At 67.4% G+C, this 113,897-nt stretch carries 100 protein-coding genes, 1 pseudogene and 1 riboswitch (2 of these 102 cut by a window edge); of the genes and pseudogenes, 44 read left to right on the plus strand and 57 right to left on the minus strand.

Going from position 1 to position 113,897, the window contains the following annotated elements; translation table 11 throughout:
- The 3 genes in view from G539_RS0109930 to G539_RS0109940 are tightly spaced (each overlapping or abutting the next) and all read right to left on the minus strand, a layout consistent with a single transcriptional unit that may run on beyond the window.
- Positions 1-413, minus strand: partial view of an ABC transporter ATP-binding protein gene (locus G539_RS0109930; RefSeq protein WP_029075066.1) — the 5' portion only. 586 nt of this gene lie to the left of the window's left edge; only the first 413 of its 999 coding nucleotides appear in the window; the start codon lies at positions 411-413; the stop codon falls past the left edge of the window.
- Positions 410-1,348, minus strand: coding sequence for an ABC transporter permease (locus G539_RS0109935; RefSeq protein WP_035830927.1), 939 nt, complete (start codon positions 1,346-1,348; stop codon positions 410-412). Before G539_RS0109935 ends, G539_RS0109930 begins: the two co-directional genes overlap by 4 nt.
- Complete coding sequence (locus G539_RS0109940; protein WP_029075067.1) at positions 1,348-2,265, minus strand: ABC transporter permease; 918 nt, start codon at positions 2,263-2,265, stop codon at positions 1,348-1,350. The genes G539_RS0109935 and G539_RS0109940 overlap by 1 nt, the downstream gene beginning before the upstream one ends.
- A gap of 306 nt (positions 2,266-2,571) precedes the next feature.
- Between G539_RS0109940 and G539_RS0109945 the strand changes: the two genes are divergently transcribed.
- Positions 2,572-4,083, plus strand: coding sequence for an ABC transporter substrate-binding protein (locus tag G539_RS0109945; RefSeq protein WP_051231263.1), 1,512 nt, complete (start codon positions 2,572-2,574; stop codon positions 4,081-4,083).
- Between the two features lie 84 nt (positions 4,084-4,167).
- Here the strand turns inward: G539_RS0109945 and G539_RS0109950 are convergent, their stop codons facing one another.
- The gene (locus tag G539_RS0109950; protein ID WP_029075069.1) at positions 4,168-4,842 is read right to left on the minus strand and encodes a GntR family transcriptional regulator; all 675 of its coding nucleotides are present in this window, start codon (positions 4,840-4,842) and stop codon (positions 4,168-4,170) included.
- A 438-nt stretch (positions 4,843-5,280) separates the two neighbouring features.
- Here G539_RS0109950 and G539_RS0109955 point away from each other — a divergent pair, with 438 nt between their 5' ends.
- The 4 genes from G539_RS0109955 (at position 5,281) to G539_RS0109970 (ending at position 9,630) form a co-directional block, all read left to right on the plus strand.
- Entirely contained in the window at positions 5,281-6,600 is a 1,320-nt protein-coding gene (locus G539_RS0109955) for an aminotransferase family protein (protein WP_029075070.1), read from the plus strand.
- A 199-nt stretch (positions 6,601-6,799) separates the two neighbouring features.
- Complete coding sequence (locus G539_RS0109960) at positions 6,800-7,753, plus strand: TRAP transporter substrate-binding protein (RefSeq protein ID WP_029075071.1); 954 nt, start codon at positions 6,800-6,802, stop codon at positions 7,751-7,753.
- A gap of 51 nt (positions 7,754-7,804) precedes the next feature.
- Positions 7,805-8,353, plus strand: a complete 549-nt coding sequence (locus tag G539_RS0109965) for a TRAP transporter small permease (RefSeq protein ID WP_029075072.1) — start codon at positions 7,805-7,807, stop codon at positions 8,351-8,353.
- A complete protein-coding gene (locus G539_RS0109970) occupies positions 8,350-9,630 on the plus strand; it encodes a TRAP transporter large permease (protein WP_029075073.1) in 1,281 nt (426 codons plus the stop codon). Before G539_RS0109965 ends, G539_RS0109970 begins: the two co-directional genes overlap by 4 nt.
- A gap of 109 nt (positions 9,631-9,739) precedes the next feature.
- On the opposite strand, the gene G539_RS0109975 is transcribed toward G539_RS0109970, so the two are convergent.
- The 7 genes from G539_RS0109975 to G539_RS0110005 form a co-directional block, all read right to left on the minus strand.
- Entirely contained in the window at positions 9,740-9,985 is a 246-nt protein-coding gene (locus tag G539_RS0109975; RefSeq protein WP_084639951.1) for a DUF2160 family membrane protein, read from the minus strand.
- Positions 9,986-9,990: 5 nt separating this feature from the next.
- Complete coding sequence (locus G539_RS0109980; RefSeq protein WP_029075075.1) at positions 9,991-10,827, minus strand: carbohydrate ABC transporter permease; 837 nt, start codon at positions 10,825-10,827, stop codon at positions 9,991-9,993.
- Complete coding sequence (locus G539_RS0109985; RefSeq protein ID WP_029075076.1) at positions 10,824-11,705, minus strand: carbohydrate ABC transporter permease; 882 nt, start codon at positions 11,703-11,705, stop codon at positions 10,824-10,826. The genes G539_RS0109980 and G539_RS0109985 overlap by 4 nt, the downstream gene beginning before the upstream one ends.
- A gap of 174 nt (positions 11,706-11,879) precedes the next feature.
- Complete coding sequence (locus G539_RS0109990) at positions 11,880-13,313, minus strand: extracellular solute-binding protein (protein WP_029075077.1); 1,434 nt, start codon at positions 13,311-13,313, stop codon at positions 11,880-11,882.
- Between the two features lie 284 nt (positions 13,314-13,597).
- Positions 13,598-14,521 (minus strand): AraC family transcriptional regulator, encoded by a 924-nt coding sequence (locus G539_RS0109995; protein WP_029075078.1) that lies wholly within the window; start codon positions 14,519-14,521, stop codon positions 13,598-13,600.
- A gap of 217 nt (positions 14,522-14,738) precedes the next feature.
- A complete protein-coding gene (locus tag G539_RS0110000; protein WP_029075079.1) occupies positions 14,739-15,677 on the minus strand; it encodes a threonine ammonia-lyase in 939 nt (312 codons plus the stop codon).
- On the minus strand, positions 15,677-16,696 hold the full coding sequence (locus G539_RS0110005; RefSeq protein WP_029075080.1) for a succinylglutamate desuccinylase/aspartoacylase family protein: 1,020 nt from the start codon (positions 16,694-16,696) through the stop codon (positions 15,677-15,679). Before G539_RS0110005 ends, G539_RS0110000 begins: the two co-directional genes overlap by 1 nt.
- Positions 16,697-16,882: 186 nt before the next feature.
- Here G539_RS0110005 and G539_RS24315 point away from each other — a divergent pair, with 186 nt between their 5' ends.
- Positions 16,883-17,875: an IclR family transcriptional regulator gene (locus tag G539_RS24315; protein ID WP_051231264.1), complete on the plus strand. Its 993-nt coding sequence runs from the start codon at positions 16,883-16,885 to the stop codon at positions 17,873-17,875.
- A 53-nt stretch (positions 17,876-17,928) separates the two neighbouring features.
- Here G539_RS24315 and G539_RS0110015 read toward each other — a convergent pair whose 3' ends face one another.
- The 4 genes from G539_RS0110015 to G539_RS0110030 form a co-directional block, all read right to left on the minus strand.
- On the minus strand, positions 17,929-18,786 hold the full coding sequence (locus G539_RS0110015) for a carbohydrate ABC transporter permease (RefSeq protein ID WP_029075081.1): 858 nt from the start codon (positions 18,784-18,786) through the stop codon (positions 17,929-17,931).
- Entirely contained in the window at positions 18,783-19,721 is a 939-nt protein-coding gene (locus tag G539_RS0110020) for a carbohydrate ABC transporter permease (RefSeq protein ID WP_029075082.1), read from the minus strand. Before G539_RS0110020 ends, G539_RS0110015 begins: the two co-directional genes overlap by 4 nt.
- Positions 19,722-19,790: 69 nt before the next feature.
- Entirely contained in the window at positions 19,791-21,098 is a 1,308-nt protein-coding gene (locus G539_RS0110025) for an ABC transporter substrate-binding protein (protein WP_029075083.1), read from the minus strand.
- A gap of 529 nt (positions 21,099-21,627) precedes the next feature.
- Entirely contained in the window at positions 21,628-22,686 is a 1,059-nt protein-coding gene (locus G539_RS0110030; RefSeq protein ID WP_210162805.1) for a Gfo/Idh/MocA family protein, read from the minus strand.
- Positions 22,687-22,851: 165 nt separating this feature from the next.
- Between G539_RS0110030 and G539_RS0110035 the strand changes: the two genes are divergently transcribed.
- On the plus strand, positions 22,852-24,522 hold the full coding sequence (locus G539_RS0110035; protein WP_156911924.1) for a hypothetical protein: 1,671 nt from the start codon (positions 22,852-22,854) through the stop codon (positions 24,520-24,522).
- A 107-nt stretch (positions 24,523-24,629) separates the two neighbouring features.
- Here G539_RS0110035 and melA (G539_RS0110040) read toward each other — a convergent pair whose 3' ends face one another.
- From melA (G539_RS0110040) to melA (G539_RS0110065), 6 genes are all read right to left on the minus strand, one after another.
- Positions 24,630-26,000 (minus strand): alpha-glucosidase/alpha-galactosidase, encoded by a 1,371-nt coding sequence (gene melA / locus G539_RS0110040; RefSeq protein ID WP_029075086.1) that lies wholly within the window; start codon positions 25,998-26,000, stop codon positions 24,630-24,632.
- 25 nt (positions 26,001-26,025) lie between these two features.
- Positions 26,026-27,696 carry an ABC transporter ATP-binding protein gene (locus G539_RS0110045; protein WP_156911925.1) on the minus strand — a complete coding sequence of 557 codons (1,671 nt, stop codon included), beginning with the start codon at positions 27,694-27,696 and terminating at the stop codon, positions 26,026-26,028.
- A gap of 16 nt (positions 27,697-27,712) precedes the next feature.
- Positions 27,713-28,867 (minus strand): ABC transporter permease, encoded by a 1,155-nt coding sequence (locus G539_RS0110050; protein WP_051231265.1) that lies wholly within the window; start codon positions 28,865-28,867, stop codon positions 27,713-27,715.
- On the minus strand, positions 28,864-29,874 hold the full coding sequence (locus G539_RS0110055) for an ABC transporter permease (protein WP_029075089.1): 1,011 nt from the start codon (positions 29,872-29,874) through the stop codon (positions 28,864-28,866). The genes G539_RS0110050 and G539_RS0110055 overlap by 4 nt, the downstream gene beginning before the upstream one ends.
- A gap of 162 nt (positions 29,875-30,036) precedes the next feature.
- Positions 30,037-32,127, minus strand: coding sequence for an ABC transporter substrate-binding protein (locus G539_RS0110060; protein ID WP_029075090.1), 2,091 nt, complete (start codon positions 32,125-32,127; stop codon positions 30,037-30,039).
- A 160-nt stretch (positions 32,128-32,287) separates the two neighbouring features.
- Entirely contained in the window at positions 32,288-33,757 is a 1,470-nt protein-coding gene (melA, locus tag G539_RS0110065) for an alpha-glucosidase/alpha-galactosidase (RefSeq protein ID WP_029075091.1), read from the minus strand.
- A 228-nt stretch (positions 33,758-33,985) separates the two neighbouring features.
- Here melA (G539_RS0110065) and G539_RS0110070 point away from each other — a divergent pair, with 228 nt between their 5' ends.
- The 3 genes from G539_RS0110070 (at position 33,986) to G539_RS0110080 (ending at position 39,838) form a co-directional block, all read left to right on the plus strand.
- Complete coding sequence (locus tag G539_RS0110070) at positions 33,986-34,867, plus strand: AraC family transcriptional regulator (protein WP_029075092.1); 882 nt, start codon at positions 33,986-33,988, stop codon at positions 34,865-34,867.
- Positions 34,868-34,980: 113 nt separating this feature from the next.
- Positions 34,981-35,192, plus strand: a riboswitch (cobalamin riboswitch).
- 113 nt (positions 35,193-35,305) lie between these two features.
- Positions 35,306-38,236, plus strand: coding sequence for a ribonucleoside-diphosphate reductase subunit alpha (locus G539_RS0110075; RefSeq protein WP_029075093.1), 2,931 nt, complete (start codon positions 35,306-35,308; stop codon positions 38,234-38,236).
- A gap of 471 nt (positions 38,237-38,707) precedes the next feature.
- The gene (locus G539_RS0110080) at positions 38,708-39,838 is read left to right on the plus strand and encodes a ribonucleotide-diphosphate reductase subunit beta (protein ID WP_051231266.1); all 1,131 of its coding nucleotides are present in this window, start codon (positions 38,708-38,710) and stop codon (positions 39,836-39,838) included.
- A gap of 65 nt (positions 39,839-39,903) precedes the next feature.
- Here G539_RS0110080 and G539_RS24320 read toward each other — a convergent pair whose 3' ends face one another.
- A complete protein-coding gene (locus G539_RS24320; protein ID WP_051231267.1) occupies positions 39,904-40,722 on the minus strand; it encodes a FadR/GntR family transcriptional regulator in 819 nt (272 codons plus the stop codon).
- Positions 40,723-40,916: 194 nt separating this feature from the next.
- Between G539_RS24320 and G539_RS0110090 the strand changes: the two genes are divergently transcribed.
- The 5 genes from G539_RS0110090 (at position 40,917) to G539_RS0110110 (ending at position 46,414) form a co-directional block, all read left to right on the plus strand.
- Positions 40,917-41,900: an arabinose ABC transporter substrate-binding protein gene (locus tag G539_RS0110090; RefSeq protein WP_029075095.1), complete on the plus strand. Its 984-nt coding sequence runs from the start codon at positions 40,917-40,919 to the stop codon at positions 41,898-41,900.
- Between the two features lie 72 nt (positions 41,901-41,972).
- Positions 41,973-43,493 (plus strand): L-arabinose ABC transporter ATP-binding protein AraG, encoded by a 1,521-nt coding sequence (araG, locus tag G539_RS0110095; protein WP_029075096.1) that lies wholly within the window; start codon positions 41,973-41,975, stop codon positions 43,491-43,493.
- Complete coding sequence (gene araH / locus G539_RS0110100; RefSeq protein WP_029075097.1) at positions 43,493-44,443, plus strand: L-arabinose ABC transporter permease AraH; 951 nt, start codon at positions 43,493-43,495, stop codon at positions 44,441-44,443. Before araG ends, araH begins: the two co-directional genes overlap by 1 nt.
- Before the next feature lie 11 nt (positions 44,444-44,454).
- Positions 44,455-45,630, plus strand: coding sequence for an enolase C-terminal domain-like protein (locus G539_RS0110105; RefSeq protein ID WP_029075098.1), 1,176 nt, complete (start codon positions 44,455-44,457; stop codon positions 45,628-45,630).
- Positions 45,631-45,637: 7 nt separating this feature from the next.
- Positions 45,638-46,414: an SDR family oxidoreductase gene (locus G539_RS0110110; protein ID WP_029075099.1), complete on the plus strand. Its 777-nt coding sequence runs from the start codon at positions 45,638-45,640 to the stop codon at positions 46,412-46,414.
- Between the two features lie 93 nt (positions 46,415-46,507).
- Here the strand turns inward: G539_RS0110110 and G539_RS0110115 are convergent, their stop codons facing one another.
- Together G539_RS0110115 and G539_RS0110120 are read right to left on the minus strand one after the other, a co-directional pair.
- Entirely contained in the window at positions 46,508-47,125 is a 618-nt protein-coding gene (locus G539_RS0110115; protein ID WP_029075100.1) for a hypothetical protein, read from the minus strand.
- A gap of 155 nt (positions 47,126-47,280) precedes the next feature.
- Positions 47,281-48,759, minus strand: coding sequence for a sensor domain-containing diguanylate cyclase (locus tag G539_RS0110120; RefSeq protein ID WP_029075101.1), 1,479 nt, complete (start codon positions 48,757-48,759; stop codon positions 47,281-47,283).
- A gap of 250 nt (positions 48,760-49,009) precedes the next feature.
- Between G539_RS0110120 and G539_RS0110125 the strand changes: the two genes are divergently transcribed.
- The 6 genes from G539_RS0110125 (at position 49,010) to G539_RS0110150 (ending at position 54,805) form a co-directional block, all read left to right on the plus strand.
- A complete protein-coding gene (locus tag G539_RS0110125) occupies positions 49,010-49,426 on the plus strand; it encodes a DUF3830 family protein (RefSeq protein WP_029075102.1) in 417 nt (138 codons plus the stop codon).
- 283 nt (positions 49,427-49,709) lie between these two features.
- Complete coding sequence (locus G539_RS0110130; protein WP_029075103.1) at positions 49,710-50,942, plus strand: ROK family transcriptional regulator; 1,233 nt, start codon at positions 49,710-49,712, stop codon at positions 50,940-50,942.
- Entirely contained in the window at positions 50,939-51,742 is an 804-nt protein-coding gene (locus G539_RS24325; protein WP_035830937.1) for an ATP-binding cassette domain-containing protein, read from the plus strand. Before G539_RS0110130 ends, G539_RS24325 begins: the two co-directional genes overlap by 4 nt.
- A gap of 62 nt (positions 51,743-51,804) precedes the next feature.
- Positions 51,805-52,851, plus strand: a complete 1,047-nt coding sequence (locus G539_RS0110140; protein ID WP_029075104.1) for a sugar ABC transporter substrate-binding protein — start codon at positions 51,805-51,807, stop codon at positions 52,849-52,851.
- Between the two features lie 164 nt (positions 52,852-53,015).
- On the plus strand, positions 53,016-54,014 hold the full coding sequence (locus tag G539_RS0110145) for an ABC transporter permease (protein WP_029075105.1): 999 nt from the start codon (positions 53,016-53,018) through the stop codon (positions 54,012-54,014).
- The gene (locus G539_RS0110150; protein WP_029075106.1) at positions 54,014-54,805 is read left to right on the plus strand and encodes an SDR family oxidoreductase; all 792 of its coding nucleotides are present in this window, start codon (positions 54,014-54,016) and stop codon (positions 54,803-54,805) included. Before G539_RS0110145 ends, G539_RS0110150 begins: the two co-directional genes overlap by 1 nt.
- 61 nt (positions 54,806-54,866) lie before the next feature.
- Here G539_RS0110150 and G539_RS0110155 read toward each other — a convergent pair whose 3' ends face one another.
- Entirely contained in the window at positions 54,867-55,532 is a 666-nt protein-coding gene (locus G539_RS0110155; protein ID WP_035830941.1) for an alpha/beta hydrolase, read from the minus strand.
- 19 nt (positions 55,533-55,551) lie between these two features.
- Entirely contained in the window at positions 55,552-56,502 is a 951-nt protein-coding gene (locus G539_RS0110160; RefSeq protein ID WP_029075108.1) for a ring-cleaving dioxygenase, read from the minus strand.
- 397 nt (positions 56,503-56,899) lie between these two features.
- Here G539_RS0110160 and G539_RS0110165 point away from each other — a divergent pair, with 397 nt between their 5' ends.
- From G539_RS0110165 to G539_RS0110190, 6 genes are all read left to right on the plus strand, one after another.
- Positions 56,900-58,027: a sugar ABC transporter substrate-binding protein gene (locus tag G539_RS0110165; protein WP_035830944.1), complete on the plus strand. Its 1,128-nt coding sequence runs from the start codon at positions 56,900-56,902 to the stop codon at positions 58,025-58,027.
- Between the two features lie 72 nt (positions 58,028-58,099).
- On the plus strand, positions 58,100-59,626 hold the full coding sequence (locus G539_RS0110170; RefSeq protein ID WP_029075110.1) for a sugar ABC transporter ATP-binding protein: 1,527 nt from the start codon (positions 58,100-58,102) through the stop codon (positions 59,624-59,626).
- 11 nt (positions 59,627-59,637) lie between these two features.
- Positions 59,638-60,618, plus strand: a complete 981-nt coding sequence (locus G539_RS0110175) for an ABC transporter permease (protein WP_029075111.1) — start codon at positions 59,638-59,640, stop codon at positions 60,616-60,618.
- Complete coding sequence (locus tag G539_RS0110180) at positions 60,615-61,607, plus strand: ABC transporter permease (RefSeq protein ID WP_029075112.1); 993 nt, start codon at positions 60,615-60,617, stop codon at positions 61,605-61,607. The genes G539_RS0110175 and G539_RS0110180 overlap by 4 nt, the downstream gene beginning before the upstream one ends.
- Before the next feature lie 122 nt (positions 61,608-61,729).
- Positions 61,730-63,130, plus strand: coding sequence for a glycoside hydrolase family 1 protein (locus G539_RS0110185; protein WP_035830949.1), 1,401 nt, complete (start codon positions 61,730-61,732; stop codon positions 63,128-63,130).
- 190 nt (positions 63,131-63,320) lie between these two features.
- Positions 63,321-65,204 carry an ABC transporter ATP-binding protein gene (locus tag G539_RS0110190; protein WP_029075114.1) on the plus strand — a complete coding sequence of 628 codons (1,884 nt, stop codon included), beginning with the start codon at positions 63,321-63,323 and terminating at the stop codon, positions 65,202-65,204.
- Positions 65,205-65,291: 87 nt separating this feature from the next.
- On the opposite strand, the gene G539_RS0110195 is transcribed toward G539_RS0110190, so the two are convergent.
- The 3 genes from G539_RS0110195 to G539_RS0110205 all read right to left on the minus strand — a co-directional run bounded on the left by G539_RS0110195 (position 65,292) and on the right by G539_RS0110205 (position 68,227).
- Positions 65,292-66,470 carry a fumarylacetoacetate hydrolase family protein gene (locus tag G539_RS0110195; RefSeq protein ID WP_029075115.1) on the minus strand — a complete coding sequence of 393 codons (1,179 nt, stop codon included), beginning with the start codon at positions 66,468-66,470 and terminating at the stop codon, positions 65,292-65,294.
- Positions 66,471-66,593: 123 nt separating this feature from the next.
- Positions 66,594-67,295: a monofunctional biosynthetic peptidoglycan transglycosylase gene (mtgA, locus tag G539_RS0110200; RefSeq protein ID WP_029075116.1), complete on the minus strand. Its 702-nt coding sequence runs from the start codon at positions 67,293-67,295 to the stop codon at positions 66,594-66,596.
- Positions 67,292-68,227 (minus strand): hydrogen peroxide-inducible genes activator, encoded by a 936-nt coding sequence (locus G539_RS0110205; protein ID WP_029075117.1) that lies wholly within the window; start codon positions 68,225-68,227, stop codon positions 67,292-67,294. The genes mtgA and G539_RS0110205 overlap by 4 nt, the downstream gene beginning before the upstream one ends.
- 167 nt (positions 68,228-68,394) lie before the next feature.
- On the opposite strand from G539_RS0110205, the gene G539_RS0110210 reads away from it, so the two are divergent.
- Positions 68,395-68,946, plus strand: a complete 552-nt coding sequence (locus G539_RS0110210; protein WP_029075118.1) for a peroxiredoxin — start codon at positions 68,395-68,397, stop codon at positions 68,944-68,946.
- 147 nt (positions 68,947-69,093) lie between these two features.
- Positions 69,094-69,630, plus strand: a complete 537-nt coding sequence (gene ahpD, locus G539_RS0110215; protein WP_029075119.1) for an alkylhydroperoxidase, AhpD family — start codon at positions 69,094-69,096, stop codon at positions 69,628-69,630.
- A 91-nt stretch (positions 69,631-69,721) separates the two neighbouring features.
- On the opposite strand, the gene G539_RS26160 is transcribed toward ahpD, so the two are convergent.
- Positions 69,722-71,764, minus strand: coding sequence for an acyltransferase family protein (locus G539_RS26160; protein ID WP_051231268.1), 2,043 nt, complete (start codon positions 71,762-71,764; stop codon positions 69,722-69,724).
- Positions 71,765-71,951: 187 nt separating this feature from the next.
- Between G539_RS26160 and G539_RS0110225 the strand changes: the two genes are divergently transcribed.
- On the plus strand, positions 71,952-72,866 hold the full coding sequence (locus G539_RS0110225; RefSeq protein WP_156911926.1) for a polyprenyl synthetase family protein: 915 nt from the start codon (positions 71,952-71,954) through the stop codon (positions 72,864-72,866).
- Between the two features lie 6 nt (positions 72,867-72,872).
- On the opposite strand, the gene G539_RS24335 is transcribed toward G539_RS0110225, so the two are convergent.
- The 3 genes from G539_RS24335 to G539_RS0110240 all read right to left on the minus strand — a co-directional run bounded on the left by G539_RS24335 (position 72,873) and on the right by G539_RS0110240 (position 75,698).
- A complete protein-coding gene (locus G539_RS24335; RefSeq protein WP_051231269.1) occupies positions 72,873-73,652 on the minus strand; it encodes an META domain-containing protein in 780 nt (259 codons plus the stop codon).
- Positions 73,653-73,787: 135 nt separating this feature from the next.
- Positions 73,788-75,080, minus strand: a complete 1,293-nt coding sequence (gene ispG, locus G539_RS0110235; RefSeq protein ID WP_051231270.1) for a flavodoxin-dependent (E)-4-hydroxy-3-methylbut-2-enyl-diphosphate synthase — start codon at positions 75,078-75,080, stop codon at positions 73,788-73,790.
- A gap of 105 nt (positions 75,081-75,185) precedes the next feature.
- On the minus strand, positions 75,186-75,698 hold the full coding sequence (locus tag G539_RS0110240; protein ID WP_051231271.1) for a transcriptional repressor: 513 nt from the start codon (positions 75,696-75,698) through the stop codon (positions 75,186-75,188).
- Positions 75,699-75,889: 191 nt separating this feature from the next.
- Here G539_RS0110240 and G539_RS0110245 point away from each other — a divergent pair, with 191 nt between their 5' ends.
- The 6 genes from G539_RS0110245 to G539_RS0110270 all read left to right on the plus strand — a co-directional run bounded on the left by G539_RS0110245 (position 75,890) and on the right by G539_RS0110270 (position 81,359).
- Positions 75,890-76,687 (plus strand): 3-hydroxybutyrate dehydrogenase, encoded by a 798-nt coding sequence (locus G539_RS0110245; RefSeq protein WP_029075123.1) that lies wholly within the window; start codon positions 75,890-75,892, stop codon positions 76,685-76,687.
- Positions 76,684-77,712, plus strand: coding sequence for a patatin-like phospholipase family protein (locus G539_RS0110250; protein WP_029075124.1), 1,029 nt, complete (start codon positions 76,684-76,686; stop codon positions 77,710-77,712). Before G539_RS0110245 ends, G539_RS0110250 begins: the two co-directional genes overlap by 4 nt.
- Entirely contained in the window at positions 77,709-78,185 is a 477-nt protein-coding gene (locus tag G539_RS0110255; RefSeq protein ID WP_029075125.1) for a GNAT family N-acetyltransferase, read from the plus strand. The genes G539_RS0110250 and G539_RS0110255 overlap by 4 nt, the downstream gene beginning before the upstream one ends.
- 84 nt (positions 78,186-78,269) lie before the next feature.
- On the plus strand, positions 78,270-79,208 hold the full coding sequence (locus G539_RS0110260) for a Gfo/Idh/MocA family protein (RefSeq protein WP_029075126.1): 939 nt from the start codon (positions 78,270-78,272) through the stop codon (positions 79,206-79,208).
- A gap of 138 nt (positions 79,209-79,346) precedes the next feature.
- Positions 79,347-80,648 carry an extensin-like domain-containing protein gene (locus G539_RS26165; protein WP_051231272.1) on the plus strand — a complete coding sequence of 434 codons (1,302 nt, stop codon included), beginning with the start codon at positions 79,347-79,349 and terminating at the stop codon, positions 80,646-80,648.
- Between the two features lie 411 nt (positions 80,649-81,059).
- On the plus strand, positions 81,060-81,359 hold the full coding sequence (locus tag G539_RS0110270) for a GIY-YIG nuclease family protein (protein ID WP_029075127.1): 300 nt from the start codon (positions 81,060-81,062) through the stop codon (positions 81,357-81,359).
- 242 nt (positions 81,360-81,601) lie between these two features.
- Here the strand turns inward: G539_RS0110270 and pyc are convergent, their stop codons facing one another.
- From pyc to G539_RS0110285, 3 genes are all read right to left on the minus strand, one after another.
- On the minus strand, positions 81,602-85,042 hold the full coding sequence (gene pyc, locus G539_RS0110275) for a pyruvate carboxylase (RefSeq protein WP_029075128.1): 3,441 nt from the start codon (positions 85,040-85,042) through the stop codon (positions 81,602-81,604).
- Positions 85,043-85,168: 126 nt separating this feature from the next.
- Positions 85,169-87,370 carry a glucans biosynthesis glucosyltransferase MdoH gene (mdoH, locus tag G539_RS0110280; RefSeq protein ID WP_084639926.1) on the minus strand — a complete coding sequence of 734 codons (2,202 nt, stop codon included), beginning with the start codon at positions 87,368-87,370 and terminating at the stop codon, positions 85,169-85,171.
- Positions 87,358-88,944, minus strand: coding sequence for an OpgD/OpgG family glucan biosynthesis protein (locus tag G539_RS0110285; protein ID WP_029075130.1), 1,587 nt, complete (start codon positions 88,942-88,944; stop codon positions 87,358-87,360). The genes mdoH and G539_RS0110285 overlap by 13 nt, the downstream gene beginning before the upstream one ends.
- A 465-nt stretch (positions 88,945-89,409) precedes the next feature.
- Between G539_RS0110285 and G539_RS0110290 the strand changes: the two genes are divergently transcribed.
- Together G539_RS0110290 and G539_RS0110295 are read left to right on the plus strand one after the other, a co-directional pair.
- Positions 89,410-90,327: a ribokinase gene (locus tag G539_RS0110290; RefSeq protein ID WP_029075131.1), complete on the plus strand. Its 918-nt coding sequence runs from the start codon at positions 89,410-89,412 to the stop codon at positions 90,325-90,327.
- A gap of 158 nt (positions 90,328-90,485) precedes the next feature.
- Positions 90,486-92,018, plus strand: a complete 1,533-nt coding sequence (locus tag G539_RS0110295) for a UxaA family hydrolase (RefSeq protein ID WP_029075132.1) — start codon at positions 90,486-90,488, stop codon at positions 92,016-92,018.
- Between the two features lie 139 nt (positions 92,019-92,157).
- Here the strand turns inward: G539_RS0110295 and G539_RS0110300 are convergent, their stop codons facing one another.
- Complete coding sequence (locus tag G539_RS0110300) at positions 92,158-93,507, minus strand: Nramp family divalent metal transporter (protein WP_029075133.1); 1,350 nt, start codon at positions 93,505-93,507, stop codon at positions 92,158-92,160.
- Between the two features lie 114 nt (positions 93,508-93,621).
- Positions 93,622-94,086, minus strand: coding sequence for a hypothetical protein (locus G539_RS26170; RefSeq protein WP_051231273.1), 465 nt, complete (start codon positions 94,084-94,086; stop codon positions 93,622-93,624).
- A gap of 312 nt (positions 94,087-94,398) precedes the next feature.
- Between G539_RS26170 and G539_RS0110315 the strand changes: the two genes are divergently transcribed.
- Positions 94,399-95,433 (plus strand): aspartate-semialdehyde dehydrogenase, encoded by a 1,035-nt coding sequence (locus G539_RS0110315; protein WP_029075134.1) that lies wholly within the window; start codon positions 94,399-94,401, stop codon positions 95,431-95,433.
- Positions 95,434-95,751: 318 nt separating this feature from the next.
- Here G539_RS0110315 and G539_RS0110320 read toward each other — a convergent pair whose 3' ends face one another.
- The 3 genes from G539_RS0110320 to pdxY form a co-directional block, all read right to left on the minus strand.
- Positions 95,752-96,417, minus strand: a complete 666-nt coding sequence (locus tag G539_RS0110320; RefSeq protein WP_029075135.1) for a carbonic anhydrase — start codon at positions 96,415-96,417, stop codon at positions 95,752-95,754.
- A gap of 140 nt (positions 96,418-96,557) precedes the next feature.
- Positions 96,558-97,274, minus strand: coding sequence for a DUF429 domain-containing protein (locus tag G539_RS27405; RefSeq protein WP_029075136.1), 717 nt, complete (start codon positions 97,272-97,274; stop codon positions 96,558-96,560).
- Positions 97,275-98,141: a pyridoxal kinase gene (pdxY, locus tag G539_RS27410; RefSeq protein ID WP_029075137.1), complete on the minus strand. Its 867-nt coding sequence runs from the start codon at positions 98,139-98,141 to the stop codon at positions 97,275-97,277.
- A gap of 396 nt (positions 98,142-98,537) precedes the next feature.
- On the opposite strand from pdxY, the gene G539_RS0110335 reads away from it, so the two are divergent.
- Complete coding sequence (locus tag G539_RS0110335) at positions 98,538-99,413, plus strand: HpcH/HpaI aldolase/citrate lyase family protein (RefSeq protein WP_029075138.1); 876 nt, start codon at positions 98,538-98,540, stop codon at positions 99,411-99,413.
- A gap of 310 nt (positions 99,414-99,723) precedes the next feature.
- On the opposite strand, the gene leuD is transcribed toward G539_RS0110335, so the two are convergent.
- The 3 genes from leuD to G539_RS24350 all read right to left on the minus strand — a co-directional run bounded on the left by leuD (position 99,724) and on the right by G539_RS24350 (position 101,344).
- Positions 99,724-100,329 (minus strand): 3-isopropylmalate dehydratase small subunit, encoded by a 606-nt coding sequence (leuD, locus tag G539_RS0110340; RefSeq protein WP_029075139.1) that lies wholly within the window; start codon positions 100,327-100,329, stop codon positions 99,724-99,726.
- Positions 100,330-100,440: 111 nt separating this feature from the next.
- On the minus strand, positions 100,441-100,854 hold the full coding sequence (locus tag G539_RS0110345; protein WP_029075140.1) for a metallopeptidase family protein: 414 nt from the start codon (positions 100,852-100,854) through the stop codon (positions 100,441-100,443).
- Between the two features lie 10 nt (positions 100,855-100,864).
- The gene (locus G539_RS24350) at positions 100,865-101,344 is read right to left on the minus strand and encodes a GNAT family N-acetyltransferase (RefSeq protein ID WP_051231275.1); all 480 of its coding nucleotides are present in this window, start codon (positions 101,342-101,344) and stop codon (positions 100,865-100,867) included.
- A 232-nt stretch (positions 101,345-101,576) separates the two neighbouring features.
- Here G539_RS24350 and G539_RS26640 point away from each other — a divergent pair, with 232 nt between their 5' ends.
- Both G539_RS26640 and G539_RS0110360 read left to right on the plus strand, forming a co-directional pair.
- Positions 101,577-102,041: a hypothetical protein gene (locus tag G539_RS26640; RefSeq protein ID WP_156911928.1), complete on the plus strand. Its 465-nt coding sequence runs from the start codon at positions 101,577-101,579 to the stop codon at positions 102,039-102,041.
- Between the two features lie 147 nt (positions 102,042-102,188).
- Complete coding sequence (locus G539_RS0110360) at positions 102,189-102,488, plus strand: hypothetical protein (RefSeq protein WP_029075141.1); 300 nt, start codon at positions 102,189-102,191, stop codon at positions 102,486-102,488.
- A gap of 76 nt (positions 102,489-102,564) precedes the next feature.
- Here G539_RS0110360 and leuC read toward each other — a convergent pair whose 3' ends face one another.
- The 6 genes and pseudogenes from leuC to G539_RS0110390 form a co-directional block, all read right to left on the minus strand.
- The gene (gene leuC / locus G539_RS0110365) at positions 102,565-103,983 is read right to left on the minus strand and encodes a 3-isopropylmalate dehydratase large subunit (protein WP_029075142.1); all 1,419 of its coding nucleotides are present in this window, start codon (positions 103,981-103,983) and stop codon (positions 102,565-102,567) included.
- A gap of 62 nt (positions 103,984-104,045) precedes the next feature.
- Positions 104,046-104,180 carry a hypothetical protein gene (locus tag G539_RS27660; RefSeq protein ID WP_281173892.1) on the minus strand — a complete coding sequence of 45 codons (135 nt, stop codon included), beginning with the start codon at positions 104,178-104,180 and terminating at the stop codon, positions 104,046-104,048.
- Between the two features lie 69 nt (positions 104,181-104,249).
- Positions 104,250-105,062: a class I SAM-dependent methyltransferase gene (locus tag G539_RS0110375; protein WP_029075143.1), complete on the minus strand. Its 813-nt coding sequence runs from the start codon at positions 105,060-105,062 to the stop codon at positions 104,250-104,252.
- An 82-nt stretch (positions 105,063-105,144) separates the two neighbouring features.
- Positions 105,145-105,519: pseudogene (gene rplS, locus G539_RS24360) on the minus strand (50S ribosomal protein L19); the annotation flags it as partial.
- 184 nt (positions 105,520-105,703) lie between these two features.
- Positions 105,704-106,195 carry a cupin domain-containing protein gene (locus G539_RS0110385; RefSeq protein ID WP_051231276.1) on the minus strand — a complete coding sequence of 164 codons (492 nt, stop codon included), beginning with the start codon at positions 106,193-106,195 and terminating at the stop codon, positions 105,704-105,706.
- A 23-nt stretch (positions 106,196-106,218) separates the two neighbouring features.
- On the minus strand, positions 106,219-106,683 hold the full coding sequence (locus G539_RS0110390) for an MAPEG family protein (protein WP_029075145.1): 465 nt from the start codon (positions 106,681-106,683) through the stop codon (positions 106,219-106,221).
- A gap of 154 nt (positions 106,684-106,837) precedes the next feature.
- Here G539_RS0110390 and G539_RS0110395 point away from each other — a divergent pair, with 154 nt between their 5' ends.
- On the plus strand, positions 106,838-107,539 hold the full coding sequence (locus G539_RS0110395) for a TetR/AcrR family transcriptional regulator (RefSeq protein ID WP_084639927.1): 702 nt from the start codon (positions 106,838-106,840) through the stop codon (positions 107,537-107,539).
- A gap of 22 nt (positions 107,540-107,561) precedes the next feature.
- Here the strand turns inward: G539_RS0110395 and trmD are convergent, their stop codons facing one another.
- The 4 genes from trmD to ffh form a co-directional block, all read right to left on the minus strand.
- Complete coding sequence (gene trmD / locus G539_RS0110400) at positions 107,562-108,299, minus strand: tRNA (guanosine(37)-N1)-methyltransferase TrmD (RefSeq protein WP_281173893.1); 738 nt, start codon at positions 108,297-108,299, stop codon at positions 107,562-107,564.
- Positions 108,296-108,847 (minus strand): ribosome maturation factor RimM, encoded by a 552-nt coding sequence (gene rimM / locus G539_RS0110405; RefSeq protein ID WP_029075148.1) that lies wholly within the window; start codon positions 108,845-108,847, stop codon positions 108,296-108,298. The genes trmD and rimM overlap by 4 nt, the downstream gene beginning before the upstream one ends.
- A 150-nt stretch (positions 108,848-108,997) precedes the next feature.
- Entirely contained in the window at positions 108,998-109,360 is a 363-nt protein-coding gene (gene rpsP / locus G539_RS0110410) for a 30S ribosomal protein S16 (protein ID WP_029075149.1), read from the minus strand.
- A gap of 75 nt (positions 109,361-109,435) precedes the next feature.
- Positions 109,436-110,959: a signal recognition particle protein gene (gene ffh, locus G539_RS0110415; RefSeq protein ID WP_029075150.1), complete on the minus strand. Its 1,524-nt coding sequence runs from the start codon at positions 110,957-110,959 to the stop codon at positions 109,436-109,438.
- A gap of 270 nt (positions 110,960-111,229) precedes the next feature.
- Here ffh and G539_RS24365 point away from each other — a divergent pair, with 270 nt between their 5' ends.
- Positions 111,230-112,291 (plus strand): hypothetical protein, encoded by a 1,062-nt coding sequence (locus tag G539_RS24365; RefSeq protein WP_051231278.1) that lies wholly within the window; start codon positions 111,230-111,232, stop codon positions 112,289-112,291.
- Here the strand turns inward: G539_RS24365 and G539_RS0110425 are convergent.
- The 3 genes from G539_RS0110425 to phaR all read right to left on the minus strand — a co-directional run.
- Complete coding sequence (locus G539_RS0110425; protein WP_029075151.1) at positions 112,288-112,770, minus strand: invasion associated locus B family protein; 483 nt, start codon at positions 112,768-112,770, stop codon at positions 112,288-112,290. The genes G539_RS24365 and G539_RS0110425 overlap by 4 nt on opposite strands.
- 248 nt (positions 112,771-113,018) lie before the next feature.
- Positions 113,019-113,399, minus strand: a complete 381-nt coding sequence (locus G539_RS0110430) for a YkvA family protein (protein WP_029075152.1) — start codon at positions 113,397-113,399, stop codon at positions 113,019-113,021.
- A 148-nt stretch (positions 113,400-113,547) separates the two neighbouring features.
- Positions 113,548-113,897, minus strand: partial view of a polyhydroxyalkanoate synthesis repressor PhaR gene (gene phaR, locus G539_RS0110435; RefSeq protein ID WP_029075153.1) — the 3' portion only. 256 nt of this gene lie beyond the right edge of the window; 350 of the gene's 606 nt are visible here — the last part of the coding sequence; its start codon lies beyond the right edge, outside the window — the gene reads right to left on this strand; its stop codon occupies positions 113,548-113,550.

Below are 113,897 nucleotides of genomic sequence, written 5' to 3' on the forward strand. Positions count from 1 at the left end.
AGCTCGAGCAACTCGATCGTGCGGGCGCGCGCGGCGGCGCCGGTCACGCCGCGATGGCGCGCCAGAACCTCGCCGATCTGGGTGCCGATCGAAAACAGCGGGTCGAGCGAGGTCATCGCGTCCTGGAACACCATGGCGATGTCGCGGCCGCGAATGTCGGCGGCCTCACCCTCACGCGCCAGCAGCGAGCGGCCGCGCCAGCTGATGTCGCCATGCTCGACCGCGCCGGGCGAGTCGACCACGCCCATCACGGCCTGCATGGTGACGCTCTTGCCGGAGCCGCTCTCGCCGACGATGCCGAGCGTTTCGCCGGGCCGGACCGCAAGCGACACGCCGCGCACGGCCTCGATCCGGCCGCGCCGGGTCGTGAAGGTGACGACGAGATCGTCGAGTTCGAGCAGCGGCGCTGTCATGCTTCGACCCTGCGCGCGGCGCGCATCTGCCGGCCGGCGGCCGAGCGGGCGAAGCGCTTCTCGCGTTCCTGCGGATCGGCCGTCGTCCGCACCCAGGCGGCGAGGAGGTTGGCCGAGAGGATGGTCAGCGCGATCGCCGCGCCGGGGAAGGTCACCAGCCACCAGGCGCCGAAGATGTGATCCTTGCCGACGGCGATATCGAGGCCCCAGGAGGTTGCCGGCGGCTGGATGCCCATTCCGAGGAAGGAGAGCGCCGCCTCGGCCAGCACGATGCGGGCGAATTCGAGGATCAGCAGCGTCGAGAGCGGCGCGGCGAGGTTCGGCAGGATATGGACGAAGATGATGCGCGGGATCGAGCAGCCGACCAGTTCGGCGGCTTCGACATAGCCCTCGTTGCGGGTCGACTTGACGATGCCGCGGGTCATGCGCGCGAACACCATCCAGCCGCCGATCGAGAGGATGACGACGACCGTCGTCGGCGACGAGCCGAGCACGGTCAGCACGGTCAGCGCCAGCAGCAGATCGGGGAAGGAAAGCTGGGTGTCGACCCAGCTCATGACGAAGCTGTCGACGCGGCCGCCGACATAGGCCGCGACGAGGCCGATGGTGACGCCGAACGTGCCGGCGATGGCGACGACGCTCAGGCCGACCGTGAGCGAGGTGCGCGCGCCATAGATGATGCGCGAGAGCACGTCGCGGCCGAGATTGTCGGTGCCGAGGATGTGGTCGAGGCTGCCGCCGGCGAGCCAGAAGGGCGGCTCGAGCCGGGCGCGCAGCGCCTGTGTGGCGGGATCGTGCGGCGCGACGAAGGGCGCGAGGATCGCGGCGAAGACGAGCAGCAGCAGGAAGAGCGTGGAGAGCGTCGCCGGCCGGTCGCGCAGCAGCTCGCGCAGCAACTGGCCCGGCGAGTTTCCGGTGGAGGCGGGCGTCGGCATCAGGCGTTTACTCGCGGATCGATGGCGCGGTGCGCGATGTCGATGAGGATGTTGATGCAGACGGCCATGACGGCGACGGTGAACACCACGGCCTGCAGCAGGATCAGGTCCTGCCGCTCGATCGACTGCATCACGGTGAGGCCGAGCCCGGGCCAGGCGAAGATCGATTCCACGACGACGACATTGCCGGCCAGCGCGCCGATGATCTCCCAGCCGGAGAGCGTCAGGATCGGCACCGAGGCGTTGCGCAGCGCATGCACGCCGATGACTCGAGCCCGTTTCAGTCCCTTGGCGCGCACGACCTTGATGTACTGGCGGTTCATCTCGTCGATCATCGCCGTGCGCACCACCATGGCGAGGCGGGCGAGCGAGGGCAGGGCGAGCGTGATCGCTGGCAGGATGATGTGGGCCGGCGAGCGGGCGCCCGAGGTCGGCAGCCAGCCGAGCTTGACGCCGAACAGGATGATCAGCAGCAGGCCGAGCCAGAACTGCGGCATGGAGAGGCCGGCGAGGCTCGCGACGACGGTGGTGCGGTCGACGATGCCGTCGGGGCGGAGCGCCGCGACGATACCGAGCGGGATCGACAGCAGGATGGCGGCGCCGATGCCGGCGGCGGTCAGGAGCGCCGTCATCGGCAGGCGCTGCAGCACGATGTCCATCGCCGGCCGCCGCTGCCACAGGCTGTCGCCGAAATTGAAGGTCAGCGTATTGCCGGCGAATTGCAGGAACTGTTCGAGGATGGGGCGGTCGAGGCCGAGCTGGTTGCGCAGCAGCGCGCGTTCCGCTTCGGTTGCCTCGACGGGCAGCATGACCTGGACCGGATCGCCGATGATGCGCGTCACGAAGAAGACGATGGTCATCACGCCGAGGACGACGATAACGCCGTGCAGCAGGCGTCGGAGGATGAGGTTAGCCACGCGGTCCATCCGTCTGCGACGGGCCGGCGGATAGGCCCTGGGTCTGTTTGTCCGGTCTGGTCACGCGCTCTCTCCGAATTATCGTCCGTTCTAGGGCGTCTCCGGCAGTGGGTCATGATACGGCATTCCACTGTGATGCTAACGCGAGAACTATCGTTCCAAGAATAGTCAGTCCCTAAGAAATAACTGTCTGGTTGAATTTTCTAAGTCCGATCGTTTTATTAGGACGATTAGACTTCACGCATCCTGCGATCCAAGTGCACCATCCGGCCTGTGTCAGACTTCTCGCTTGCTGGGTGAAAATAAATGAACGTGTTGTTGGACTTCAGGTCGTCTCTCCGGCGCGCCGCGCTGGCTTCGGTCTCGGCGGCCGGCCTGCTCGTGGCGGCGGCCGGCGGCGTGCTGGCGGCGGATCTCGTCGTCGCGATCGGCTCCGAGCCGACGACGCTCGATCCGCAGGCGCAGGACGATGGCCCGGAGCGGCTGGTCAACGACAATATCTATGAGACGCTCTACATCCGTGACGCCGCGGGCAACCTCCAGCCGGGTCTCGCCACCGCGCTGCCGAAGCAGATCGACCCGCTGACCTGGGAGATCGTCGTCCGCGACGGCGTCAAGTTCCACAATGGCGAGCCGCTCGACGCCAAGGCCGTCGCCTTCAGCCTGAAGCGGATCGTCGATCCGGCGCTGAAGTCGGGCCAGTTCTCCTATGTCTCGACGATCAAGGACGCCGTCGCGGTCGACGACCGCACGGTCCGCGTCACCACCGAGAAGCCCGATCCGGCGCTCACCGCGCGGCTCTACTGGCTGAAGATCGTGCCGCCCGCCTATGCGTCGGACCCGAATTTTGCGGCCCATCCGATCGGCTCCGGCCCGTACAAGTTCGAGCGCTGGGATCGCGGCGAGGAGGTCGTGCTCTCGGCCAATGCCGACTATTGGGGCGAGAAGCCCAAGGTCGACGAAGTGACGTTCCGCTTCATCCCCGACGCCAGCACGCGTCTGGCCGGCCTGCTGTCGGGCGAGGTCGACCTGATCAACAACGTGGCGCCGGAATTCGAGAAGCAGCTGCCGAAGGTCGCCAAGGTTGAGGGCCTCGAGCTGCCCTTCATCGTGCTCAATGCCAAGTCCGGTTCGCCGCTCGCCGATGCGCGCGTGCGCCAGGCGCTGCTCTACGCCATCAACCGCGAGGAACTGGCCGAGGGCCTGTTCGAGGGCAATGCCAGCGTGGCCTCGGGCCAGCTCGCCGTGCCGACCGCGTTCGGCTTCAACGACGCCGTGAAGCCCTATCCGTATGACCCGGAGAAGGCGAAGGCGCTGCTCAAGGAGGCCGGCGCCGAGGGGATCACGATCAACGTCGTCGGGCCCGGCGGCCGCTTCCTCAAGGATCGCGACGCCGTCGAGGCGGTCGCTGCCTACTGGACCGCGCTCGGTCTGGACGTGAAGGTCCGCATTCCCGAGTGGAGCGACTATCTGGCGACGATCTTCAACAAGGATGTCCGCCCCGACGTGTTCTACTCGTCGAGCGCGAACGAGCTGTTCGACGCCGATCGCGCTATCACCGCCTATTATCACCAGGAGAGCCCCGGCGCCTCGAATGGCGATGCCGAACTCGCGCAGTGGATCGACGCCGCCCGCTTCGAGACGGATGTCGACAAGCGCAAGGCGCTCTACGCGCAGATCAGCCAGCGCTCCTTCGACCAGGCCTATGTGAATTCGATCCTGCGCGTGCAGGACATCTACGGCCTCAGCGAGCGGACCGACTGGACGCCTCGCGTCGACGGCAAGGTGTTCGTCAAGGACATCGTCGTCGCCGAGTAATCCGGTCCTTCGCCGTATCGGATGGAACGGTCGGGGCGGTCATCGCCCCGGTCGTTTCGCATTGAGGCCAGCGCCGGCGCCGCGCTAGCGCATGCTCTCGATCAGCTCCTCGGCGTCGGCGTCGGCATGGCGGTTGGCCAACTGGAAGGCAGCCTCGGCGTCGCCGCTGCAGATGGCGCTGACGAGCGGTTCATGCAGCTCGATGATGTCGTTCGGGTCGCTGTAGAATCGGTCGGTCAACCGCAGGAACATCCGCGTCTGGCCCTCGAGGCGCTTGTAGATTTCCATCAGCCGACGATGGCCGGAGATCGCGATCACCGTGTGGTGGAACTCGAAGTCGAGCTCGATCAGCTTGGCCCGGTTGCCGGCCGCCGCCGCGGTGCGCATCGATTGCAGCAGCGCTTCCAGCGCATTGCGGCCGGCGTCATCGATGCGCTTGGCGGCGAGGCGGGCGCCGAGTGATTCCAGCGCCTCGCGCAGCATCGAGATCTCGTAGACGTCGGCCTTCTCGACGGTGATGACGAAATTGCCGCGGCGCGGGCGATATTCGACCAGGCCCTCGGCCTGCAGGAATTTCAGCGCGGCGCGGATGGTGCCCTGGCTGACATTGAAGCGGTTGGCGAGGTCCAGTTCGATCAGGCGGGAGCCGGGGCTGAGTTCGCCATCGAGGATGGCCGCCCGCAACGCCTCGCCGATCTCGGATTCGAGGCTCGCATGCGTGTCGCCGGAAACGATCTTTCGGCTCGGTCGGCGTGTCATCGGATCTCACCATCGGGTTGCAGCGCGCCGTCGGGCCGCGCCATGCGACAGGGACGGTCCGATCGCGGGACCCGCCGCTCCGGCTGCATGGGACCCGATCGACCGTTCCGTCGCTTCGATATCGTCTCATGCGCTTCGGCCAGCTTCCGCAATCATTCGGGCGCCCGCGAAGCCCTCAAAATAACAATAAACGATATTCGGGGCACGACTAGGCCGTGATCGCCCACATTGCAGGGCATCCACCGATGTCACCCGCGGGTTGTGCCGGCCGGGACCCGTCGCGGGAAACATCCTGTCTTCTGTCCGGTCATTTTATCAATAATCGATATTGACAGGGCGACGCTCCCGCAGGATGTTGCGCGCCGCCCAGAGGCGGCCCCCGAGGCCGCCCTTCCAGCCGCCAGGAAACCGGCGGCGACCGCCCAGCAGGAGAGCCAGGTGTCGTCGATTTTTTCCAGGGATTATGCCTCCGAGCTCCCGACCGCCGTCCGCGGCAGCGGCGTCTATCTCTATGACGCCGACGGCAAGGCCTATCTCGACGGCATGGGCAGCGCCGGCGTCGTCGGCATCGGCCATGGCCGCACCGAGATCTACCAGAAACTCGCTGCGGCGGGCGACGCGGTCACCTTCGCCTATTCGGCCCAGTTCACCACGCCCTGGCAGGAGGAATTCGGCCGCTCGATCCTCTCGGTCGCGCCGAAGGGGATCGAATCCGTCTATTTCGTCTCCGGCGGTTCCGAGGCCAACGAGACGGCGCTGAAGCTCGCGCGTCAGTATCACCTGGAGCGCGGCGACACGCAGCGCCAGAAGATCATCTCGCGCTGGCAGAGCTATCACGGCGTGACGATCGCGACGCTGTCGCTGTCCGGCCGCACCAGCTGGCGCGCGCCCTATACGCCCTACATGCTGCCGGTGATCCACATCGCGCCGCCCTACGAATATCGCTGCGCCTATTGCAAGGATAAGGGCGGCTGCACGCTCGACTGCGCCGACGAGCTGGAGCGGGCGATCAATCTCGAGGGGCCGGAGACGATCTCGGCCTTTTTCGCCGAGACCATCGTCGGCACGACGGCGTCGGGTCTCGTGCCGCGGCCCGACTACTACAAGCGCATCCGCGAAATCTGTGACCGCTACGGCATCCTGTTCGTCGCCGACGAAGTCCTGGCCGGCTATGGCCGCACCGGGCGTCCCTTCGCCATCCAGGACTGGGACGTGGTGCCGGACATGATCACCTGCGGCAAGGCGATCGGCAGCGGCTACGCGCCGCTCGGCGCGGTGCTGATCAACGACAAGATCACCAATTTCTTCCGCGACAGCCGCAAGCGCTTCGTGCACGGCTTCACCTATAGCGGCCATCCGACCTCGTGCTTCATCGGCCAGCAGGTGTTCGACATCATGTCGAAGGAGGGGCTGTTCACCCGGGCCGGCACGATCGGCCAGTATCTGCATGATCGCCTCGACGCCCTGCAGCAGCGCCATGCCTGCATCGGCGAGGTGCGCGGCCGCGGCCTCTATGCCGGCGTCGAGTTCGTCGCCGACCGCGCGACGCGCCAGCCTTACCCGGCCGAGAAGAACTTCACCTCGCGGCTCGTCGCCGGCATGAAGGATCGCGGCGTCATCGTCGGCGGCGGCGTGCCGGGCGCGAATTTCGGCCAGGGCGGCGACCATATCCAGATCACGCCGCCCTTCATCGTCAGCGAGGCCGAGATCGACGTGATCGTCGACGCGCTGGACGAGACCATCGGGGCGATCGCCTGAGACAGGACGCGCGCGGGCGTCACGCCGCGCCTGCGCCCCGAATGCGGCACCGGCGTGCCGAGGAGAGTGGCTTGCGGACTATCAATTATCGAGTATCGTTTCTCGACAAGCCGCAAGCCTGTGACGGAACGACTGCGCTGCCGCGCGCGGGGTGATTGCCCTGTGCCGGAACCATAAGAACCACAGAGGGACGACAATGTTGAAGACGCTTCTTGCCGCCGCCTGCGTCGCGGCGCTCACCACGGTCTCGGCGCATGCCGGCGTCACCGTCCGCATCGGCGGCGCGGGCTCCGACGACAGCCCGGACACCAAGGCCATGCAGGTCTTCAAGGAGAAGATCGAGGCCGATCTCGGCGGCGACGTCGCGATCGAACTGTTCCCCGGCTCGCATCTCGGCACGGTCGACGAGATGGTCGAGCAGGTGAAGGGCGGCGTGCTCGAATGCATGTATGAGAGCGTCGGCGTGCTCGGTTCGTTCCATCCGGCCGCGAATGTCGAGGGCGTCGCCTATATCTACCGCGACGAGGACCATTTCTTCCGCATCTGGCGCGGCCCGGTCGGCCAGGAGATCCTGGATTCGATCGCCAAGGACGCCGGCTTCCGCGTCGTCGGCCCGGCCTATCACGGCTTCCGCCAGTTCCTGGTGACCAAGCCGGCCGACAGCCTCGACGACCTGCAGGGCCGCAAGATCCGTGCGCCCGGCATCCCGGCCTATATCGAGTCGATCCGCGCGCTCGGCGCCAATCCGGCCACCGTCGCCTTCGAGGAAGTCTACACGGCCGTCCAGCAGGGCGTCGTCGACGGTGTCGAGCAGCCGCTCTTCGCCATCCAGGACAAGCGCTTCTACGAAGTCGCCAAGCATCTCGTGATGACCAACCACATGGCCGAGACGATGGGCTTCATGTGCAACGCCGACTGGTACCAGGGCCAGGACGAGCGCCTGCGCAACGCGTTCCAGGCCGCGGCGGACGCCAGCGCTGACTGGTACAAGGGCTACACCGCCGACGCCCAGGCCAAGGTTCTGGACAAGCTGGTGGCCGAGGGTGTCGTCGTGCACAAGCCCGATCTCGCGCCCTTCATGGAGAAGGCCAAGGAGGCGAAGTACGATCCGGCGATCGAGCCGATCATCGCCAAGATCCGCGCGGTCCAGTAATACCGGGCCCGCCGCCTTCTGACGGCGGGCTTCTCTCCCCTGGGGGTATTCATGACAGGCATCCTCGTCCGGACCGGCGATCTCCTGCGCCGGCTGCTCAGCTTTCTGGTCGGGGCCCTGCTGCTCGCGATCGTTCTTCTCGTCTGCGTGCAGGTCTTCTCGCGCTACTTCATCGGCGCGGCGACGCCGGGAATGGCGGAAATCTCCCGCCTTCTCTTCATCTGGCTCACCTTTCTCGGCGCCGCCCTGCTGATCAGCCGCCGCGAGCTGATCGTCATCGACTTCCTGCATGACAAGCTGAACGCGGACCTGTTCCGGCGGCTCGGCATTCTGATCGATCTTGCCACGGCCGTGTTCCTCGTCATGCTCACCGTCTATGCGCGGCATCTGATGTCGGTCGTCGGCCAGAAGATCGCGCCTGCGACCGGGCTGCCGTTCTCACTGTTCTACGGTTCGATCGTCGCCTTCACGATCCTCGGTCTCTTCTTCATCGCCGAGCGCATTCTGGCGCCGTCCGCCGCCGCCGCGCGCGAGGCGCAGGCCAAGGCGAAGGCGCTCTCCGAAGGCCATGCTGCTCCGACCGAAAGTCTTCCGTCATGATGATGCTTGGCGTTCTTGCCGCCGTATTCTTCGCGCTGACGCTGCTCGCCGTGCCGATCGCCATCGCGCTCGGCGTCGCGGCACTGACGGTCGTCGCCATCTGGGGCATGCCCGGCTTCATCCTCGCCCAGAAGATGGTCAACGGCATCGATTCCTTCCCGCTGCTCGCCGTGCCGTTCTTCATTCTGGCGGCGCTGGTGATGAACAGCGGCGGCATCACCACGCGGGTGGTCGACCTGTTCTCCTCGGCGCTCGGCCGGGTGCGCGGCTCGTCCGGCGTCGTCAATGTCGGCACCAACGTCTTCCTCGCCGGCATCTCCGGCTCCTCCGTCGCCGACGCGTCGGCGAGCGGCGCATTGCTGATCCCGGAGATGCGCAAGCAGGGCTACACGGGCGGCTTCGCGGCGGCGCTTACCGCCGGCGCGGCGGTCATCGGCCCGATCATCCCGCCCAGCATTCCGCTGGTGATCTACGGCGTCATCGCCCAGGTCTCGATCACCAAGCTGTTCGTCGGCGCCTATATTCCCGGCGCGATGATCGCGCTGGCCCTGATCGCCTATGTGATCCTGCATGCGCGCAAGAGGAACCTGCCGGCGCGCGGTCGCCAGCCCTGGGGCGTGATCGGCCGGCAGTTCCGGGGCAGCGCCTGGGCGCTCTCCATGCCGCTCCTGCTGATCATCGGCGCCAAGGGCGGCCTGTTCACGGTGACCGAGCTCGGCGCCGTGCTGGTGCTCTACGCGATCTTCATCGGCTGGATCATCCACCGCGAGTTCCAGTGGCGGCAGTTCCCCGGCATGCTGACCGACGCCGGCCTGCAGACGGCCAACATCATGCTGGTCGTCGCGGTCAGCTCGTTCATCGCCTATCTGGTCGTCGTGCACGGCATCCCGCGCGACATCCAGAACCTGCTGCATGGCGCCGAGCTGTCGCCGTGGGAATTCCTGCTCATCGTCAACCTGGTGTTCCTGCTCGCGGGCATGTTCCTCGATTCGACGCCGGCGACGATCATCCTGGTGCCGATCTTCCTGCCGGCGGCGACCAGCTTCGGCATCGACCCGACGCATTTCGGGCTGGTGATCGTGCTCAACCTGATGGTCGGCCTGATCCATCCGCCGCTCGGCCTCAACCTCTTGATCACGCAGTCGATCGCCAAGGTGCCGATGCGCGACGTCATCTGGGCCAGCCTGCCGATCGTCGGCATCGTGCTCGCGGTGCTCCTGATCATCACCTTCGTGCCGCAGACCGTGCTGTGGCTGCCCGGCGTGATGGGCCTCTAGGAGCGCGCATCGTCGCGACAGGAAAAGGGCCGCTCCCGGAGCGGCCCTTTTCTCTTGCATCGCGGCCCGGCCTCCACGAACCGGGTGGTATCCTGGGTCCGGGAGCGTCCTAGCCGCGCTTGATGATGATCGCCCCGACGACGATCGAGATCGCCGTCGCCACGTAGATCGACAGCGCCGGTTCGACGAAGCGCAGCCAGAACAGGTGGATCGCTACGAAGACGACCACGGCGATGAAGATCCGGTCGAACAGGTTGGTGTCGATCGGCAGGAAGCCGTCGGGCCGCGCGGCGCGCTTCGGCGCGCCGTTGCCATTGGCCAGGGGGACGGGGTTCTCGATGAAGTCGCTGGCCATTTCGCTCATCCCTTGACCGCGCCGAAGGTGAGACCGGCGACGATGTGCTTCTGCACGAGGGCGAGGAAGGCCACGGCCGGGATCAGGGTCAGCATGGCGGTGGCGGCCATCTGGCCCCAGTTCGTGCCGGTGACGGTGACGAACTCGGCGAGGCCCGTCGTGATCGTCCGCGCGTTGACGCTGGTGAGGGTCGCGGCGAACAGATATTCGTTCCAGGCGAACACCCAGCACAGGATCGCCGTGACCGCGAGGCCCGGCCGCGCCAGCGGCAGAATCACGTGGATCAGCACCTGCCAGGTGCTGGCGCCGTCGACGAAGGCGGCCTCGTCGAGCTCGCGCGGGATCGCGTCGATGACGCCGCGCAGCGTCCAGATCGCAAAGGGAAGGTTGAACACGCAGTAGAGCAGGATCAGGCCGATCCGCGTGTCGAACATCTTCCAGTCGCCGACGACGAAGACCTGCGTGTAGAGCAGGAACAGCGGCAGCAGGAAGGCGGCCGGCGGCGCCATGCGGTTGGTGATCGTCCAGAAGAAGATGTTCTCCTTGCCCGAAAGTTTGTAGCGCGACAGCGCGTAGCAGGCGAGCAGGGCCAGCACCGTCACCAGCAACGCGTTCGATGTCGCGATGACGATCGAGTTCAGCATGTACTTCTGGTAGGTCGGGTCGTGGATCGTGTTCAGGTAGTTCTCCGAGAAGAACGACTTGATCAGGAAACTCGGTGCGCTGAACAGCTCGACGCGGCTGCGCGCCGAGACGACGAACATCCAGTAGATCGGGAACAGCGTGACCAGGCTGGCGACCAGCCAGAACAGCAGCGACAGGCCGGGGCGGTTGCGGGTCATTCGGGCTTCCTCAGATCGCGACGGGCGACCAGGCCGGCATAGAGCAGCCAGCACAGGACGATGGTGAGATAGAGCGTGATCAGCGACATGGCCGAGCCATAGCCGTAGTCCGTCTTGGGGAAGACGATGCGCCAGATGTAGAGGCCGATGAAGCGGGTGGCGGAGCCGGGGCCGCCGCCGGTCAGCATCCAGATCTCGTCGACGGTGCGCATGGCGTCCATCAGGCGGATGAAGAGCGCGGACAGGATCGCTGGCTTCAGCATCGGCAGCGTCACGTACCAGAAGGTCTGGTAGCGGTTGGCGCCGTCGATCTGCGCCTGCTCGAACGGCTCTTTCGGCATCGAGGACAGTGCGGCGAGCAGGGTCAGCGTCACCAGCGGCGTCCAGTGCCAGATATCCATGATGACGGCGGTCATGAAAGCCTGGCCGGCGAAGCGGCTGATCAGGAACTCGTAGCCGAACCACTGGTTCAGATAATAGGGGATCGGGCCGAGGCCCGGCACCGTCATCAGGCGCCAGGTGGCGCCGACGGCGACCGGGGCGATCATCAGCGGCAGGGTATGGATGGTGCGGAAGAAGCCCTTCAGGGGAAAGTCCTTCATGAAGAGCTGGGCCAGGAAGTAGCCGAGAACGATCTGGCTCACCACGGCGAAGACGCCGAACTTGAACGTGTTCCAGAGCGCCATCAGGAAGCCCTTGTCGAACACCAGGTGGCGGTAGTTCGACAGGCCGCTGAAGCGCATGGTCGGGTCGGCGGCGAAGCTGTTCCAGTCGAAGAAGCTCACCACCAGCACGTAGAGGAACGGGGTGAGGCCGAACACGGCCAGGATCAGCAGGGTCGGTGCGAGCAGCAACCAGCCGAGTGTTTGGGATTGCATGAAGCCGTTCCTCGTTGAAACGCGCAGATCGCTGAATCAACCGCTTCCGCCGGCGCCATCCGGCGGCGGCATGGCGGGCAGGGGAGGGCAACGCCCTCGGTCGCGGAAGGGGCGGGCCTCCGGAGAGGCCCGCCTGCGCCGCGCCTTTCGGGCACGGCGCCTTCGCGTGACGGCTTACTTGCGATAGCCGAGCTTGGTCAGTTCCGCTTCCGCGGTCGTCGCCATCTGGTCGAGGGCGTCCGAGGCGGACAGCTCGCCCGAGATCGCCTGCCAGAAGATGGGGGCGACCGCTTCGCGCAGCTGGTTATGGAACGGATAGGCCGGGGCGCCGGCGAACAGCTTGCCCTGGTCGCGCATCAGCGTGTAGTAGCCGTCCGTCTTGGCGTCCTGGGCCTTCACCTTCGGATCGTCATAGGTCGACTGCAGGGTGATGCGGGAGCCCGCGACCGCCCAGTCCGCCTGCACCGACGGCTGCGCGATGTATTCCAGGAACAGCGCCGCGGCGCCCTTGTTCTTGGACGAGTGCGGGATGCCGAAGGCGCCGCCGTCATAGTAACCGATATAGCCGGTGCCGGCCTCGGCGGCTTCCATCACGCCCGGCTCGACCGGCGGCAGGGCGACGCCGACCTTACCGACCACCTTCGACTTCGAATCGTCGGTCGCGATCCAGGCGGCGTTCTCGCCATAGACGAGACCCTGGGCGGCGCGGCCGGCGGCGAAGGTCGCGGCGACTTCGTCCCAGGTCGACGCGGTCGACTCCGGCGGCGCGTTCTTCAGCAGGTCCAGCCAGAACTGCAGCGCAGCCTTGGCCTCGGGGCTGTTCATCTTGCCGCCGTGCTCGACGGTCGCGGCGAAGTTGTTGGCCGGGTCGATGCCCCAGTTGTAGACGCCGAAGGTCGGGGCGACGCTCTCGACATATTCATACCAGGACGCCGGGTGGCCGGTATTGGCCTGCACGGTCGAACCCCAGAGCTCGATGCCCTTGTCCTTGCCCCACTGGGTGAAGAAGTCGGCGATCTCGGTGTATTCGGCGTGGTTCTTGGCCGGCGCCAGGTCGCGATTGTACTTGGCCTTGAATGCCGCCTTGACCGCGGGATCCTCGAACAGGTCCTTGCGGTACAGGTAGACCTTGATGAAGGCCTCCATCGGCACGCCGAACAGGTCGCCGTCCTTGCCCTTGAAGTAGTTGGCGAAGGTGGTGAAGTTGGCCGGATCGTAGTCGGGCGCCTTCAGCTTCGGGTTCTCGGCGATGAACTTGGTCAGGTCGACCAGGAAGTCGCGCGAGAGATATCCATAGACGGCGTCCTGCTCGATGTAGACGAAGTCATAGATGCCGGTATTGGCCTCCATGTCCTTGATCGCCTTGTCGTACATCTGGTCCCAGGACGTCGCCTCGAACTCGACGTTGATGCCGGTGGCCTTGGTGAAGGCCGGGCCCAGCACGTTCTTGACGTAGTTCGACGGCGGCGTGCTCTCGGAGATGCCGCGGATGGTCACCCCGGAGAATTCCTTGCCGGCATCGGCCCAGAAGTCCGCCTTGGCCGGCGTCACGCCCGCCATCAGGCCCGCCGCCAGCGCGCCGAGCATCATTCGCTTCAAACCAGACATTCCTCGTCCTCCCTCGGATTGTCGACGGCGCTCCCGGCCTCCGTCGCGGACCGCCGGCGCGGATGCGCCAGCTTCCCGGGCCGGGGATGCGCTTCAGCATGTCGATGAAGCGCGCCGTATGCCTAAGCTCCACGAAGCGGGCGGAGCCTCCTCCAGGCTCTGGCTTGATCGGCCAGCCCGCACGCTTCCCGACGGACTCTAGAAGAGCGCCCAGCGGCTCACTACGCGTGTTTGCGGCGGCATCTGTACAATTTTGTCGGCAGCGACCGTGCCGGGTCGTGGCCTCAGATTCGCGCTTCCACGACTGGCTCCCAGCGCGCGATCGTGCCGATCCGGCGGGAATCGCGCCGGTAGGCGGATGGCGAGCGGCCGCAGATCTTCACGAACTGGCGGTTGAAGTTGGCGATGTTATTGAAGCCGACGTCGAAGCAGATGTCGGTGATCGGCCTGTCGCTGCCGCTGAGCAGGTGGCAGGCCGCGTGCACCCGCGAGCAGTTGACGTAGCGGGCGAAGGTGTGGCCGGTCTGCTTCTTGAAGAAGCGCGAGAAGGCGCTCGCCTCCATGCCGCAGAGGCTTGCCACCTGCGATAGCCGGATCGGGCGGGCGAAGTTTTCCAGGATGTGGTTGATCGCGATCTCCAGCTTGCCCGAGGCGCGGCTGGGCGCGGTGGCGCCGGCCGCCGCGCGCGACAGCATGCGGCGTTCCTCCGGCTTCTGCGCCAGCGCGGTCATCAGCTCGAGGAACAGGACGAGCCGCTGCGGTCCGCTGGCGGCGCCGATCTCGCGCAGCAGCCGGCGTCCGGTCTCGGCGGTGGCGCCGGAGAACTCGACGCCGCGCGCCGCGTCGGCGAACAGCGCGCCGAGGCCGTGGAATTCCGGGCAGAGGCCGACGACCTTGTCGGCGAAGGCGGCGCTGAACTGGATTAGCATGTCGCGATCGGCGACGCGCTCGCCGGGCAGGATGGCGCTCACCCAATTGTGCGGCAGGTCCGGCCCGGTGAGGACCAGGCAACCGGCCTGGAAGTCGCCGACATAGTCGCCGACCATCATCTCGCCGGAACTCGCCTGGATCAGGTGCAGCTCATATTCGGGATGATGGTGCCATTTGGCCAGATGGTGCGGATAGTCGTGAACGTTCCAGCGGAACGATTCCGACGGCGCACAGACGATGACCTCGAAGTCCGGCGCGAATTTGCGCTCGAAGCCCATGGCGGTTCTTCCCTGTCCCTGGATCGTCGTCGGCGTTGTTTGCCACGCCTTGTCCGAACGATCCCGTTGTCACACACGGATGATGGACCCCTCATTCTTGAGCCAATCGGGGAGAAAAGAAAGGGTGCGTCGCGGCAGGTCGCGCGCGGGCGGCCGGAACGGCAACGGGCCGGCCCCGAGGGCCGGCCCGTTCGATCGGATGGAGCGGAGGGGAGGTCTAGACCAGGGCGTCCGGTCCGGCGCCGCAGACCAGCGCGGCGACCGAATGACCGGCCGGGAAGTCGAGCACGCCAGTCCGGAGCGCCGCGATCGCGGCGGCGCCGGAGAGGTCGGCGGCGATGCCCATCTCGAACCAGAGCCAGCGGCTCGCCTCCAGCATGGCCTCGTCGGAGACGAGGACGATGTCGTCGACATGGTCGCGCACGAGCTCGAACACGCCCTGATCCGTCTCGGCGCAGGACATGGTGGCGACGCGGCTCGTCACGGCGGGGAGGCGGACGACACGGCCGGCGTCGAGGCATGCCTTCAGCGTCGGCGAGCCTTCCGGCTCGATGCCGATGATCCGGACCGAAGGCTTCAGCGCCTTGATGGCGACGCCCATGCCGGAGATCAGGCCGCCGCCGCCGATCGCCACCAGCACGGTGTCGACGTCGGGGACTTCCTCGAGCAATTCGAGCACCGTCGTGCCCTGGCCGGCGATGACATTGGCGTCGGCGAAGGGGTGGAAATAGGCCGCGCCGTTCTCCTTGGCGAAGGCGAGCGCGTGCAGGTTGGTCTCGTTCCAGATGTCGCCGATGATCTCGACGGTGGCGCCCCAGCGCTTCAGCTTCTCGACCTTGGCCGGCGTGATGCTCTTCGGCACGAAGATCGTCGCCGGCACGCCGGCGAGCTTTGCCGCGCGGGCCGTCGCCAGGCCGTGATTGCCGCCGGACGCGGTGACGACGCCGCCGGCCAGCGCCTCCTTCGGCGTGGTCAGCAGCTTGTTGGTGGCGCCGCGTGCCTTGAACGAGCCCGTCGGCTGCAGGCATTCGAGCTTCAGCGACAGCGTCGCCTCGGTCACCGGCTCGGCCAGCGCCGTGGCGCGGATGTTAGGCGTACGGCGGATATGCGGGGCGATGCGCCCGGCGGCGGCCTGGATATCGGCGAGCGTGATCATCAGAGCGTACCTGTGTAGGGCGAGGCGACGACGAGACAGCAATTGCCGGGGCGGACACGGCCCGGCTGGCGGCGACCATAGAGGATGCCGTCGGCCGCGTAGAACAGTTCGGCCGGCTTGCGACTCGGATTGGCGAGGAAATGCACCCGTCCGGCCGGCTGGCCGCGCGAGACCATCGTGCCGTTCCTGTGGAAGGGCTCGAACACGCCGTCGTCGTCCGAGATGACATAGGCTTCGGAGCCCGGCAGTTCGAACAGGCGCTGCGGATGGCGCGCGGGCGAGGCCAGTTCCGGCGGCAGCACGCCAAGATGGGCCAGCACGTTGCGGACGCCGCGGCGGCAGATGTCGAGCGCATCAAGGGAGACCGTGCCGCCGCCTGCCATCTCGGTGCCGACGACGGTGAGCCCGGCGCGGGCGGCAGAGGCGGTCGCCGTGCGCGTATCGCCGCGATTGTCGATCACGACCACCAGAGGCGCGTCGAACGCGGTGACGGCGGCGACGTTCTTCGCGTGCTGGACCGGATTGGCGACCGGTTCGATCACCGAGCTCGGCATCAGGTCGAGCGAGGAGCCGCCGGAATGCAGGTCGAGGAAGGCGTCGCCCATCGGGAACAGAGCGTCGTTGACGAAGGCCGAGATCTGCTGCGTCGTCGTGCCGTTGGCGTTGCCCGGGAAGGTCCGGTTCATGTTGAGGTCGTCGATCGGCGAGGTCCGGCGCGCGGCGTTGACCGCCGGCAGGTTGATCGCCGGGATGAAGATCAGCCGACCGGAGACGAGGCCGGGATCGAGGTCGCGGATCATCTCGCCGAGGGTGATCGGTCCCTCATATTCGTCGCCGTGGTTGCCGCCCTCGAGGATGACGGTCGGGCCGCTGCCGTTCTTGATCACGGCGAGCGGCACGCGCACCACGCCCCAGGCGTCGTCATGGACGGAGAGCGGCAGGTTGAAGAAGCCGGTCTGCTTGCCGTCCTTGTCGAAGTCGACGGTGCATTGCGCCAGTTGCTTAGCGTTCAGGCCCATTTTCTACTCTGTGCGGGACGACGAGGGGAGGGATGAGGATGGAAGAAGCATGGTGGTCAGCCTATTTTCTATCACTGATGATATCAAGAGTTGATATGTGATATCATCCGCGTGCATGCTTGTCGCAAATGCCGCGTTGCGCGGTCGCGCCGGTCCGGCAATGACAGGCAGCAAAGGAGTGACGTGATGACCACAGCCAAGCGGCCATCCGGCGAAACGGGCGCCGACGAAGCCAAGCCGGCGCGCGCCGCCGGGAAGCGCGCGAGCCAACCGGCGCCCAAGCCGGTCGCCAAGTCCGCTGCCAAGGCGGCCAAGCCGGCCTCGGCCAAGGCCCCGACCGCGCGCGCCGGCAAGGCGGCGAACGGCGACAAGCCAGCCTACAGCGCGCCGGCGCTGGAGAAGGGACTGGACGTGCTGGAACTGCTGGCGACGCTGTCCGAGGGCGTCACGCCCAGCCAGATCGCCCAGCAGCTGGGCCGGTCCCTGCAGGAAGTCTACCGCGTCGTCGTGGCACTCGAACGGCGCGGCTACATCCAGCGGCCGCCGGGCGAGGAGAGCCTGGTGCTGTCGAGCAAGATGCACGATCTCGCCTATCGCTATCCCCCCATGCGCCGCCTCGTCGACGCCGCGCGTCCCGTGCTGAACCGCGTGGCGATCAACGCCTACCAGGCCTTCCATCTGGCGGTGCTCGACGGCCTGTCGATCCGCGTCGTGGCGCAGGTCGATAGCCCCGCGCCGCTCGGCTTCCGGTTGCGCGTCGGCACGCAGAACCCGGCGATCCGCACCGCCTCCGGCCGCCTGCTCATCGCCTACCAGCCGCCGGCCGTGCAGGAATGGCTGTTCGAGGCGATCGGCCAGACCGCGCCGAAGAGCGAGATCGACTGGCTCAAGAAGCGGATCGAGGTGGTGCGCTCGGTTGGCTATGAGATGATCGCCGGCGAGGCGCTGAAGGGCATCACCGACGTCAGCTTCCCGATCCTGAACGCGGAAGGCTTCGCGCCGGCGGTGATCACCATGCCGTTCCTCGCCTCCTCGACCGAGAAGGTGCCGTTCGACGACGCCAACAAGCTGCTGTTCGAGGCGGCGCAGACAATCACCGGCCTGCTCGGTGGCGAGCTGGCGACACCGAACTTCCCGCTCGCCCATACCGGCGGCCCGGTCGGCAGCAGCGATCGCTGAGCGTTGTCCGGGGCGCCGCCCGCGCGGCCTTGCCGTCATGCCGTGGGTGCCGCTCATCGCACGGCGCCGGCGATCGCGCCCGACAGGATCTGGCGCTGGAACAGCATGTAGACGATGATCACCGGCAGCAGCGCCACGATCAGGCCGGCGCTGATCAGCGGGATCGAGACGTCGTACTGGCCGGAGAGCAGCGCGACGCCGACCATCAGGGTCTTCTTGTCGGAGCCGCCGAGGATGACCAGCGGCAGCAGGAGGTCGTTCCACATCCAGACGAAGTTCAGGATCGAGAGCGCCGCGATCGCCGGGATCGAGATCGGCAGCAGCACCGAGAACAGGATGCGGATGTCGCCGGCCCCGTCGAGGCGGGCCGCCTCGATGAGCTCATCTGGAATCGCGCGGAAATAGGCCGACAGCAGATAGGTGCCGAGCGGCAGGCCGAAGGCGGCATAGGCGAAGATCAGGCCCTGATAGGTGCCGCCGAAGCCGAGGTCGAGGATCGTCTCGTAGAGCGGGTAGATGATCACCTGGCTCGGGATGACGAGCATGGCGATGATGAACAGGAAGATGTAGTTGCCGCCCTTGATCTTCAGCTTGGTGACGGCATAGGCGATGAACAGCGCCGCGACGGTCGAGAGGATCAGGCCGCCGGCGGTGGTGATGATGCTGTTCAGCAGCAGCCTGCCGACCTGCATACGCTCGAAGGTCTCGAGGTAGTTCTCGAAAGTGATGTCGGTGACGAAGCCGAGCGGGTCGGCGGAATAGTCGGCGCGCGTCTTGAACGAGTTGATGATCGTGAAGATCAGCGGATAGAGCGTCACCACGGCGAGGATGACCAGGACGATGGTCACCAGCCAGCGTGTCAGCGCCATGCGGACCGAGGAGACGGTCAGGTGCGGGGCAGCGGTCTTCATTTCGGCTTGGCCCCCTCAACATACATGCGGCGGACGACGAAGGCGGAGACGAGCGCGACGAAGACGAACAGGGCCATGCCGATGGCCGCGCCGAGGCCGCGGTCGAGGAACTGGAAGGTGGTCGTGAAGACGAGGAATTCCGGCAGCACGGTCGCCGTGCCGGGGCCGCCCTTGGTGAGCGCGTAGATCAGCGGGAACATCCAGATCAGGATGCCGGAGGTGCAGAGCACGGCCCAGTAGCCGATCACCGGCTTCAGGAGCGGCATGATGATGTGGAAGAGCAGCCGCCAGAAGCCGGCGCCGTCGAGCTTCGCCGCCTCGACCACTTCCTCCGAGACGGTCGAGAGGCCCGAGAGATAGGTGAGCACGCCGAGGCCGAAGAAGCTCCAGAGCGCCACGGCGGTGAGCGAGAGCAGGGCGCTGGTCGGGCCGTTCAGCCATTCGATGGCGAGCGGCGCCAGGCCGATGGTCCTAAGCAGCGCGTTGAGCGGGCCGTCGGGCGCGAGGATCTGGCGGAACATGATGCCGACGACGATCGGCGCGATCATGTAGGGCAGGAAGAAAGCGGCACGGAAGAACTTCCAGCCCGGCGTCTTCTGGAACAAGAGGAAGGCCAGCACCAGCGGCAGGATGATCCAGACGGGCAGCGTCGCGAAGGCGATCAGCGCGTTGCGGAAGGAATCATGCACCGCCGGATCGTCCAGCATGGTGCGGTAGTTGGCGAGGCCGGCAAAGGCCGGATCCTCGAAGCCGCGCGTCTCCTGCAGGCTGAGCCAGACGGTGCGGACGAGCGGCACCAGCTTGAACAGGATGGCGAGCGCGAGGCCCGGCAGGACGAACAGGGCGGCGACCAGCATGTCGCGCCGGATCCAGGGGCGTTTCGCCCCGGCGTGCGTCCGCGCGGCACCGGTTGCCGGATGGGCCAGTTCAGCCATCGAAGATCCCGTTTCTTGGAAGGGGCGGGGAGGCGACCTGCCTCCCCGCGATCAGGCGTTGCGATGCGCCTACTGGCGCTTGCTCGGGCTCTGCTCGAGCGCCTTCTGCATCCGCGCGGTCCAGTCCTCGATGGTGAGGCGGCCGAGCGCGACTTCCTGCCAGCCGCGGGCGAGCGCATCGGCTTCCTGGCCGGAGAGCAGGACGCCGGCATGCAGCGTCGGCTTCTTGATGATCTCGAGGATCTGGCCAAGCGCTTCCGACTTCGGCAGCGCGGACGGATCGACGTTCTTGTTGAGCGAGATGCCGCCGGCGACCTTGCTCAGAAGCTCAGCATTCTCCTTGCCGGCCATGAACTTCACGAACTGGAAGGCGGCGTCCTTCTTGTCGCTCCATTCCGTGACGCCGAACACCGAGCTCTCGATGCCCGAGAAGCTGTTGGCGAGCGGTGCGTCGGCGACGATGGTCGGCCAGCGCATGGCGCCGAGATTCTCGTCGCCGAGGATCTTGCCGAAGGCGGCCCAGTTGACGGCGTCGGAGATGATGGTGCCAGCGAAGGCGGCGTTGCCGCTCTGGAAGATGTCGGCGCCGTCCGGCAGCATGGTGATCGAGGGCGCGCTGGAATTGGTCCAGCCGGCCTCGGTGATCGAGGCGAGGCCCTTCAGGACGTTGACCATCTTCGGGTCGGTCCAGGGCATCTTGCCGGCGAGCATGGCGCGCATGTCGTCTTCGGTCAGGTAGTTGCGCGCGATCTCGGGGAAGTTCCAGTAGGCCGGGAAGATGCCGGACAGGCCGATGGCGACACAGGTCTTGCCGATCGCCTTCACCTTGTCGCAGGCAACCTTCATCTCGTCCCAGGTCTTGGGCGGGTTGACGGCGTCGAGGCCGGCCTCGGTCAGAACCTTCTTGTTGTAGTACATGACGTTGCCCTGATAGCCGAAGGGCAGGCCGTAGCAGGACTGGGTGGTGTCGAAGTTCAGGCAGCCGCCGCTATAGGTGATCAGGTCCTTGCCGGCTTCCAGAACTTCCGGCGGCAGCTCGGCATAGGCGCGGCGGCGGTCAAACAGCTCGAGGCCGGCATTGTTCTCCATCACGTCGGGACCGCTCTTGGTCGTGATGTAGGGGCCCTGGACCTCCGGATAGCGGTCGAACGGCACCGTCTCGAGTTCGACCTTGATGGTCGGGTTCTGCTTCTCGAATTCGGCGACCAGCGCCTTCCAGTAGTCGGCGCCGCCCGGCTCCCAGTTGAGCACGCGGATGGTGGTGACGTCCTGCGCCTGCGCGGCCTGGCCGCCGAGCGCGGTCACCGAGGCGAGCGCGAGGCCGGCGAGCATGCCGCGGACGGCGCGCCGGCCGGTCCGAAATGGTGTTGGATTCATCATGGGTTCCCTTCTCCGTCTGGTTCTGGTCGCGCGTGCTGTCGAAAGAATCCGGCCCGTCGGGGCGGATGACCGTCGGCCCGCGACCGCCCTCGCCGGCGCATGGCCGGAAGGCGTTCCCGATGGCGCGAATGAAGCGGTCGGCATCCCTGTCACCCCGCGATGGCCGCCGCCCGTGGGATGGGTCTTGTTGGCGGCCATGCGGCAACGCTAGCACATGGATTTTTCTATTGAAATAGGAATTTCTTATAAGAAACACGATGCTGATTGGGGTGAAAACGGACGGCCGGAAGCAGCCCGTCGCGCAGCGCGTTTCCGGGTAACCTATTAAGAATGCGTGATAATTTATCTCGTCTCGTTGCGACCCTCTGCCGTCATCCCGGCGAAGGCCGGGATCCATCGACACCGGCCGGTGACGAACGGCGGAGTCATGGCTTCACAGGACGGTGGTTATGGGCCCCGGCCTTCGCCGGGGGCGACGAAGCCTGGGCTCATGGGCAGGTGCCAAAGGGCCCCTTGGGGCAGCGCCCTACACCGCCTTCGGCACCACGCCGCCGAGGCGGCTGGAGGCGAGGCAGGCGTCGACCAGCGCCATGGTGCGGATCGAGTCGTGCACGTCGGTGTCGAGCACGGCATCCTCGCCGGCGGCGTAGCGCTGCAGATTGGACATCACCGCGCCGAAGGCGTCCGGCACGCGCTCGCCGGCGAGCGGGATCTCGGTCCATGGACCGCCTTCGACGATCACCTCGAGCTTTTCCGGCGTCGGGTCGAGATAGTCGCGCAGATAGCCTAGCTCGAGATGGGCGCAGCCCTTGGTGCCCTCGACGCGGATCGTCGCGTCGATGTGCTTGGGGCCGTAATTGTAGGTGTGGTTCAGCGACAGGCAGCAGCGCGCGCGCGGGCCGTAGTCGAGGATGATGCTGGAGCGCGCGTCCTTCAGGTCGGGATAGCGCGGATGCGGCACGGTCTTGGCGTAGACGCTGTCCGGCTCGCCCAGGATCGAGCGAATCCAGTCAAGATAATGGATCGAATGCAGCGGGATCTCGACCGCGTCGAGATGCGGGATGAAGGACCACATTTCCCAAGGCATGTAGATGGCGAGGCGCACCTCCAGCTCGACGACGTCGCCGAAGAGGCCGCGCCGGACCGCGTCGCGGATCGCCAGCATGGACGGGGTGAAGCGGAGCTGGAAATTGGTCGCCGCCGTGATCCTTCGCGCATCGATCGCGTCGACGATCTGGCGCGCGGCGGAGAGATTGGCGCCGAGCGGCTTCTGGATCAGCGCGACGCTGCCGGTCGGCAGCTGTTCGACCGCGCCGAGGATCGCGGTCGGCGGCAGGGCAAGGTCGAACACGGTGTCGTCGGTGCGGGCGGCGATCGCCGCTGCCATGCTCTCATGCACGACCGGAATGTCGAACTCAGCGGCGACGGCCCGCGCCTTGTCGTTGTCGAGGTCGAAGATGCCGGCAACCGGCAGGCCGATCTTGCGATAGGCCGGCAGGTGGGCGCTGCTGACGATGTCGCCGGCGCCGATGATGGTGATCGGCCGCGGGCGGCTTGGCATCGGCCAGGTCTGTTCGAGTTCCAAGCCAGCCATCCTGTCGCCTCCCAGCGTCGCCGCGCGGGCACGGCGATCGAAATGCAATATCACTGACGATAGTCAGCGTTGATATTTGATATCAGATGGGCAATCCTGTCAACAACGCCGGGCGCTTCCGGCGTCGCAGACGCATGGCATGAGGAGGATGACGGAATGGCTGCAGCGGGTGAAGTGAGGATCGCGGGACGGGTCGCGCTGGAAGGTGGCGACCGGCATGTCCATGCGGCGCGGCGGTTGCGTCAGGCGTTCCCAATGCTCGAATTCGTGCCGCGCGCGGCCGCTTCCACGGCGCTGCCGCTGGTCCGTCTTGTCGAGGACAAGTCGCTGGCCGAAGGCGCCTTCGTGCTGACGGTGCGTCCGGGTGACAATGCCGAGATCACCATCGCCGGTGGTCCGTTCTCCGGCGTGATCTATGGCGCCGAGGAGTTGATCGCGCGCGCCCGCGTCGCGGATGGCGCCGTGCTGGTCCCGGCCGGCGAGCGGCGGGCGGCGCCGGGGCTCGCCTATCGCACCTTCTGGACCTGGGACCACTCGACCAACTGGGAATTGTCGCAGGTCGGCCATCAGGAAATCGGCGTCTTCAATCCCTATGGCAAGCCGCCGTCCGGCTTCCTCGGCGACTATACGCGCCTGGTCGATTTCGCCAGCCGCAACCGCATCCCGTCGGTCGTCATCTACGGCTTCCTCAGGGATACGCATGGCGGCATCGACGCGGCCAAGGAGCTCTGCCGCTATGCGACCGAGCGCGGCGTGCGCATTGTCCCCGGCATCGCCATCGGTTCCTATGGCGGCGTCTACTGGGAAGGCGACCACCCCTACAACCTCTCGACCTGGCTGAAGAAGAACCCGCAGCACGCGGCGACGATGGAGAAGGGCGTCGGCTTCCAGATCGCCGACCTCGACTTCCCGCTCAACTTCCCGCGCTCCGACTACACCATGACCGCGTGCCCGAGCGCGCCGGAGACGATGGACTGGATGGAGGAGGCGGTGAGCTGGCTCGCCGAGACCTTCGAGATCGGCGGCGTCAACATCGAGAGCGGCGACTACGGCGTCTGCGGCTGCGCGCGCTGCGTCGCCCGCCGCAACAACGAGGCGGAGGCCGCCCGTCGCGTCGACGACCATGGCGACAGCTGGTCGCATACCGACATGGCGGCGAACTTCCCGCGCCTCTACCGGGCGGCCAAGGCCAAGCGCCCGGATGCCTGGATCTACAGCGAGATGCAGTGGGACAATCTGTTTGATCCGGTCGCGCATGAGGCGCAGCGCCAGCTGCCGCAGGGCGCGCTCTACCAGCACACGACCAACCGGACCTTCTGGAAGCGCCTGCAGAACGAGCTGACCCGGGCCGATGTCGAAAGACTGCCGACGCAGCCCAACGTGCTGCGCTGCCAGTTCGCGTGCCAGTGGAACGGCGACCGGCGCACCGAGCGCTACGCCTTCAACGGCCGCGTCTTCGCCGACATGAACAAGTTCTGCGCCGATGTCGGCATGCAGGGCCTGACGGTCTGGGGCGAGCCGTCGCCCTATCACGCGACGGTCGAGCTCTCTTATCTCGCCTTCGCCCGCTTCGGCTACGAGCCGACGCTGACCTGGGACCGCTTCATGGCCGAGGATGCGGCGCCGCTTCTCGGCGGCCAGGCAGCGGCGGAGCGCTTCGTCGCCGTCGCCGAGGAGCTTGACGCCAATATCGAGCTGCCGGTCGAGCGCCTGCGTACGCTGCAGGGCGAGGCCCGCGAGGCGTCGCGTCAGAACGACGACGAGGCATCGCGCCGCTGGCTGAGCCTCGAGGACCAGATCGCCCGCCGCGCCTATATGGGCCGGTAGGGCTAGGTTTCGAAACGAAATGGGCCCCGGCGATGATATTTCGCCGGGGCCCGCGCGTAGCTCAGTGCCGGGGGAGGGAACGGTTCAAGCCACGCGCCGTCCCTGTCTCACGCGACGCGCTTCTTGGCGGTGCCACGCGCCCATTCCGGCAGCCACTCGCCATGCGCGGCGAGGAGGTCGTCGACCAGGTTCCAGATCTGGTCCAGGTCGAGCTCGGCCGCCGTGTGCGGGTCCATCATCGCGGCATGGTAGATGTGGTCGCGGTTCTCGGTCAGAAGCGCCTTCACCGTCAGTTCCTGCACGTTGATGTTGGTGCGCATCAGCGCGGTCAGCTGCGGCGGCAGTTCGCCGATATAGGTCGGCTGGATGCCCGAGGCGTCGACCAGGCAGGGCACTTCCGCCGCGCAATCGGCCGGCAGCGAGGTGATGCAGCCATTGTTGCGGACGTTGCCGTAGATCACCGAGGGCTCGCCGGTCCAGATCGAGTTGATGATCTCGGAGGCGTATTCCTTGCTCTGCGACACCTCGATCCGCTCGGCCGTGCGGTATTCCTCGGCCTGGTTCTTCCAGCGGGCGATCTGCTCGATGCAGCGCTTCGGATATTCGTCGAGCGGGATGCCGAACTTCGCGATCAGGTCCTCGCGGCCTTCCTTGATGAAGTAGGGCGTGTATTCGGCGAAGTGCTCCGAACTCTCGGTGACGAAATAGCCGAGCCGGGTCAGCATCTCGTAGCGCACCTTGTTCGGGCAGCGCGGGTTCCAGCCGGGCTTCGGCGCCCGGCCTTCGCGGTAGCCGCGGACGAGGTCGGGATAGAGATCGCGGTAGGAGCCGTCGGCCTGGCGATGCTCGAACTTCAGGTAGAACGCCATGTGGTTGATGCCGGCGGCGCGGTAGCGGATTTCCTCGTAGGGAATGTCGAGGTCATGCGCCAGCTCCATCGCCGTGCCCTGCACCGAGTGGCAGAGGCCGACCTGCTTGATTGCCGGATACTTGGCCGTGATCGCCCAGGTGTTGATCGCCATCGGGTTGACGTATTGCAGCATCACCGCGTTCGGGCAGATGGCGAGGATGTCCTCGCAGATCTTCCAGAGATGCGGCACGGTCCGGAGCCCGCGCATGATTCCGCCGACGCCGAGCGTGTCGGCGATGGTCTGGCGCAGGCCGTAGCGCTTCGGCACCTCGAAATCGGTGATCGTGCAGGGGTCGTAGCCGCCGATCTGGAAGGCGACGACGACGAAGTCGGCGCCGGAAAGCGCCTTCTTCTGGTCGGTGTAGGTCTCGACCTTGGCCGGCACGCCGAGCGTCGAGGCGATCTTGCGGACGACGACGGCGCTCTCCTCGAGGCGCTGCGGGTTGATGTCCATCAGCGCGATGGTGGCGCCGGCAAGCGCCGGGCGCTGCAGGACGTCGCCGACGATGTTCTTCATGAACACGGTCGATCCGGCGCCGATGAAGGTGATCCTGGGATTGGCAGTCATAAGAGAGCTCCGGTAGGCAGATTCTTTAGGCGGCTATCTGGAACGCGGCGCGCACCAGGCGGGCCGTGTATTCGTTCTGCGGGTTGGTCAGCACCTCGCTGACCGGCCCCTGTTCGACAATCTGGCCATGCTGCATGACGATGACGCGATGGCACAGCGCTCGCACGACCTTCAGGTCGTGCGAGATGAAGAGGTAGGAGAGGCCCTTCTCGTCCTGCAGCTTGCGCAGCAATTCGATGATCTGCGCCTGCACGGAGAGATCGAGCGCCGAGGTCGGCTCGTCGAGCAGGATGAATTCCGGCTCCAGCGCGATGGCGCGGGCGATGGCGATGCGCTGGCGCTGGCCGCCGGAGAATTCGTGCGGGAAGCGCGACAGGATGTTGTCCGGCATGCCGGCGTCGGCAAGCGCCTGGCGAACCCGCCGCAACCGGTCCTGCCGGTCGGTGCCGATGCCGTTGACGATCAAGCCTTCCTCGATGATCTGCCCGATCGACATGCGCGGGTTCAAGGACGAGAACGGGTCCTGGAAGACGATCTGCATGCGCGAGCGGAGCGGCCGCATCGCCTGGCGGTCCTTGCCGTGGATCGCCTCGCCGTCGAAGAAGATCTCGCCATGCGAGGCGTGGATCAGCCGGATCAGCGCCTGGCCGAAGGTGGTCTTGCCGGAGCCGCTCTCGCCGACGAGGCCGAGCGTCTCGTGCCGGCGCAGCTCCAGTCCCAGATTGTTGCAGGCGACCAGCTCGAAATAGTCGGGCTTGAAGAGGCCGCCGCGCTTCAGCGTGTAGGAGACGCGCACGTCGCGGCCCTCCAGGATCACCGGCGTCGCCTCGGGCAGAGGGTTGGCGGTGCCCTTGGGCTCGGAGGCGAGCAGGTGCCGCGTATAGGCGTGGCGCGGGTTCTGGAACAGCGCCTCGGTGACGTTGTGCTCCTTCACCGCGCCGTGCTGCATCACATAGACGTAGTCGGAGAACTGCCGGACGATCGTCAGGTCGTGCGTGATCAGGATCACCGCCATGCCGTAGCGCTTCTGCAGCTCGCGGATCAGGTTCAGGATCTGCGCCTGCACGGTGACGTCGAGCGCCGTGGTTGGCTCGTCGGCGATCAGGATGTCGGGCCGGTTGGCGAGCGCCATGGCGATCATCACGCGCTGGCGCTGGCCGCCGGAGAGCTGGTGCGGATACTGCTTGATGCGCGCCTCGGGGTCGGGGATGCGCACTTCCTTCAGCAGTTCCAGCACCCGCGCCTTCGCCTCGGCGCGGGTCATCTTGCGGTTGTGCAGGTGCAGCACCTCGGCGATCTGCTGGCCGATCGTGTAGACCGGGTTCAGCGAGCTCATCGGCTCCTGGAAGATCATGGCGAAGCGGTTGCCGCGGAGGCGCCGGCGCTGGTTCTCGCTGAAGCCGAGGATGTTCTTGCCCTCGAACAGGATGCGGGCGCCCTTGGCGACGGTCGCCCGCTTCGACAGCAGCCCCATGATCGTGCGCGCCGTCACCGACTTGCCGGAGCCGCTCTCGCCGACCACGGCGATGGTCTCGCCCTTGTGCAATTGGAACGAGACGTCGCGCACGGCGTCGACCGTGCCGCCCTCGACCTTGAAGGTGACGGCGACGCCGCGTGCGTCGAGGATCAGCTCGCGGCCATGGGCGTTCAGGTCGGTGCGTTCGGCGGGGGCGAATTCGCTTGTCGTGTCGGCCATCATGAACTCCGCCGCATCAATAGGGGTCGATCGCGTCGCGCAGGCCGTCGCCGAGCGCGTTGAACGCGAAGACGGTGATCAGCACGAAGACGACGGGGGAGAGGATCCACGGATAGGAGCCGATCACCGAAAAGGCGCTGGTGTCCTGCAGCATCAGGCCCCAGGAGATCAGCGGCGGCTTCACGGCGAAGCCGAGGAATCCGAGGAAGGATTCGAGCAGCACGATGGTCGGGATGGCGAGCGTCACGCCGACGATCACATGGCTCATGACGTTGGGCAGGATGTGGCGGAAGATGATCCGCCCGTCGCCGGCGCCGATCGCCATGGCGGCGCGGACATATTCGATCCGCGCCAGCGCCAGCGTCTTGCCGCGCACCTCGCGGGCGAGCTGGGCCCAGCCGAGCGCCGCCATCACGCCGATGACGAAGGCGATGAAGACGTTCGAAGGCGCCGTGATCGGGATCAGCGAGGTCAGCGCCAGGTAGAGCGGCAGTTGCGGGAAGGCGAGGACGAGGTCGACGAAGCGCTGCAGCCAGGCATCGAGCCGTCCGCCGATATAGCCGGACGAGATGCCGACCGTCGTGCCGACGGCGGTGGTGATCAGCACGACGATCAGCGCGATGGTAAGCGAGATACGGGAGCCGACGATGCCGCGGGAGAGAATGTCGCGGCCGAACTTGTCGGTGCCGAGCAGGTGAATCGGCGCGCCGTCGCGCGCGCCGAACAGGTGGATGTCGGTCGGGATAAGCCAGAGCAGCTTGTAGGGATAGCCGCGGACGAACAGGCCGAGCACATGCGGGTTCTCGAGGTCCGGCCCGGTCATCGGCTGGAACGTCACCGGGTCGAGCTCGTCCGTCTCGACGATCGGGTAGATGCGCGGCACGAACGTGAACGAGCCATCGGCCTTGAAGAAGCTGATATGGTCCGGCGGTGCGAAGCCGATGCCGTTGGCGCGCGGGTCGACCGGCGCGACGAAATCGGCGAACAGCGCCATCAGCAGCAGACCGACGACCATGGTGAGGCCGATCATGCCCATCGCCGAGCGGCGGAAGCGGCGCCAGACCAGCGCGAAATAGCCCTCGTTGCCATGGGCGAAGCGGGCGTTCGGCACGACCGGCGCGGTCGGCTCCGCCGGGGGCAGGGTGGCGAGGCTCTCGGTACGGTCGGTCATGCCTTTTCTCCCCCGAGGCGGACGCGCGGATCGAGCAGCGCCAGCAGCATGTCGGCGATGATGTTGCCGATGATCAGGGTCGTCGCGAGGACGAGCATGAAGGTGGCGGTGACATAGACGTCGCCGACGGCCATCGAGCCGACGATGGCCGGGCCGACGGTGGCGAGCGCGAACACGATCGCCACCTCGATCTCGCCGGTCAGCATGTAGGGCAGCACGACACCCTGGTACATGACGAGCGGATGCAGCGCGTTCGGCACGGCGTGACGCAGGACGACGGCGGATTCCGGCAGGCCCTTGGCGCGGGCCGTCTCGACATATTGCGCGTTCAGCGTATCGAGCAGATTGCCGCGCATGACGCGCATGTTGTAGGCGAGGCCGCCGAAGGTGGCGATCGCGACCACCGGCCAGATATGCTTCACCAGGTCGACGAATTTCGCCCACGACCAGGGCGCGCCGCCATATTGCGGCGAGAAGAAGCTGCCGATCTCCTGCACGTTCAGTTTGAACGCCAGGATGTAGACGATGATGATCGCGATCAGGAAGCGCGGCACCGTCATGCCGAGGAACGACACGAAGGAGAGCGCCGAGTCGATCCAGCTATACTGCCGGGTGGCGGCGATGATGCCGAAGGTGATGCCGATCAGCGACGCCAGGATGTGGCAGACCAGCGCCAGCATCAGCGTGCGCGGCAGGCGCTCGGCGACGACGGTCGAGACCGGCTTGTTGTAGAAGAAGCTGTGCCCGAAATCGAAGCGGGTCAGGATGCCCCAGATCCAGCGGAAATACTGGACGATCATCGGATCGTTGAGGCCGTGCGCCTGGCGATAGGCCTCGGCCTGCGCCTCGGCGACCGCGGCGGAGGCGCCGCCCTGGTTCATCAGCTGCGAACGGATGAAGTCGGCATAGTCGCCGGGGGGCGCCTGGATGATGACGAAGGTCACGATGCTGAGAATGAACAGCACCGGGATCGCCGACAATATCCGCATCATCAGGAAACGTAGCATCGGGCAGCAGGTCCTTGGTTGCGCGCTGCGGGGAGGGGCCGGCCTTGGCCGCCCTTTCCCGTCGATCGTTGCCGCCCCGCCGGGCCGGCAACGTCGTCGCGGTACCGATGGACCGGCCCGGGACGATGCCCGGGCCGGCCGTGTCGGAAGCCGCGTCGCGGATCAGCCCTTGATCGGGCCGCCCTTCGCGCCCGGGGCGCTCGGCAGCGTTTCCGGGTGGAGCTCGTACTTGCCCTGCTTGTCGGCCGGGACGAAGACGCGCTCGCGGATGATGCTGTCCTCGGCCCAGTTGAACAGGTTGATCGGCACGCCCTTCGGGATGTTGGCGAAGCGCTTGTTGATGATCAATGCGCCCGGGTACTGGGTCAGGCCGATGCCGTAGACGTTGTCCGTGTAGATCTTCTGGAACGTCTTCATCAGCTCCTTGCGCTCGGCATTGTCGCTCGAGGCGATGAACTTGTTGACGACGTCGACCAGCTCCTGCTCGAACGGCAGCAGATCGACCTGGCCGTCAGCGCCGGCGCGGTGGAACCAGCTGGTCTTCGGGCCGACCGGGGCCAGGTTGACCGTCTTCTGCACGACCGAGGTCAGGTCTTCCTGGTTGCGGAAGATCATCCAGTCGAACTTGCCGGCCTGCTGCAGCGCGTCGCGCTGCTTGCCCTCGACCTGGTTGATCAGGACGCGGATGCCGAGCGGTTCCATCATCGAGACGACGCCGTCGGCCAGGCTCTTGTCGGTCTGGTAGTCGGCGTTGACGAGGAGCGTGACCTCGACATTGGCACCGCCCGCCGTGTTGGCCGGGAAGTTCAGGATGCCGTCGCCATCCGTGTCCTTGAGGCCGGCGGCCGCGAGCTCGGCCTTGGCGCCCTCGAGATCGAACGGATAATAGGCGGTCGAGTCCTTGTCGTAATAGACGGTGCCCGTGTAGATGCCGCCCGGATAGATGGTCGTGAACGGACCCTTGACCAGTGATTCACCCAGCCGCTTGCGGTCGATCGCCGAGGTGACGGCCTTGCGGAAATGCTCGTTGCGGTTCAGATCGCGCACGGCCTGGCCGCGCGCGTCCGGTTCGCCCCAGCCATTGCCCGACAGGTTCTGGTAGAGCGAATAGCCGATGATGCGCGGGCCGAATTCGAGGCGGGCCGGGGCGTTGGGGTCGGCGGAGCGCTTCAGCGCCTCGACGAAGCTCTCCGGCTGCTCGAGGTTGGAGAAGTCGCCCGATCCCGCCACCGCCTGCACGTCGCGGTCGGCCCAGGTCGAGAGCTTGTAGTGCATCTCGTTCAGGTAGGGCAGCTGGTTGCCGGCCTCGTCGACCTTCCAGTAGTAGGGATTGCGGCGCAGCACGATGATGTCGTCGGCGCGGTACTCGACCGGCGCCCAGGCGCCCATCACCGGGATGTTCATGTATTCCGGCGGGAAGGCGTTCTTGTACTGCTCGTAGGTGTTCTTCGAATATTTCGGGTGCTGCGGCTTCAGGATGTGGGCCGGGCCGGGGCAGAAGGTGCCGTAGGCCATCTGGTAGAGATACTGCTTCGGGAAGGCTTCCTTGAAGGTCCAGATCAGCGTGTAGTCGCCCTCGGCGACCAGCGTGGTACCTTCACCGAACGTGCCCGGCGCGGCGCCGTTCAGCGGCGACACGTTGGGATCGTTGACGTTGTCTTCCCAGTAGAAGATCGCGTCGGCGGTGGTGAAGGGCTGGCCGTCGGACCACTTCGCGCCCTCGATCAGGTGCATGGTCAGCTGGTGGCCATCCTCCGACCATTCCCAGCTCTTGGCGAGGTTCGGCAGCGGCTGCAGCTCGTCGGCCTTGATCTGGAACAGCGGGCCCGAGCGGGTCAGGCATTCCGACATGCCGATGTCGATGCCGCCCCAGCCCTGGGTCTGGCCGGCGCTGTAGTTCCAGCCCTCGGGGCGGCCGCCGATGACGTGGCGCATCGTGTCGCCGTAGACGCCGATGCCGTCGACGGTGTTGCCCTTCTTGTAGACCATCGGCTCCTTCGGCAGGCGGTCCTTGACCGCCGGCAGCTTGCCGGTCTCGACGAAGTTCTTCGTGACCCAGTCGGGCTCGTGATATTCGGGCAGGGCCTTGTATTCGAGGATGTCGGCGGCGCCGACATAGTCGACCTGGCCCTGGGCGTCGAATTTCGGCGGGTCGGGCGGGTTGATCGGTGCCTTCACCTGGGCGAGGGCGGCCGAGACCGAGACCCCGAGCAGCAGGCTGGCGGCGCTGAGCGCCAAGACGGAATGCTTCATGTTTCCTCCCCTTTGAACGGTGCCGGCGCGGGGCGCTGCACCCTGTCGGTCGTCGCTTCGCTGGGCAGCGCGTCGATGCGCCTTCTCGCGGGCGCTGCGGCGGCTGCCGAACCGGACGGCGGCTCCTCCCGCACCGCCCGGAATCGTCTCGTCAGGCCGTTCAGCCGGCGGCGCGCTCCTTCGCCCGCTCGGCCCGCACGGTGTCGATGCCGCGCACCTCGCGCCGCGCCGCGCCCTGCCAGTCGCGCGTGGCGACCGTCTTGTTGGCGAGGCGCTCCTTGGCGCCGTCGATGGCGTCTGCGTATTGCGGCAGCCAGCGCGCCTGGGCGACGAGCATCTCGTCGACCATCTGCCAGACCTCCTCCGGCGAGCAGATGGCGCCGACCAGCGGATCGTGCAGCACGGCGAGCTTCAAGAGCTCGACGTCGCCGGTGACGGCGGCATGCACCGCCATGCGCTGGACGTTGATCGACGACACGCAGGTCGCCGCGCAGGCCTCGGGCAGGCGGATGCCGGCCGTCATGTTGAGGCCGAAGCGGTCGACGAAACCGGTCGATTCGATGATCGCGTCCTCGGGCAGGTTGGCGATGATGCCGCGGTTTTTGACGTTGAAATGGCCGCGATAGACGCGCCCCGTTTCCAGCGCCTCGATGATGTGGCTCGCGTGCTCGTTCGAGCGCTTGTTCGGATCGAGCGTCTTGCCGGCGTCCTCGAGGAATTTCGGGAAGTCGGTCTCGAACCAGTTGCGCGTCTCGGTCGAATGGCGGAGATAGCCGCCGGTCTCGCCATGGATCCAGTTCGACATGTCGATCCAGCGATGGATCTCGTCCGGCCGCTTCCGGTACCAGGGCAGGTATTCGGAGAGATGGCCGTTGCTCTCGGTCGAATAGAAGCCGAAGCGCTTCAGGACGTCGATGCGGACCTTTTCCTGCTGCGAATAGACGGGATGGCGCTCGAAGGCGGCGATCAACTCGTCCTTGCCGATCCGGCGGCCGCGGAAGCGGATGTCGACATACCAGGTCTGGTGGTTGATGCCCGAGCAGATGAATTCGAGCTCGCTCTCGTCGGTGGCGCCGAGCACCTCGGCGATCTGCTCGCCGCCATGCTGCACGCCGTGGCAGAGCCCGATCGTGTCGACCTTGCCGTACTCGATCGCCGCCCAGGTGTTCATCGCCATCGGGTTGGCGTAGTTGAGGAAGCGCGCGCCGGGCTCGGCGACCTCGCGGATGTCCTTGCAGAAGTCGAGGATCACCGGGATGTTGCGCTGGCCGTAGAGGATGCCGCCGGCGCAGATCGTGTCGCCGACGCACTGGTCGACGCCGTATTTCAGCGGGATGCGGATGTCGTCGGCATAGGCCTCGAGGCCGCCGACGCGGACGCAGCTGATGACGTAGCGCGCGCCGGCGAGCGCCTCGCGCCGGTTCGTCGTCGCTGTGATCTTCGTCGGCAGCTTGTTGGCCGCGACCATGCGGTCGAGGATCTGCCGCACCATGGAGAGATTGTGCTCGCTGATGTCGGTCAGCGCGAACTCGACCTCGCGAAGCTCCGGCACGGAGAGGATGTCGGAGACCAGCTTCTTGGTGAAGCCGACGCTGCCGGCGCCGATGATGGCAATCTTGAAACTAGACATGAAAGTTCCGGGGTTCCTCGGAGGCGGTCGTCGCGCCCAGGGCGCGGGTCCAGTCGGCGCATTCCGGCCGGGCGTGCCGCCGAAGCGCGGTGCTGCGGCTAAGAGGGGGCGATGGCAGTCTTGGGTGGTATTTGCTCATCCAGCTGCTCTTTTTGGGTCGCCTGATCGCTCTGCGCGAGGCTAGTATGCGCAACGTTTCGCGGCGGACCAGAGAGAATTTGTGCTTTCATGGGTAATTCTGTGCTCGACAAAATGGCCCATCGTGCGCCGGTCATGCGCACGGTTTCGCTGCCGCGCGGTCGGCATCGCCTGCACACCATGCCGACCAGCGCCGGCTACGAGGTCCGCACCGACACGAGCTATGACTGGGACGGCCGAAGGCGCGGCCAGACGCCGTTCACCGTGCTGCAGCACACGGTTTCCGGCGTCGGCCGGCTGCGCTACGACCGACGCAATTATCGCCTGACGGCCGGCGAGACCATGCTGGTTCTGGTGCCGCACAACCACCGCTACTGGGTCGAGGCGGGCGAGCGCTGGGAGTTCTTCTGGATCTCGATGAACGGGCAGGAGGCGCTCCGCATCCATCGCTCCATCCTGGCGGCGACGGGACCCGTCTTCCGGCTCCGGCCCGACACGATCGAGCATCTCGCCCATTGCAGCCTGCGCCTGGTCGATGGCGGCGAGACGCCGGGCGCGGCCTCGGCGATCGCCTATGAGGCGGCGATGGCGCTCTATGACGACGTGTTCGGGCCGCATGGCGGTGAGCGCGCCGAGGACGGCGCCATCCAGCGCGTCGTCGACCACATCCTCGCCAATCTCGACAAGCCGCTCACCGTGCCCGATCTCGCCGAGGTCTCCGGCTTCAGCCGGGCGCATTTCTCGCGCATGTTCACGGCGAGCGAGGGCATGCCGCCGGCCGAGTTCGTGCTTCAGGAGCGGATGCGGCGCGCGGCGCGGCTGCTCGCTGGCCAGCAGGTACTCTCGGTCAAGGCGGTGGCGGTGCTGTCCGGCTTCGACGATTCCAACTATTTCGCCAAGGTGTTCCGGCGCTTCTTCGGCACCAGCCCGACCGAGTTCCGCACCACGGGCATGTATGCGAGCCCGAGCTGACGGTGGAGTTTCCACAGCCGCGATTTGGTGGCGCCGCTTCGGAAGGCGCTGTCGTCGCCGATTCGTGATCTGTCAACCGACAACTACATGTTGACGTTTTGGCGCTCAGGGCGTCTACATCTGTGTGTCGAGGTTCTCTTGAGTCGCAAGGCTCGAGGGTTTGAGGGAATGCCGGGACGTCCCGAAAGGGCGAAGCCGGAGCTGCCCCCGCAACTGTGAACGGCGAGTATCCGCCCGGAGAGACCACTGGGACCGAAAGGCCCTGGGAAGGTGGGCGGAACGACGACCCGTGAGCCAGGAAACCTGCCCCGACAGCGTTGAAACGTCCTCGGGCGGGGTGTCCCGGTGGAGCGCTGGATCTTGTGCGCCCTTCTTCCGGGGCCGTTGGTCCTGTTCGCCTCCGCTCGGCCTTTGCTCCCAACATTTGGGCTGAAGCCGATGTCTCTTGTTCTCGACCATGATCGCGCGGAGCCGGTCGCTCCGGCCAATGGCAGCGCCGCGTCCAAGCCGGCCGCGCCGGCCTTCCACGTCATCCGCCGCAACGGCTCGCTGTCCGATTTCGACGCCGCCAAGATCTCGGTCGCCCTGACCAAGGCGTTTCTCGCCGTCGAGGGCAACAGCGCCGCCGCGTCGCGCCGCGTGCACGAGATCGTCAGCGACCTGACCGACCAGATCGTCGCGGCGCTGACCCGCCGCGCCGCCGGCGCCGATCGCGTGCTGCATATCGAGGACGTTCAGGACCAGGTCGAGCTGGCGCTGATGCGCGGCGAGCACCACAAGGTCGCCCGCGCCTATGTGCTCTATCGCGAGGAGCGGGCCCGCGCCCGCCGCGCCGTCGAGGCGTCGGTTCCGGTCGCCGCCGCGCAGTCGGCCCTGCAGGTCCGCGGCGCCGATGGCGTGCTGCGGCCGCTGGACGAGACCCGCCTGAAGCTCGTCATCGACGAGGCCTGCGCCGGGCTCGCCGACGTCGACGCGGGCGCGATCCTGGCCGAGGCCCGCCGCAACCTCTATGACGGCATCTCGCCGAACGAATTGTCGCTCGCCCCGGTGATGGCGGCCCGCACGCTCGTCGAGCGCGAGCCGAACTACGCCTATGTCAGCGCCCGCCTGCTGCTCGACATGCTGCGCGCCGAGGCGCTCAGCTTCGTGGAAGGACGCGCGACCCAGGCGACCCAGGGCGAGATGGCGACGCGCTACGCCGATTACTTCCCGGCCTTCATCCGCGCCGGCATCGAGCATGAGCTGGTCGATCCCGAGCTCGGCCGCTACGACCTCGCCCGGCTCGCCGCGGCGCTGAAGCCCGAGCGTGACCTGAACTTCCAGTTCCTCGGCCTGCAGACCCTCTATGACCGCTATTTCCTGCAGACCGGCGGCACCCGCATCGAGCTGCCGCAGGCCTTCTTCATGCGCGTCGCGATGGGGCTGGCGCTGCGCGAGATCGACCGCGAGACGCGGGCGATCGAGTTCTACGACCTGCTGTCGTCCTTCGACTTCATGGCGTCGACGCCGACGCTGTTCAATTCCGGCACGCTGCGGGCGCAGCTCTCGTCCTGCTTCCTGACCACGGTGCCGGACGATCTCGACGGCATCTTCAAGTCGGTGAAGGACAACGCGCTGCTGGCAAAGTATTCCGGCGGCCTCGGCAATGACTGGACGCGCGTGCGCGGCCTCGGCGCCCATATCAAGGGCACCAATGGCGAGAGCCAGGGCGTCGTGCCGTTCCTGAAGGTCGCGAACGACACCGCCATCGCCGTCAACCAGGGCGGCAAGCGCAAGGGTGCGGTCTGCGCCTATCTCGAGACCTGGCACGTCGACATCGAGGAGTTCCTCGATCTCCGCAAGAACACCGGCGACGACCGCCGCCGCACGCATGACATGAACACGGCCAACTGGGTGCCGGACCTGTTCATGCAGCGCGTCGCCGAGGACGGCGTCTGGACCCTGTTCTCCCCGGACGAGGTGCCGGACCTGCACGATCTCTACGGGCCCGAGTTCAAGCTCGCCTACGAGGCCTATGAGGCGCGCGCCGCGCGCGGCGAACTGCGCGTGTCGCGCCAGGTCCGCGCCACCGATCTCTGGCGCCGCATGCTGACCATGCTGTTCGAGACCGGACATCCCTGGATCACCTTCAAGGATCCCTGCAACATCCGCTCGCCGCAGCGCCATGCCGGCGTCGTGCACTCGTCCAATCTCTGCACCGAGATCACGCTCAACACCTCGAATGACGAGGTCGCGGTCTGCAATCTCGGCTCGATCAACCTCGCCCATCACATCGTGGCGGACGGGCTCGATCTCGACCGGCTGGCGCGCACCGTCCAGACGGCGATGCGGATGCTCGACAACGTCATCGACATCAATTTCTATACGATCCCCGAGGCGCGCCGCTCCAACCTGCGCCACCGCCCGGTCGGCTTGGGCCTGATGGGCTTCCAGGACGCGCTGCAGGCGCTGCGCATCCCCTATGCCTCGGAGGCCGCCATCCGCTTCGCCGACGAGAGCATGGAGGCGATCTCGTTCCACGCGATCTCGGCCTCGACCGATCTCGCCGCCGAGCGCGGCCGCTATCCGAGCTTCGACGGTTCGCTGTGGTCGCAGGGCATCCTGCCGATCGACTCGCTGGAACTGCTGGCCGAAGCGCGTGGCGGCCTCGATCTCGACCGCTCGACCGTGCTCGACTGGGAAGGCCTGCGCGAGCGGGTGAAGACGGTCGGCATGCGCAATTCCAACACCATGGCGATCGCGCCGACGGCAACGATTTCCAACATCTGCGGCGTGGCGCAGTCGATCGAACCGGCCTATCAGAACCTCTACGTCAAATCGAACATGTCGGGCGACTTCACGGTCGTGAACGCAGCCCTAGTGCATGATTTGAAGGCGCGTGGGCTCTGGGACGAGGTCATGGTCTCGGATCTGAAGTACTTCGACGGCAGCATCGGCCCGATCGACCGCATCCCGGACGATCTGAAGGCGCTCTACGCGACCGCCTTCGAGATCGACAGTGCCTGGCTGATCGAGGCGGCGGCGCGGCGGCAGAAGTGGATCGACCAGGCGCAGTCGCTCAACCTCTACATCGCCAATCCCTCGGGCAAGAAGCTCGACGCGCTCTATCGGCTCGCCTGGCAGCGCGGCCTGAAGACGACCTATTACCTGCGCTCGCGCTCGGCGACGCATGTCGAGAAGTCGACGTTGAAGGGCACCGACGGCAAGTTGAACGCCGTGTCGGCGGTGATCGCCACGGCGCCGGCGGCCGCGCCGATCGTCGTGCCGGCCGCGATCAAGCCGGCTCCGGAACCGATCGCGATCCCGATCGGCGAAGCCTGGGGCCAGGCTTGTTCCATCGACGATCCCGACTGCGAGGCCTGCCAGTAGGGCGAGGGGGCTGGGGCGGGGGCTCTTCACAACTGGGGAGTCCGCTCTGCCCTCAACATCCTGAGGAGGCCCGAAGGGCCGTCTCGAAGGACGCAGAGCGGTAGCGCGCGACCATGCCGATCTCGCAGGTGCGCCGTGCGTCCTTCGAGACGGCTTTCTGCGAAAGCCTCCTCAGTGTCTGGCCCGTAATTGGACAAGGCCCGCCACGCCGCCTTCCCTTCACCTCTCCCTGAGGGAGAGGTCGGAGCGAAGCTCCGGGTGAGGGTTTAGGAAACCATCCGGTGAGGCCGTAAACCCTCACCCGCCGGCCTTCGGCCGTCGACCTCTCCCTCAGGGAGAGGTGAAAGTAGAGTGTCCCCTGCATTTCGGGCCAGACACTCAGGATGATGGATGTCGGTGGGCTGCAGGTCTGCCGTTTTGATTTCGCGCACTCCCGAAGGGAGGTGCGGTAAAAATTCCAAGGAGTTGACCATGCTCGACTGGTCCGAACCGAAATTCGCCGCCGCCATTGGCGCGCATGTTTCCGCCGGCAAGGATGCGCCCGCAGCCGACGCCACCGGCCTCGGCGCGATCGACCGCTCCGGCGGCCGCGTCTCCGTCGACGACAAGGCGATGATCAATTGCCGCGCCGACGTGAACCAGCTGCTGCCGCTCAAATATCGCTGGGCCTGGGAGAAGTACCTCGCCGGCTGCAACAATCACTGGATGCCGACCGAGGTCTCGATGCAGGCCGACATCGCGCTCTGGAAGTCGAAGGACGGGCTGACCGAAGACGAGCGTCGCGCCATCAAGCGCAATCTCGGCTTCTTCGCGGCGTCGGAATCGCTCGTCGCCAACAACATCGTGCTGGCGATCTACCGGCACCTGACCAATCCCGAATGCCGGCAGTACCTGCTGCGCCAAGCGTTTGAAGAGGCGGTGCACACGCACACCTTCCAGTACATCGTCGAGAGCCTCGGCCTCGACGAGGGCGAACTGTTCAACATGTACCGGGAAGTGCCGTCGATCACCGACAAGGCGGCCTGGGCGCTGAAGCACACGCAGCATCTCGACGATCCCGACTTCAAGACCGGTACGCCGGAGAATGATCAGGCCTTCCTGCGCGACCTCGTCGCCTTCTACGTGATCTTCGAGGGCATGTGGTTCTACACCGGCTTCGCGCAGATCCTGTCGCTCGGCCGCCGCAACAAGATGGTCGGCATCGCCGAGCAGTACCAGTACATCCTGCGCGACGAGAGCATCCACCTGAACTTCGGCATCGACGTCATCAACCAGATCAAGGTGGAGAACCCGCACCTGTGGACGGCTTCGTTCCAGGACGAGCTGCGCGGCATGATCCGCGAGGCGGCCGAGCTCGAGGCGGCCTATGGACGGGATACGATGCCGCGCGGCTTCCTCGGCCTGAACGCGGCGCTGTGCGAGAGCTACATGCACTTCATCGCGAACCGCCGCTGCGCCCAGCTCGGCCTCGCCGCCGTGTTCCCGGAGACGGAAAATCCGTTCCCGTGGATGTCGGAGGCGATGGATCTCAAGAAGGAGAAGAACTTCTTCGAGACGCGCGTGATCGAGTACCAGAACGGCGGCGCGCTCGCCTGGGACTGATTTTCTACGACGCGGCGGTCCGGTGCGCCGCCGCGTCGCAATTCCGAAGCGATTCGGTGCGGGGCTCAGGCCTCCTCGGCCGTTTCCCGCGTCACGTTCGGCTGGGCCTGAGAGTTCGCCCGCTCGGTCGCGGCGGCATGGGCGAGGTCGCGTTCGGCCAGGTTGAGGATGGCGTCGACCGCCCTGCGCGCGCCCTCCTTGTCGCGCATGCGCAGCGCCTCGACGAGCCAGTGATGCGCCTCGATCGCGTCCTGGAAGTCGGCGACGGCGCGGGCCGAGGCGCCGAGGGCGCGGTGCAGGGCGGCGTGGATCAGGCCGTAGAGCTGCGCGAAGACGCGGTTGTGGCTCGCCTTCAGCAGCACGGTGTGGAAGACGACGTCGGCCTCGGTGAAGGTGTGGAAGTCCTTGGCCGCCGCCATGCGCTGCCAGGCGTGGTCGAGATCGGCGATCTCCTGCGCCGTGGCGCGGCTGGCGGCTAGCTCGGCCGCCGCGGGCTCGATGGCCCGGCGCGCCTCGAGCACCGATTTCAGCAGCGCCTCGTCGAGAAAATCGTTGCCCATCCACTCGATGATGTCGGGGTCGAGGAGGTTCCAGTCCTCCTTGTCGCGCACGACGGTGCCGACCCGCGGCCGACCGCGAACCAGCCCCTTCGATTCCAGTACCTTGAGCGCCTCGCGAATGACGGTCCGGCTAACGCCGAACTCGGCGCAGAGGTCGTTCTCGCGCGGCAGGTTGGTGTTGGGCGGAAACCGTCCGGCGGCGATGGCCCGGGCCAGCGTGGCGATGATCTCCTTCTGGACGCGCGGCTTCGTCCGCCGTGGCGTGGCACTGGCGGCGGCGGGCTTCCCGGAGGGCGTCGCTAACGTCTTGGTCTTGCTGGTCATCACACTCGGCTTGGGCGTCGCTGGAACGCGCATTGGCTACCAGAAGCCAATCCCATGCACTCGCGCCGGGATCAAGGGTGTAATCCCGTTCTAGATTAATCATACAAGAGCGTTGACGAGTATGATTATTGGAAATATGGGTCAGACACTGCCGCTGGGTGCGGTGGGCAATTTTTCTCGTGGGAGTGAGACAAATGCGTCTTTGGAAGAGTGCCGTCATGGCCGGCGCGGCCGTGATGATCGCCCTGTCGTCAGCCTATGCGGCGGACGTCAAGATCGGCTTCGTCGTCAAGCAGCCGGAAGAGCCCTGGTTCCAGGACGAGTGGAAGTTCGCCGAGATCGCGGCCAAGGAGAAGGGCTTCACCCTGGTCAAGATCGGCGCCGAGGACGGCGAGAAGCTGCAGTCGGCGATCGATAATCTCGGCGCCCAGGGCGCGCAGGGCTTCATCGTCTGCACGCCGGACGTCAAGCTCGGCCCCGGCATCGTCGCCAAGGCGGCCGCCAATGACCTCAAGCTGATGACCGTCGACGACCGCCTGGTCGACGCCGATGGCAAGCCGCTCGAGGACGTGCCGCATATGGGCATCTCCGCGACCAAGATCGGCGAGGCCGTCGGCGAGGCGATCGCCGCCGAGATCAAGAAGCGCGGCTGGGATCCGAAGACCGTCGGCGCCATCCGCGTCTCCTATGACCAGCTGCCGACCGCCGTCGATCGCGTCGACGGCGCCATCGCCGCCCTGAAGGCGTCCGGCTTCCCGGCCGAGAACATCTTCGACGCGCCGCAGGCCAAGACCGACACCGAGGCCGCGCTCAACGCCGCCACGGTCGTGCTCAACAAGCATGCCGACATCAAGAACTGGGTCGCCTTCGGCCTGAACGATGAGGCCGCACTCGGTGCCGTCCGCGCCACGGAAAGCGTCGGCATTCCGGCCGCCAACGTCATCGCCATCGGCATCGGCGGCGCGGAATCGGCGATCAACGAGTTCAAGAAGGCGGATCCGACCGGCTTCGTCGGCACCGTCATCATCTCGCCGAAGCGTCACGGCTACGAGACGGCGATCAACATGTATGACTGGATCGCCAACGACAAGGCGCCGCCGGCGCTGACGCTCACCGCCGGCCAGCTGGCGCTGCGCGACAACTACGAAGCCGTCCGCAAGGACCTCGGCATCGAGTAATTCGCCCGGCCTCGATCACCCGGCGGCGGACCTGTCCGCCGCCGGTTCTCGTTTGCGGGGGGAGCGTCGCACATGACTGACTTTCTAGAATTCTCCAACATTTCCAAGAGCTACCCGGGTGTCCGGGCGCTGTCGGGAATCTCGTTTGGCGTCGCCAAGGGTCGGGTGCACGGCCTGATGGGCGAGAATGGCGCCGGCAAGTCGACCCTGATCAAGATCCTGTCGGGCGACATCCGCGCCGACGAGGGCGAGATCCGCATCGATGGCGTCGTCCAGCATTTCCATTCGACCCGCGACGCCTTCGCGGCGCGTGTCACCGTCGTGCACCAGGAACTGCAGCTGGTGCCGGAACTCTCCGTCGCCGAGAACCTGCGGCTCGGCCATTTCCCGGCCAAGGCCGGCGTCATCAGCTTTCGCGAGCTCGTCGCCGATGTCGGCAGCAAGCTGAAGGAGATCGGCGTCGACGTCGACCCGCGCACCAAGGTCGCGGCGCTGTCCATCGGCGAGCGCCAGATGATCGAGATCGCCAAGGCGGTGATGCTCGACGCCCGCGTCATCGCGCTGGACGAGCCGACCTCGTCGCTCTCCTCGCGCGAGAGCGAGATCCTGTTCACGCTGATCGAGCGGCTGCGCGAGCAGGGCAAGGTCATCCTCTACATCTCGCACCGCCTCGACGAGGTGTTCCGCCTCTGCGACGGCGTCACGGTTCTGCGCGACGGCAAGCTCGCCGCCCACCATGCCAGCATGGAAGGCGTCACGCGCGACCAGATCGTCTCCGAGATGGTCGGCCGCGAGATCAGCGATATCTGGGGCTGGCGCGGCCGCGACGTCGGCGACGTCCGCCTGAAGGTCGAGGGCATCACCGGCTCCCGCCTGCCGAACCCGGTCGGTTTCGAGGCGCGCAAGGGCGAGATCCTCGGCTTCTTCGGCCTGGTCGGCGCCGGCCGCAGCGAACTGATGCGCCTCGTCTACGGCGCCGATCATCGCCATGCCGGCAGCGTCGCCATCGACGGCAAGCCGGTCGCGCCCAGCGATCCGCGCCAGTCGATCCGTGCCGGCCTCGTGCTCTGCCCCGAGGACCGCAAGTTCGACGGCATCGTCCAGGGCCGCTCGGTCTCGGACAACATCGCCATCTCGGCGCGGCGTCATTTCTCGCCGCTCGGCATCCTCAATCTCGGCAAGGAAGCGGCGCTGGCCGATGGCTTCATCAGGAGTCTCCGCATCCGCACGCCGTCGCGCAAGCAGGACATCGTCAATCTCTCGGGCGGCAACCAGCAGAAGGTCATCCTGGCCCGCTGGCTGGCCGAGACCGACGTCCGCGTCCTGATCGTCGACGAGCCGACCCGCGGCATCGACGTCGGCGCCAAGTCGGAGATCTACGAGCTGCTCTATTCGCTGGCCGAGAGCGGCCTCGCCATCGTCGTGGTGTCGAGCGAGCTGCCGGAAGTGATGGGCATCTCCGATCGAATCGCCGTCATGTGCGGCGGCAGCATCGCTGCCACCTTCGATCGCGCCGATTTCAACGAACGCACCATTCTCGCGGCAGCCTTGCCGGACCGCTCTGCGGCGGAAGCAATCAAGAAGGTTTCCTGATGACCGGTTCCCTGAAGCGAATCCTGCTCGGCGAGCAGGGCCTCGTCGTCATCTTCGCCATCGCCTTCGCCGTGGTGTCGCTGACCGTCCCGAACTTCCTCACCGAGCGCAACATGCTCGGCCTGCTGCAGTCGGTGGTGACGATCGGCATCGTCTCCTGCACCATGATGTTCTGCCTGGCCTCGCGTGACTTCGACCTTTCGGTCGGCTCGATCGTCGCCTTCACCGGCATGGTCGCGGTCATGGCCTCGAACGCGACCGGCTCGATCCCGCTCGGCCTGCTGATCGCCGTCGGCTTCGGCACCTTCGTCGGCTTCGTCAACGGCGTCGTCATCGCCAAGCTGAAGATCAACGCGCTGATCACCACGCTCGCGACGATGCAGATCGTCCGCGGCCTGGCCCTGATCTCGTCGGATGGCCGCGCCGTCGGCATCAACGATGCGTCGTTCTACCAGCTCGCTTTGTCGAAGTTCCTCGGCGTGCCGACGCCGATCTGGGTGATGGGCGCGCTGTTCTGCATCTTCGGCTTCGTCCTGAACCGCACCGTGTTCGGTCGCAACACGCTCGCCATCGGCGGCAATCCGGAGGCCTCGCGCCTTGCCGGCGTCAATGTCGACTGGATGCGGATCTGGATCTTCACGCTGCAGGGCCTGGTCTGCGCCATCGCCGGCATCCTGCTCGCTTCGCGCATCACCTCCGGCCAGCCCAACGCGGCGACCGGCCTCGAGCTCTCCGTGATCTCGGCCTGCGTGCTCGGCGGCGTGTCGCTCGCCGGCGGCCGCGCGGCGATGACCGGCGTCATCGTCGGCGTGCTGATCATGGGCATTGCCGAGAATGTCATGAACCTGCTCAATATCCAGGCCTTCTACCAGTATGTGGTGCGCGGCCTGATCCTCCTGATGGCGGTTCTGCTCGACAATCTGCGCTCCCGCTCGCTCGGCCGCCGCTAGGAACTGACAGAATGAAGATCACCAAGATCGAGACGCATGTCGTCAATGCCGAGATGCGGAACTGGGTGTTCGTCCGCGTCCTGACTGACCAGCCGGGCCTCTATGGCTGGGGCGAGGCGACGCTGGAATGGAAGGCGCGCGCCATCGTCGGCGCCATCGCCGACCTTGAGCCGATCCTGCTCGGCCTCGACCCGCGCGACATCGAATATGCCGTCAGGGCGATGAAGAAGCACGGCTTCTGGCAGCCGCTCGGCGTCATCGGCATGACCGCGCTGTCGGGTATCGAGATGGCGCTCTGGGACATCCTCGGCAAGTCGCTCGACGTGCCGGTCTGGCGGCTGTTCGGCGGCAAGGTGCGCGACCGCGTGCCGATCTACACCCATCTCGGCCTCGGCCAGATGGACGCCGTCTACAACTCGATGGACGCTTCCTCGCTGGTCGAGCGTGGCCTCGCCGTCAAGGAGCAGGGCTACAAGGCGATGAAGGTCGTCAACGTGCCCTATACCCACTACACGGCGACGCCCTCGGCGATCGACGATTTCGTCAAGAGCATGGGCGCGCTGCGCGAGGCGATCGGTCCCGAGATCGAGCTGATGGTCGATTTCCACGGCCGCTGCGCCTCGGCCGGCGCCGCGCTCTCCTATCTGCGGGCGCTCGAGCCGTTCAACGTGATGTTCGCCGAGGAGCCGATCCCGCCCGGCGACGTCGCTTCGATGAAGGTGATCGCCGACGCGTCGCCGGTCGCCATCGCCCATGGCGAACGCCTGACCAGCGCCGCCGAATTCGCGCCCTATATCGAGGCGCGGACGATGACCGTCGCCCAGCCGGATCTCTGCCATTGCGGCGGCTTCAGCGAGGCGCGGCGCATTGCGGCGCTCGCCGAGGTGGCCGGCATCGGGCTTGCCCCGCACAATCCGCTCGGGCCGATCGCCGGCGTCGCGGCGCTGCACTTCGACGTCGCCACGCCGAACGTCATCATCCAGGAAGAGATGACCGGCGCCGTGCCGTGGTATTTCGAGGTGGTGCAGGGTCCGATCGAGCGCGTCGACGGCGCCTGGCAGGTGCCGCAGGCGCCGGGCCTCGGCGTCGAGGTCGATCTCGCCGTCGCGGCCAAGCATCCCTGGAAGCAGGAGCCGTTCCCGACCCGCGACGCCGTCATGCCCGACGGCACCATCGTCGACTGGTAGGTTCGCCATGGCTGGACGCCTGGAAGGCAAGGTCGCCATCATCACCGGGGCCGCGCGCGGCATCGGTGCGGCGATCGCCCGCCGTTTCGCCGCAGAGGGGGCCTCGCTCGGGCTGATCGACATCGACGCGGAGGCGCTCGCCGCCTTCGCGGCGGAACTCGCGGCCGAGGGCGCCACCCTCGTCACGGCGGAAGCCAATATCGGCGAGCGCGCCTCGGTCGAGGCGGCCGTTGCGATCGTGAAGGCGCGCTACGACCGGGTCGACGTGCTGGTCAACAATGCTGGCATCAACGTCTTCGCCGATCCGCTGGAGCTCGCGGACGAGGAGTGGCGGCGCTGCATGGCCGTCAACCTCGAAGGCGCCTGGCACATGATCCGCGCCGTCCTGCCGGGCATGATCGCGGCGGGGCAGGGGTCGATCGTCAACATCGCCTCGACGCACGCCTTCTCGATCATTCCGGGCACGTTCCCCTATCCGGTCGCCAAGCACGGCCTGCTCGGGCTGACGCGCTCGCTCGCCGTCGACTATGCGCCGCAGGGCGTCCGCATCAATGCGATCGCGCCCGGCTATATCGAGACCGACAAGGTCAAGGACTGGCTGGCGGAGTTTCCCGATCCCGCCGCGGCGCGGGCCCGCGTCGAGGGGCTGATCCCGCTCCGCCGCATCGGCACGCCCGAGCAGGTCGCGCATGCGGCGGTGTTCCTGGCCAGCGACGAGTCCGCCTTCAGCACCGGTTCGGTGCTGACCATGGATGGCGGTCGTTCGGTCGTCTATCACGACTGACGAAAACGGCCGGCCCCAGGGGCCGGCCGTGCATCTCTATCCAACGCCTGGCCCCTTCTCTGTCGATGAAGGGCCGGGCTCGGGAAAGTGCCCTTAGAGCTTCAGCAGCGGATCCGGCTGGTCGGCGCTGAACGGCACGTCGTCGACGCCCCAGCTGCGGTGCACGGTGTGGACATGCGCGTCGCGGCCGCCATTCTGCTTCAGGATGTCGAGGATCTTGGCATCGTCCTTGGCGTCCGGCGTGTGCACCCAGAGCAGAAGGCCGCCATTGGCGAGCTGCTGGTGGATCGCCGCCGCATGCTTGCGGCCGAAGACGCGCGACAGGACGAAGCCGGCCGAGCCGGTGGCCAGCGTGCCGCCGATCGTCAGGGCCAGCGCCGGGATCAGCGCGATGCCGGCCGTGCCGGCGACGAGCGCGGCGCCGAGGCCGGTGACGAGGGCCGGACCGCCGGTCATGGCGGCTGCGCCTTCGACGCGGGAATCCGAGGTTACGTAGCTCGCCCGCGCGACGTCGTCCTTGTCCTCGAGCGACTTCGTCGAAGCGAGCGATTCGGTGGCCGCGAGGACGCTCATGTCTTCCTGGCGCAGGCCATACTGCATCAGCGCGTCGACGGCCGCGTTGAGGGCAGCCTCGCTGTCGAACACGGCGACCGCCTCACGCTCCTGATAGCCGATGTTGCCGTCCTTGCTGTCCGGGCCAGTCTGGGTCATCTCAATTCCTCGATTACGCGGTCGAACGATCGCCGGTTGTACCGGCGTCCTGATTACATCACCACATCGGCCTTCGCATCGTCCAATGTGCAACAGGGTATGTGACACCATGACCGTCAGTCATGTGACGGCCGGGCTCTCGCGCCACCCGCCGGCTATTCGCCGGCGCCGAGATGGGCCGCGGCGCGGCGGCGCTCCCGCGGCGTCATGCCGTAGAAGCGGTGCTTTTCCTCGTACATGCGGGCGTCGGCGCGCTTGACGACGTCCTCGAGCGGCTCGCCCGGCAGGCTGGTGGCGGCACCGATCGAGAGGCTCAACACCATGCCCGAATAGAACTGGTTGTTGAGCTCTACGAGGCGGCGGATGTCCTCGACGGTTTTCTCGGCCGCCTGCTCGTCGGCGCCGGGCAGGAGCACGGCGAACTCGTCGCCGCCGATGCGGGCGGCGTGATGGGGCTGCGTCACCAGCTTGCCGAGCACTTCGCCGACGCGGCGCAGCAGCTCGTCGCCGGCGGCGTGGCCCCATTGGTCGTTGGCGGCCTTGAGGCCGTTCAGGTCGAGGATGATGACGGTGACCGGCATCGGCCCGTTCCGCTGCAGGCGGTTCAGTTCGTCGACATAGAAGGCGCGGTTGTAGAGCTTGGTCAGCACGTCGTGCTGGCCGAGGAATTCGAGATAGGCCTCGGCCGCCTTGCGCGCCGTGATGTCGGTCAGCGCCACCTGGACCAGCGACCAGTCGCGCTCATGGCCGGGCAGCACCGAGAACTGCAGATGCAGATGCAATTCCCTGCCGTCGAGCGCGTAATTCACGACTTCGCGCTGCTGGAACAGCTTGCCCTCCCAGAGGTCGATCAGTTGCTCGCGGAAATGGCGGTTCATCTGGTCGCGGAAGATGTCGCCGAGCCGCTTCAGAAGCGTCGTCTTGTCGGGCGCCGCGAAGAGCTCGAGCGTGTGGCGATTGACGTCGATGACGCGGATCTCGCTCATGCAGCGCGTGACGAATTCCGGGTGCACGTCGGTGAAGACGCGGAAATCGACGATGCCGATCATCCGGATCTCGTCGATCAGGCTTTTCACGCGGGAAAAGTCCTCGACCCAGAGCGAGATCGGCGAATGGTGGAACAGGCCGCGGGCATATTCCTCGCTGCGCAGGAGGGCCCGTCGCGCCGTCTCCCGCTCGGTGACGTCCTCGATCGCCACCAGCACGCGGTTCCAGCTCGCCTCGTGGCCGGGGACGATGGTGCCCTTCAGCAGGATGTCGAGGCGGCGGCCGGTGAGCGTGTAGTTGGTCGTCAGGCTGGTGAAGGTCGTCTCGCCGTTCCAGAGCTGCACCAGCTCGGCGATATGGGTGTCCAGCATGTCGTCGCGGAACACCTGGTCCAGATTGGCGGCGAGATGGTCGAGATCGTCCGCCTCCAGCAGGGCCAGGGTCTTGCGGTTGACGCGCAGCAGCCGGATGTGGCTGGAGCAGAGCGTGACCCGGGAGAGGTCGGCGCGCAGATACGCCTCCAGATCGACGACACCGGCGGCGCGCCAGCCGTCGAAAAGGTCCTTCAGGCCGCTGTAATCCTCTTCCCAGAGCGACACCGGCGCGATGTCGAAAAGCTGGCCGTCGGTACTCGGCTCACATGTCATTCGGTCGATCCGGTCATTCGCTCTTTGGCGTCAGGCTAGCCTGTTCGCGCCCTCTCCGCCATCGCCGTTGCGGAACTTGGTGCAGGTTTGTCAACGTGCCACCAGAAGGCGAGGGGCGGCCCGGATGGGGAAGAGCACGCGGCAGGCATGACGCTGGTCGCGGAAGCTGCCATGATCGGCGTCGGAAGCCGGGCCGATGCGGGGTCCCGCCGCCCAGCCGATGCACGCGAACCAAGGACAACGAGCTCGAATGACGAAGATCAAGATCACCGCCGGCCCGTACACCTTCTACGGCAGGTTCGAGGAGGAGCTGGCGCCCAAGACCTGCGCCATGTTCAAGAAGCTGCTGCCGTATCGCGAGAAGATCATCCATGTGCGCTGGAGCGGCGAGGGCTGCTGGATCCCGCTCGGCGATCTCGACCTCGGCATCGGCTACGAGAATAACACCAGCCATCCGGCGCCCGGCCAGATTATCGTTTATCCCGGCGGCGTCAGCGAGACCGAGATCCTGCTCGCCTATGGCGGCGTGTGCTTCTCGTCCAAGGTCGGCCAGCTGTCGGGCAACCATTTCCTGACCATCACCGAGGGGCTCGAGAACATCGTCGCGCTCGGCAAGCTGACGCTCTGGAAGGGCGCGCAGGACATCCTGTTCGAACTGGCGGACTGATCTCCGTCCTTTCCCGGCCGGCGTCGCGCCGGCCGGGGCTTCCGTCCCGGCTCTTGCCGATCCCGGCTCCGGCCGCGGCCGCGTCGAGGGCATGCGAATGGCGCCGCTTTTCCACCGGTGCTCCACAGCCGCTCCACCGTCTTTTCCCCATCCTGCAAACAGCTTGTCCACAGGGTTGCGCACGGCCACCCTGCGCGTTCCGGCTGTGCCGGGGCGATTATCGAAATCCATTTGACTGAATAAATCCTTGGGCTAACGTGGAGGTAACGAAACGGGAGCGGACATGGTCCTGCGCGGAACCAACCAGGAGTTCGGGCGGCCCTACAACAGGCGGATCGTGCTGGAGACGATCCGTCAGCAGGCTCCGATTGCGCGTGGCGACATCGCCCGCGAAGTGGGGCTCACCGTCCAGACCGTCTCCACCATCATCCGCGAACTCGAGCTGCAGGGCTTCGTCATGGGCGTGCGCGAGCCGCCCAAGGGCAGGGGTCTGCCGCGCACCAGCCTGATGCTCAATCCCGAGGGCGGCTTCGCCATCGGCCTGCATGTGACGCCGATCGGCATCGGCGCGGCGCTCGTCAATCTCGCCGGCGACATCGTCGGCAGCCGCTATCACGCGCTCGCGCCGGTAACGCCGGAGCCTTCCTTCGAGATCTTTGAGATCCTGATCGACGAGATGCGGGCGCTCCGGCCGGAAGGGCGGATGCTCGGCATCGGCGTCGCCATGCCGGGTCCGAACGATGTCGAGTCGATGAGTTTCGTCGGCCCGACCACGCTCGAGGGCTGGAAGGGCGTCGACGTCGGCGGCCGCCTCACGGCGATGACCGGGCTTCCGGCCTTCGTCGGCACCGAGCCGAGCGCCGCGGCGCTGGGCGAACGCCTCTATGGCAAGGGCCGCGATCTTCATTCCTTCTATTACCTTTATGTCGGTGTCGGCTTCGGCGGCGCCATGGTGCATGGCGGCAACGTGCTGCTCGGCGCGCATGGCAATGCCGGCGAGATCGGCCACATCCCGCTCGTGCCGGACGGCGATCTCTGCCCATGCGGCAACCGGGGCTGCCTGGAGCGTTACGTGTCGCAGGAGGCGCTCGATCGCCGCCTGAAGGCCGTCGATCCCAAGGCGCGGGTCGAGACGGCGCTGGAGGACCATCCCGACATCGTCGAGGCCTGGATCGCCGAGATCGCGCCGGTGCTGCGGCGGGCGATCGCCACGATCGAGAACCTGTTCGATCCCGACGGCATCGTCATCTCGGGCTTCGTCTCCGAGGCGCTGCTGCGTCGTCTGTTCGCCGCGACCGAGCCGCTGATGCATTCCGTCGCCGAGCGCAGCGGGCGAACCTCGCCGCGGCTGCTGCTCTCCACCGACGGCAAGGATGCCGTCATGCGCGGCTCCGCCGCGCTCGCCATTTCCGGCGTGCTGTCGCCCCGGTTCGGCCTCCTCTTCGCCGGCGAAGAGGAGCGCACCGAGCGCGATCCGATCATGGCCGGCCCGAGCAAGAAAGAGGTAGCAGCATGACCACCGAAGCGCCGCTCCTGCGGCTTGAAAACATCTCCCGCAGCTTCGGCGCGATCCAGGCGCTGCGCGACATCTCGTTCGACATCGGGCGCGGCGAGGTCGTGGCGCTGCTCGGCGACAACGGCGCCGGCAAGTCGACGCTCGTGAAGATGATCTCGGGCGGGCTGGAGCCGAGCTCCGGGCGGATCATCTATGACGGCGCCGAGCGCCACTTCACCTCGCCGGCCGACGGCAAGGCGGCGGGAATCGAGACCGTCTACCAGGACCTCTCGCTCTGCACCAATGTCGACGTCGTCGCCAACTTCTTCATGGGCCGCGAGATCGTGAAGAAGTATCTCGGCATCCCGGTGCTGCAGGAAAAGGCGATGGAGGCGGTGGTCGCCAAGGCGCTGGCCGACGCCGGCACCAAGATTCCGTCGCTCCGCACCAATGTCGAGCATCTCTCCGGCGGCCAGCGCCAGGCGATCGAATTGAACCGCTTCGTCCACTGGGGCGGCAAGCTGGTGCTGCTCGACGAGCCGTTCGCGGCGCTCGGCGTCGAGCAGACGCGGCGCGGCCTCGACCTGATCCGCCGCATCGCCGACCAGGGCATCGGCGTCATCTTCATCACCCACATCATGAGCCAGGCCTTCCAGGTCGCGGATCGGATGGTGGTCATCCGTCAGGGCAAGGTCGCCGGCGACGTCCGCCGCGAGGACACGACCGCCGACGAGATCGTGCAACTGATTACCGGCGAGGCACTGGGCGGCCGCGCGCGGAATGCCGACCGTGAGAATGGTCAAGCCCAACCAGCGGCATAGGCCGGTCAACAGGCCGAAACCGCGACTTCCAGACCATGCTTACCAGCTGAGGGAGCCATGAAATGAAGCGATTGATGGGTGTTCTGGCGGGGGCCGTCGTGCTCGGCGCCGCAACCTTCCTGACGCCGGCCGCCTGGGCCGCCGACAAGGGCAAGATCTACTACCTGGTGCCGACCCTTCTGGACGAATTCCAGACCGGTTCGGTGACGGCGATCACCAAGTTCATGAAGGATGTCGGCTACGAGACGGTCGCGCTCAACGCCGACAACAAGACCGACGTCCAGCAGGGCCAGATGAATGACGTCATCGCCCTGAAGCCGTCGGCGATCGTGCTCGCCGCCGTCGACTTCAACGCGCTGAAGCCGCAGATCGAGGCGGCCCGCGCCGCCGGCATCCCGGTCATGCAGTTCGACCGCCAGATCACCTCGACCAAGAGCGACCTGACCTCGGTCGCCGGCACGATCGAGATCGGCCATGTCGCCGCCGCCGAGATCGAGCGCCTGCTCAAGGAGAAGAACGGCAGCGTCAAGGGCAAGGTGCTGCAGGTCATGGGCGACCCCGGCGATCCCTACACGCTCGACATCCAGAAGGGCTTCGAGGAGAAGATGAAGGCGTTCCCGGACGTCACCATCATCTCGCATCCGGCCATGCAGTGGGAAGCGTCGAACGCCGGTTCGGTGGTCGCTGACCAGCTGCTCGCCAATCCCGACATCGACCTGATCTTCGTCCACGCCGCGCATCTCTCGGTCGCCGCCGTGGCGTCGCTTGAAGCGGCCGGCAAGAAGCCGGGCGAGGTCCTGCTCGTCTCGTCGAACGGCGCGCCTGTCGGTCTCGACCTGATCCGCAAGGGCTGGCAGCAGGTCGAGGTCGAGCAGCCGCTGTTCGCCCAGGCCGCCGCGCTGGCGATGTTCGCCGACAAGATCGTCAACAAGCAGGAGATCAAGCCCGGCACCTATGACGTGCTCGGCCTCGAAGGCGTGATGACGATCGAGGACTGGGGTCCGAACATCAAGATCCCGGGCGCCGCGATCACCAAGGACAACATCGACGATCCGCGCTTCTGGGGCAACATGAAGACCCCGGAAGCCCCGGTGAAGTCGGTCGAGTAACGACCTGAAACGCCCGCCGTCCCGGCTCTTTGGCCGGGACGGCGATTGCCTCTCCGTGCCGGACGGCGTGACGCCGACGGCCGGAGACAGCTCGAGACGGCTGCTCCGCGCCCCTTCGGCGCCCTGAGCCCGTCTGCCGCCGCCGCAACACCCGGAGCCGTTTCATGGTCTCGTCCAATCGCCGGGCCGTGATCGAGTTCGTCCTCGATCACCTCGTCTGGTTCATCCTCATCGCCGTGCTGACGGTGTTCTCGCTGACGATCCCGAACTATTTCCAGATCGGCATCTTCGCCAACATCGTCGAGCAATCCACCTTCGTCGGCACGCTGGCGATCGGCCTGTCGCTCCTGATCATCGCCGGCTACATGGACCTCTCGATCGAGTCGGTCATGGCGCTCGCGGCGATGGTGGTCGGCATCCTGTTCGCGAAGTCCGGCGTCGGCCTCGGCTTCGGCTTCACGCCGGCCTGGCTGGTGGTGCCGATCTCGCTCGCGATCGCGCTCTCGGTCGGCGCGGCGGTCGGCGCGAGCAACGCCTTCTTCGTCGTCCGGCTGAAGATGAACTCCTTCATCGTCACGCTGGCAGCCTATATCTGGGGCCGCGGCCTCGTCGTCGCGCTCTCGGGCGGCCGCTCGGCGCAGGAACTGCCCGGCGAACTCCGCTTCCTCGCCGTCGAGCGCTTCCTGCAGATCCCGCTGATGGCCTGGATCGCGATCCTCGCGACGCTGGTCTTCGCCTTCATCCTGAACCGCACGCCGTTCGGCCGCCATCTGCTGATGATCGGCGGCAATCCGACCGCCGCCTATCGCGCCGGCATCAAGGTCGACCGCCTGACGGCCACCACCTTCGTGCTCGCCGGCGCCATTGCCGGCCTCGCCGGCTGGCTGCTCGCCATCCGCACCTCGGGCGCGACCGCCAATCTCGGCGTCGGCATGCTGTTCCAGACCTTCGCGGCGGTCGTCATCGGCGGCGTCAGCCTGAAGGGCGGCGTCGGCAGCCTGCCCGGCGTCTATGCCGGCGTGCTGCTGCTCGCCTCGATCCAGACGGCGATCAACCTGATGGGCATGCCCGCGCATTTCACGCAGCTGATCCAGGGCGGCATGGTCCTGGTCGCCGTGCTGCTCGACACCATGAAGCTCAGCATTAGAAAGAGGCTCGCCTGATGAGCACCCAGACCCAACGTCTCGCCGGTCGCACGGCCCTCGTCGTCGGCGGCGCGCGCGGCATCGGCGGCGCCATCGCCGCTCGCTTCGTGGCGGAAGGCGCGCGCGTCGTCATCGCCGACACCGAGGCGGAGGCCGGCCGCGCCTTCGCCGGCGGCCTCGGCGGCGAGGACAGGGTGCGCTTCATCGTGACCGACATCTCCCAGAAGGCCGACGCGGAGCGGGCCGTCGCCGAGGTGGTGACGCATTTCGGCGGCATCGACATCGTCGTGCAGAACGCCGGTATCTATCCCTGGACGCTGATCGAGAACATCGAGCCGGAGGAATGGGACGCCGTGCTCGGCGTCAATCTGCGCGGCACCTTCCTGGTGGCGCGCGCCGCCCTGCCGGCTATGAAGGCCAAGGGCTATGGCCGCATGGTGTTCACCTCGTCGATCACCGGACCGCGCGTGAGCAGCCCCGGCCATGGCCACTACGCGGCCTCGAAGGCGGGCATCAACGGCTTCATCAAGTCGGCGGCGATCGAGTTCGCCGGCTACGGGATCACCGTCAACGGCATCGAACCGGGCAACATCCTGACCGAGGGCATGAAGGCCGGCCGTAGCGCCGCCTTTATCAAGGGCATGGAGGATTCGATCCCGCTCGGCCGTCTCGGCACGCCGGACGACATCGCCAACGCGGCGCTGTTCCTCGCCTCGGACGAGGCGGCCTACATCACCGGCACGACGATCATCGTCGATGGCGGCCAGACCCTGCCGGAGAGCAAGGATTTCCGCATCACGCCGGAATGATTTGTGCGCGCGGAAGCTTCAGCCCCGTCCCGGCCTTGCCGGGGCGGGGCTTTTTCTTGGCTCAGGCGATCTCGCCGAGCCGGTCGAGCATCGCCGTCGTCAGCGCGATCTCGTCGGCGTTCACGCCATGCGCCGAGCCCTGGTAGATCCGTGTCGTCACCAGCGCGCCGGCCTTGCTGAAGCGCGCCGCCGACTCCTGGACCCGCTCGATCGGAATGTGGAAGTCGCGCTCGGCGCAGCCGAGCAGGACAGGGGTTCCGTCGAGATCGTCGCCGCCATTCCAGAGCTCACCCTCGGCGCCGATCAGCCCGCCGCTCAGGCCCACCGCGCCGCCATAGCGGCCGGGCTTGCGGGCGACCGATTCGAGCGCCAGGCAGGCGCCCTGCGAGAAGCCGAGCAGCACGATGCGGTCGCGGCCGATGCCCGCCTCGACGATGTCGTCGACGAGGGCGTGCACCACGCTGAGCGCCGAGCCGAGCCAGGGCTCGTTCAGTGCCCGCGGCTCCATGAAGCGCTGCGGATACCAGACCGAGCCCGTCGCTTGCGGGGCGAAATAGGCGACGTCGTCCTGGCCGAGATGGTCGGCGAGGCCGATGATGTCGTCGGCCGAGGCGCCGCGGCCGTGCAGGGTGATGACGGCGCCCCGCGCGCCGGCGAGCGGCGCGCCGGCGCTGAGGATGCGCTGTCCGGAGTGGGGGCCGGAGCCCCGCATCCTTTCGATGGTCATGATCGTCTGCTTCCTGCCGTCAGAGCGGCTTCAGATTGTCTTCGATCGACTGGCGACGGCCCTCGAGGAAGGGCGGCAGCGACAGATGCTCGCCGAGCGTCTCCATCGGTTCGTCTGCGGTGAAGCCGGGGATATCCGTGGCAATCTCGAACAGCACCCCGTTCGGCTCGCGGAAATAGAGCGAACGGAAGTAGTAGCGCTCGACCTCGCCGCTCGAGCCGATGCGGAAATCGCGCACCCGCTCGGCCCAGAGCCGCAGGCTGTCATAGTCCGGCGTGCGGAAGGCGACATGGTGCACGCCGCCCGCGCCCTCGCGCGCCGTCGGCGCGTCCGGCTCGACCACGACGTGCAGTTCCGCCTGCGGACCGCCATTGCCCATCTGGTAGACGTGGACATGGTTGTTCGAGATCGCGCTCTGCGGATAGTCGCGCACCTTCTTCATGTGCATGACGCGAGTCAGCACCATCTCGGTCGGCGCCAGGTCGCGCACGCTCATCATGATCGGGCCGAGACCGAGGATCTGATGCTCGGCCGGCACGGTGCTCCGTTCCCAGGGGCGGGCGGCGGTGACCGGGCCGTTGTCGACCAGTGACAGGCGCTGGCCTTCCGGATCTTCGAAGACGAGGCCCTGGCGGCCGCCGAGATCGGTGACGTCGCCGGCCTTCACGCCCTTGGCGCGCAGATGGTCGCGCCACCAGCCAAGGCTGTTGCCGTCAACGCGGAAGCCGGTGCGGACGACCGAATGCGTGCCGCGCCGCGCCGGGCCGACCGGCCAGTCGAAGAAGGTGATGTCCGAGCCCGGGGTCGCCTCGCCGTCGCCATAGAAGAGGTGGTAGGCGCTGGTGTCGTCCTGGTTGACGGTCTTCTTGACCAGGCGCAGGCCGAGCACCTTCGTGTAGAAGGCGAGATTGCCCGGCGCGTCGGCCGTGATCGCGGTGAGATGGTGGAATCCACCGAGCTGCAGGTCCATGACGTTCTCTCCAGTGAGTGCGTTGGCCTGAAAATGGCTTTCTGCCGCGGAAACTCAATCGCCCGCACCAGAATAAGGCTGTCTCCGGAGAATGGACAATCGCGGCGTGCCGCCTTCGTCGTGCTCTTCCTTGGAACAAGTATAAAATATCGGATGCCGTAGGGGTATCTCTGGTATCGGCGCGTCCGTGCAAAGAAGTTCTGGACGTTTGCCCGGGCCGGACGCATTTTGCGTGCGCGAGGCGCCGCGACTCGATAAGGGATTTAGATATCTCAGATATGATGGGCGCCCTTGTCCGGAAACGGGCTCATTCTTGGGATGCAACCGCTCGCGACGGCCGGCACGGAGGGGTGCAGGGCCGCCGGTCAGGCAAAAGAACGTCTAGGGAGGATACAACATGGCGAAGCTTATTCGGCAGCTTCTGGCGACGACGATCGCCGTCGGCGCGCTGGCAACCGCGGCGCATGCCGCCGGTCCCGAGATCGTCCCGGGTCCGAGCAACGACCCCAACTGCTTCAAGCCGTGGACGGCGGACACCAAGTTCTTCAAGTTTCCGAAGAAGGAAGGTCCGTACCGCATCGCGCTGGCCAACGGCTTCATCGGCAATACCTGGCGCATTCAGATGATCCAGACCGCCAAGGCCTATGCCGAGCAGCCTGACGTCAAGGCGAAGCTGAAGGAGTTCAAGGTCGTCTCGACCGGTGACGACGTCGCCGCCCAGATCGCCGCCGTCGATAATTTCATCAATTCAGGCTACGACGCGATCGTCGTCAACGCCCAGAACCCGACCTCGTTCAAGCCGGTGATCAAGCGCGCCAAGGCGGCCGGCGTCGTGCTCGTCGCCTTCGACAACACGCTCGACACCGACGAGGCGATCAACGTCAATGTCAGCCAGAAGGGCCTCGGCGAGCTCTGGGGCCAGTGGATGGTCGACCACCTGCCCCAGGGCGGCAAGCTGCTCGAGGTTCGCGGCGTCACCGGCACCTCGGTCGACCGCGACCGCCACGAGGGCATCCAGGAAGTCCTCGCCAAGTCCGGCAAGAAGTTCGAGACCGTCGAGGTCATCGGCCGCTGGGATGACGGCACCGCGCAGAAGGTGGCGGCCGACGCCATCGCCGTGCACAAGAAGTTCGATGGCGTCACCGTCCAGGGCGGCTCGACCGGCACGGTCCGCGCGCTGATGGACGCCGGCCATCCCTTCGTGCCGGTTGGCGGCGAGACGGAGAACGGCTTCCGCAAGCTTTGCGCCGAGCACTCCGGCGAGGGCCTGAAATGCGTCTCGGCCGGCAGCGGCCCCGCCCAGGTCGCGGTCGCCATCAAGACGGCGATCGAGGCGCTGGAAGGCAATGTCGTGCCGCAGTCGATCGAGCTGCCGTTCGCCATCGACAAGGACCCGGACTTCAAGGACGGCGTGAACTTCTACTCCAAGGAATCCGACAATTTCTTCGTCGGCAACGCCTTCCCGAGCTGTGGCATCAACTTCACGGCCCAGGAAATCATGGGGCAGAGCAAAGAGAACCAGTAGTCGCGTTCCATCCGTCTGGCGGGCCCCGTGCCCGCCAGACGGATTCCGTTTCTTCTTGCGTGGGTCGATGCCTTGTCTGACCGGAAGCCTTATCTCGAATTGAAGCGCATCTCGAAGCGCTATGGCGGCGTCGCCGCGCTCACGGAAGTCGATTTTTCCGTCTATCCCGGCGAGATCCAGGCCGTGCTGGGAGAAAACGGCGCCGGCAAGTCGACGCTGATCAAGATCGCTTCGGGCGTTACCGATCCGAGCGATGGCGAGGTCCTGATCGAGGGCCGCCCGGTCCGGTTTCGCAACCCGACCGAGGCGATGCGCGCCGGCGTGGTCTGCGTGTTCCAGGAATTGTCGCTGCTGCCGGAGCTCACCGTCGCCGACAACCTCTCCATCGTCGACCCGCCGAAATGGGGCGGCATGATCGATGCCGGCGCCCAGCGCGCCCGCGCCCGCGCGCTCCTGAAGCGCGTCGGCTGCGAGGACGTGCATCCGCTCGAGCTGGTGCGCGACCTGCCGCTGTCGCGCCGGCAGATGGTCGAGATCGCCAAGGCGCTTGGCCGCGATCCGCGCATCCTGATCCTCGACGAGGCGACCTCGGCGCTGACCGCCGACGATGTCGAGCGTGTCTATGCGATCATCCGCGAGCTGAAGGCATCCGGCGTCGGCATTCTCTATGTCTCGCACCGCATGCGCGAGATCGAGGCGCTCGCCGACACCGCGACGGTCTTCCGCAACGGCCGCCGGATCGAGACCTTCAACAAGGGCGAGCGCTCGGTCGACGCCATCATCGAGATGATGATCGGCCGCGAGGTGACGCATCAATATCCCGACAAGCCGGCGCCGAAGCCCGATGCGCCGGTGGCCCTCAAGGCCGCCAATCTCACCTGGGGCCGCGAGATCCAGGACGTTTCCTTCGAGCTGAAGCGCGGCGAGATCGTCGGCCTCGGCGGGCTGGACGGCCAGGGGCAGCGCGAATTGCTGCTCGGCCTGTTCGGCGTGCTGAAGGGGATGTCCGGCAGCGTCGCCGTCGACGGCAAGCCGATCGCGCTCAACGGTCCGCGCAAGGCGATGCATGCGCCGCTGCCGATGGCGCTGATTCCCGAGGATCGTAAGACCGAGGGCCTGATGCTGCCGATGAGCGTCCGGGACAACATGACGCTCGCCGCGCTGCCGCGCCTGCTCGGCCGCTTCGGCATCGACGCCGACAAGGAGAGCGCCGCCGTCAACGACATGGTCGAACGGCTGCGCGTGAAGACGCCGGATCTCGATGCGCCCGTCTCGGCGCTCTCGGGCGGCAACCAGCAGAAGGTCGTGCTGGCGAAATGGCTGATGACGGCGCCCGGCATCATCCTCCTGAACGATCCGACGCGCGGCATCGATGTCGGCACCAAGCAGGAGATCTACCGGCTGATGCGGGAGCTGGCGAACCAGGGGGCTGCGATCCTGTTCTATTCGACCGATTATGCCGAGCTGATCGGCTGCTGCGACCGCGTGCTCGTCGTCTATGACGGCCGCATCCGGCGCGAGCTCGCCGGCGCGGCGCTCACCGAGCGCAACCTGCTGCAGAGCGCGCTCAACATCGACGCCATGGAGAAGGCGGCATGAGCGCGGGCGCGGTGAGCAACGGGCGGTACTGGATCGCCCACAATGCGGGCGTGCTGACGGCGGCTGTGCTGTTCGCCGTGATGTTCACCCTCTACGTCTCGAACCACAGCGCCGGCCTGACGCCCGCCGTCGCCACCACGGCGGCGAACAAGGCGGTGCTGCTCGCCCTCGTCGCCATGGCGCAGACGCTCCCCGTTCTGACGCGCGGCCTCGATCTTTCGGTCGGCATGGTGTTCGTGATGACCAACTGCATCGCCTCGGCGATCGTGGTCGGCACGGTCGGCGAGGGGCTCGTCGGCATCGTCGCCGTGCTCGCCATCGGCGCGCTGGCTGGCTTCGTCAACGGCGCCATCGTCGTCTGGGGCCGGCTGCAGCCGATCATCACGACGCTGGCGACGGGGGCGGTCTATTACGGCATCGCGCTGTTCATCCGGCCGAGCCCGGGCGGCGACGTGCAGTCGGACATCGCCGACCTGCTGACCGGCCAGGTATTCGGCGTGGTGCCGGCGGCGCTGGTCGTGCTCGCCGCCGTGGTGCTCGTGGTCTGGATCCCGTATCGCCGCTCCGTGCTCGGGCGCGCCGCCTATGCCGTCGGATCGAACGAGCAGGCGGCCTACATGTCGGGCGTGCCGGTGCAGCGGGCGAAGCTGCTCGCCTATACGCTCGCCGGCCTTCTCGCCTCGGTCGGCGGGCTGATGCTCACCTTCAACACCTATTCGGGCGAGGCCTCGGCGCCGATCGCCGGCTCCTACACGCTGAACTCGATCGCGGCCGTCGTCATCGGCGGTACCTCGCTGTTCGGCGGCTGGGGCTCTGCCATCGGCTCCATCTTCGGCGCCTTCGTGCTGCGCACGATCGAAGACCTCCTGTTCGTCTTCGACCTGCCGCCGCTGTGGCAGCCGCTGTTCCAGGGCGTCGTGCTGCTCGCGGCCGTCAGCCTCGGCGCCTTCCGCATCCTGCGCGTCCGCAACCGTCTGGAGCTGCTCACGTGACCGGCGTCGATACGGGGGCCGCGAGGGGCCCGAGCCTGGCCGGCCGCCTCGGCGTCGATCGCTCGGTGGCGATCGCCTTCGGCTGCATCCTTCTGATCCTCGCCGCCGGCGCGCTCTATTCGCCGGCCTTCCTGTCGCCGGAATACCTGCTGCAGCAGCTGCAGGTCGGCGCCTTCCTCGGCATCATCGCGTCGGGCGCGATGATGGTGATCCTGCTCGGTCATATCGACCTGTCGATCCCCTGGGTGGTGACGCTGGGCGCGATGATGGCGACGGCCATGGTCGGCTGGGGCGGGGCGGCGGGCGTCTGGCTCTGCATTCCCTTCGGCGTGCTCTGCGGCGCCTTCATCGGCACGCTGAACGGCCTCGGCGTCGCCTATCTGCGCCTGCCGTCGATGATCTTCACGCTCGGCATGAACGCGGTCGTGCAGGGCCTGATGGTGCTGCACACCGGCGGTTTCGCGCCACAGGACCAGGCGACGCGGGCGATGCATTTCCTTGCCGTCCAGCGCAGCCTGTTCGGCATCCCGAATGCGCTGTTCGTCTGGGCGCTGGCCGGGTTCTTCGTCATCTACGTCCTGAAGCGCACGGCGTTCGGCCGCGCCGTCTACGCGGTCGGCAACCGCGAATCGGCCGCCTATCTCTCCGGCGTCAATACCAACCGCGTGCTGATCGGCTGCTTCGCCTTTTCCGGCGCCATGGCCGCCTTCGCCGGCGTGCTGCTCGCCGGCTATTCCAACAAGGCCTACCAGAACATGGGCGACGCCTATCTGCTGCCGGCGATCGCGGCGGTGGTGCTGGGCGGCACCAACATTCTCGGCGGCCGCGGCAACTATCTCGGCACCATCGCCGGCGTCATCCTGATCACGCTGCTGCAGTCGATCCTGTCGGTGATGCAGATGCCGGAGGCCGGTCGCCAGGTGATCTATGGCTGCGTCATCATCGTGATGCTGCTGATCTATGGGCGCGGGGCGAAGGCGCGAAGCTGACCCCAGCCCGATATTGTTGAGCCGGCTCGGGCGGAACGGCGGGTTTCGCCCGAAAGATGCCGCCTTCGGAGCGTCGTATCCTCGTCGCCGTCGGGCAGGCGGTGTCTAGCGGAGCGCCGTGCATGGGGTCGACGAAGTTTCTCTGGGGCGCGGCGAGCGCCGCCTATCAGGTCGAAGGGGCCTGGCAGGCCGACGGCAAGGGCCTGTCGAACTGGGACATCTACACCAACGTCTACCGGGCGACGGAGCCGGTCACCGGCAAGCAGGAAACCGGCAACATCGCGATCAACGCGTATGATCGCGAGCAGTATCTCCAAGACATCGCGCTGATGCGACAGCTCGGGCTCAACTGCTACCGCTTCTCGCTCTGCTGGTCGCGACTGCTTCCGGATGGCGTGGGGCGGGTCAACGAGGCCGGCGTCGCCCATTACCAGCAATTCGTCGTCGACCTCCTCGAGGCCGGGATCGAGCCTGTCGTCACGCTCTATCACTGGGACCTGCCGCGGGCGCTCGACGACCGCGGCGGCTGGTACAATCCGGAATCGGTCGCCTGGTTCCGCCACTATGCGAGCCTGGTGCGCGAGACGCTCGGGCCCAAGGTGACGAAGTTCATCACCTTCAACGAGCCGTTCATCGATCTCTTCCTGATCGAGCCGATGGTCGAGAACATCAAGACGGGGATCGGCGATCCCTTTGCCATCACCGATGCGCAATATGGCCGCCAGGCGGTCGCGCTGCATCACTGGCTGCTCGCCAATGCGCAGGTGATCGGCGACTACCGCGCCGCCGGCTATCGCGGCGAGATCGGCGTGGCGCTGCCATTGATGCCGACCATTCCCGAGAACCCAGGCAAGTCGGACGACATCCTCTCGGCCGCGCTCGGCGACGCGGTGATCAACCGCTGGTGCCTCGATGCGCTGTTCAAGGGGCGCTATCCGGTGGAAGTGATGAACTCGATCCAGGCGCTCAATCCCGAGTTCACCGTCACGGAAGCCGATCTGGCTGTTCTCGCGGCCAACAGGCCGGATTTCCTCGGCGTCAATTTCTACGCGCCGGCCTATGTCCGCCACGATCCGCTGAAGCCGCTCGGCATCAACTGGATGGAGACCAACCCGGATCCGGCGCCGGCCGCCTTCAACGGCCCGGTCCGGCCGGATTACCTTCGCCGGCTGCTCGAGCGCATCCGCGACGACTACGACAATCCGCCGGTCTACATCACCGAGAACGGCGCCGGATTCGGCCCGGTCGACGAGGTCATCGACGGCGACACGGTCAACGATCCGCGCCGCGCCAACTACATCCGCCGCCATGTCGAGGCGGCGCTGAAGGCACGCGAGAGCGGCGTCGACCTGCGCGGCTACATGGTGTGGAGCCTGTTCGACAATTTCGAATGGCTGCAGGGCTATGGCCGCCGCTTCGGCATCGTCCATGTCGATTTCGACAGCCAGAAGCGGACGCCCAAGCGGAGCTTCGAGGCCTATCGCGAAATCATCGCGCGGGGCGTCGAGCCGGCCGGCGGCTGAGCAGGGGTCCACCGGCGTCGATGCCCGCGCGGCGGTGGCGGCATGGCCCGGATCGGCCGGACGGGCGGGGCGCTCGCTTCCGCCGCAGGGCGGTTTGTGGACAGTCATGGCCGCAGCCGATAAAAGGCGCTGTCAGAAACAGGATGGAGCAGAGGTCCACCTGCGTCCCCCGGCGCCGGACCACGCACACATGACGAAGCCCCAGGCTCAACCGCTTCCCAAGACGCCGCTCCCCCCGGAGGACGGCAAGCTCAATCTGCGCCGTTGGGGTGATTTCTACCGGGCGATCGTCAACAATGACGACGGCACGATCGGTGTCGTGGCGCGCATCCTGCGCGCCAATTTCCGCGATCACCGCAAGGGCTACCTGGTCTCGTTCTTCTTCCTGTTCGTCGTCGCGGCGATGACGTCGCTGTCCGCCTGGATCATGCGCGACGTCGTCAACCAGATCTTCGTGGCGCAGAACGTCCAGATGCTGTGGGTGCTGTCCTTCGGCGTCATGGCGATCTTCATCGTCAAGGGCTTCGCCACCTATGGCCAGGTCGTCATCCAGAGCCGTATCGGCAACCGAATCGTCGCGGAGAATCAGAAGCGGTTCTATGATCGGTGCCTGAATTTCGGCCTCGATTTCTACAACGACCGCGCCTCGAGCGAGCTGATCATGTCGATCTCGCGCGGCTCCAACGCGATCCGCTCGATCCTCGACACGATCGTGCTCAGCCTCGGCCGCGATCTCGTCACGCTGATCGGCCTGATCTTCGTGATGATCTACCAGGCGCCGCTGATGTCGGTCATCGCGCTGCTGGTGGCGCCGATCGCGATCATCTTCGTCACCAAGCTGGTCAAGCGCATCCGCAACATCGCCAAGTCGGAATTCGCCTCCAGCACGCAGATCGTCTCGATCATCCAGGAGACGGTGCACGGCGCCAAGATGGTCAAGGCCTTCGGCCTCGGCGATCACATGCGCGGCCGCATGCAGGAAGCGGTCTCGGCGGTCGAGCAGCGCGCCAACAAGGTGTCGCAGCTGCAGGCCCGCACCAGTCCGCTGATGGAGACGCTGGGCGGCATCTCGATCGGCCTCGTCATCCTCTATGCCGGCTGGAGCACGATCTCGGCCGGCAAGACGCCGGGCGAGTTCATGTCGTTCATCACGGCGCTGCTGCTCGCCTATGAGCCGGCCAAGCGCCTGGCGCGGATGAATGTCGGCATCGCCGAGAGCCTGATCTCCGTGCGGGCGCTGTTCGCGATCCTCGACCATCCGCAGAGCATCACGGAAAGCGACGATCATCCGCCGCTGAAGCTGACCCGCGGCAAGATCGAGCTCGAGGATGTCGGCTTCGGCTACCGCAAGAAGGAGCAGGTGCTATCCGGCATCACGCTGTCGGTCGATCATGGCCAGCGGCTGGCGCTGGTCGGCCCGTCCGGCGGCGGCAAGTCGACCATCCTGTCGCTGATCCAGCGCTTCTACGACGTGCAGAAGGGCGCGGTGAAGGTCGACGGTCAGGACATCCGCACCGTCTCGGTCGCCTCGCTCCGTCACCAGATCGCCTTCGTCAGCCAGGACGTGTTCCTGTTCTCCGGCACGGTCGCCGACAACATCCGCATCGGCCGCCTCGGCGCGACCGACGCCGAGGTCGAGCAGGCGGCGCGCGATGCGTTCGCCTATGACTTCATCCAGGGCCTGCCCAAGGGCTTCCAAAGCCATGTCGGCGAGAACGGCGTGCAGCTCTCGGGCGGCCAGCGCCAGCGCATCGCGATCGCCCGCGCGATCCTGAAGAACGCGCCGATCCTGCTGCTCGACGAGGCCACCTCGGCGCTCGATTCCGAATCCGAGCACATGATCCAGATCGCGCTCGACAAGCTGGTCGAGGGCCGCACGACGATCGTCATCGCGCATCGCCTCGCCACCATCCTGAACGCCGACAAGATCGCCGTGATCGAGCGCGGCCGCGTCGTCGAGGTCGGCACGCATCCCGAGCTCGTCCAGCTCGGCGGCGTCTACGAAAAGCTCTACCGCTACCAGTTCGACGAGGGCGTGGCGGAGCGCGAGCGCGCGCAGGCCGCCGTCGGCTGACGCGCGCCTTTCGCGGCGTATTCCAGGTACAAAAAAGGCCCTCCCCGGCGGGGAGGGCCTCTTCATTTGGGCGGGTTCCGCCGGGCCTCAGAGCAGGCCGCGGCCGGCCAGGTTGCGCATCAGCGCGGCGGTGCCGAAGGTCCAGGGTTCGGCGTCGGGGCAGAGCACGACGCGGTTCGACAGCTTGCCGAGCTTGGGCGCGCTGATCGTGACGATGTCGCCGACCTTGTGGGTGAAGCCCTGGCCCGGGCCGTCGCGATCCTGCACCGGCGCGAACATGGTGCCGAGATAGAGCACGAAGCCGTCCGGATACTGGTGGTTCTTGCCGACCGTCTGCTTGACCAGATCTTCCGGGTCGCGGCTGATCTTGGACATGGCGCTGGAGCCGTCGAGGCGGAAGCCGTCGGCCTCGCCGTCGACCGTCAGGCGAACCTCGGTCTGGCGCACGTCGTCGAGCGAGAAGCCGCCATCGAACAGGCGGATCATCGGGCCGATCGAGGCGCTGGCGTTGTTGTCCTTGGCCTTCGACAGCAGCAGGGCGGAGCGGCCCTCGACGTCGCGCAGATTGACGTCATTGCCGAGCGTCGCGCCGACGATCTTGCCGGCCGAGGAGACGACGAGCACGACTTCCGGCTCGGGGTTGTTCCAGGTCGAGATCGGGTGGATGCCGATCTCGGAGAGATGGCCGACCGCCGACATCGGCTGCGCCTTCGAGAAGATCTCGGCGTCCGGACCGATGCCGACCTCGAGATACTGGGACCACATGCCCCGCTCGATCAGAAGCTTCTTCAGTGCCATCGCCTGCTCGGAGCCGGGGCGCAGCGCCGCGAGGTCGTCGCCGATGGTGGCATTGATCTCGGCGCGGATGGCATTGGCGCGCTCGGGCAGGCCGCGGGCCTGCTCCTCGATGACGCGCTCGAGCATCGAGACGACGAAGGTGACGCCGGCGGCCTTGACGGCCTGCAGGTCGATCGGGGCGATCAGGTAGGGCTTGGACGGGTCGCGGGTGGCGAGCGGCGTGTTGGCGAGGATCTCCTCGAAGCTGCCAACGAACTCGCCGTCGGCGGTCGCGGCGACGCGGGCCGGATCCTGCGCCTCGCAGAGGTCGCGCATGGTGACGACCGAGGCGGTGATGTCGATCAGCTGACCGTCGCGCAGCGCCACGACGGACGGGCCGTCGACGTCGGGACGGAAGACGCGGCCGACCAGCGTCGCGGCCTCCGCATCCTCGGGCAGCGCAAAGCGGGCGGCGGTGTCGAGCGGCATGTAGCGGTCTCCGGGATTGTCGGCGCGGGGCCGGGCGTTGAAAGCGGCGCACCCGTTATAGCCGCTGAGCCGCGATAGGCCAGATCCCTGTTGCTTTTCGTCCGACGAACGTGACGGGGACGCCTAGATGCAGCCGACATAGTCGCGGGCGGCGCGGGCGCGTGCCTGGATGGTGCGGGCGCGGTTCTGCATATAGCGGGTCGGCTTGGCGGGGTTGCGGGTGATCGGGTTCGGCAGCGCGGCGGTCAGGAGCGCCGCCTCGCGCGCCGTCAGCCTCGCGGCCGGCTTCTTGAAATAGTACTGCGCCGCCGCCTCGGCGCCGAACAGCCCGGGTCCCCATTCGGCGATGTTCAGGTAGATTTCCATCACCCGCCGCTTCGACAGCATGAAATCGAGATAATAGGCGAGCGGGATCTCGAGGCCCTTGCGGATATAGGAGCGCGACGGCCACAGGAAGAGGTTCTTCGCCGTCTGCATGGCGATGGTGCTGGCGCCGCGCGAGGGGCCGCCCTCGCGGTCCAGCACCTCGTTCAACGCGTTCCAGTCGACGCCCGAATGGTTGCAGAACTGGCCGTCCTCGGTCATCACGATGGAATTGACGAGCGCGGGCGAGATGTTCTCGATCGGCGTCCAGTCGCGCGTCATGCCCTGTCCGGTCAGGCCCGACCACAGCATCAGCGTCGAAACGGGCGGCACGACGGCATAGAGCGGCGTCAGCACCAGCGGCAGCGCTGCGATGACGATCGCCACCTTGAGGGCCAGGGCGAGGATGCCGCGCCGGCCGGCGAAGGGGCGGGCGAGGGCGGCCGGCAATCGGAGGCTCATGCGACATCCTGTGCTGGTCGGTGCGGGACCGGTTCGACGGCGAGCTTGCGGAGGAAGGCGCTGAGCAGGCGGAAATCCGCCTCGCGGCTGGAGCCCTTGCGCCAGGCGAGGCCGAGCGAGCGGCGCGCCGGCGCGCCGGACAATTCCGCGAGGTGGATGTCCGTGCCCGACAGGATGCCCGCCTCGACGGCGATGCGCGGCAGGAAGGTGATGCCGAGGCGGTTATCCACCATGTGGACCAGCGTCGTCAGGCTGGAGGCGCGGATTTCCTCGTCCTGGCGATCGGCGAGGCCCGGGGCGACGGCGCGGATGTGATCGCGCAGGCAATGGCCGTCCTCCAGCAGCAGCAGCGTTTCGTCGGCGAGTTCCTCGCGCTGCACGCTGGCGCGCCCGGCGAGCCGATGGTGATCGTCGACGGCGAGCAGCAGCGTGTCCTCCGCGATGATCTCGGTCGCGAGGCCCTCTGTCTGGGCGGGGAAGGCCAGGAGGCAGATATCGAGCCGTCCGGCGCGAAGATCGTCGAGCAGCGTCCGCGTCAGGTCCTCGCGCAGATGGAGGCGGAGGTCCGGATAGGCGCGGCGGAGGTCCGGCAGGGCGCGCGGCAGGAAATAGGGCGCGATCGAGGGGATGACGCCGAGCCGGATGCGGCCGGAGAGCGGCACCTGGCTGGCGCGGGCGGCATCGACCATCTCGCGCGCGTCGACGAGCAGCGCCTTCATCCGCCGCACCGTCTCCTCGCCGGCCGGCGTCAGCGCCAGCGACCGGTTGGAGCGATCGACCAGACTGACGCCGATGATCTCCTCGAGCTGGCGGATGGCGTCGGACAGCGTCGATTGCGTCACATGCGAGGCCGCCGCCGCGCGGCTGAACGAGCCGGTCTCGGCGAGCGCGACGAAATACTGCATCTGGCGGAGCGTGGGCAGCGACGACATGGTTCTGCTATAGCCGTCGACCGGTTGTGCGACAATCGGGTTTTCCGATGCTGTGCTTCGGTTATTACGATTTGACCGAAGGCTCCCCGCATGACATCTCTTCGCGCATGCAGCAGCGCCGTCATCGTTTTGATTGCGCTGCAAAATTCCAGCCACAGGAGAGTCTCATGCTCGGCATCGGCGACAAGCTTCCCGAATTCTCGGTGACCGGCGTCAAGCCCGGTTTCAACCATCACGAGGAGAACGGCGAGAGCGCGTTCGAGACGATCACCGCCGCGAGCTTCCCGGGCAAGTGGAAGGTCATCTTCTTCTACCCGAAGGACTTCACCTTCGTCTGCCCGACCGAGATCGCCGAGTTCGCCCGCCTCGCCGGCGACTTCGAGGATCGCGACGCGGTCGTGCTCGGCGGCTCGACCGACAACGAGTTCGTCAAGCTGGCCTGGCGCCGCGACCACAAGGACCTGGACCGGCTGCCGATCTGGAACTTCGCCGACACCAATGGTTCGCTGGTCGACGGCCTCGGCGTGCGTTCGCCGGACGGCGTCGCCTACCGCGTGACCTATATCGTCGACCCCGAGGGCACGATCCAGCACAGCTACGCGACCAACCTCAATGTCGGCCGCAACCCGAAGGACACGCTGCGCGTGCTCGACGCGCTGCAGACCGACGAGCTCTGCCCGTGCAACCGCGAAGTCGGCGGCGCCACGCTGGCGGCCTAAATCCGAACCGGGCGGGCCGGGCGCCATGGCGCGCCGGTCCGCCCGGATCCTCGTGACGCCCGTCCGTCCGATCCGTCTTCGAAGCGCCGCGTGGCGCGCCCGCGCACCGGCCGAGGCCGGCGGGCGCATTTGCAAAGGTTTTCCCCCATGTCGATCGATACGCTGAAGTCCCGGATCCCGGATTTCGCCAAGGACATCCGCCTCAACCTGTCGACGATGGCTTCCGACGAGACGCTGTCGCCGCAGCAGAAATACGGCTTGATCGTCTCCTGCGCGATCGCCAGCCGCAATCCGGAGGTGCGCGCCGCGCTCGAGGCCGAGGCCGCGCAGCATCTGTCGCCGGCAGCGCTCGCCGCCGCTCGGTCGGCCGCGTCGATCATGGCGATGAACAACGTCTATTACCGGTTCAGCCACCTGGTCTCGAACACCGAATACCGCACCATGCCGGCCAAGCTGCGCATGAACGTCATCGGCAATCCCGGCGTCGACAAGGTCGATTTCGAGCTCTGGTCGCTGGCCGTCTCGGCCATCAACGGCTGCGGCATGTGCATGGACAGCCACGAGGCGGTCCTGAAGAAGGCGAACGTGCCCTCCGACGTGATCCAGACCGCCGTCCGCTTCGCCGCGATCATCCAGTCGGTCGCCGTCGCGCTCGAGGCGGCCGAGGTGGTCGAGGCCGCCTGATCCACCTCGGGGCTCTTTCGTCCGCATGGGACGAAGGCCGGCCCCTCTGGTGCCGATTGCCGGCGCCCCCGTCGTCCGAGACGTGATCGTCTCAGGAGGACGGGGGCGTTTTCTTGTCGGGCTGCCGTTTCGCGTCCTGGTTCGGGGAAAGGATCGCGTCGATGAAGTCCAGCCGGCCCTCGAGGATGGCGCGTCGGGTCAGGTGGTTGCTGTCGCGATAGTCCGGCCGCACACCGTCGCGCGATACGGCGCAGCGTTCGGCCTCGCACATCGTCTCGAGCGGATCGACGAGCCGCGCGCCGGTCGATTGCGCGATCCGCGTGAGCATCGTGCGCGCCTCGGAGGCCCGGGCGGCCGTCTCCGTCCTGTCGATCGGCGCCAGCGCATCCGGCGCGACGCCGAAATAGGCTCGCTTCACCGATTCATGCGGCAGGTCGATCGCCGCGTCGGGCAGCGGCAGCACCAGCGTCACCGCGATGCCCTTCTTCCGCAACTCGTCGATCTTTCCGGCGAGCCGCGCGAAGGCCGCTTCCATGCCCTCGCGGTAGCGCTCCGGGTCGCGCTCCAGCCGGCAGCCATTCTTCGGATCGAAGCAGATCTGCTGGTTGTTGGCGTGCGGCTGGTAGGGTCGCAGATAGACCGGCCAGTAGGCCGACAGCACCACGTCCTGATAGTCGCCGCTTTCGGCCCGTTCCCAGGCCTTGTCTATGAAGGTGCCGCAACGGCTGCCCGGCATGACCTGGTCCGTGCCGGGGAGCGGCGCGCAGCCGCCATAGGTCAGGAAGGTGAAGGCGTGGCCGGGCCGGCCGTCCTCGAGATGCGCGAAGAACTGCTCGGCGTGGGAATCGCCGATGAAGAGCAGGTTGCGCTCCGCCGTCTCGCCGATCACGCAGGGACGCAGCGCATCGCGGACCGAGAGTGCCCCGCATTCCGGCGGATAGGCGCTGTCGCCGATGGCCTGCTCGGCGGCGAGCGTGCGCGCGGCGAGCGGTGACGGCGCCGGGGTTGCGTTCGCGAGCGCCAGCGCGCCCGTCATCGTGCCCGCCAGCACGGCGAGGCTGGCGAACCGGACCCATCGTGGATGGGCCAGCGCGCCGGGCTTGGGGCGCTGGCGGAACGGGGTCTCGATGAAGCGATAGGACAGCCCGGCGATGACCAGGGTCGCCGCCGCGCCACCCAGTGCCGCGGCGGTGCCGTCGAAACCGTAATAGGCGAGGCCGACGACGATGGGCCAATGCCAGACATAGATCGAATAGGACCAGAGCCCGAGGGCGAGCACCGGTCGGCTGTCGAGGCCGGGCGCCGTCTCCTGACGGGCGACGAGCAGCAGCACGGCGCCGCCGACCGGCAGCAGCGTCGCCCAGGACGGCCACGCCACCAGATCGTCGATGCCGACAAAGGCGATCGCGACCAGCGCCAGGCCGGCGAGCGCCAGCAGGTTGGAGAGCGCGGCGCGCGGACGCCAGCCGCCGCAATGCAGGAAGACGAGGCCGCCGGCCAGCATCTCCCAGGCGCGGGTCGGCAGCAGGTAGAAGGTGATGGCCGGGCGCGTCTCGGCGAATGACGCGGCAAGCGCGAAGGAGAGGATGGCGCCCGCCCAATAGGCCGCCAGCAGGAAGCGTCGCCCCGGCAGCAGTCGCCGGAGCGCCATCAGGACCAGCGGCAGGACCAGGTAGAACTGCCATTCGACCGAGAGCGACCAGGTGTGCAGCAGCCATTTCGACTGCGCCGCGATGTCGAAATAGCCGGCCTCCCGCCAGAAGGCGAAATTGGAGACGAAGAGCATCGAGGCGACGATGCCGGCGGTGATCTCGCGCCGGGTCAGCGGGTCGATCCAGAGCTGCGAGAGCGCCAGCAGCGCGACGCAGAGCGCGGCCAGCGCCGGCACGATCCGGCGGGCGCGCGCCGCGTAGAAGCCCCCGAGCGAGAAGCTGCCGCGGTCGAGTCCCTCGACGATGATCCGGGTCATCAGGTAGCCGGAAACGACGAAGAACAGGTCGACGCCGGCGAAGCCGCCCGGAAACGGGCCGAGCCGGAAATGATAGAGCACCACGCCAACGACCGCGATCGCCCGCAACAGGTTGATGTCGAGGCGAAACGCGCTGCCGGAGGTCGGAGGGGTCGCGGGCGTCATGCCGTCCTGTTGGGGCTCTGGTGTCACGGTAGCAATAAGGAGGCCTGACGGCCCGGGCAATCCCGCCATTGGTCGCCGGCGACCTCCGAAGGGATAGTGCCGCACCCCGGAACGGCGCATCGGCTTGACGGCGGGGCGTCAAAAGCGGCAAGGCTTGCCGCAGATCCTGCGTTCACTTGAGGCCATCTTGGTTCTGATCGACGACGAATTCGACGCCCGCCTCGCCGGCGTGGCCACCGCCATCGAGGCGCGGCTCGCCGCGGTGCTCGCCGCGACGCCGCTGGCGGGCGAGATCGCGCGGCCGGCGCGGCTGGTCGAGGCGATGCGCTATGCCGCGCTGGGCGGCGGCAAGCGGCTCCGGCCCTTCCTGGCGATCGAGGCGGCGCGGCTGTTCGGCCGGGACGGCGAGGGCGCCCTGCGCGTCGGCGCGGCGATCGAGTGCCTGCATTGCTACAGCCTCGTCCATGATGACCTGCCGGCTATGGACGACGATGATCTCCGTCGCGGCAAGCCGACGGTGCACCGGGCCTATGACGAGGCGACGGCGATTCTCGCCGGCGACGCGCTGCAGACGCTGGCCTTCGATCTCATCGCCGATCCGGCGACCGACGCCGATCCGCAGGTGCGGGCCGAGCTGGTGCTGGGGCTGGCGCGCGCCTCCGGCCTCGGCGGCATGGCGGGCGGCCAGATGTTCGACCTGCAGGCCGAGCGCGAGACGCCGGACGAAGCCGGCATCCGCCGGCTGCAGGCGATGAAGACGGGGGCGCTGATCCGCTTCGCCTGCGAGGCCGGGGCCATCCTCGGCCGCGCCGCTCCCGAGGAGCGGGCCGCCATCCGCCGCTTCGGCGAGATCATCGGCCTCGCCTTCCAGCTCGCCGACGACGTGCTCGACGAGACGGCGACGGCGGAGGCGCTCGGCAAGGCGACCGGCAAGGACTCTTCGCGCGGCAAGGGGACCTTGGTCGGGCTCCATGGCGTCGACCGCGTTCGCGCCATGCTGGACGACCTGGTGGCCGAGGCGGCGGAGCTTCTCGCCCCGTTCGGCGCGCGGGCCGCGACGCTCACCGAAGCCGCCCGCTTCGTCGCCTATCGCGAGATGTGAGGCCGATCAGCTCTCGTCGTTGCGCACCAACTGCATCAGCGGCTTGCCTTCGGCGTCCAGCAGCACGAGCTGCCCCTTGTCGACCTGGAAGCCATGCGTCTTCGCGATGGCGTCGAGGAAGCCCTTTTCCTGCTCCATCTGGTCCGGCATGCACGCCATCCGCGTCGTGCCGAGCGGGCCGACGGAGATGATGCCGTCCTTGACGCTCGCCGTGCCGAAATAGCGGTTGCAGCCGGCCGAGCCGGAAATGCGGCCGCCGGCCTCGACCGACAGCGTCGCCGGCGCGGTGTCGAGCACGGGCCGGCCGCCGATCGCCTGCGCCCGCCATTCGGTGCCCTGCAGCGCGCCCGCCGGCGTCGTCAGGCCGTCCTTGACGAGGGCGGGGGCGGGCACGCCATTGACCACGATCGTCACCGGTCCGGTGGTCTTCAGCGGTTCGACGGCGATCGCCTCGCTCGTGCTGAATAGCAGCGTGTCGCCAAGCGCGATGTTCGCCTCGAGCGCATAGGCCGCGTCCCTGGCGATCAGCCGGCGCGGATAGTTCAGGCGGAAGCTGATCGGCACCTGGCGGCCGCGAGGGCGGATGGTCTGGCTGGTGATGACCTTGCCGGGCGCGCCGGCGGCGGAGCGCTCGACCAGGCTGACGGTGACGACCGCCTGGGCGTCGAGCGCGATGCGCTCGCGATAGGTGACCTCGCCCCGGAGCGTGCGCGCCGTCGCCGTGGCGGCTGGCAGCAGCACGAACGCGAGGGCGGCCATCAGGCAAAGCGACAGGATGCGGAGCACGATCGAACCTCGCCGGCGACAGATTTTGGGAAGACACATCTAATCATTGCGCGCCGCTGCGTAAACGGGTGCCCATGCGGAAGATGCGGAGTCTGGAATGGCCATCCGATGCCGGTCCGGCGACGGCCGGGCCGCCTACTCGGCCGCTTCGCCGGGCGCCTTCGCGCCGAGGCCGAAGCGCTTCTCGATGTAGTCGTCGACCAGCTTGCGGAAATCGTCTGCGATCTGCGGTCCGCGCAGCGTCACCGCCTTCTTGCCGTCGATGAAGACGGGCGCGGCCGGGGTCTCGCCCGTGCCGGGGAGCGAGATGCCGATATCGGCATGCTTCGATTCACCGGGGCCGTTGACGATGCAGCCCATCACCGCGACCTTCAGCGCCTCGACGCCCGGATAGCGCTCGCGCCATTGCGGCATGGAGGTGCGGATGTCCTCCTGGATGCGGCTCGCCAGTTCCTGGAACACGGTCGACGTCGTGCGACCGCAGCCGGGGCAGGCGGCGACGATCGGCAGGAACGCGCGGAAGCCCATGGTCTGCAGCAGTTCCTGCGCCACCTGCACCTCGCGGGTGCGGTCGCCGTTCGGCTCCGGGGTCAGCGAGACGCGGATGGTGTCGCCGATGCCTTCCTGCAACAGGATGCCCATGGCGGCCGAGGAGGCGACGATGCCCTTCGAGCCCATGCCGGCCTCGGTGAGGCCGAGATGCAGGCAGTGGTCGGAGCGGCGCGCGAGATCGCGGTAGACGGCGATCAGGTCCTGAACGTTCGACACCTTGGCCGACAGGATGATCTTGTCCCGCGGCAGGCCGATGCTCTCGGCCAGATTGGCGGAGAGGATGGCCGACTGGCAGATCGCCTCGCGCATCACGGCGGAGGCCGAGATCGGCGTGGCGGATGCCGCGTTCTCGTCCATCAGCCGGGTCAAGAGGTCCTGGTCGAGCGAGCCCCAGTTGACGCCGATGCGAACCGGCTTGTCATAGCGGATCGCCATCTCGATCAGCGTCGCGAACTGGCGGTCGCGCTTTTCGCCGAAGCCGACATTGCCGGGATTGATGCGGTACTTGTCGAGCGCCTCGGCGCAGGCCGGATGATCGGCGAGCAGCTTGTGGCCGATATAGTGGAAGTCGCCGATTAGCGGCACGGTGACCCGCTTCGCGAGCAGCTTCTCCTTGATGTAGGGCACGGCCGCCGCCGCCTCGTCGCGGTCGACCGTGATGCGCACCAGCTCCGAGCCGGCGCGGGCAAGCGCCGCCACCTGGGCGACGGTCGCGTCGATGTCGGCCGTGTCGGTATTGGTCATCGACTGCACGACCACCGGCGCGTCGCCGCCGACCCTCACCTTGCCGACGCGGACGGAGACGGCGCGGCGGCGCGGCAGCGGGCCCGCGATCGGTTCTTCGGGCGGCAGGGCGGAGGCGAAGGGGGCGTTCATGCGCGGCTCGGTCTTGGCTTGGCTCCCTCCCGGCGGGAGGGCCGGCCCGCAGGGGCCGGAGGTTGGTTTATTGCGTTTACGAGGAAGGCGCAAAGCCTTCGCGCGTCAGGCCTTGCCGCGGCAACGGGCGCAGAGGCCGCGGATTTCGATGATCGGCGCGGCCGGCGCGAAGCCGGCCGCCTTGGTGACGGCGGCAAGCGCCTCGGTCAGCGCGGCGGACGACGCCTCGCCGGCGGCGCCGCACTGGTCGCAGAGCAGGAACACGGTGGCTGCGCCATGGCCGGGCTTGTCGTGGCCCTCGGGGCCGCGCGAGCAGGCGATATAGGCGTTGCGGCTCTCGATCCGGTGGGCGAAGCCATGCTCGACCAGGAAATCGAGCGCGCGATAGACGGAGACCGGCGCCGGGCGCGGGCCGTCGGCGGCCAGCCGGTCGATCACGTCATAGGCGCTGGCGGGCACATGGCTTTCGGCGAGCGCGGCGAGCACCTTGCGGCGCTGCTCGGTGAAGCGCAGCCCCTCGGCGGCCGAGATCGCCTCGGCATGGGCGATGGCGTCGCGGGCGCAATGGTCATGGTCATGGTCGCGATGTTCGAGCACGACGTGGTCCGTCCCGCTCATGCCCGCCACCTTCCTGCGCTCGCGCTCATTGCCGCTCCACCGCTTGTTCCGTCACCGCCGCGTTCTAGCATGGATCCGCCACAGGGCCGACTCGCGGCGACGGCGTGCCGGCTTCCCTTGCTGCTGCACCGCAATATATGGTCGTCTCTGGCAGTTCCCACCCCCTTATCCTCCATGCGGGAGACGATTTCATGTCGGATGACGGCCATCTGAGTGGCAAGGTCGCGCTGGTGACAGGCTCGACCTCGGGCATCGGCCTCGGCATCGCGCGGGCGCTCGCCGGCGCCGGCGCCCATGTCGTGCTGAACGGTCTCGGCGACCCGGTGGTGATCGATCGGCTCCGCGCCGAGCTCGCGGCCGAGTTCGGCGTCGAGGTGCGGTTCCACGGCGCCGACATGACGAAGGAAGAGGAGATCGCCGCCATGATCACCTCGGTCGAGGCGGAGTTCGGCGCCATCGACGTGCTGGTCAACAATGCCGGCATGCAGTTCGTCGCGCCGGTCGACGCGTTCCCCGTCGACAAGTGGAACCAGATCCTCGCGCTCAACCTCTCCGCCACCTTCCACGCCATCCGCCTGGCGCTGCCGGCGATGAAGAAGAAGGGCTGGGGCCGCATCATCTCGACCGCTTCCGCGCATGCGCTCGTCGCCTCGCCGTTCAAGGTCGCCTATGTCGCCGCCAAGCACGGCGTCGCGGGGATTACCAAGACGGTCGCCTTGGAGACGGCGGAGCACGGCATCACCGTCAACGCCATCTGCCCCGGCTATGTCTGGACGCCGCTGGTCGAGAAGCAGATCCCCGATACGGCGAAGGCGCGCGGCATGACCGAAGAACAGGTCAAGAAGGACGTCATCCTCGCGGCGCAGCCGACCAAGGAGTTCGTGCGGGTCGAGGAGGTGGCGGCGCTGGCGCTGTTCCTGACCACCGATGGCGCGCGCTCGATCACCGGCTCGCTGCAGTCGATCGACGGCGGCTGGACGGCGGCATGACCGCCGCTCCCGAGGGCCGGAAGATCCTCAATCTCGGCCTGCAGGGCGGCGGCGCGCACGGCGCCTTCACCTGGGGCGTGCTCGACCGGCTGCTCGAGGATGGCCGCCTCGGCTTCGAGGGCATCTCGGGCACCAGTGCCGGCGCGCTTAACGCCGTGGCGCTGGCCGACGGCCTGCTGGACGGCGGCGCCGCCGGCGCGCGGGCGCGGCTGCACGAGCTTTGGACCCGGGTCAGCGCCGCCGGCCGTCCCGGTGCCTCGGCGCGCGACCTGATGGAGGCGTGGATGGGAGCCTGGCGCATGCCGGCGCTGCAGCCCTTCCACATGATCGAGGCGATGACCAACTTCGCCTCGCCCTATGGCTTCAACCCGATGAACATCAACCCGCTCCGCGAGATTGTCTCCGAGCTGGTCGATTTCGACCGCCTCCATGCCGCCGCCGCGCCGAAGCTGTTCATCTCGGCGACGGCGGTGAAGACCGGCCGGATCAAGGTGTTCACCGGCCGCGACATCTCGGCGGATGCGGTGATGGCGTCGGCCTGCCTGCCCTATCTGTTCCAGACGGTGATCGTCGATGGCGAGCCCTATTGGGACGGCGGCTTCATGGGCAATCCGGCTTTGTTCCCCTTCTTCACCGAGACGAAGGCGACGGATATGCTTCTGGTGCAGATCAATCCGGTCGAGCGCAGCGCGGTGCCGACCTCGGCCAAGGAGATTCTCGAGCGGATGAGCGAGATCACCTTCAACGCCTCGCTCCTGCGCGAATTCCGCGCCATCGACTTCGTCAACCGCATGCTCGACGAGGGCCGGCTCGATCCGGCGCGCTACCGTCGCAACCGCGTGCATCGCATCGATGCCGGCAAGGCGCTGGAGCGTTTCACCGCCTCGACCAAGTTCGACACGTCGCGCGCCTTCTTCGAGGAGCTGCACGCGGCCGGCCGCGCGGCGGCGGGGGATTGGCTACTCGCCCATTTCGACGATATAGGCGTTCGGGACACGGTGGATTTGCGGAGCCAGTTCCAGTGACCGAACTCGCCTTCTCGAGCCTCGCGCTCCGATCCGATTTCATCGGCACCGTCGCCGACCGGATGTGGCATGCCTGGTGGCGCGAGGCGGGCGAGCCGCTCTCGACCCTGCTCGGCCATCTGCGCGAATTCCAGAACGACGCCATTCCGCTCGGCATCGTCGCGCATCGCGACGACGAATTCGTCGGCTCGGCACTCCTGATCGACAGCGATCTCGAGGAGCGGCCGCAATATTCGCCCTGGCTGGCCGCGCTCTGGGTCGAGCCGGAGGCGCGTTCGCGCGGCGTCGCCGCGGCGCTCAGCGACCGGATCCTCGCCGAGGCGGCGGCGCTCGGGCATGACCGCGTCTATCTCTGCGCCAGCGCCGACAAGGATGGCTATTATCTGGCGCGCGGCTGGGAGGCGATCGAGCGCGACGTCGGCGAGCATCGGCTGACGGTGTTCGTCAAGCCGACGGGCGCGTCTGCCGGCTAGTCGCCCGCCCGTGCTTTACGAACCGGCTTCGCATCGTGTTAGATCGCGGGCAACGGTTCAGAAAATGCACTCAGGGCGGAATGAATGGCCAAGCATAAGATTGCGATCATCGGTCTCGGCAAGATCACGCAGGACCAGCATTTGGCGGTGATCGACAAGAGCGGAGACTTCGAGGTCGCCGCGGTCGTCAGTCAGCGCGGCCTCAGCCACAACGGCGTGCCGAGCTTCAAGACGGCGGCCGAGCTCTATGCGGCAATGCCCGAGATCGGCATCGTCTCGGTCAACACGCCGCCGGATGTTCGCCATACGATCGCGCGCGAGGCTCTCGCCGCCGGCAAGCACGTTCTGCTCGAGAAGCCCCCTGCGGCGACGTTGGCCGAATTCGAGGACCTGAAGGCGTTCGCCGAATCTCAAGGCAAGGTGCTCTTCGCCACCTGGCATTCGCAGTTCAACCCGGCCGTCGACGAGGCGAAGGCGCTGCTTTCGAAGCATGGCGTGCGCTCGGTCAAGATCGAGTGGCGCGAGGACGTCAAGAAGTGGCATCCGGGCCAGGACTGGGTCTGGGAGCCGGGCGGCTTCGGCGTGTTCGATCCCGGCATCAACGCGCTCTCCATCTTCGTCAAGATCCTGCCCTTCGCCCCCTTCGTGAAGGCGGCGGAGCTGACCTATCCGGCCAACCGGCAGACGCCGATCGCCGCCAAGCTCGCCTTCGGCAGCGCGGCCGCCCCCGCCCCGACGCTCACCGCCGATTTCGACTGGCGCGAGCAGGGCGACGAGAAGTGGCACATGAACATCGAGACGGCCGACGGCCAGAAGCTTCGCCTCTTCAAGGGCGGCGCGGCGCTGGAGGTTGATGGCAAGCTCGCTGTCGAGGCGCCGAGCGAGGAATATGAGCGGATCTACGCGCATTTCGCCGACCTGCTCGCCGCGGGCAGGAGCGATGTCGACGGGGCGCCGCTGCGCCTGGTGGCGGATGCGATGCTGGTCGGCAAGCGCGCGACGACGGAGGCCTTCGACTGGTAGCCGCCTCGGATCGCGGCCGCCGGAACGGATTGCCTTCACGACGCGTTGAACGCAGCAGGATCCTGCTGTGAAGCGACGTTAGGCATGACGGAGACGGGCGCGGACATGGCATCACGCTGGCCGGACTGGAAAGGCGGAATGGGCGGTCTTCTGGCCGCCCTTCTCGTCATGACCCTGGCGCCACCCCAGGCGCGGGCGATCAGCCCGGACGAATTGTTCCAGAAGATCATCCCGAAGGTCGAGCGCGGCGAGCGCAAGCCGCCGAAGCGGCGCACGCAAAAGCCGGCGCCGGCCGCCCCGCAGGCCAAGGCCGCGACCGGCGCGGAGGCCGTCGACACGAACGCTCCCTTGCCGATACGACGCCCGGACGACGCCGCGACGACCGCTGCCGTGACCGCGCCGGTCGCGCCGGAGGTGCCCGTGCCACGGACCGAGCCCGCCGCGCCCTTGCCCCGGGTGAAGCCGGAGGCGGAGCGCAAGGCCGCCGGGCTTGTGGCGATCCCGAAGCCGACCGATGCGACCGTCGAAAAGGTGGTCACGCAGAAGGTGCCGCCCGATCCGGGCCTCGCGGCTGGCGCTGCGGCCGCACTTGCCGGGGCGACGCCCGCCGATCCGGCGAGCGGCGAACAGCTTGCCTTCGCGCCGCCGGTATTGCCGAGCCCGCTCAAGGCGGCGCCCGATGGCCGCAATGCCGATGGCAGCCTGAAGAAGGCGGACCGCCTGCCGCTGCCGGGGAAGGACGCTGCGGGATCGCAGGAGGCAGAAGGCGCCGACGCGAAGGCGTCCCCGGCCGTCGCCACGACCCCGTCTCCGGAACTGCCCGTGCCGCGCCCGAAGCCGGTGGTGATGCTGGCGGCGATGGTGCCGGCGACACCGCCGGCCGTGCCGGAAGGTCTCGCCGCCTGTCGCGCCTCGATGGCGGGGCTGAAGATCGCGGCGAGGCCCTTGCCGGCGATCCAGGCCGGCAGCTGTGGCGGGCCGGATCCGTTCGACGTCACGGAGCTCGAGGGCGGGGCGATCGACCTGAGTCCGGCGGCGAAGGTCAATTGCGCCGTGGCGACGACGCTGGCGCGCTGGATCGCCGAGGACATCCAGCCCCAGGCCGAGGCGCTGCTCGGCGGCCGCGTCACCGGGCTCCGGATCGCCGATTCCTATTCCTGCCGGGGCCGCAACCGGGTCGTGAACGCGCAACTCTCCGAACATGCCTTCCTGAACGCCGTCGACATCGCCGCCTTCGAGGTCAAGGGGCGTTGGGTGACGGTGACGAGGGCTGGGGACCGCACGGAGAAGGAGGACGCGTTCCTCCAGGCGGCGCGCGCCACCGCCTGCGACAAGTTCCAGACCGTGCTCGGACCGGGCTCGGACGGCTATCACGAGGACCACTACCACCTCGACCTCCGCCAGCGCGGCAAGAACGGCCGGGGGAAGTATTGCCGGTGAGGGGGCGGAGTTTCACTGGACCCTCCTTCGAGGCTTCGCTGGCGCGAAGCGCCTCAGGATGATGGTTGTGGGAGTGCAACGTAGGGCTTCGATGATCCAACTTGCCATCTCTCGCGACCGGCATCAGACTTCCATCCAACCGCACAGTCATCATCCTGAGTGTCTGGCCCGAAATGCAGGGGACACTCTACTTTCACCTCTCCCTGAGGGAGAGGTCGACGGCCGAAGGCCGGCGGGTGAGGGTTTACGGCCTCACCGGATGGTTTCCTAAACCCTCACCCGGAGCTTCGCTCCAACCTCTCCCTCAGGGAGAGGTGAAGGGAAGGCGGCGTGGCGGGCCTTGTCCAATTACGGGCCAGACACTGAGGTGCCCGGCGCAGCCGGGCCTCGAAGGAGGATCCAGAGGCTACGATGGGCGCATCCGTCTACATGCTCCGGTGCGCGGAAGGCTTCTATTATGTCGGTTCGACTGCGGCGGAGGATCGGAAAAGGCGGTTGCTCGAGCACCAGTCCGGGGCCTATCGCGGCTACACCTTTTCCCGCCGTCCGGTGGAACTGGTCTGGGCGGAGGATTTCGGTCGCATCACCGACGCGCATGCGGCGGAGCGACAGCTCAAGGGATGGTCACGGTCCAAGAAGGACGCGCTGGTCCGGGGGGACTGGGCGTTGGTGCAGCAGCTGGCGAAGCGGCCAGGGGCACGAGGCGCCTAAGTCTCGCTGGACCCTCCTTCGAGGCCCGGCTGCGCCGGGCACCTCAGGATGATGGTCAGGGAGGTGTACAGGGGGGCAGCACCCGTCTCCCGGAGACAGCAATGGATGTGCTTGCAATTCCGACGCTACCCCGGGCCATCAGTGCTTCGCCAAGTGAAGCCTCGAAGGAGGGGCCAGCGGAACGTCTCTTCGACGGACAAGCCGGGACGCGGCGCCCGAAAGCGCTGCGTCCCGTGCAACTCTTAGCCGAACACCACCAGCAGATCCTTGGAATCGATCTGGCTGCCGGCGTGGACGAGGACCTCGGAGATGGTGCCGTCGCGGTCGGCGTGGATGGCGGTTTCCATCTTCATCGCCTCGATCGACAGAAGCACGTCGCCGGCCTTGACCGCCTGGCCGGCCCGGACGGCGAGCGTCGAGACGACGCCCGGCATCGGCGCCGCGACGTGGTTCGGGTTGCCGTCCTCGGCCTTGCGCTTGGCGACGATCTTGCCGGAATTGGCGCGGTCGGGAACCTTGATGACGCGCGGCTGGCCGTTCAGCTCGAAGAAGACGCGGATCAGGCCCTCCTCGTCGACGTCGCCGATCGCCTGGCAGCGGATCACCATGGTCTTGCCCGTCTCGAGCTCGACCAGGATCTCCTCGCCGATCGGCAGGCCGTAGAAATAGACCGGCGTCGGCAGGACGCTCGTCGGGCCCCAGTTCTGCAGGCCCTTGGCGAAGTCGGTGAAGACCTTCGGGTACATCAGGTAGGAGGCGAGCTGGAAGTCGTCGATCTCGCCATTGCCGACCTTCTCGCGCGCCGCCTTGCGCTCGGCCTCGAGGTCGGCGGCGGCGATCAGCGCGCCGGGACGGGCCGTCGACGGCGCCGCGCCCTTGAGCGCCTTCTTCTGGATGCCTTCCGGCCAGCCACCCGGCGGCTGGCCGAGATCGCCATGCATCATCTGCACGACGGAATCCGGGAAGGCGATGTCCTTGGCCGGGTTCTCGACGTCGGCGACGGAGAGGTTCTGCGACACCATCATCAGCGCCATGTCGCCGACGACCTTGGAGGAGGGCGTCACCTTGACGATGTCGCCGAACATCTGGTTGACGTCGGCATAGGCCTGCGCCACCTCGTGCCAGCGCGTGTCGAGGCCAAGCGAGCGGGCCTGTTCCTTCAGGTTGGTGAACTGGCCGCCCGGCATCTCGTGCAGGTAGACCTCCGACGCGCCGGCCTTCAGATCGCTCTCGAAGGCGGCGTACTGGCCGCGCACCGCTTCCCAGTAGAACGAGATCTTGCGGATCGCCTCGGTGTCGAGGCCGGTGTCGCGCTCGGAGCCCTTGAGCGCCTCGACGATCGAGCCGAGGCAGGGCTGCGAGGTCAGGCCGGAAAGCGCGTCCATCGCCGCGTCGACGGCGTCGACGCCGGCTTCCACGGCTGCCAGCACCGTCGCGGCGGAGATGCCGGAGGTGTCGTGCGTGTGCAGGTGGATCGGCAGCTCGGTCTCTTCGCGCAGCGTCGTGATCAGCTTCTTGGCGGCGGCCGGCTTCAGCAGGCCGGCCATGTCCTTCAGGCCGATGACGTGGGCGCCGGCCTTTTCTAGCTCCTTGGCGAGGCCGACATAGTACTTGAGGTCGTACTTGGCGCGGTCGGGATCGAGGATGTCGCCGGTGTAGCAGATCGCCGCCTCGAGGACCTTGCCCTCCTCGCGCACCGCGTCCATCGAGACGCGCATGTTCTCGACCCAGTTCAGGCAGTCGAAGACGCGGAAGAGGTCGACGCCGCCGGCGGCTGCCTGCTTGACGAAGAACTTGACGACGTTGTCGGCATAGTTGGTGTAGCCGACGCCGTTGGCGCCCCTGAGCAGCATCTGCAGCAGGATGTTCGGCGCGCGCTCGCGCACCATGGCGAGCCGCTCCCACGGGTCCTCGGTCAGGAAGCGCATCGAGACGTCGAAGGTGGCGCCGCCCCAGCATTCGAGGCTGAGCAGGCCGGGCAGGCCGCGCGCGTAGGAATCGGCGATGCCGACGATGTCATGCGTGCGCATGCGGGTGGCGAGCAGCGACTGGTGCGCGTCGCGCATGGTCGTGTCGGTGACGAGCACGCGCTTCTCGGCGCGCATCCACTTGGCGAGCGCCTCGGGGCCATGCGCCTCGAGATATTGCTTGGTGCCGGGCGCCGGCTCGGCCTTGAACTGCGGGATCACCTTGGCGAGCGCGTCGGCCTTCGGCTTGACGCGGCCGCGGGTCTCGGGATGGCCGTTCACCGTGACGTCGGCGATGTAGTTCAGGAGCTTGGTGGCGCGGTCGCGCCGGCGCACGGAGGAGAACAGCTCCGGCGTCGTGTCGATGAACCGCGTCGTGTAGGAATTGTCGCGGAACTTCGGGTGGTTGATGATGTTGGCGACGAAGGTCAGGTTGGTCGCCACGCCGCGGATGCGGAACTCGCGCAGCGCGCGGTCCATGCGGGCGATCGCCTCCTCGGGCGAGGGCGCCCAGGCGGTGATCTTCTCCAGCAGCGGATCGTAGAAGCGGGTGATCACCGCGCCGGAATAGGCGGTGCCGCCGTCGAGGCGGATGCCGAAGCCGGACGCCTCGCGATAGGCGGTGATGCGGCCGTAGTCCGGAATGAAGTTCTGCTCGGGGTCTTCCGTCGTGATGCGGCACTGCAGGGCATGGCCGTACAGGCGGATGTCGGCCTGGGCCGGGACGCCCGATTCCGGCGTGCCGATGGCGGCGCCCTCGGCGATGTGGATCTGCGCCTTGACGATGTCGATGCCGGTCACCTGCTCGGTGACGGTGTGCTCGACCTGGATGCGCGGGTTCACCTCGATGAAGTAGAACTTGCCGGTGTCGGCATCCATCAGGAACTCGACCGTGCCGGCGCCGTAATAGTCGGCCGCCGCGGCGATCTTCACGCCGTAGTCGGTGATCTCCTTGCGCTCGGCGTCGGAGAGGTAGGGAGCCGGCGCGCGCTCGACCACCTTCTGGTGGCGGCGCTGCACCGAGCAGTCGCGCTCGTAGAGATGGACGATGTTGCCGCGCTGGTCGCCGAGGATCTGCACCTCGACGTGACGGGCGCGCTCGACCAGCTTCTCGAGATAGATCTCGTCCTTGCCGAAGGCGGCCTTGGCCTCGCGGCGCGCCGTGATGGCGTCCTTGATCAGCGTCTCCTCGTCGCGGATGACGCGCATGCCGCGGCCGCCACCGCCCCAGGAGGCCTTCAGCATCAGCGGATAGCCGATGCGGGCGGCCTCGGCCTTGATGGCCTCGACATCGTCCGGCAGCGGATCGGTCGCCGGCATCACCGGCACGCCGGCGGCGATCGCCAGGTTGCGGGCGGCGACCTTGTTGCCGAGCATGCGCATCGTCTCGGGCGAGGGGCCGATGAAGATGATGCCGGCCTCGGCGCAGGCCTCGGCGAATTCGGGGCTCTCGGCCAAGAGGCCGTAGCCGGGATGGATGGCGTCGACCTTCGCCTCGCGGGCGATGCGGATCACGTCGGGGATGTTGAGATAGGCTTCGATCGGGCCGAGACCCTTGCCGACCTGGTAGGCCTCGTCGGCCTTGAAGCGATGCAGGGCGAGCTTGTCTTCCTCGGCGAAGATCGCGACGGTCGTCAGGCCCAGCTCGTTCGCGGCGCGGAAGACGCGAATGGCGATCTCCGAGCGGTTGGCGACAAGGATTTTCTTGATAGCCACGTATTTCCCCCAACAGTGAGCGGCGCTTTGCCGCGCAACCGAACCTAGTGCGGTAAGCCTTACTAGGTTTGTGCGCTTGCGAAAAGGTCGAAGCTTTATGTTGCAGTGCGAGTAAAATCGGCCGTTTCAGCCGGGGAGGGCACTAAGCCGGCTCATGAGCGCCGGGGTCGCCATGACCATGGCGCGCTCCTGCGGCGTCATGAAGGACACCGCCTCCGCGATGCTGGCGGCATCCTCGATCTTGGCCGCCGCGAGCGCCTCGACCGCCTCGATCTTGCCGCGCGGGCGCTCCGCCACGGCGTCGATCAGGGCGAGATGCACGGCGCGCAGCCGCGCGTCGCCGGCGATGGTCGCGAGGCCGGGGGAGTCGGCGATGGCCGCCTCATAGGCGGGGCGGATCGCGGCGGCGTCGACCGCCACGGCGGGCGGGGCGACTTCCTCCGGCGTGCGCAGCAGGCCGATGCGGCGGATGAAGCGGCCGGCCCGATTCGAGCCGGTCCAGCCGGACACTGGCACGACGAGCAGCAGGCCGAGGATGGCCGGCGACAGCCACGCCACCAGCACCCAGCTATCGAGCGAGGCGGCGAGCAGCAGCGCCACGCCCATCAGGAAGTGCCAGCGGTGGCGGACGATCAGCGAGCGCAGCGGCACGCCGCCATCGTCGCGGCGCTGCGGCTTCCAGCCGGAATCGCGGCCGATCAGGATCGACACGATGGCGCCGGTATGGACCAGCATCATCACCGGCGCGATCAGGGCCGAGACGATGATCTCGAAGACGAAGCTCGCCAGCGTGCGGAAGCCGCCGACCGTGCGGCGATCGTCGCGATTGCGCAGGAAGGCGATCAGGCCGAGGAGTTTCGGGCCGAACAGGATGACCATGGTGAGGCCGAACAGACGCAAGGCGCGCTCGGCGTCGATCACCGGCCAGGTCGGGAAGAGCTGGAACTCCTCGGTGAAATATTCCGGCCGGATGAAATGCGCCTGCAGCGACAGCACCAGGCCGGCGAGGATCAGCAGCAGCCAGAGCGGCGAGGCGAGATAGGAGCCGATGCCGGTCAGAAGGTGGATGCGGCTCACCCAGTGCAGGCCGCGTGCCGGCAGCACGAAGATGTGCTGGAGGTTGCCCTGGCACCAGCGCCGGTCGCGCACGGCGAGATCGATGATCGAGGGCGGGCTCTCCTCGTAGGACCCGGCGAGGTCCTCGGCGATGCGCACGGTCCAGCCGGCGCGGCGCAGCAGAGCGGCCTCGACGAAATCGTGGCTCAGGATGTGGCCGCCGAAGGGCGGCTTGCCCGGCAGGTCGGGAAGGCCGGCCGATTCCATGAAGGCGCGGGTGCGGATGATCGCGTTGTGGCCCCAGTAATTGCCCTCGGAGCCGGTCCAGAAGGCGAGGCCGGCGCCGACGATCGGGCCGTAGACGCGGCCGGCGAACTGCTGCAGCCGCGCGACGATGGTGGTGCCGTTGACGAGCGCCGGGATCGTCTGGATCAGGCCGGCGTCGGGATCTTCCTCCATGCGGCGCGCCAGCTCGACGATCGTCTCGGGGGCGATCAGGCTGTCGGCGTCGAGCACCAGCATGTGGTCATAGGTCGAGCCCCAGCGGGTGCAGAAATCGGCGACGTTGCCGGACTTGCGGGCGATGTTCTTGCGGCGGCGGCGATAATAGACGCGCGCCTTGTCGCCGAGGCGGGCGCGCAGCGTCAGCAGCGCCGCTTCCTCCTGCAGGGCGACGTCGGGATCGGTCGTGTCGGACAGGATGAACCAGTCGAAGGCCGGCCCCTGGCGGAGCGCGTCCAGCCCGGTCGCCATTGCCTCGACGGCGGCGAAGACCCGCGACGGGTCCTCGTTGTAGGTCGGCATCAGCATGGCCGTCCGGCTCTCGAGCGGACCGGCGGCGGTCCGCTTCGGCCGGTGCAGCCGTCCCATGACGACGCCATAGCCGGCGATCGCGCTGGTGAAGGCCATCGCGATCCAGCCGAAATTCAGCGCGAACAGCACGAGCACGGCGATCTCGACCGGCGTCAGGCCGCCGACGATGAGCACCTGCTCCATCTCGTAGACGGCGACGACGGCCAGCAGGAAGGCGCTGCCGAGAATGGCGATGCGGCGCAGCCAGGACGAGCGCGAGCGGCGCGGGTCGACGAACTTGCGGCGGTCGCGCCGGCGGAAGCGCCAGAGCGACTGCGGCGGCATGTCGGCGTGGGTTTCCGCCGGCATGCCGCGCTGGGGTTCGAGCGACGTTTCCGCGCCGGGCGCGCGACGGGCAGTCGGGGGAGCGTCCTCCGTCTGCGCCGCCTCACCGGCCGGGAAAGCGATTACGCCGTCCATCGATAGACCCAGGTCTCCGCTGGACGTTGATCGGGGAATTCGAGCACGGTCCTGAGTTCGACCAGCGTCGCATCTTCCGGATCGAGCTCGAAATTGACCCGCCAGCCCTCGCCCAGCTTGGGGTTGGGGATCAGCACGACATTGCTGATTTTACCCTTGGACGTGGTCACCGTCGCCTTCGGTTCAGGCGCCGGCTTGCCCTCGAGGGGCTCCGGCGGGAAGAAATCGATCACAAAACGGCGACTGGCCGAGTCGCCGTCGAGCGTGGCGCGGCCGACACGGGTGCCGGCGACGACCATGCCGCCCGGCACGTAGTTCGGATCGCCGCCCCAGGACAGGCGGTAGGCGAAGGAATATTCCGAGCCGGCGGGGATCGGATCCTTCGGCTGCCAGTAGGCGACGATGTTGTCGTGGATCTCCGAATTGGTCGGGATCTCGATCAGCGTCACGGCGCCCTGGCCCCAGTCGCCGACCGGCTCGACCCAGAGGCTCGGGCGGCGCTCATAGACGGCCTCGAGATCTTGGTAGGTCTCGAACACGCGGTCGCGCTGCATCAGGCCGAAGCCGCGCGGGCCGGCGTCGACGAAGGCGCTGATCTGCAGCGTGTTCGGATTGGCGAGCGGTCGCCACAGCCGCTCGCCGCGGCCGTTGACCATCAGCAGGCCGTCGGAATCGTGCACTTCCGGACGGAAGTCGTCGATGTTGGTGCGGTCGTTGGCGCCGAAGTAGAACATGCTGGTGCCGGGCGCCAGGCCGACCTTGGTCAGCTCGGTGCGCGGGAACAGCGTCGCCTCGACGTCCATCGTCGTCGGGTAGCCGGGCCGGACGGTGAAGCGGTAGGCGCCCGACGCGCTCGGGCTGTCGAGCAGCGCGTGCAGGACGATGGTGTCGCCCTGCTGCACCGGGGTCTCGACCCAGAAGGCGCGGAAGATCGGGAATTCCTCGCCCTCGGGCTCGGCCGTCTTCAGCGCCAGGCCGCGAGCCGAGATGCCGTAGACCTGGCCCTTGCCGAGCGAGCGGAAATAGCTGGCGCCCTGGAAGACGAGGATCTCGTCGAAATAGTCCGGCTTGTTGATCGGGCCGTGCACGCGGATGCCGGCGAAGCCCATGTCCTCGTCCGGAATGCCCTTCGGCACCAGCGGGCCGAAGTCGAACAGATTGGTCGAGTAGGGCAGGTGCTTGGCCTGGCCGTCCTTGACGATCGCGACCTCGATCGGCTCCTTGAAATAGAAGCCGGGATGGAAGAGCTGCAGCTTGAACGGCAGACCGTCATCGGCCCAGACCGACGCCGCCGACTTGAAGCGGATGTCGCGATACTGGTCGTAGGTCAGGTTCTGCAGCACGTCGGGCAGGCGCGAGGTCGGCGCGGCGAACGGCACGCGCGACAGGCGCCGCGCGATCTCGGCCACGGTCGAGCGCGTAAAGGGACCGTCCGTCGCCAGCGAGGCGGCGACATTGGTCGCCTGCGCCATCGCCTGGTCGGGATACAGATCGCCGATCGCGGCGGCGGCAACGAAGGCGCCTGCGGAAGCCAACAGGCGGCGCCGCGTGATCTTGTACGGAGTCTCAGTCATTTTCTGTCTGTTTTCTCGGGAAACCGTCGAATCGCCCGAAGCTAGGATCGAACTGTGGTGAAAGTTTCACGGTCAAACGTGCGTAGCTGATTTGGTGGTGCACGTCGATGGCCCGCAAGGGGCTCCGCGGGGGACGAAAGGGGCGGCGATGCCGTCCCGCGCGGCGACCCCATGCGGTCCCGCACGCCTTCAGGATCCTGTCCGGCATGATCGCGATCCCCCGCCCCGTGTTTCCCGAGCGTCCCAGGCAATCTAGCCCCGTTTTGCCGCCAGAGGAATGTCGTGCCGCCGGGGTGGTGCGGCATATTCGTCGGAGCGCCCGCCCGGGGCGGGTCGATCCTCCCCAGCTTCCACCCCCGGCGTCCTGCCGGGGCCTTGTGCGGCCTGCGCCGCGTCGGCATTCTCTGCTCGACTTTTTCGGGCGATGACGCCCCTGCCAACAAGAAGCCCATTCGAGGAGCCCCTATGATCACGGTATTCGGTTCGATCAACATCGACCTCGTCAGCCGCACGGCCCGTCTGCCGCGGCCGGGCGAGACCGTGCCGGGGTCGGACTACAGCCTCATTCCTGGCGGCAAGGGCGCCAACCAGGCGCTGGCGGCGCGGCGTGCCGGCGCGACCGTCCGTATGGTGGGCGCGGTCGGCCATGACGACATGGCCGCCGCGGCGCTGGCCGAGCTCGAGGCCGGCGGCGTCGACCTCTCCGGCGTCAAGCGCGATGGCGCCACCACCGGCATGGCGGTGATCACCGTCGACGACCACGCCGAGAACACCATCGTGCTGTCGCCGGGCGCCAATGCCCGCCTGGTGGCCAGCGATCTCGCGCCCGGCGCGATCGGAGCCGGCGACACGCTGCTGCTGCAGATGGAGACGCCCTTCGCCGAGAGCCTCAAGGCGGCCCGGCAGGCCAAGGCGGCCGGCGCCCGCGTCATTCTCTCGATCGCGCCGTTCCTGCCGGTCGAGCGCGCCGCCTTCGCCGATGTCGACATCATCCTGGTGAACGAGACCGAGGCGGCGGACCTCGCCCGTCATCTCGGCCTGTTGCCGGGCTCCGACGGGGCCGCCACCGTGACCAGGCTCGCCGCCGAGCTCGGCCGGACCGTGATCGCCACGCTGGGGCCGGACGGCGCCGTCGCAGCCACCGGCGCCGAGACGATCAGCGTGCCGGCGCTCAAGGTGGTGCCGGTCGACACGACGGGCGCCGGCGACACGTTCTGCGGCGTTCTGGCGGCTCTGCTCGATGAGGGCGCCGACCTCGCCGCCGCGATGCGGCGGGCCGCCGTCGCGGGTTCGCTCGCCTGTGCCAAGGCCGGCGCGCAGCCCAGTTTCCCGCTGCGCGAAGCGATCGAATTGTCGCTGGCGGGCAACCCCGCTTTTCCGTGACAGTACCCGAGCGCTACTATATAGGACAGCGCAGTAGTCCATCACTGGTGAATGTCGTATTCACCTGGAAAGCCAGTTGGGGCTGCATCCGACGGCGCGCAGCGGCGCGGCCGGCTGGGTGAAGCCAATCGCCCTTACCCTTGTTGTCGAGATCTCCGATGAGCGTCACCACCGCTGCCCCGCCCCGCACTCTTCGCCTGAACGCCACCGACAATGTCCGCGTCGCCATCGACACGATCATGCCCGGATCGGTCGTGGAGGGCGTCACCGCGACCCAGCGCGTCCCGAAGGGGCACAAGCTCGCCGTCGTCGGCATTCCCGAGGGCGGTCCCGTGCTGAAGTTCGGCCAGATCATAGGCTTCGCCAAGGCGCCGATCGCGCCGGGCGAGTGGGTGCATGAGCACAATTGCGGCATGCACGAGTTCGACCGCGACTACCAGTTTGCCGAGGGCGCGCATGACGACGGCCTGCTGCCGCTCGCCGAGCGCCGCCATTTCGACGGCTATCACCGCCCGAACGGCAAGGTCGGCACCCGCAACTACATCGGCATCCTGACCAGCGTGAACTGCTCGGCGACGGTCGCCCGCTACATCGCCGACGCCTTCAACCGCACGGACATCCTGAAGGACTATCCGAATGTCGACGGCGTCGTCGCCTTCGTGCATGGCCAGGGCTGCGGCATGGGCGGTTCCGGCGAGGGCTACGACACGCTGGAGCGCACGCAGTGGGGCTATGCCTCGCATCCGAACCTCGCCGGCGTGCTCGTCGTCGGCCTCGGCTGCGAGGTGTTCCAAATCCCGCGCCTGATGAAGCAGTACAATCTCGTCGAGCATGACGGCTTCCGGACGATGACGATCCAGGAGACCGGCGGCACCAAGAAGACGATCGAAACCGGCATCGCCGTGATCAAGGACATGCTGCCGGCCGCCAACGCCTACCGCCGCCAGCCGACCCCGGTCTCGGAGATCATGGTCGGCCTGCAGTGCGGCGGCTCCGACGGCTATTCCGGCATCACCGCCAACCCGGCGCTCGGCCATGCCTCCGACATCCTCGTCCGCCATGGCGGCACGACCATCCTGTCGGAGACGCCGGAGATCTACGGCGCCGAGCACCTGCTCACCCGCCGCGCCGCCAACCGCGAGGTCGGCGAGAAGCTGGTCGACCTGATCAAGTGGTGGGAAGACTACACCGAGCGCAACAAGGGCGAGATGAACAACAACCCGTCGCCCGGCAACAAGCTCGGTGGCCTGACGACGATTCTGGAGAAGTCGCTCGGCGCCGCCGCCAAGGGCGGCACCTCGACGCTGCGCGGCGTCTACAAGTACGCCGAGCCGGTCGACACGCATGGCTTCGTCTACATGGACAGCCCCGGCTACGACCCGGCCGCCGTCACCGGCCAGATCGCGTCCGGCGCCAACATGATCGTGTTCACGACCGGCCGTGGCTCGGCCGCCGGCTACAAGCCGACGCCGTCGATCAAGCTCGCCACCAATTCCGACGTCTACACCCGCATGATCGACGACATGGACATCAATTGCGGCGACGTGCTCGACGGCGTGTCGATCGAGGAGAAGGGCCAGGAGATCTTCGACGAGATCGTCGCGGTCGCTTCCGGCAAGCACTCGAAGTCGGAGGACCTCGGCTATGGCGACGCCGAGTTCGTGCCGTGGCAGATCGGCGCCGTGATGTGAGGCCTGGCCTTACCATCTGACGCATTTCGGAAAGCCCTCGTCCGCCCGGACGGGGGCTTTTTTGTTACGTGACTCTCGCGGGGCCTCACTTGCGTCGTCGCCAGGCTGCCGTCATCGCCGCGAAGGCGGGGATGCGACCTCAGCCGCCCGCCACGACGTCGAAGATCAGCTTCAGGTTCAGGATGATGATCACCGTCGCGACGATGGCGGCGATCGCGGTCAGCCAGCGCGGCGCGGTGAAGGCGCCCATCTTGCGGCGCTCGGCCGTGAACATCACCAGCGGGATGACCGCGAAGGGCAGTTGCAGGCTCAGGATCACCTGCGACAGGATCAGGAGCTGGCCGGCGCCGCTCTCGCCATAGACGATGGTGACGACCGCCGCCGGCACGATGGCGATGCCGCGCGTGATCAGCCGCCGCAGCCAGGGCGCCAGGCGGATGTTGAGGAAGCCCTCCATGACGATCTGGCCGGCCATGGTGGCGGTCACGGTCGAGTTGAGCCCGCAGCACAGCAGCGCCACGGCGAAGAGCGTCGGGGCCAGCGCCGAGCCCAGCAGCGGATGCAGCAGCGCATGCGCCTTGTCGAGCTCGACCACTTCCGTCGAGCCCTTGGCGTGGAAGGCCGAGGCGGCGAGCACCAGGATCGAGGCGTTGATCATCAGCGCGAAGGCGAGGGCGAGCGTCGAATCGATCGTCGTGAAGCGGATCGCCTGGCGCTTGCCTTCGTGGCCGGCATGGTAGGCGCGCGTCTGCACGATGCCGGAATGGAGGTAGAGATTGTGCGGCATCACGGTGGCGCCGATGATGCCGAGCGCCAGGTAGAGCATGTCCGGATTCCGGACGATCTCGGAGCTTGGCAGGAAGCCGCGGACGAGGTCGCCCCATTGCGGGCTCGCCATGATGATCTGCAGCAGGAAGCAGGCCGCGATGACACCGAGCAGCGTGATCACCAGCGCCTCGACCCATCGGAAGCCCTTGGTCTGCAGGTAGAGCACCAGGAAGACGTCGAGCGCGGTGATGACGACGCCGATCTCGAGCGGGATGCCGAACAGCAGGTTGAGGCCGATCGCCGTGCCGATCACCTCGGCCAGGTCGGTGGCGCAGATCGCGACCTCCGCCAGCAGCCAGAGCAGGGCGGCGACCGGGGCCGGATAGGCATCGCGGCAGGCCTGGGCCAGGTCGCGCCCCGTGGCGACGGCGAGGCGCGCCGACAGCGCCTGCAGGATCATCGCCATCAGGCTCGACAGCAGCACGACGAAGAGCAGCGTGTAGCCGAAGCGCGAGCCGCCGGCGATCGAGGTCGCCCAGTTGCCGGGGTCCATGTAGCCGACGGCGACGAGATAGCCGGGGCCGAGGAAGGCCGCGAACTTGCGCCAGTTCGGTCCGATCTCGGCGACGGGGATCGAGCCGTGCACCTCCTCGAGCGATGGATTGCCCCGGGCGCGACGCCAGCCGCCGCCTTCGCCCGTCTCCTGATCGACCGTGTTCACGGCTGCTCGTCCGTAAATGAGAATGCGAATGACTTGCAGTAGAGGTGCGGATGTCCCCGCCGTCAAGCGAAACCTTGGGGAAGGCGGGCGTCGGGCGGCGCTGCGACGAAGCGCCTAGAGTTGGATTTCCGGCGCGGTCGGGCAGGTCGGGGGCTTGCGCCGGTCCCAGCCGCGCGAGGTCCATTGCTTGGCGGGGCCGGCATCCGGTCCGCCATTCTCCTCCGGCACGTAGAAGGTGAAGCAGTTGGCGCCGTCGCGCTCGACGAAGAAGCAGGCGCCTTCCTGCGATTCATAGAAGGTGCAGAACTTGCCGTCCTTGACCGACCACTGGCCGGTATCGGCGCCGTCCATGTCGTGATAGCGGACCGAGCCGTCTTCCTTGTAGGTCTCGGAGAAGAAGGCGCCATTGTTGTAGATGCCGTCGAGCGTGACGCCCGAGAGCAGGTCGGCGATGTCGGCTTCGGCGACGCGCTCCCCGGCTCCGGCCGGCGTCGCCGCCAGTGCGGCGAGCAGGGCGAGCGCGGTGGCGCGGGCGAAATGGGGGCGGGCGCGTCCGCGACGGGCAATCCACGTGCTCAAGCCGTTCGTCTCCGTTGACTTCTGGCCGTTTTGGCGGCAGAAGATGCGCCATTCTCATTCGGGTAGACCGATGACTGCGCACGCCGTTGCTTCTTCGATCCTAATCGACTTGGTGGCTTCCGTCACCCGGACCGGCACGGCCGTCATGCGCATCTCCACCACGCCCAAAACGTCGAAAACCACGACGAGCGCCTGATCGTCCCTCCGTGCCCCCGTTCTCCCTCGGGGCCAGAGGGAGAAGGGGCCGGCCAGACGCGGGCATTCCGGCGACTGGACGGTGGGGGAGAGAGCCGGATCAAGGAGCAGGACAACATGGGTTACAAGGTCGCGATCGTCGGCGCCACGGGCAATGTGGGCCGCGAAATCCTGACAATTCTCGACGAGCGCGGCTTTCCCGCCGACGAGGTCGTGGCGCTCGCCTCGCGCCGCAGCCAGGGCACGGAAGTGTCCTATGGCGACCGTACGCTGAAGGTGAAGGCGCTCGACCAGTACGACTTCTCCGACACCGACATCTGCCTGATGTCGGCCGGCGGCTCGATCTCCAAGGAATGGGCCCCGAAGATCGGCGCGCAGGGCTGCGTCGTGATCGACAATTCCTCGGCCTGGCGCTACGACGCGCAGGTGCCGCTGATCGTGCCGGAAGTGAACGCCGACGCCATCACCGGCTTCTCCAAGCTCAACATCATCGCCAACCCGAACTGCTCCACCGCGCAGCTCGTCGTGGCGCTGAAGCCGCTGCACGACGTCGCCACGATCAAGCGCGTCGTCGTCTCGACCTACCAGTCGGTCTCTGGCGCCGGCAAGGAGGGCATGGACGAGCTGTTCACCCAGACCCGCGCCGTCTTCGTCAACGATCCGATCGAATCGACCAAGTTCACCAAGCGCATCGCCTTCAACCTCATTCCGCACATCGACGTCTTCATGGAGGACGGCTACACCAAGGAAGAGTGGAAGGTGATGGCCGAGACGAAGAAGATCCTCGACCCGAAGATCAAGCTGACCTGCACCGCCGTGCGCGTGCCGGTCTTCGTCTCGCACTCCGAGTCGGTCAACATCGAGTTCGAGAAGCCGATCTCGGCCGACGAGGCGCGCGACATCCTGCGCGAGGCGCCGGGCTGCCTGGTCATCGATAATCCGGAAGAAGACCAGTACATCACGCCCTATGAGGCGGCCGGCGAGGACGCGACCTTCATCTCGCGCATCCGCGAGGATTCGACCGTCGAGAACGGCCTCAGCATGTGGGTGGTCTCCGACAACCTGCGCAAGGGCGCTGCGCTCAACGCCGTGCAGATCGCCGAGGTCCTGGTCAACCGCAAGCTGATCCAGCCGAAGAAGCAGGCCGCCTGAGGCCTCTACGCCGGTTCCGAAATGCGAAAGGCGCGGCCACGAGGCCGCGCCTTTTTCGTATGTGGCGTTGGTCGAGTGCGTCCTTCGAGACGGCCCTGCGGGCCTCCTCAGGATGTTGAGATCGAGGATATTTCGAGGCCGGGAGGGCGGCAGGGTTTCCTGCAAATGCTTCCGCGATCTCAGGGCCAGCCCCGCCCAACATGCTGAGGAGCGGCCCCAAGGCCGCGTCTCGAAGCACGCACGATGTGTCCGGGGCCCGCGGAGACGCTCAGGAGTTCCCTCCCCACAAGGGGGAGGGGGAAGCCTGCGGCGACGCCCTCAGGCCTCGATCTCGGCCGGCACGGAGAAGCGGCCGGTTTCCTTGTCGAGCAGGTAGAGCTCGCCGGTCGAGATGTCGAACCAGGCGCCGTGCAGCTCCAGCTCGCCGATCTCCTCGAGGCTCTTGATCCACGGGAAGGTGCGCAGGTTGGCGATCGTCTGGCGAATCGAGGCGAACTCCATCGCGCGCTGGCGGTCCGTCGTCTCGGCCGGGTCGTCGCAGATCAGCGCCTCGGCCGGCTTCAGCAGCGAGATCCACTTGCCGACGAAATCGCTGCGGCCCTGCAGGTCCGGCGGCGCGTCGCGGTCGGCGAGATAGCCGGTGATGCCGCCGCAGCGGCCGTGGCCCATGACGACGAGGTCGCGCACCTTCAGGCTCAGCACGCCGAACTCGATCGCCGCCGAGGTGCCGTGATGCTCGCCATCCGGCGTGAAGGGCGGCACCAGCGCCGCGACGTTGCGGACCACGAAAAGCTCGCCCGGCGCGGCGTCGAAGATGGTTTCCGGCGCGGCGCGGCTGTCGCTGCAACCGACGATCATCGTTCGGGGGCGCTGGCCCGTCTCGGCGAGGACCTTGTAGCGGGAACTCTCCTGCGGCAGGCGCTGGTCGCGGAAATTGGCATAGCCGCGCAGCAGCCTGGACGGAAAATCAGGGGCCTGAGCCATCGGGTAGTGCTCCAGTGGTGAGCCGGGACATCATGCAGTGCAGCAAAATGGTAGCGTTCCAATAAACGCGTTTTTTCCCTCGGTCGAGAACTTTGCACGCCGGGCTGCATTGCATTTGTCGCGGGTCGGGGCCGCTTGGGTCAGGCCCAGATGGCGATTCGGAGGCCCTTGGCGTCGCGCGCCGGCTCGGCCGGGAAGCTCTCCGCCACGCCCTGCAGGATGCGCCGGGCGATGAGGGCGTTCACGGCCGCGTCGAGCAGATCGTCGGCGCCGGCCCCGCGCGGCGGCCGCGCCAATCGGGCCGGATCATAGCCGCAGCGCGCCAGGAGGGCCCGGCGTTCGTCCAGCCCGCTCGCGTTCGGGCTGCCCTTCACCTTCTTCGGCAAGGCCATCGGCGCGCCGCCATTCAGGCGCCAGAAGGCGAGTTCGGGGTGCACCTCGAACACCCGCGTCTCGAGCGCCGGCGTCATCAGCGCGTCGATCTCGCGGATCCTGGGAAAGATGTGGAAACACTGCTTCGCAACCATGCGGGGCGGCGTCGAGGTGGCGCTGGCGACCGCGCAGGCGGCGCGATAGTCCTCGGTCATCACGGCGCGGCGGGACGGTACGGAGAAGACCGAGCTCTGGCGGGGGCCGAGCCGAGGCCGCACCAGCCGCTCCGGCCCCCGGCCTTCCGGTCCGATCGTCTCCGGCAGGCCGATCGGCATGTCGACCGCGAGGATGCGGTTCTCCGCGTCGGCGACCAGTTCGGCGAAATCGGCGACGACCCGGATCTTGGGATCGAGCGGACCCTCGGCCGTGATCGAGACGGCGATCCAGCCCGCGGGGCAGCCGTCGACGCCGACGACGCGGGCCATTCAGGGCGTGACCTGGACCGGCGTCAGCGGCGCCAGCAGGCGATCCTGGATGGCGGCGAGCGGCAGTTCGTCCGCGCCGAGCCGCGTGGCGGCGTCGATCGCGTCGGCGACGGCGGCGGTGGCGATCCGCAGCGCCTCGGCGTCGCTCTCGCCCTCGACCAGGCGCGCCAGGAACAGCGCCGCGAACAGGTCGCCGGTGCCGTTCGGCACCCGGCCATGGATCGCGGCGTGGCTGGCGCGCAGCGTGGCGCCGCCATTGCGCGAGACGAGCAGCGTCGTGATCTCGCCCTCCGTGCCCGCCGCCGAGGTGACGGCGATGCGCGGCGCGGCAAGGCGCGCGACGGCGTCCGCGAGCTTCTCGGGCGCCAGCGCGAGGTCGCCCGTCAGGAAGCCCAACTCGGTCGGGTTCGGGGTCAGGATGTCGGCGCGCGGCACCAGATGATCACGGATCGCTGATGCCGTCGCCTCCGGCACGTAGAGCTTGCCGGCGTCGCCCATCACCGGGTCGCAGAGATAGAGCGCGTCGGGTCGCGCCGCCTTGACCGCGTCGACGAGGCGCGCCACGGCGGCGGGCTGGCTGGCCGCGCCCATATAGCCGGTCAGGATCGCGCCGATCTCGCCGAGCCAGGGCGCGCGGACGAGATCGTCGATCAAGGTCGCGAAGGCGGCCTCGTCGGGAATGATGCGGCCGGCACGGCCATGGCCGGGATGCCAGGGCAGCGTCACCGTCTGCACCGACCAGACCGGATGGCCGAGCCGCTCCAGCGCGAAGACCGCGCCACGACCGCCGACGGCGCCGCGGACGACAGCGGAGGAAACGACCAGGATTCCGGGTTTCGGGACGGTTGCGGCGGATGGCGCAGGCATGGAGGTTTTCCAGATGGTGCCGACGATCCGGCCGGCGCAGCCGCGACCCTAGCCGATTCGGTTTCGCCGCGCGCCGTCCGCCCGTATGCTCCGCGTCGAAGCAGGCGGGGTCCCCGCCCCTAGGGTCCGTACTCGATTGGAAATGAGGCAGCGCTTGATGGAAACGGGATCAGTTCCAGGAGATGTCGGCGACGTTGGGCCTCACCCAACGAGCCGACGGCGACGCCGAAATGGCCCCGTTTCCATCAAGCCCTCCGGGTTGGACGAAAATCCCGCGCCGGTGTGTCGCCGATCCGCGCCGATGGACAGCCATCGGCTATGGTCGTCTCCTGCCGGCGCGGGATTTTGGCCCAACGCTGCCGCATTTCCAATCGAGTACGGACCCTAGGAGACGCCATGCCCTCGATCCGCCCGCGCCGGTCCGCCCTCTATGTCCCCGGCGCCAATGTCCGCGCCCTGGCCAAGGCGCCGACGCTCGGCGCCGATGTCGTCATCCTCGACCTCGAGGACGCCGTCGCCCCGTCCGAGAAGGGCTTTGCCCGCACGCGCGCTGCCGAGGCGGTCGCCGCGTTCCGGCAGGCGGGCGTCGCATCCGAGATCGTCGTCCGCGTCAACGGGCTCGACACGCCCTGGATTGCGGACGACATAGTGGTCGTCGGCGCGGCGGCGCCGGATGCGATCCTGCTGCCGAAGATTTCTTCCGCCGTCGACCTTTCCCGCGTCCGCGCGCTCGTCCCGACCGATGTCGCGCTGCCGCTCTGGGCCATGATCGAGACGCCGCGCGCCGTGCTCGATCCGCTTTCGATCGCGCTTGCCGGGGACGAGCGCCTGCCGCTGGCCATGCTGGTGCTGGGGCTGAACGACCTCGCGCGCGAGACGGGCACGCGCCAGGTCCCCGGCCGGGCGCCGATGCTGCCCTGGATGATGGCCGCGCTCGCCGCCGCCCGCGCGGCCGGGATCGGCATCCTCGACGGCGTCTTCAATGACATCGCCGATCTCGCGGGCTTCGAGGCCGAATGCCGGCAGGGGCGCGATTGCGGCTTCGACGGCAAGACGGTGATCCATCCGAAGCAGGTCGAGGGCGCCAACGCCGCCTTCGCGCCGGACGCGGCGGAGATCGCGTGGGCCTCGCGCATTGCCGGCGTGTTCGACCTGGCCGAAAACGCCGGCAAGGGCGTCGTCATGGTCGAGGGGCGGATGGTCGAGCGCCTGCATGCCGAGATCGCGCAGAGGCTGCTGGCCCTCGCCGAGGCGATCGCGGCGCGGGGGTAGGGGGCTTTTCACCTCTCCCATGGGGAGAGGTCGGAGCGAAGCTCCGGGTGAGGGGTTGGGAATTGTCCGGTGAGGTCTCAACCCCTCACCCGCCGGCCTTCGGCCGTCGACCTCTCCCTCTGGGAGAGGTGAGGAAACGCCGGGATGACGGCGAGGGTGGGGCTGGCTTCGTGCTCAAGCGACGGCGTCGCAGGGGACCGGTCCGGCATTCCCGCGCTCGCCGCCATCCCTTCCCACCCGCTCGCCGCCCAGAATCAAAAAAGGCGCCCGGATCGCTCCGGACGCCCCTCGAAACGCCATGCGAACGAAATCAGGCCCAGGGGCGGACCGCTTCCGTCGTCTTCTCGTAGGCTTCGATGCGCGGCGCCTTGACCAGGGTGATGCCGATGTCGTCGAGGCCGTTCAGCAGCTTTTCCTTGCGGGCCGGGTCGATGTCGAAATGCACGACGCCGCCGTCGGGACCGCGGATCTCCTGCGCCGCGAGATCGACCGTCAGGCGCGAATTGGCGCCGCGATCGGCGTCGTCGAACAGCTTGTCGAGGTCTTCCTTCGACACGCGGATCGGCAGGATGCCGTTGTTGAAGCAGTTGTTGTAGAAGATGTCGGCGAAGGACGTCGAGATGACGCAGCGGATGCCGTAGTCGAGCAGCGCCCAGGGCGCATGTTCGCGCGACGAGCCGCAGCCGAAATTGTCGCCGGCGACGATGATCGAGGCATCGCGATAGGCCGGCTTGTTCAGCACGAAGTCCGGGTTCTCGGTGCCGTCCTCGTTGAAGCGCATCTCGGCGAACAGGCCCTTGCCGAGGCCGGTGCGCTTGATCGTCTTCAGATAGTCCTTCGGGATGATCATGTCGGTATCGATGTTGATCAGCGGCAGCGGAGCCGCAACACCGGTCAGCGTCGTGAATTTTTCCATGGTGATCATTCCCGTTGAGCCGTCAGACGGCGGTAGATGCGATGAAAAGCCCGCCAAGGTCAAGGCTTTCGGCGGTCTCGGGCTGTCGCGGCGGCAGGGCGGGCGGCGGATTCAGCCCGCCGCCTCCTCGATCGCCTCCATGTCGTCGTCGGACAGGCCGAAATGGTGGCCGATCTCGTGCACCAGGACATGGGTGACGATGGCGCCGAGCGTCTCGTCATGCTCGGCCCAGTAGTCGAGGATCGGCCGGCGATAGAGCCAGACCCGGTTCGGCATCATGCCGGTCTGCTCGACCGCCGAGGCGTGCGCCAGGCCGATGCCCTGGAACAGGCCGAGCAGGTCGAACTCGGATTCGAGGCCGAGCGCGTCGAGCGCCTCGTCGTCGGGAAAATCGTCGACGCGGATCTCGATCTCGCCGCAGAGCCGGCGGAACTCGTCCGGCAGGCCGTCGAGCGCGGCCTGGCCCAGCACCTGGAAATCGTCGAGCGAGGGCGCCTTGAGCGCGTCGAGGTCGAGCTTGGCCATGGTCGTCCGCTCAGTCCTTGCGGGCGCGGTCGATCTTGACGACGAAGCTGTCGAGCCGGGCCTTCTTGCCGACCGTCTCGGCGAAGCTGGTGCGCATCTGCGAACCCTCCGGCACGGTCAGGCGCAGCGACAGCCAGTCGCGCGAGCGGCCCTTGCGGGCGAGCGCCTCGACGAGGGCGCGGGCGACGCCGCGGCCGCGCGAATCGTGCATCACGAACAGGTCCTCCAGATGGCCGACGCGCATGCCGGTCATCGCATCCGGAAGGTCGTAGAACACGGCAAAGCCGACCAGCTCGCCGTCGAGCCGGGCGCCGAGGATCTCGGCCGTGCGGTCGCGCAGCAGGCTCTCGGCGTAATAGAGGTCGGGGTGGCGCGGCGCGCCGCGCTTCATGTCCTGGACATAGGCGGCGAGCAGCGGCGCGAACTCCAGTGCGTCGTCGATGGTCAGCGCTACGGTGTCGAAATGGGTCGAGAGGGGCAGCGTCGTCATTTCCCTGGCATTTCCGGCGGCCCACTGGCCGTGTCGGTCCCTGATCCTAGTTCATAAGCAATGTCGCATCGGTTGCCGCGATGCAATCCGCAATGTTCCGGAGCCGATGCGACGAGTCGCGCCGGCCGACCGAATAGGAGACTGGGTCCGGCTGTTCTTGGATGCATGCGCTACGGCGTCGCCGGGATCGTGGCGGGGTGGCTTCGCCGCATGCGCCGGAGGAGGAAAGGTGATGTTCAAGCATATCCTGGTCTCCGCCGCGACCGTGCTCGCCCTCGCCATGGGGACGCTCGGCGCCACGACGGATGATGCATACGCCCAGCGGGGCGGCCATGGCGGCGGCATGATGTGGCCGCAGGGCGGCTGGCATGGTGGCGGTGGCGGTGGCGGAAACTGGCATGGTGGCGGTGGCGGCAACTGGCACGGTGGCGGTGGCGGCAACTGGCACGGTGGCGGTGGCGGCAACTGGCATGGCGGCGGTGGGCACTGGCACGGCGGCGGCTGGAATGGCGGCGACTGGGGCTGGGGTTGGGGCTGGGGGCCGGCCTTCGGGCTCGGCCTCGGCTATGGCACCTGGGGCTATGGCGCCAGCCGCGTCTGCGAGCCGGTGTACCGGGCCGCCAAGGTGCGCACCAGCCATGGCTGGCGCTGGCGCAACATCTATGTCGGCGATCGCTGCTACTGGACGAACTATTGATAAGCATGACTTAGCGTTAATGCACGCTAGGGGCGGTCTTTCGTGAATGCCGCATGAACGCGCGCCTCAGCGCGGGTTCATGCGCGGTCTCCTTTTATGGGCGCAGCAGGCCGGACAGGTCTGAATGCCTGAAAGGGAGACTGACTGATGCTCAAGCAAACGATGATCGCCGCGGCCACCACGCTGGCGCTTGCCACCGGCGCGCTCAGCCTGACGACGGGCAGCGCCCTGGCCTGGCATCGCGGCGAGCCGCATCGGCACCACCACCAGGATCGCGGCTGGGACAATGGCCCGCGCCATCATGGCTGGGGCCGCGCCCACAAGGTCTGCCGGCCGATCCTGCGCGAGCGCAAGGTCTGGCGCCATCATCGCTGGCAGTGGCGCAAGGTCGTGGTCGGCGAGCGCTGCCACTGGGTGCGCGGCGGCCATCGCGGCTATCGCTGGTAAGGCTGCCGTCGCCTGAATGCAAAAGGGCCCGGACGTCGCCGTCCGGGCCCTTTCTCGTATCCGCGATCCCTGCGGCTCAGCGCCAGCTGCGGATGTCGACGAAGTGGCCGGCGATCGCCGCCGCCGCCGCCATCTGCGGCGAGACGAGGTGGGTGCGGCCCTTGAAGCCCTGGCGGCCCTCGAAATTGCGGTTCGAGGTCGAGGCGCAGCGCTCATGCGGCTTCAGGCGGTCGTCGTTCATGGCGAGGCACATCGAGCAGCCCGGCTCGCGCCAGTCGAAGCCGGCGTCGCGGAACAGCTTGTCGAGGCCCTCGGCCTCGGCCTGCGCCTTCACCAGGCCGGAGCCCGGGACGACCATGGCGTTGACGCCCTCGCGCACCTTCTGGCCGCGGATCATCGAGGCGGCGGCGCGCAGGTCTTCGATACGGCCATTGGTGCAGGAGCCGATGAAGATACGCTCGACCGGGATGTCGACCATGCGGGTGCCGGGCTTCAGGCCCATGTAGTCGAGCGCGCGCCACTTCGACTTGCGCTTGTTCTCGTCGGCGATGTCGTCCGGGTTCGGCACGACGCCGGCGACCGAGACGACGTCCTCGGGCGAGGAGCCCCAGGTGACGATCGGCGGCAGGTCGGCGGCGTCGAGGCGGATCTCGGTGTCGAAATGGGCGCCGGCGTCGGTGTGCAGCGTTTCCCAGTAGCGAACCGCCATGTCCCATTCGGCGCCGGTCGGCGCCTTGGGGCGGCCGGCGATGTATTCGAAGGTCTTGGCGTCCGGCGCGATCAGGCCGGCGCGGGCGCCGCCCTCGATCGACATGTTGCAGACGGTCATGCGGCCTTCCATCGACAGCGCGCGGATCGCCTCGCCGGCATATTCCATGACGTGGCCGGTGCCGCCGGCGGTGCCGATCTCGCCAATGATGGCGAGGATGATGTCCTTGGCGGTGACCCCCTCCGGCGCGACGCCGTCGACGGTGACCAGCATGTTCTTGGCCTTCTTCTGGATCAGCGTCTGGGTGGCGAGCACATGCTCCACCTCCGACGTGCCGATGCCATGCGCCAGCGCGCCGAAGGCGCCATGCGTCGAGGTGTGGCTGTCGCCGCAGACGATGGTCATGCCGGGGAGCGTGAAGCCCTGCTCGGGGCCGACGATGTGGACGATGCCCTGGCGATGGTCGAGCTCGGAATAGTACTCGACGCCGAACTCGGCCGCGTTCTCGGCCAGCGTCGCCACCTGCAGCGCCGATTCCGGGTTCTCGATGCCGTGCGTGCGGTCGGTCGTCGGCACGTTGTGGTCGACGACGGCCAGCGTCTTCTTCGGCTGGTGCACCTTGCGGCCGGCCATGCGCAGGCCCTCGAAGGCCTGCGGGCTCGTCACCTCGTGCACGAGGTGGCGGTCGATGTAGAGGATCGAGTTGCCGTCTTCGTTCTGCTCGACGACGTGGTCGTCCCAGATCTTGTCGTAGAGCGTCCGGGGATTGCCGTTCGACGTGGTCATGACGTCTTTATTCCTGCAAGAAAAATGCTGCGCGAGGGTCGATCATCGGGGCCGCTGCCCCGTCAAAGTCGATCGGAATCCAGGTCCTCGGTCGCCAGCAGACGGGCGAAGAAGCGCCAGGGCAGCCGCGCATGGTCCGTCAACGCCGCGAATTCGGCGGTCGTCGGCTGGGGAATGCGGGCAAAGGGACTGTTCATAGCGGTTCTAATTAGCAGTCAAATGCCGGAACGACAATTCGGATCATGCAGCCCGATCCTAGCACCGGATCAGCGTTTCGTCGCGCCGAAGGAAAGCGCCAGCGGCAGGCGCGGCTGGCCGGCGGGGAGCGCGAACATGCGGTCGCCGGCCTCGACCATCATCGGGAACAGCCGGAAGGGCAGGCGCTCGTGCTCGTGCATGAAGTCGAGCCGCATGCCGGCCTTGAGCAGGGCGTCGATGACGTCGGAGGTGCCGCGCATCCACTCATAGGTGAAGTTGGTGACGAGCGGTGTCGCGTCGCCGGTATAGGTGGTCTCGGCGTCGAAGCGCTGCGGCTTCTCGCGGGCCGAGCGCCAGTCGTAGCGCGGCCGGATCGCACCGTCGATTTCCTCATGCGTCAGGATCGAGGGGTTGCCGTCGGCGAAGTAGAGGCGGCCGCCCGGCTTCAGCGTGCCGGCGACGGCCCGCGCCCAGGCACGGATGTCGTCGAGCCAGGTGATCGTGCCCCAGCTGGTGAAGACGATGTCGAAATCCGTGCCGATCAGCTCCGGCGCGTCATAGACCTCACCCTCGACGAAACCGGCGGCGATGCCGGAACGCCGCGAGAGGTCCTCGGCCTGGGCGATGGCGTGCGGCGAGAAGTCGAGCCCGGTGGCGACGGCGCCGCGGCGGGCGAGGCACAGCGTGTCGATGCCGATATGGCACTGGAAATGGGCGAGCTTCTTGCCGGCGACGTCGCCGATCTCGGCCGCTTCGATCGGGTAGAGCACGTCGTCGCCCGCCAGGAAGCGGTCGATCGCGTAGAAGCCGGTGCTGTCCTTGGCGTGGATGTCGGCGCGCTCGTTCCAGCCAGCGCGGTTGCTCTGCTTGAAGGCGTCCATCTCAGCTTCCCCCAAAAGAAAAGGCGGGTCCATGGGACCCGCCTTCGTAAGCTTCGCCTCGGGCGAAGGATCAGGCCTGAGCCTTGTCCTTGCGGGCCTCGGTGCGCTCGACGATGCGGGCCGACTTGCCGCGACGATCGCGCAGGTAATAAAGCTTCGCGCGGCGAACCTTGCCGCGGCGGACGACTTCGATGCTGGCGATCAGCGGCGAGTAGACCGGGAAGACGCGCTCGACGCCCTCGCCGTAGGAAATCTTGCGAACGGTGAAGCTCTCGGAAAGACCGCCACCCGAACGGGCGATGCAGACGCCTTCATAGGCCTGGACGCGCGAACGCGTGCCTTCGACGACCTTCACGTTGACCTTGAGCGTGTCGCCGGGCTGGAACTCCGGGACGGCGCGCATGGCGGCGACGATTTCGAGCTGCTCTTTCTCGAGCTGTTCGATGATGTTGACCATGGTCTCAACTCCTGCCGATGCGGTCCCTTTTCGGGCCGCGAGCGTTTCGGTGCGCTGTTTTCAGTTATTGCCCGGAACGGCAAGCGATCCGGATGGCGCGCGTTTACAGGAAGGCGACCGGAAAGTCCAGTGCGTCACGCCGGAAACGGCGCGGCGCGGGCGGGTTGCCGCGCCGGTCTTGCCGTCAGGCGGCGGTGATTTCGGGTATCGGGCCGAGGATGGCGAGTCCATGCCGTTCGGCCATGGCGATCACCCGCGCGATGTCCGGCTCGCGCGGCTCGATCGCGGCGGCGTCCCCGACCGGTTCGCTGACATCCCGGACGAAGTCGGCAAAGCCGGAGCCGGTGGTGACCAGCAGAAGCCGGGTCGGCTCGTTGCCGGTGGCACGGAAACCGTGCGGTATCGCGCGCGGGCCAAAGGCATACTGGCCGGCGCCCACGATTTGAGCGCGGCCGGCGACGTAGACGGTCACCTCGCCGGTGATGACGAAGAAGGATTCGTCCTCGTCGAGATGGACATGCCAGGGCGAGGCGAAGCCCGGCGGGATGATCTGCTCCACCAGGCTCAGCGAGCCGCCGGTCTCGTTGCGCCCCGCATGGATCCAGGTCGGCAGGGACAGAAAATCGCGGGTCTCGGGTTTCGGCTGCGTTCCGGCGATCGGCGCGAAAACGGTCATTTCGGTCTCCCTTTCCTTGGAGCCTAGAGGAGGGCGGTCAGGAGCGTGCTCGCCGCCATGTAAATCAGGATCAGCGATCCCGGGGTCCACAGCAGCGCCCGCATGTCGTGCGTCTGCGCCGTCAGATAGGCGATGAAATGCGCCAGCCGGGTGAGGACGTAGCCGTAGAACAGCCACCGGGCGAGCGTCAGCGACGGCTGGGTCTGGATCCAGAGAAGGCCGGCGACGAGGAAATAGGGGAAGCTTTCGAGGTCGTTGAGCTGGATCCGGCGCAGGCGCTCGACATGCGGGTTGGGCTCGAGCTGATGCGGGTTGGGATTGGGATTGGCCAGCGTCTTGCGCAGGTCCTCGGGCGAGCGGAAGCCGCCATTTTCCCGGATCATCCGCACGACGACCAGCCAGGACATGGCCGCCGCCTTCAGGATCAGCAGCGTCGCCGCGATGACATAGGTGGTGAAGAGGGGATTGTCGAAGCTGATGACGGGCATGACGGGCTCCGTGCGGGCGCCCGCCGCCGTATCGGGGCCGGCGCAGTGAACTTCGTCGTAAAAATTAGACCAGCGGTCGAAAAAGTCAATCGATGGACTTTTTGCTTTGCCGACGGTAGGCTTGGCGAGCGGATCACGGGTCGGAAGGGCAGCGATGGACAGCGAGGCGGAGCGGAAGCAGGCGCAGCAGGACGAGGCGAAGCGCGCTTCGCGCGCGGCGCGCCGGGCGCGCCGGCACGATCACTCGCGGGCCGAGATCCTGGCCGCAGCGCGGCGTGTGCTGCTGTCGAGCGGCGTCGCGGCGATGACGCTGGACGCGGTGGCGACCGAGGCCGGCATGTCGAAGACCGGGCTCTATTATTACTTCCGCTCCAAGGAGGCGCTGGTCTTCGAACTGGTCTATGGCGTGCTGGAGCGCCAGTCGCGCGCCGTGCACGACGTGGTCGCCAGGGCCGCCGATGGTGGCGAGGCGCTGGGGGCCGTGGTCGGCGCGACGGTCGAGGCATTCGCGCCGCAGCTCGATGATTTCCGGCTCGCCTTCCTGTTCGGGCAGGTCGCCGGCGCCGGGGCGCTCCGCTGGGACGCGGAGCAGTTCGACCGCATCCGGCCGCTGAACGATCTCGTGCTCGCGGGAGCGGCGGCGCGGCTCGGCGACGAGCAGCAAGCGCGGCCCTCCAGGGCCGCCGTCGAGCCGCGGCTGATGGCCTTCCTCGCCTATCTCTCGGCGATCGGATTGCTAACCATGAAGGGCCTGGTCGAGCCGCTGGACGATCCGCTGCGCTATTCCGACGCGGAGCTGGTCGAGGGATTTCGGCGCGTTTTCGCGGCGGCGGCGGCGCCCGGCCGGGAGGCGTGACGCCGAAGTTGGCGTCTCAGCCTCAGTCGCGTTCGAGCAGGTCGGGGCGGCGCTCTGCGGTGATGCGCTCGGCCTCAAGGCGGCGCCATTTGGCGATCGCCGCGTGGTCGCCCGAGAGCAGCACGTCGGGGATCGTCCGCCCCTCCCACTCGCGCGGGCGGGTATAGTGCGGATATTCGAGCAGGCCGCTTTCGAAGCTCTCCTCGGTGCCGGATTCGGCGCCGCCCATCACGCCCGGCAGCAGCCGGACGATGGCGTCGAGCAGCACCATGGCGCCGAGCTCGCCGCCGGACAGCACATAGTCGCCGATCGACACTTCCTCGAGGCCGCGCGCCTCGATGACGCGCTCGTCGACGCCCTCGAAGCGGCCGCAGAGGATCACCGCGCCGGGGCCGGCGACCAGTTCGCGCACGCGCGCCTGCTCCAGCGGTTTTCCGCGCGGGCTCATCAGGAGGCGGGGGCGGGGATCGTCGGCCGGCGCCGCGGCGTCGAGCGCCTTGGCGACGATGTCGGCGCGCATCACCATGCCGGGGCCACCGCCGGCCGGCGTGTCGTCGACATTGCGGTGCTTGGTGGTGGCGAAGTCGCGGATGTTGACGGCGTCGAGCGACCATTTGCCGTCGGCGATCGCCTTGCCGGAGAGCGACTGGCCGAGTGGGCCGGGGAACATGTCGGGATAGAGGGTCAGGATCGTCGCGCGCCAGGGGGCGGGCGCGGCGGACGGCAGGCTGTCCTCGCCGTTCCCCGTCTCGGCGCTCACGCCTCGTCCTCGGGCTCGCCCGGCTCCGGCCGCGCTTCCGTCTCCGGCGGCGGCACGACGACGGCCTTGCCGGCCTTGATGTCGACGGTCGGCACGATGGCGCGGGTGAACGGCAGGTAGAAGGTGCGCGCGCCCGGCGCGGGCTCGACCTCGATCAGGTCGCCGGCGCCGAAATTCTGCACCGAGGCGATGGTGCCGTAGGGCGTGCCGTCCTCGAGCTCGAGCGCCAGGCCGACGAGGTCGGCATGGTAGAAATCGTCCTCTTCCTCGAGATCCGGCAGGGCCGAGCGATCGACGAAGAGCTTGCGGTTGCGCAGCGTCTCGGCGGCGTTGCGGTCGCCGATGCCCTTGACGCGGGCGACCAGCGCGTCGCCCTGGACGCGGATGGCCGTGATCTCGACGACGCGGCCGTCATCGAGCGTGAACGGGCCGTAATCGGCGATGCCGGCCGGTTCCTCGGTATAGGAATTGATCTTGATCTCGCCGCGAATGCCGTGCGCGGCGCCGAACTGGCCGAGGAGAACCCTGTCTTGGTCCGGAGCGGGCATCGCATGTCCTTGTCGATATGCCCCATGGGGCGAGCACCCGAAGGGCAGGGAAGCCGCGCGGGGCGGCTTCGGGGCAGGGGCGCCGAGACGCGTCCCCGCCCGTGAGCGGGCCGCGCCCGCCTGGCGGCGGCGCGCGGCGTTGTTCCGAAATTACTCGGCAGCGGCTTCGGCGGCGGCCTCGGCCTTCTTGGCCTTCTCGGCGGCGCGCTCCTGGGCCTTCTTGCCCGGCACGGCCTTCTCGGGGTTGTTGCGGGCGTCGCGCTTGACGAGGCCGGCATCGCTCAGGAAGCGGGCGACGCGATCGGTGGCCTGGGCGCCGACCGACAGCCAATGCTTGGCGCGGTCGAGGTCGAGCACGACGCGGTTGGCGGCGTCCTTGGCGAGCATCGGGTCGAACGAGCCGATGCGCTCGATGAAGCGGCCGTCGCGCGGCGAACGGGCGTCGGTGACGACGATGCGGTAGAACGGACGCTTCTTGGCACCACCGCGGGAGAGACGGATCTTGAGGGACATTCTGGTTTCTTCCTTCTGAAACGAATTCGGTTGTCTGGATGGATCCGCGGCGTCGCCCCGGCTCCGAAGGGGTTGCTATTTCTTCTTGCCCGGGAGGCCGGGAAAACCGCCGAGGCCGGGCAGCTTGCCGCCGAGGCCGGGAAGACCCGGCAGACCGGCGCCGCCACCCATCTGCTTGGCCAGCTTCTCGAGCTGGGCCGGATCGATGTTCGGCATGCCGCCGGGAGGCATTCCGCCGCCCATCCCGCCCATGCCGCCGCCGAGCGCGCCCATCATCTTGCCGAGCATGCCGCCGCCCTTCTGCTTGCCCATGGCCTTCATCATATCGGCCATCTGGCGGTGCATCTTGAGCAGGCGGTTGACGTCCTCGACCTTGACGCCGGAGCCGGCGGCGATACGCTTCTTGCGGCTCGCCTTGAGAACGTCGGGATTGCGGCGCTCGGCCTTAGTCATCGACGAGATGATCGCGACTTGGCGCTTGATCACGCTGTCGTCGAGATTGGCGCCCTCGATCTGCTTCTTGATCTTGCCGACGCCGGGCAGCATGCCGAGCATGCCGGACATGCCGCCGATCTTCTCCATCTGGCGGAGCTGGTTGGCGAGGTCGTCGAGATCGAAGATGCCCTTGCGCATCTTCTCGGCCGCCTTGGCGGCCTCTTCCATGTCGATGTTCTGCGCCGCCTTCTCGACGAGCGAGACGATGTCGCCCATGCCGAGGATGCGGTTGGCGATGCGGCCGGGATGGAAGTCCTCCAGGTCCTCGGCCTTCTCGCCGGTACCGATCAGCTTGATCGGCTTGCCGGTGACGGCGCGCATCGAGAGCGCGGCGCCGCCGCGGCCGTCGCCGTCGGCGCGGGTCAGCACGATGCCGGTGATGCCGACGCGCTCGTCGAAGGAGCGGGCGAGGTTGACCGCGTCCTGGCCGGTCAGGCTGTCGGCGACGAGCAGGATCTCGTGCGGCCTGGCGATGGCCTTGATGTCGGCCATCTCGACCATCAGCGGCTCGTCGATATGCGTGCGGCCGGCGGTGTCGAGGATGACGACGTCATAGCCGCCGAGGCGGGCGGCCTGCAGCGTGCGGGTGGCGATCTCAGTCGGCGACTGGCCGGCGACGATCGGCAGCGTGTCGATGCCGTTCTGCTCGCCGAGCACGCGCAGCTGTTCCTGCGCGGCGGGGCGGCGCACGTCGAGCGACGCCATCAGCACCTTGCGCTTCTGCTGCTGCGTCAGGCGGCGGGCGATCTTGGCGGTCGAGGTCGTCTTGCCCGAGCCCTGCAGGCCGACCATCATGATGGCGACCGGGGCCGGGGCGTTGAGGTCGATCGGCTCGGCCTCGGCGCCCAGCATCTCGACGAGCTGGTCGTGGACGATCTTGACGACCATCTGGCCGGGCGTCACCGAGCGGATGACGTCGGCGCCGATGGCGCGCGAGCGGACCTTGTCGGTGAAGGAGCGGACGACGTCCAGCGCCACGTCCGCCTCGATCAGCGCGCGGCGCACCTCGCGCATCGCGTCGTTGACGTCGGCCTCCGTCAGCGCACCGCGGCGGGTGAGCTTGTCGAAGATACCGGAAAGGCGCTCGGACAGGTTATTGAACATTCGATTCCGCTTTCCTCGAAGGGATCGCTTCCGATCCGCCGAATTTCCAAAGACGTTCAGCGCCCGCGGGCGCGACGCGCTGGCGGACGTTGACCTCCGGGGTCGGGCCCCGGTCGGCGGCTCAGAGGAGACCTCTTCGCGAGAATTTGGCGGCTTTTAGCGCGGATAGGCGGCCGGAGTCAATCAAACAGCGGCGCTCGAGGCTTGTGCCGATCGTGCCAACTGCTAGCTTGCCGCGCGGTGAAGCCCGCATGTTGCAGTTAGGACGCTATGAATCGACGTACCCTTCGACGCTGGATCGCTGCGCTGACCGGGTCGCCGCCGCGCGTCGGCGACCCGCCTCTTGATTGTCTCTGGTCGAAGGGGATTGCGCAATTCTGCGATGTCGCCGGTCCGGAGGGCTATTGGCTCGATCGGACCGAGGTCGTCCAGCCTCCTGGTTTCTTCCGCGAGCACTATGCAGGGGCCAGCGGACTCGTCTGGGTACGGCTCGGCTCCGGGGCCCGGGTCGGCGGAGCTTGCGATCTGGCCGGGTTCGTCCGCGAGGCGCTTCCGACCATAGGCGCGCCCTTCGTCCTGGTGACGACGGATGGAGACCTGTCCTTGCCGACCGAACTGCCGCGCGACGTCGTGGACGCGCTTCTGGCTTCGCCGCATCTGGTCGCTTGGGCGACACAGAACTATGTCGGGGGCAACGATCCGCGCATCCGGCACTTCCCGATCGGCCTCGACTTGCATACGGCGCGGCCGTTCTCGAGCCCTCGCAGCCTTCTGGCGCTGTTGGAGGGTTTGGCGAGTCAGCGCGCGGCGCCGGAGACGCAGCCGATGCGGGTATTCTACGATCTCGGTCTCAACGCGCAGTCCGGGGAACGGCGCGAGGTCGTGCGCGTTCTGGCCGATTGTCCGCATGTCGTGATGCAGCGGCGGCGCGTTTCGCAGGCCGCGATCTGGCGGCACTATGCGACATCTCCCTTCGTCGCCAGCGCTATCGGCAATGGTCTCGACTGCCACCGCACCTGGGAGGCGCTGATGCTGGGCTCGATCGTCATCACCCGGACGTCGCCACTCGATCCGTTGTTCGCTGGCCTCCCCATCGTCATCGTACGTGATTGGGAGGAGATCCGGGATCCTGCCAATCTTGCGCTTTGGTTGCAGCGCTATGCGCCGCAGGCCCAGCCAGACGATCTGCGGGCGCGATTGCGGCCGGATCACTACCTGGCACCGTTGCGCGCCTTGCTGGCCGCTTCGACCGATGCCGGAGACGAAAATGGCCGGGGCGGGCCCGGCCATCGTGATCCATTTTCGTCGAGCCCTGCGGGCGGGCAGGGCTAGCGGCAGGACTTCGCCAGCGCGTCGAGCGAGGCGGAGATACCCGACAGGGAATAGGTGTCCGTGGTGTTGGTGCCGCGGCGCGACGTGCCGGAGACCGACATCGAGCGGCCCTTCTTCATCGCCGCGATCAGCGCCGTTTCCTGCGCCGCGTTCTCGACCCAGGCGCCGTCGTCCTTGGTGAACATCGAGAACTTCTCGCCGTCGATGTCGACGGTGACCTTCGAGCCTTCCTTGAACGGATAGCCGATGATGATCGACACTTCGCTGCGGACGTTCTCGCTCGGGCGGGCGGTCACCATGAAGTAGGCGGGGTCGCGGTTGAGACCCTGCGGCGCCTGGCTCTTCGGCTGTGAGGCCGCATAGCAGACCTTCCCACGCGAATCGGAATACGCGTAGGCACTCCAGTCCTTGAAAGTGCCGACCCGGTTCGGGGTCTGGGCTTCTGCCGTAGCGGCGAAGCCGGCAAGAGAAGCACCCACGACAAAAGCGGCCGCTGCGATCCTTGTTCGGTTCATGTTGTTCCCACCAATATTGTCAGCACACACGTCGGGCGGGTGGATTCCGTCGCCCGGGCAATTCCTTGAAATTGCGCGGGCTTCATTAACATTCCATGAACCACACTGAACGGAGGGCCGACCGAGAGTTGAGGGCCAAGAGAGTCTGGCCAATGGGGCGAGAGTGTGGCCTCGCCGGTCCGATCCGGCGCCCGGGCGGCCGTGCCGGGGCGTCAGGCCGCCGCGTCCTTTTCCAGCGCGCGCCGCGCGGCTTCGTAGTGCAGCGGCGTCACGTGGCCGCGCAGCAGCGTCAGGGCGGTCATCAGTACCGTCGCGTCATCGGCGAAGCCGAGGCCGATCAGAAAGTCGGGGACGGCGTCGACGGGCAGGATGAAATAGGCGAGCGCGCCGATCAGGGTGGCGCGCACCTTGAGCGGCGTGTTCGTGTCGAAGGCGCAGAAATAGGCCGCCGCCACGTCCTCGGCGAAGGGGATGTGGCGCGCGGTGGCGCGAAACTTCTTCCAGAAGCCGCGCCGGACGCGCTCCGCGCGGGAAGCCTCGTCCTCCGGGGTCGAGCCGGGGCCGAACACGTCGCCGAACTTCATGCTCTTCATGGGCCTGCAACCTCGTCAGCCGCGGGCGTGCGGCGAAGAAGTCGCGCGCCGGACCGGGCAGGCCAGAATGTAGGAAGAGCCGCGGCGGATCGCAATGAAGGGGCGCGGCCGGTCCGCCGCCGGCCGCGCGGGGAAGGGTGCGCGAGCGTCAGCCCTTTTCGGCCAGCCGCTCGATCTTCTTCTGCATCTCGTCGAGCTGGCGCTTCAGCATGTCGAAATCGCCGTCGCGGTCGGGCTTCGGTTCCGGTCGGGCTTCCGGCCGGCCGTTCGGCCGCTCGGGCGCCGGCGCCGCGTCCGGGCGGCCGCCGCTGAAGGGCAGGAACATCCGCATCGCCTGCTCGAACATCTCGGTGTTGCGGCGGACCGTCTCCTCCATGGCGGAGAAGGCGCCGGGGCCGAAGGCGTTCGCCATCTGGCCGCGCAGCTTGTCCTGGTCGCGGGCCAGGCTGTCGATCGAGAAATCGAGATAGGTCGGCACCAGGTTCTGCATGGAATCGC

Origin of the sequence: Kaistia adipata DSM 17808 (genome assembly GCF_000423225.1) — a bacterium.
GTDB lineage: Bacteria > Pseudomonadota > Alphaproteobacteria > Rhizobiales > Kaistiaceae > Kaistia > Kaistia adipata.

Coding starts and splice junctions, on each gene's coding strand:
- G539_RS0109935 (WP_035830927.1), bottom strand. CDS start 1,348: ATGCCGACGCCCGCCTCCACCGGAAACTCGCCGGGCCAGTTGCTGCGC.
- G539_RS0109945 (WP_051231263.1), top strand. CDS start 2,572: ATGAACGTGTTGTTGGACTTCAGGTCGTCTCTCCGGCGCGCCGCGCTG.
- G539_RS0109950 (WP_029075069.1), bottom strand. CDS start 4,842: ATGACACGCCGACCGAGCCGAAAGATCGTTTCCGGCGACACGCATGCG.
- G539_RS0109965 (WP_029075072.1), top strand. CDS start 7,805: ATGACAGGCATCCTCGTCCGGACCGGCGATCTCCTGCGCCGGCTGCTC.
- G539_RS0109970 (WP_029075073.1), top strand. CDS start 8,350: ATGATGATGCTTGGCGTTCTTGCCGCCGTATTCTTCGCGCTGACGCTG.
- G539_RS0109975 (WP_084639951.1), bottom strand. CDS start 9,985: ATGGCCAGCGACTTCATCGAGAACCCCGTCCCCCTGGCCAATGGCAAC.
- G539_RS0109980 (WP_029075075.1), bottom strand. CDS start 10,827: ATGACCCGCAACCGCCCCGGCCTGTCGCTGCTGTTCTGGCTGGTCGCC.
- G539_RS0109985 (WP_029075076.1), bottom strand. CDS start 11,705: ATGCAATCCCAAACACTCGGCTGGTTGCTGCTCGCACCGACCCTGCTG.
- G539_RS0109990 (WP_029075077.1), bottom strand. CDS start 13,313: ATGTCTGGTTTGAAGCGAATGATGCTCGGCGCGCTGGCGGCGGGCCTG.
- G539_RS0109995 (WP_029075078.1), bottom strand. CDS start 14,521: ATGGGCTTCGAGCGCAAATTCGCGCCGGACTTCGAGGTCATCGTCTGT.
- G539_RS0110000 (WP_029075079.1), bottom strand. CDS start 15,677: ATGATCACGCTCGCCGATATCCAGGCCGCCGCCGGGCGCATCGCCCCG.
- G539_RS0110005 (WP_029075080.1), bottom strand. CDS start 16,696: ATGGGCCTGAACGCTAAGCAACTGGCGCAATGCACCGTCGACTTCGAC.
- G539_RS24315 (WP_051231264.1), top strand. CDS start 16,883: ATGACCACAGCCAAGCGGCCATCCGGCGAAACGGGCGCCGACGAAGCC.
- G539_RS0110015 (WP_029075081.1), bottom strand. CDS start 18,786: ATGAAGACCGCTGCCCCGCACCTGACCGTCTCCTCGGTCCGCATGGCG.
- G539_RS0110020 (WP_029075082.1), bottom strand. CDS start 19,721: ATGGCTGAACTGGCCCATCCGGCAACCGGTGCCGCGCGGACGCACGCC.
- G539_RS0110025 (WP_029075083.1), bottom strand. CDS start 21,098: ATGAATCCAACACCATTTCGGACCGGCCGGCGCGCCGTCCGCGGCATG.
- G539_RS0110035 (WP_156911924.1), top strand. CDS start 22,852: ATGGCTGCAGCGGGTGAAGTGAGGATCGCGGGACGGGTCGCGCTGGAA.
- melA (WP_029075086.1), bottom strand. CDS start 26,000: ATGACTGCCAATCCCAGGATCACCTTCATCGGCGCCGGATCGACCGTG.
- G539_RS0110045 (WP_156911925.1), bottom strand. CDS start 27,696: ATGGCCGACACGACAAGCGAATTCGCCCCCGCCGAACGCACCGACCTG.
- G539_RS0110050 (WP_051231265.1), bottom strand. CDS start 28,867: ATGACCGACCGTACCGAGAGCCTCGCCACCCTGCCCCCGGCGGAGCCG.
- G539_RS0110055 (WP_029075089.1), bottom strand. CDS start 29,874: ATGCTACGTTTCCTGATGATGCGGATATTGTCGGCGATCCCGGTGCTG.
- G539_RS0110060 (WP_029075090.1), bottom strand. CDS start 32,127: ATGAAGCATTCCGTCTTGGCGCTCAGCGCCGCCAGCCTGCTGCTCGGG.
- melA (WP_029075091.1), bottom strand. CDS start 33,757: ATGTCTAGTTTCAAGATTGCCATCATCGGCGCCGGCAGCGTCGGCTTC.
- G539_RS0110070 (WP_029075092.1), top strand. CDS start 33,986: ATGGGTAATTCTGTGCTCGACAAAATGGCCCATCGTGCGCCGGTCATG.
- G539_RS0110075 (WP_029075093.1), top strand. CDS start 35,306: ATGTCTCTTGTTCTCGACCATGATCGCGCGGAGCCGGTCGCTCCGGCC.
- G539_RS0110080 (WP_051231266.1), top strand. CDS start 38,708: ATGCTCGACTGGTCCGAACCGAAATTCGCCGCCGCCATTGGCGCGCAT.
- G539_RS24320 (WP_051231267.1), bottom strand. CDS start 40,722: ATGACCAGCAAGACCAAGACGTTAGCGACGCCCTCCGGGAAGCCCGCC.
- G539_RS0110090 (WP_029075095.1), top strand. CDS start 40,917: ATGCGTCTTTGGAAGAGTGCCGTCATGGCCGGCGCGGCCGTGATGATC.
- araG (WP_029075096.1), top strand. CDS start 41,973: ATGACTGACTTTCTAGAATTCTCCAACATTTCCAAGAGCTACCCGGGT.
- araH (WP_029075097.1), top strand. CDS start 43,493: ATGACCGGTTCCCTGAAGCGAATCCTGCTCGGCGAGCAGGGCCTCGTC.
- G539_RS0110105 (WP_029075098.1), top strand. CDS start 44,455: ATGAAGATCACCAAGATCGAGACGCATGTCGTCAATGCCGAGATGCGG.
- G539_RS0110110 (WP_029075099.1), top strand. CDS start 45,638: ATGGCTGGACGCCTGGAAGGCAAGGTCGCCATCATCACCGGGGCCGCG.
- G539_RS0110115 (WP_029075100.1), bottom strand. CDS start 47,125: ATGACCCAGACTGGCCCGGACAGCAAGGACGGCAACATCGGCTATCAG.
- G539_RS0110120 (WP_029075101.1), bottom strand. CDS start 48,759: ATGACATGTGAGCCGAGTACCGACGGCCAGCTTTTCGACATCGCGCCG.
- G539_RS0110125 (WP_029075102.1), top strand. CDS start 49,010: ATGACGAAGATCAAGATCACCGCCGGCCCGTACACCTTCTACGGCAGG.
- G539_RS0110130 (WP_029075103.1), top strand. CDS start 49,710: ATGGTCCTGCGCGGAACCAACCAGGAGTTCGGGCGGCCCTACAACAGG.
- G539_RS24325 (WP_035830937.1), top strand. CDS start 50,939: ATGACCACCGAAGCGCCGCTCCTGCGGCTTGAAAACATCTCCCGCAGC.
- G539_RS0110140 (WP_029075104.1), top strand. CDS start 51,805: ATGAAGCGATTGATGGGTGTTCTGGCGGGGGCCGTCGTGCTCGGCGCC.
- G539_RS0110145 (WP_029075105.1), top strand. CDS start 53,016: ATGGTCTCGTCCAATCGCCGGGCCGTGATCGAGTTCGTCCTCGATCAC.
- G539_RS0110150 (WP_029075106.1), top strand. CDS start 54,014: ATGAGCACCCAGACCCAACGTCTCGCCGGTCGCACGGCCCTCGTCGTC.
- G539_RS0110155 (WP_035830941.1), bottom strand. CDS start 55,532: ATGACCATCGAAAGGATGCGGGGCTCCGGCCCCCACTCCGGACAGCGC.
- G539_RS0110160 (WP_029075108.1), bottom strand. CDS start 56,502: ATGGACCTGCAGCTCGGTGGATTCCACCATCTCACCGCGATCACGGCC.
- G539_RS0110165 (WP_035830944.1), top strand. CDS start 56,900: ATGGCGAAGCTTATTCGGCAGCTTCTGGCGACGACGATCGCCGTCGGC.
- G539_RS0110185 (WP_035830949.1), top strand. CDS start 61,730: ATGGGGTCGACGAAGTTTCTCTGGGGCGCGGCGAGCGCCGCCTATCAG.
- G539_RS0110190 (WP_029075114.1), top strand. CDS start 63,321: ATGACGAAGCCCCAGGCTCAACCGCTTCCCAAGACGCCGCTCCCCCCG.
- G539_RS0110195 (WP_029075115.1), bottom strand. CDS start 66,470: ATGCCGCTCGACACCGCCGCCCGCTTTGCGCTGCCCGAGGATGCGGAG.
- mtgA (WP_029075116.1), bottom strand. CDS start 67,295: ATGAGCCTCCGATTGCCGGCCGCCCTCGCCCGCCCCTTCGCCGGCCGG.
- G539_RS0110205 (WP_029075117.1), bottom strand. CDS start 68,227: ATGTCGTCGCTGCCCACGCTCCGCCAGATGCAGTATTTCGTCGCGCTC.
- G539_RS0110210 (WP_029075118.1), top strand. CDS start 68,395: ATGCTCGGCATCGGCGACAAGCTTCCCGAATTCTCGGTGACCGGCGTC.
- ahpD (WP_029075119.1), top strand. CDS start 69,094: ATGTCGATCGATACGCTGAAGTCCCGGATCCCGGATTTCGCCAAGGAC.
- G539_RS26160 (WP_051231268.1), bottom strand. CDS start 71,764: ATGACGCCCGCGACCCCTCCGACCTCCGGCAGCGCGTTTCGCCTCGAC.
- ispG (WP_051231270.1), bottom strand. CDS start 75,080: ATGAACGCCCCCTTCGCCTCCGCCCTGCCGCCCGAAGAACCGATCGCG.
- G539_RS0110240 (WP_051231271.1), bottom strand. CDS start 75,698: ATGAGCGGGACGGACCACGTCGTGCTCGAACATCGCGACCATGACCAT.
- G539_RS0110245 (WP_029075123.1), top strand. CDS start 75,890: ATGTCGGATGACGGCCATCTGAGTGGCAAGGTCGCGCTGGTGACAGGC.
- G539_RS0110250 (WP_029075124.1), top strand. CDS start 76,684: ATGACCGCCGCTCCCGAGGGCCGGAAGATCCTCAATCTCGGCCTGCAG.
- G539_RS0110260 (WP_029075126.1), top strand. CDS start 78,270: ATGGCCAAGCATAAGATTGCGATCATCGGTCTCGGCAAGATCACGCAG.
- G539_RS26165 (WP_051231272.1), top strand. CDS start 79,347: ATGGGCGGTCTTCTGGCCGCCCTTCTCGTCATGACCCTGGCGCCACCC.
- G539_RS0110270 (WP_029075127.1), top strand. CDS start 81,060: ATGGGCGCATCCGTCTACATGCTCCGGTGCGCGGAAGGCTTCTATTAT.
- mdoH (WP_084639926.1), bottom strand. CDS start 87,370: ATGGACGGCGTAATCGCTTTCCCGGCCGGTGAGGCGGCGCAGACGGAG.
- G539_RS0110285 (WP_029075130.1), bottom strand. CDS start 88,944: ATGACTGAGACTCCGTACAAGATCACGCGGCGCCGCCTGTTGGCTTCC.
- G539_RS0110290 (WP_029075131.1), top strand. CDS start 89,410: ATGATCACGGTATTCGGTTCGATCAACATCGACCTCGTCAGCCGCACG.
- G539_RS0110295 (WP_029075132.1), top strand. CDS start 90,486: ATGAGCGTCACCACCGCTGCCCCGCCCCGCACTCTTCGCCTGAACGCC.
- G539_RS0110315 (WP_029075134.1), top strand. CDS start 94,399: ATGGGTTACAAGGTCGCGATCGTCGGCGCCACGGGCAATGTGGGCCGC.
- G539_RS0110320 (WP_029075135.1), bottom strand. CDS start 96,417: ATGGCTCAGGCCCCTGATTTTCCGTCCAGGCTGCTGCGCGGCTATGCC.
- G539_RS27405 (WP_029075136.1), bottom strand. CDS start 97,274: ATGGCCCGCGTCGTCGGCGTCGACGGCTGCCCCGCGGGCTGGATCGCC.
- pdxY (WP_029075137.1), bottom strand. CDS start 98,141: ATGCCTGCGCCATCCGCCGCAACCGTCCCGAAACCCGGAATCCTGGTC.
- G539_RS0110335 (WP_029075138.1), top strand. CDS start 98,538: ATGCCCTCGATCCGCCCGCGCCGGTCCGCCCTCTATGTCCCCGGCGCC.
- leuD (WP_029075139.1), bottom strand. CDS start 100,329: ATGGAAAAATTCACGACGCTGACCGGTGTTGCGGCTCCGCTGCCGCTG.
- G539_RS0110345 (WP_029075140.1), bottom strand. CDS start 100,854: ATGGCCAAGCTCGACCTCGACGCGCTCAAGGCGCCCTCGCTCGACGAT.
- G539_RS24350 (WP_051231275.1), bottom strand. CDS start 101,344: ATGACGACGCTGCCCCTCTCGACCCATTTCGACACCGTAGCGCTGACC.
- G539_RS26640 (WP_156911928.1), top strand. CDS start 101,577: ATGTTCAAGCATATCCTGGTCTCCGCCGCGACCGTGCTCGCCCTCGCC.
- G539_RS0110360 (WP_029075141.1), top strand. CDS start 102,189: ATGCTCAAGCAAACGATGATCGCCGCGGCCACCACGCTGGCGCTTGCC.
- leuC (WP_029075142.1), bottom strand. CDS start 103,983: ATGACCACGTCGAACGGCAATCCCCGGACGCTCTACGACAAGATCTGG.
- G539_RS27660 (WP_281173892.1), bottom strand. CDS start 104,180: ATGAACAGTCCCTTTGCCCGCATTCCCCAGCCGACGACCGCCGAATTC.
- G539_RS0110375 (WP_029075143.1), bottom strand. CDS start 105,062: ATGGACGCCTTCAAGCAGAGCAACCGCGCTGGCTGGAACGAGCGCGCC.
- G539_RS0110385 (WP_051231276.1), bottom strand. CDS start 106,195: ATGACCGTTTTCGCGCCGATCGCCGGAACGCAGCCGAAACCCGAGACC.
- G539_RS0110390 (WP_029075145.1), bottom strand. CDS start 106,683: ATGCCCGTCATCAGCTTCGACAATCCCCTCTTCACCACCTATGTCATC.
- G539_RS0110395 (WP_084639927.1), top strand. CDS start 106,838: ATGGACAGCGAGGCGGAGCGGAAGCAGGCGCAGCAGGACGAGGCGAAG.
- rimM (WP_029075148.1), bottom strand. CDS start 108,847: ATGCCCGCTCCGGACCAAGACAGGGTTCTCCTCGGCCAGTTCGGCGCC.
- rpsP (WP_029075149.1), bottom strand. CDS start 109,360: ATGTCCCTCAAGATCCGTCTCTCCCGCGGTGGTGCCAAGAAGCGTCCG.
- ffh (WP_029075150.1), bottom strand. CDS start 110,959: ATGTTCAATAACCTGTCCGAGCGCCTTTCCGGTATCTTCGACAAGCTC.
- G539_RS24365 (WP_051231278.1), top strand. CDS start 111,230: ATGAATCGACGTACCCTTCGACGCTGGATCGCTGCGCTGACCGGGTCG.
- G539_RS0110430 (WP_029075152.1), bottom strand. CDS start 113,399: ATGAAGAGCATGAAGTTCGGCGACGTGTTCGGCCCCGGCTCGACCCCG.